This window comes from Bradyrhizobium sp. 76 (genome assembly GCF_023073025.1).
In the GTDB taxonomy this organism is placed as follows: Bacteria; Pseudomonadota; Alphaproteobacteria; order Rhizobiales; family Xanthobacteraceae; genus Bradyrhizobium.
Genome location: NZ_JADPIS010000149.1, coordinates 514,567 through 625,803, shown reverse-complemented (window position 1 = coordinate 625,803; position 111,237 = coordinate 514,567). Strand labels below are relative to the sequence as shown.

Sequence of the window (111,237 nt, the reverse complement as noted above, 5' to 3'; positions counted from 1 at the left end):
AAATCCGTCAAGGCCGAGATAGTTTGGCAATTTCCTGATCCCTGACGGACATCCGCCCGCTCCTCTATCCCGGTCCCTCGCCCCGGTGCTGCTCGAACAGGCGCTGCGCCAGCAACGCATGGCCGAGCGTGCCGCCGGCGCGAACCGCCGCCGCAATCAGCGCGGCTTCCGCGATTTCTTCGCGCGTTACACCGGCCTTCGCCGCCTGCGCCGTGTGCACATCGAGGCAATAGGCGCATTGCGTGGTGAGCGCGACCGCGAGCGAGATCAGCTCGCGATATTTTGGCGGAATCAATCCGTCCTTGCGCTCGACCGCGTGGTTGAACGCAAGGAACGCGTTGGCCTCGACCGGCGCGAGCGCCACCAAGGCCGGGACGGATTTCAGATCGTCAGGGCTTTGATAACAGGTCATGGCTCACCTCGTCAGATATTCGCGCAGCAGGGCGCGGGCGCGATGCAGACGTGCTTTCACGGCCTGCCGGGTTGCGCCGAGTGCGTCGGCGATTTCGTCGATGGTCATTTCCTTGACGTCGCGCATCAGCGCGACATCGCGGTAGTGCGGCGGCAGCGCCTCGAAGGCCGCCGCGACGTCGAGCCGCAAATCGGCTTCAGGACGCGACAGCAGCAGCGCCTCCGCCTCTCCGTCGTCGATCGCCGACGCGAGGCCTGCCTTACGGGCGAGCCGCAGGCATTCGCGGCGGACCACACTGAACAGCCAGGCCGAAAACGCCAGCCACGAGCGGATCGTGCCGACATGGCGAAACAGGATCCATAGCGCCTCCTGCGTCGCATCCTCGGCATCCGCCGAGCTGCGACAGGTGGCGCGGGCATAGCGGCGGATGTTCGGCTGCGCCGTCTCGAGCAGAGACGCGATCGCCTGGGGATCGCCGAGGCGCGCGGCCTCGAACAGGTCCGGCGAGATCCCAGCGGCGCTCACGACACGCCTCCTCTTCCGATGCCGGCCATCGCGCACATCGGACAATAGCCGACGAGGCCGGTCAGTGCGAAGCCGGCGCCGCCGAGCGCAACCAGCCAGGCCGCGGCGCCGGTCAGGTACACGAATGCCGCGACGGCCACCGCGACGCCAAAGGCGATCCGCACGGCCTGATGCAGGCCGCCGATGTTCTTCCTGTAAAATGCCATCACATCCTCCGAGACGAGCCGAAGCAAAATGCCTCGACCCTCAAGAGAGGGTGCGACGAGCGGAAAGGATTCGCGGCAAGTGCAATTTTTTTCGCGATCAGCCTCCGACTGCCTGATAGGCCAGACGCTTGAATTCGAAGAAGAACGGATTCCAGAAGCCCATGTAGCGCTGCGCCATCAGCACACCGGCGGTATTGGCCTGCGGGCAGATCCACCAATGGGTGCCGGCAAGGCCGCCCCACTGGAATTCGCCGGTCGAATTCGGAGGATCGAACGGCATCGGCGCGAAGGTGACGGCGCCGCCGAGGCCAAAGCCCTTGCCGGGGATCGGGCCGAGATTGGCGAAGCGGATGTTCTCGCCGGCGGGCAACTGGTTCGTCATTATCTGCCGCAACGTCTCGGGCTTCAGCAGAGCATCCGAGCCGGGAAGCAGCGCCCGTATCAAAGCGAGCATGTCGGGCAAGGTCGAGACCAGTCCGCCGCCGCCCGACAGCCGCGGGAATTGCCGCCGATAGGCCTGCGGATAAGGCAGGTCGTCGGCCCGGGTGAGGCCGGGCTTCATGGGATCGAGCACATCCGTGCCGTTGTAGAGCGCGACCAGCCTGCCCTGCTGCGCGTCCGGCACGTGGAAGCCGGTATCGGTCATGCCGAGCGGCTCGAAGATGCGCGCCTTGAGCACGGCGTCGAGCGGCTTGCCGGAGACGACCTCCACGACACGCCCGAGCACGTCGGTCGCAACCGAATATTCCCAGGACGCGCCGGGATGAAAGGACAGCGGCAGATCGGCGAGTTGGTCGATCATGTCGGTCAGCGGCGTCAATGGATTGAGAACGCGCGCCTCGTTATAGCCTTTGAACAGCACCGTACCGGGATCGAAGATGCCGTAGCTGAGGCCGGAGGTATGGGTCAGAAGCTGCCGGATCGTGATCGGGCTTTTCGCAGGCTCGACGTCGGCAAGGGTCAAAGCGCCCGGCTTCAGAACCTTGCGATTGCCGAGTTGCGGCAGGAATTTCTCGACAACGTCATCGAGCCCGATGCGGCCCTCCTCGACCAGCAGCATGACCGCGCAGGTGACGAAGATCTTGGTGTTGGAAAACGCACGAAAAATGTGATCGGGCCGCAGCGCGGTGCTCGCCTCGCGGTCGGCAAAACCGACGCACTGCTGATCGACGACCTCGCGGCCCCGCAGCACCGCCCAGGATGCACCCGGAATGATCTCCTGATCGACGTAACGCTGCATTGCCGTCCGCGCGGCGGAAAAATCAGGTGTTCTGGCGTCCATGTGTTTCCCCAATGATGGCTGGGATCGGTATAGCGTGAATTCGCCGGATATGAAGCCTGACCGGACGGCGCAGCTCATTCCTGCTTCATGAACGCGGTGACGTGCAGGCGGCGCCGAGTCCGCATCCCCTGCCGATGGTACAGCGCGATGGCCGACGAATTGCTCGAAAACACGTGCAGGAACGGAATTTCACCGCGCGCCTCGATCTGGCGTGCGACAGCCGCCAGCAGCGCCTGCGCGTAGCCCCGCCCGCGATGGTCGGGGTGGACGCAGACGGCCGTCATCTCGACGAAATTTCCCGGCTTCATGCGCTCGCCGGCCATCGCGACCAATTCGCCGCCGGCACGGATGCCGAGGAACGTCCCGAGTTCGTGGGTGCGCCGCGCGAATGGACCGGGCTTGGTCAACTCCGTCAGCGCCATCATGGCGGGAACGTCGGCCGCACCCAGTCGAACGATCTCGGCATCGCGAAGCGGACTGTCGGCCGGAGAGCCGATCATCTGCTCGCAGAGTCCGGCCAGCACGACCTTGAAACCTGCGGGAACGTCGACGGCGTCCGGTGTGAACAGCGCGGCGACCTGCGAGCCCGACAGGAGATCACGGAGCGCGGCGAAGCTCGCCTCGGACATGTCGACCATGTCGGCAAAGGGCGTCACGTCCACCGGATAGCGCAGCGCGCGAGGGCCACCTTCGGCCAGATGTTTGTGGCTGGTCGTCAGCGCGCTCCAGATCGGGCGATCCAGCAGCCGCTCATCATGATCGGACACCGGCCTAGTCCTTGTCGAAGCTGACGATGACGGCGGCATTGGCGATCAGGATCGGGTCGTTGCCCTGTTCCGGGGCCGACGGAATCTCCAGCCCGCCCTTCACCGCGTTGACGGTGACAGTGCCGTAAGGCAGTTCCTTCGCGACCGCGTCCTTGTCGACGCTTTCCGGATTCGGCACCGCGATCGTGACGTCCACGAACATGTCGTTCGCAGTCTTGTCGATCATCCGGAAGAAGCCGAGGCTCGAATGCCTGATGGCATCAGAGACGGCACGTTTCGCCGCCTTGGTGGCGTCCCTGCCATGGACGTCGACGCCCATCCCCATCTCGGTGATACAGCGAATGCGAGCCATGTTCTTATTCCTGTGACTGATTGAGTGGTGGGGAGTGTGGGGGATCGAACGGCACGATACAAGTAGGGTCGTTCCTCTCGTGTCCCGGATGCGGTGCGGCACGCCGTGGCGCTCCGAGGTTGCGGCATTGCAAGCCGCGGGCGCTGTGCTATCGCTCGGGCGATGACTCCCAAAACTTTCGAAACCCGCTGCCTGCGCCTGCCCGCCGTCACCAAGGTGGTGCAGTGGGAGGGCACCTCGGTGTTCAAGGTCGGCGGCAAGATGTTCGCACTCGGCGGCGGCTTTGCCGCGCGCTCCGGCGGCTACATGTTCAAGGTCTCGAACATGGCCTATGCCATGTTGATCGAGCACGGCCTTGCGCGGCCGGCACCGTATCTGGCGCGCGCTAAATGGGTGCAGCTCGTCGGCAACAACGCGCTGCCGGACGCCGAGCTCACGGCCTATCTGGCGCAGGCGCACGCGATGGTCGCGACGAAACTCACGCGGAAATCCCGCAAGGCACTGGGCCTGGATTGAAGCGCAGTTCGCTGGTGGAGCGAAAGCCTGCGCTGATTGACATCGATGATATGCCTGACTAAAGTCAGACATCATGCTCGAGCCTGTTTCACGCGTCCGCCGCTTCAATCGCGCCGTCACGTCCGCTGTCGGCGCGCTCGACACGTCATTCCTGGGACGCGGGCGGCCGCTGGGTGCGGCGCGCGTGCTCAACGCGATCGGGCACGGACGTTCGGACGTGGCCGAGATTCGCGACTATCTCGGCCTCGATTCCGGACTGATGAGCCGCCTGCTCCGCAGCCTCGAGGACGAAGGGCTGGTCGAGACCAATGCGCATGAAGACGACGCGCGCCGCCGCGTGGCGACGTTGACGCGTGCGGGCCGGCGCGAGTTCGCGGCCTATGAGGCGCTGTCGAACACGCAGGCCGAGGGCTTCCTCGCCCAGCATTCGCAACGCGAGGCGCTGCTGGCGGCGATGGATTTGATTGCCTCCGCATTGACGCGCGAGCGCGTCAAGCTGGACGAGATGGATCCGCGGAGCGAACAGGCCCGTTATTGCCTCGGCGAATATTATGGCGAGCTCGGCCGCCGCTTCAAGCAGGGCTTTGACGTCTCGCTGTCGCGCGATCCCGACGCCAAGGATATGCGCCGCCCGCGCGGCACATTCCTCGTCGCAATGTCGGACACGCTGCCGATCGGCTGCGTCGGGCTCAAGGGCACGGATCACGGCTATGCCGAGATCAAGCGTCTCTGGGTCGCACCGGCGGCGCGCGGATTGCGGCTCGGCAGGCGCCTGATGGACATGACCGAGGACGCCGCGCGCATGCTCGGCATCAAGCTGCTGCGGCTCGACACCAACAGCGCGCTGGCGGAGGCCGGCCAGCTCTACCGACGAAGCGGCTGGAGCGAGATCCCCCGCTTCAATGACGACCCCTACCCGGACCTGTTCTTCGAAAAACGTCTGTGAGCGCCGGCGCCTTTCCTTCCGTTGCCGCGTTATGGCCGAAGCCGCAGGAGCAACGCTATGACCAGGTCCGACCTCGCCGACATCTACCGCGACTACATCGCCTGCCTGAACCGGCAGGATTGGCCCGCACTCGGACAGTTCGTCCACGATGACGTCGCCCACAATGCGCGACCGTTCGGACTGTCCGGCTATCGCGCCATGCTGGAGCAGGATTTTCGCGCAATTCCGGATCTGCATTTCAACATCGAGCTGCAGGTCTGCGATCCGCCCCACATCGCGTCGCGGCTGAAGTTCGATTGCACGCCGGCTGGAAAGTTTCTGGGGCTGGATGTGAACGGCAGGCGCGTGTCCTTCTGCGAAAACGTGTTCTATCAATTTCGCGACGGAAAAATACGACACGTGTGGTCCATCATCGACAAGCCCGCGATCGAGGCGCAACTCTAGCGTTGCGCCTCGACGAACCTGCTTACGCTGCTGCCGGCGCCAACTCCGCTTGCGGCTTCGGGAACGGCTTGAAATTCATCGCCATCAGGAAGGCGCCGAGGCCCATCGCCCAGGAGGCGATATAGAGCCAGGCGTAGCTCGAGAACGCATCGTAGATCAGGCCGCCGGCGAGCGGGCCCGTGGCCATGCCGAGACTGCCGGCCATGGCGGTGCCGCCGATCACGGTGCCCATCATCTTGAGCGGGAAATTTTCGCGGATCAGCACCGCGTAGAGCGGCATGGTGCCGGCATAGATGAAGCCGAAGACGGCCCCGACCGCGTAGAACGTCGCGAGCTGATGCGCGAAGACATAGGCGAGTGCGCCGAAGGCCTGCAACAGCAGGCCCGAGACGAGCACGCGCTTGGCGCCGAAGCGGTCACCCATCAGGCCGAAGGCGATGCGGCCGCCGAGGCCGGCAAAACCCTCGATGCTGTAGATCGTCACCGCCGCGACCAGCGGGATGCCGCAGCTCACCGCATAGGAGACGGTGTGAATGATCGGGCCGGAATGGGTGGCGCAGCAGAAGAAATTGGTCGCGAGCAGGATCAGGAATTGCGGCGAGCGCAGCGCCTCTCCCATCGACATCTCACCTTGCGTAGCCGTCTCGCCCACAGGCGAGGCCACGGCGTGCGCGAGCGCCGGCGGGCGGCGCACCAGGAACGAGACCGGGATCATGATGGCGCCGACCACCAGCGCCACGATCTGCATCGAGGTGCGCCAGTCATGGCCGGAGACGAGCCAGGCCGCGAGTGGCGCCATCGTCATCGGCGCCATGCCCATGCCCGCCGACACCAGCGAGACCGCGAGGCTGCGATGGGTGTCGAACCAGCCGGTCACGGTCGCCATCATCGGCGCGAAGATCGCGGCACAGGACGCCCCGACCAGAAGGCCGAAGACGAACTGAAACGCAAGCAGCGAGGTGGCGTGGCTCGCCGCGAACAGGCTCACGGTCAGCACCGTCGATCCCGTCAGCACCACCGGCCGCGGTCCGAACCGGTCCGTCAGCGTACCCCAGGCCATGCTGGTGCAGGCCATCGCCAGAAAGCCGATCGTCATCGCGCTGGAGATGCCGGTCACGGACCAGCCGGTGTCCTTCGCGATTGGCTGCAGGAACACCGGCAGCGAAAACATGCCGCCGATGGCGACGCAGCCGAGCAAGCCGCCGGCGGCGACGATCACCCAGCGATAGGAGGAAGCGTTCATTTTGGTCTCCCGTCAGATCTGTCTGGGTGGAAGACGAATGGGAACATGGTGGGCCGACAGGCCGACGCAAGTTTTTGCGGCACGCTTTTGTGACCTGCCAAACAAAAAAACGCGAAAACAACCCGATGCACAGTAGCCGGGCGCTTTGGGATCAAGGACTTACAGCGCAGCTCTTTGCAGTGCGAAGGAAGACCCGCCGTTTGACTTGTCGGGCAAAACACCTGCATCATGGCATCATCCCGCCGCTATTAATTCGTCCCCCGCGAACAGGCCTTCAAACAGCCACGCCGCGCCGCCACTCGCCGACCGTGAGCCAGACCGCCGAGACCAGGAAGTAGAGCGCACCGACTGCAGCATAGCCCGCGACATTCGCGATCGAGGGAATCGCGGGCATCGTGGCCTGAAAGATGAAGAAGCCGCCTGCGAGAGCCGACTGGCCACCGCTGAGCACCATGGCCCATTGCGCGCCAAGACTCCGCCAGCGGCGAATGGCCGTCCCCAACTGCAGCAGTCCGGACACAATCGCCCATGCCCCGAAGATTCCGAGAACCCGGTTCATGCTCATCTGCAAGGTCACAAGCACCGCGACGGTGCTCGCCAGGCTGACCACAACGTTCAGAGCCTGCGTGCGGTTTTGAGCGAGTCCGCCGCTGCGAACAGCGTCCGCGAAGTTGGCTGCGGCGTCCCATGCGGGATAGAGGACGAGCAAGGCGCCGGCGATCACTGGAGAAGAAGCCGCGGCGGCAAACGCAGCAGCGACCCAGGCCACCGAGAACGCCGCTCGCACGAAGTAGTATTGCTTCAGCCATCGCTCGCGGTCGGTATGAACCGGATCCAATTGATATCGCGCCATCGCAGTCTCTCCATACCGACTAGTTGGTAGGTTTCTTACACACAACGAAACCGTCTTCGACCAGCCCACTTGCAGGCTGTCGTCATCGTTTCGCTGATGTCTCTCAGTGCTTGTTGGACAGCCGGTCCAGCAGCGGGGTGGTAATCACACCGAACATCTTTGGATCGCCATAGGCACGCGCCGACAGCATGGCGCCGTGAATGGTCGCCATGAATCCTTCGGCCTCGACGCGGGCTGTGCCGGAGAGTTTGAGTTGCCCTTTTCGTTTGCCGCGCTCCATGACGGCCGTCAACCAGGAAGCCAAGGAGCGGAAGTGCGCACGGACTTCGAGCGCAACCTCCTCCGGCAGGATCGGAAGCTCGCTGGCCAGCAGCGCGCACACGCAGAACGGCGCCGTCGCATCATTGATGCACGCCTTCCAGTACGCGACATAGTTTTCGAGTTGCTCGCGCGGATCAGGGACATTGCGCTCGAGCGCGGACAGTCCCGCCTCGGCTTCGGCGCGGTAGCGCGACACGAGGGTGCGGACCAGATCGACCTTGCTGGCGAAATGGTGGTGGATGCTCGGCTTGCGGATGCCGACCACCTCGGCCACGTCGGCGTAGCTGAAGCCGTTATAGCCGCCCGCGATGATCAAGCTGCGCGCGCACGCCAGGATGTCGTCGGCTGTCGAGGAAACGTTGGTCATGGTCCTAGCTACCTTCCAGTTGGTAGGGCGTCAAGAACGGGATGCTTCAACCATCCGTGAGTGCTAGGAGCCTGCATGACCATTCGCCCGATCGTCCGCTATCCCGACCGCCGCCTCACGTTGCCGGCCCGCCCCGTCACGGCATTCGACGCAACGCTCCGCGAGCTTGCAAATGATCTGCTCGAGACCATGCGCGCCGCGCCCGGCATCGGCATCACGGCGCCGCATATCGGCGTGCCCTTGCGCGTCGTCGTGCTCGAGCTCGACGCCAGGGAGGGTGCGCAGACCTATGTCAATCCGGAGATCGAGTGGGCCTCACCCGAGATGATCCTGCATCGCGAAGGCAGCGTCTCGATGCCCGGTGTCAACGACGAGGTGCAGCGCCACGCCCGCGTGAGGATCAGCTATCAGGATCTCGACGGCAACATGCACAGCGAGGAGTCGGACTCCTTGCGCGCCGTCTGCCACCAGCACGAGATCGACCAGCTCGACGGGATGTTCTGGATCCAGCGGCTGTCGCGGCTGAAGCGAGAGCGGCTGGTGAAGAAGTTCGAGAAGATGTCGCGCGGGTGAGCGGGCCGGCAAAGATCGGACTTGTGTGAAGTCGCGCCGCCTGTTCGATATGGAGAAGTCAAACCAGCCTGATATGATTGGAACGGTCGGCCCCGTCGGGAGGGAGACGAATGACTCATTCAGGTCGCTGCGCCTGCGGCGCGGTTCGTTACACCATTGCGTCCGCGCCGATCCGCGGCTTCCAATGTCAGTGCAGCGACTGTCAGCGCGACACCGGCAGCGGCCACAGCTCCATCTTCGTGTTCGCGCGCAGCGCAGTCTCGGTGACAGGCGAGGTGCGCGAAATCGAGCGCACTGCCGACAGCGGCGCAGTCAAGCGCAAGGGGTTTTGTCCGAACTGCGGCTCGCCGATCTATAACAAGCCGGACGAGAAGCCGGAGTTTATCGGCATCTATGTCGGCACGCTTGACGATGCCAGCACGTTCAAACCGTCCGTCGTGCTGTTCTGCTCGCGCGGCTATGCCTGGGATCACCTCGATCCCGAGATTCCCAAACTCCCGGAATGGCACCCGGGATCGCACTGATTTTTTGCAGATTGGGAGACAGCCCATGGCGATGAGCTTCGAGCTATCGATGCTGGCCGCCGCAATCGTCTGGGGCTTCGTACAGCTTGTCGCCGCCGCGCAAGCCGCGAACCTGCAATACGGCCTCAGATGGGCTGCGAGCCCGCGCGACACCGAGATGCCGCCGCTCAAGCCCATCCCCGGCCGGCTCAACCGAAATTTCCGCAACTACATGGAGACGTTTCCATTCTTTGCCGCCGCGATCCTCATCTCTCACGCCGCAGGCGCTCACAACGAGCTGACCTATTGGGGATCGATCGCCTATCTTGGCGGACGCATCGCCTACACCGCGCTTTACCTATCCGGCGTACCGCTCGTCCGCTCACTGTTCTGGGATATCGCCAGCTTTGGCATGCTTGCAGTCTTGGCAGCGCCTTTCGTGCCTCACTGAAGCGACGCCTTGGCGACTTTGCCGCGATGCCTTCACGCCCGCTTCCCGCTCCGCTTGTTCATTGGAGCATTGCGACGCTCGCGTTTGCCGCGCGCGATCTCCGTCGCCAGGGCGTCCAGCTTCGGCTCCCAGAAATTCCTGAACTGGCCGACCCATGCGTCGACCGCGCGAAGCCCCGCAGCATCGACCGAATAGAGCCGTCGTTGCGCCTCCGCCCGAACGGTCGCGAAGCCGCTCTCGCGCAGCACCTTGAGGTGCTGCGACACGGCGGCCTGCGTGATCCCGAACTCCGCTCCGATCGCCTCGACGACCTCACCGGACGCCATCTCGCCGGGCGCAAGCAGCTCGAGGATGCGACGGCGGACGGGATCGGCAAGGACGTCGAAGATTTGCATCAGCTTCCTGTGCCCGGATGCGCAACGTCGGGCGGCGTCTCGCCGCGATAGAAAGCGATGGTGCGGTCCGACCGCTGCTTGGCGGAGGCAGGATCCACGCCGCTTGCGACGTGCGCCACGCGCCAATACTCGCCGCTGCTCGTCATGAATCCCTTGCCCGCGGGAGAGCCCATCCATGCCTCGGCCGTCTCATGGTCGACCGATGCCCCGGTCGCAACATATCGCTCCAGCCCCGCAATGGCGAGATCCCAGCCGATGCCGACTGCCCCTGGACCGAACTGCTCCCAATGATCCTCGATCATCGCGGTGTGCTCAAGCGTCAGCCGCGCCTGGCTTCGTTCTGCCGTCAGCTTGACATCGATCCAGCTCATCGCGCCGCCGAATTCCCACGTCGCTGCAAAATGGGTCGGCGGCGTACACGCCGTGATGGTCCCGCCGGCATTTCCCTTGAGCTGGTACTTTCCACCGAGCCGGAGATCTCCCTCGACCGGCAAGAACCAGCGCGGAATGCGTTGCGGGCTGGTCACTGCGTCCCAGAGATCGTCGACGCTGGTCTCGTATAGTCGCGTCAACGTCACCGCACTGGCCGCTTTCCCGTCCTTCTCGAAATTCCTCACCGAGCGCGTAACCAGCCCCAATACCCTGACGACGTCGATCTCCATAGCGCTTGCTCCCTGTCGTTTCGTGCAAGGATGAATATCGATCTAAACTAATATAAGTCAATTCTTATATTCCGAGGAGATGCCGCTCAGATATTTGCCCGGCGGTTTCCCGAGCGCCTTCTTGAACATGGTGATGAAGGCCGCGACGGAGTCGTAGCCGAGAGCGGCGGATACCTGCTGGACGCTCGCGCCGGACGTCAGCTCCCGCAAGGCGACGATCAGGTGCAATTGCTGGCGCCAACGCCCGAAGCTTAAGCCCGTCTCCCGGACAATGAGGCGCGCGAGGCTGCTCTCGCTCAGCGCGACGCGATCGGCCCATTCGCCCAATGTCTTGCGATCGGAAGGGTTTTTCGCCAGCGCTGCGGCAATCTTCTTCAAGCGCGGCTCGGGCGAGAGCGGCAGATGGAGCCGCTGAACCGGCATGCGGGGAAGCTCACGCAGAAGGACGCTCGCCAGAAGGTCCACCCTCGCCTCGTCATCCGCGATCTGATCGGACAACTCGACGATCAGTTCACGCAGCAGTGGGGAGATCGAAAGCGTGCAGCACCGATCCGGCAGGTCCACGCGGTCAGGCTCGATGTAGACGAAGAACAGCCGGGCATTTTCTGTCGCGAGGTTGCTGTGCTGCAGGCCACCGGGAATCCACACCGCGCAATGCGGCGGCACCATCCACAGACCCGTGGGAACGCGGCACGTCACGGCGCCGCCCACCGCAAAGACAAGTTGCCCCTTGCGGTGCCTGTGATCGGGTACCTCGCCCTTGGTCCCGATCACGTCGACGCGCACGGCGATGACGGGCGCGGAAACATCATCCACGTCGAGATCAAGCCATGGAAAACGGAGCGGCTGCCGCATGCTTGCCGGTTTTAAGCAATTGATTGGCGGAACATCTAAATCGAGCGGAGAGGAATGTCGATAGGGTGCCGCCTGAACCTGCCCGGGGCGTCCGGGCGCCGCCCACGTGATCGAAAGAAACGGCCATGCATGGTTTCACAAGTACGACAGCAGCCGGGCTGGAACGCGTGGTCCGCACGCAAGCGGGGGCCGTGCGTGGCGGCCCGCGCGACGCAAGCGGCGTGATCGCGTTCAAAGGCATTCCCTACGCAGCACCGCCGGTCGGGCCTCTGCGTTGGTGCGCACCGCAGCCGCCTGCGCCCTGGGATGGCGTGCGCGATGCGCTTGTGTTCGGCGCGGGGTGTCTATCGGCGCTCGAAAACGACCAGCGGCCGGGACCGCGTGACGAGGATTGCCTCTATCTCAACGTCTGGACCGCGGCGAAGCACGCGGATGAGAAGCGGCCCGTGATGGTGTGGATTCACGGCGGCGGCTTTCAGTTCGGCTCCTCGGCGAATCCGGCAACCGATGGCGGCCGGCTAGCAGCGAAGGGTGTCGTCGTCGTCAGCTTCAACTACCGCCTCGGCATCCTCGGCTTTCTCGCCCATCCCGATCTCGATACGGAGGCGCCCTCGGGCAATTACGGCCTGCAGGATCAACTGGCGGCGCTGCGCTGGGTCAAGGCCAACATTGCCGGCTTTGGCGGCGACCCCGACAACGTCACCCTGTTCGGCGAATCCGCCGGCGCCATGGCCGTCGGCATCCTGATGGCCTCGCCGCTCGCGCACGGACTGTTTCACAAGGCCATTGGGCAGAGCGGTGCGTTCTGGGACGGCAAGCACGGCCCACTCCCGGGCTTTGAAGAAGCCCGCGCGCGTGGTCTGGCTTATGCCCGGCAACAGCACAACGCGTCGATCGCAGCTTTGCGCAGCATGCCGGCCGATCGGTTGAATGCATCCGCGCCGTGGAGTTTCAGGACCAGCCCGGTCGTGACGGCCTTCTCGCCGAGCATCGATGGTCATGTTGTGCCTGATGTGCCCGCGCGGCGCTTCCTGCGCGGCGAACAGATGCACATCCCGCTACTGGCGGGCTGGAATGCGGCCGAGGAATTTCCTTTCCGTTCGCAGTCACTGCCCGATCAATCAGCGCAAGCCTTTGTCTCCGCGGCCGAGGCGATGTTCGGCAAGGAGCGCTTGGCCGATTTCCTGAAGGTCTACCCCGCGGCGACCGACGCGGAGGCCAGGACTTCCGCGGCGGCGCTTAACGGCGACTATGTAGTTGGCGAGCAATGCTGGCAGTGGCTGCGATTGCATTGGCGCGGGGGACGCGCGCCGGTCTACGGCTATCACTTCAGCTATACCTCGCGCTACACGCCGATCGCCTCGCACGTCACCGAAATTCCGTTCGTGTTCGGCACACTCACACCGCAACAGGTGATCGGCAGCTCGGCACCGGCGGCCGAAGAGGACCGCGCCCTGGCGCGGACCATGATGGCCTATTGGGTGAATTTCGCGGCGCATGGCGATCCCAACGGATCGGGCCTGCCACCCTGGCCGGCCTATGACGAGACGGACGTCGTGCAGATCCTGGGCACAACGATCGAAGCCCGTCCCAATCCGCAAGCCGCCCGCTTCCGCTTCCTCGCCAGTTTCAGGCAGGACGGCATTTTGCCGATGCGCTGGCGGGAGCTGCCGTAGGCGTACCTCACCCGCCCGCCATGAGCTCCTTCGCCAGCGCCATGTAGGCCGGCAGCGTCACGGGATCGTTGGCGGCGTTGCCCGCTGCGGGGTGCGAGGCGTAGCGCGCGATCACCATCTCGGCCTTGGGATCGATATAGATGCCCTGCCCGTGAACGCCGCGCGCCATATAGGCGCCGTGGGCATTGTGCGTGACCCACCATTGATTGCGATAGGAGGCACCGGGTAGCGTGGTGTAACCGGCGGGCTTGAATTTCTCGGGATCGCCGCCGCGCGCGATGTCTTCGACAACAGATGAAGGCACGATCTGCCGGCCGTTGAAGCGGCCGTGATTGCACATGGTCTCGCCGAAGCGGGCGAGATCGCGCAAGGTGGTGGAGAGGCCCCCCCCCGCCGCTTTCGGTGCCGATGCGATCGACGTGGTAATGCGCGTCCTCCTCGGCGCCGATCGGCTGCCAGATGCGCTCGGAGAGCAGATCGGACAAGTTCATGCCGCTGACGCGCCGGATGATCCAGGCGAGCACGTCGGTGTTGACGGTCTTGTAGGCGAAGGCCTTGCCGTGCTCGCCCTGCTTCTTCTGCGCCATCAGAAATTCGAAGATGGTGGTCGGGCCGTCGTAATCCGGCGGAATCGGTGCCATGCCGTTCGCCCGCCGGAGGCCCCAGACGTGAGAGTTCTTGTCGGTATAGACCTCCGTGTATTCGAGCCCGGTGGTCATATCCATGACCTCGTGCACGCGCGCATCGCCGAAGGCGCTGGCCTTCAGCTCCGGCACATACTCCGTGACAGGCGCCTGCGGATCGATCTTGCCCTCGGCGACCAGAATGCCGGCGAGCACGCCCGTGAACGATTTCGTCACCGACATCGCGATATGCGGCTTGTGCGGCTTCAACGCGCCGAAATAGCGCTCATAGATCAGCCTGCCCCGATGCAGCACGGCGATGCCGTCGGTGTAGGTCTCCTCGAGCATCTTCGCGAAGGTCATGGGTCGGCCGTCCATCGTAGTCGACGCGGAGGCGCCGATGTCATGGTCTTGGCGCGGCAGCACCGATGCAGGCCCCGCCCCGCGCCAGACGTTCACGGTCGGCACCAGCTGGCGGACGTTGCTCCATGCCCAGCGCAGCTCGGGGAAGCTGCGGAACGAGCCGTCCTGGAAACTGATGGTGCGGTTTTCCGGTGGCGGGAAGCCCTTCATCCAGCCGAGTGTTTCGGGATCGGTTTCGGCAGCGGTTGCGGGCGGCTGACTCGGGGCGGTGGCGGCGGACATGAACATTGGACTCCGGAAGCGAACGACGGGGTCTCGTATCATGGAGATACGTGGCGAACATCCAATGTTTGCGCCGAGGTGACCGTCGCCGCGCGCTTGGCGGGTTCGTCGTCAGGTCAGGCGCACCGACATGCCGCCATCCACCGTCATGGGACTGCCGGTCATGAACGATGCCCGGTCGCTCAGGAGAAAAACCGCCGCCTGCGCGATCTCCTTGGAACTGGCCATCCGCTTCATCGGGTGAAGCCCGGCGATGAAATTCAAGGCGTCGGGATTTCCCTCGCCTGCCGCCGGGGTGATGGTCCCTCCTGGCAGAAGCGCGTTGACGCGAATGCCTTCGGCCGCATGCTCGGCGCCCAGTGATTGGGCCAGGCCGATCAGTCCTGCCTTTGAGGCTGCGTACGCCGCCATTCCCGGCAGGCCCCCGTTGCTGAAGCCAACGAAGGACGAGGTAAAAACGATCGAACCGCCGCCCTGCTTGCGCAGCGCCGGGATCTGCGCCTTTGCGCTGAGGAACGCCGAGGTGAGATTCACCGCAAGCACATCGGTCCAGTTTTCGACGCTCATCTCGGGGACTGGCGTCATGTCGCCGACAATGCCGGCATTGTTGAAGGCGCCGTCGAGCTTTCCGAAAGTCTTGACGGCGTGCTCGACAAGGCGGGCTGCATAGCCGGTGTCCCGAACATCGCCGGCGAGAAACGTCGCGCGCCCTCCGGCGCTCTTGATGCTTGCAACAACGGCCTGCAGCTCGGGGCCGCGACGCGCCCCGAGCACCACATCGGCGCCTTCGGACGCGAACAATGATGCTGCGGCAGCACCGATGCCGCTGCTGGCGCCGGTTATGATGATCGTCTTGTTTGCCAGTTCCACCGCGAGACTCTCCTGATGTCAAAAAGGAGCCGAACAAGACATCAGGCACCAGCGAGCTGCCACCCGTTTCCCGAGTTGAACGCGGGATCACCTCGTGGCGGCATTGATCCGCGAATGGCGGCCTGCCGGTTTCCGTGATCGGAGTGACAGGCCGCCGTCAGCAGACGCTACTTCAGCGGCAAGAAAACGTCCGCGACCGTCTCGTGCTCCGGCACCTCCGGGAACAGGCTCAGCCGCTGGCAATAGATCGGGAAGTCGCGCGCTTCTTCGCCGCTGGCGGGAAGCCAGTCGCGATAAAGGAAGAGCGCGGCCGGCTCGAGATTGCCGGTGTAGCCGACGACGCGCAGCACCGCGCAACGTCCGCCGGGGATCTCGCCGACCTTGATCTCTTCGCCGTTCGCCGCGATCGGCTGGTCGGTCCCGACGCAGAGGTCCGTGCTGTACTCGGCCGGCGAGGCAGGACGCCGCTCGGAGCGCCAGACCGTGAAGGTCGGACTTGTCCTGGGGTGCAGGTTCGCCGCCTTGCGCCACGCGATGAAGCGCTGGATCGTGGCGGGAAGCGTCGCCGGGTCGCCGCGATGCTCCATGATCGCCACCTTGGTGGGTTGGACATCGCGGATCGTCACGTCGTCAAAGGTAAAGGTCTTCTGCATGAGCTTGCTCCTCGCATTGTCGAGAGGCCCGAAGGCCGCAAGCCACGGCTCCCAGTCGGGAGACTTCCGGAACGACGACGGCGATTGCCCGAACCGTTGCCGAAAGGCGCGGGCGAAGGCATCCGGTGCATCGTAACCGGCATCCATCGCAATCTCCGTGACATCAAGGGCGTCCATGTAGGCCAGCTGATGCGAAGCGCGCTTCATGCGGGCCAGCTGGACATAGCGATGCACTGATAATCCGAAGGTTGCCGAGAACTGCCGGTGGAAATGAAATTTTGAGAAAGCCGCAACAGCACTCACCGTGTCCAGATCCAGATCATCGTCGAGATGCCGGTCGATATGATCAAGCACCCGTCGCATCCGGTCTTGATAGTTTTGCAGCGCCGCCTTCATCGTCCCTCCTCCGTGGCGGCTCCATCTAGTCGCTGACGGCCATGACACGCTCGACCGATCTTGCGGTTTGGCAGGCATCCCGTCGATCCTATTTTGAGCGTGATGGGCGCCCTCTCTCGTATATTCCAACATCTGCCGGCCTTTACTGGCCAGCAGGCTCCAGCGCCTTCTGCACCATCGCGGTATCGACATATTGCGTCATGCTGGCGATCTTGCCGTCCTTCACGAGATAGAGATGCGCGAACGTCGCGCGCATGGTCTTGCCCGTCGCCTTGTAGGTCCCGGAGTAGACACCGAAGGCAGCGACGCGGTCGCCGTCTTCGAGATAGGTGTGAACTTCAGCGCGGTAGCCGGTCCATTCGGTGGCGAGACGCCGGAACACGCCGGCGATGATCGCCTCTGGCCCGACGTAGGTGCCCGCGTACGGAAACCCTTCCGCTTCGGTCCATGCGGCATCGGGAGCGAGAGCGGCCAAGAGATTGCGGCCGTTCGCTTCCGACGACGATCCCTCATAGGTGGCGCGGATCAGGTCGAGGTTCGCCCCCATCTCAACCCCATTTCATCTCGCCGGTGGCGACCTTGGCGCCGATGTCGAGTGCAACGCCCATGCCGAGGCCGGGGAAGCGCGCCTCCATCGCCGCCTTGAGCGCCGCGGACTCCTTGACCTTGGCCAGCTCTTCGTCGAACGCCTTGAGGTAGGCGATGGTGTGCTCGACACCGGATAGGTCGGTCTTCCCATCCACCGACAGATGGCCGGGGACGACGACCGCCGGCTTGCGCGCCGCGATCTTTTCGAGATTGGCGATCCAGGCGGCGCGCTGCTCTCGGGTCGGCGTGTCGGCGGTCCAGACATGGACGCCGGAGAAGATCAGCACGCCGCCGAACACCGCGTTGAGCGAGGGCACGAACAGGTAGCGCCGGTTGGCCAGGCCATCCGCGCTGACGATCTCGATGGTCTCGCCGTCCACGCTGAGCGTCTTGCCGTCGAACGCTTCGGGGATGACCACATCGGCGAGCACCTGCGGGCCGTTCGCCTTGAGCTGCGGCCCCCAGACGGCAAGCTTCTTTTCGACGCTGGCGTTAATGGCCGCCAATGTTGCGGGCGTCGCGAGCACGCGGGCCTCCGGGAACGCCGCCTTGATGGCGCCGAGGCTGAAATAATAATCCGGGTCCGACTGGCTGATATAGATGGTGGTGAGCTTCTTGCCGGTGGCCTTGATGGCGTCAGCGACAGCCTTGCCATCGGACAACGTGAAGCCGCCATCGATCAGCACGGCTTCGCTCGGCCCGGACACCAGAACGGGAGCCCGGAAGAAGCCGTTCTGTCCGGCTGGAAAATGCTTCCAGGTGAGTCCGCCCGCGGCATGGCCGAAGCCTGCGGGTGCGAAGACTGCTGCGGCGCCCGCGGTGAGAGTGGTTTTCATGATGGTTCTCCTTGTCAGCATGTTGGTCTCCTGGTGCTGGTCTGCGATTTCGAAATTCAAATGGGATGGTCTCGACTGTGTTGATCGCTGCGCTCACGCCGCCTTCAGTCCATCGATCAGGACGTCCAGGCTGCCGAACAGCGCGCTTGCCTGCACAAGGCGGCGATCATTGCCGGTGCCTACGATCAGGGCCGGGACGCCGTTGGCGCCGAGCCGGCGCATCTCGGCACGCCCAGCCTCGAGACGCGCGCGATACGCGGCGATCAATACGGTGTCGGGGCTCGCCAGTCGGGCGGCAACCTCCGGCAAATTCATCGCGCAGAGCACATCCGACAGAACGGACATGTCCGTGCTGTCGCGGCCCTCGACATAGCGGACGAGCTGGAAGGCCTTCAGCGCCGCGAACTCCCGATCAGGCGCCGTGAGCGCGACAGCCGTGAGCGCCAATGTGGCCGGGCCGGAGTCGAACAGGCGCGTGCGGTCGCCCAGCACATCGCGGCGATAGGCTTCGCTGAAGGGCTGGCCGCTCAAGCGCGAAATCCGCTGGTCGTTGGTCCAGGCATAGGCGGCAAAGCCGTCGTCCATCGGACGCGCGCCCTCGCCGGCGAACAGGCCTGTCGGCGCAAGTTCGACCGCAAAATCCGGTCGGGCGACGAGCTGTTCGAGCAACGTGGAGGCGCCGTAGCACCAGCCGCAGAGCGGGTCGAACAGGTAGGTGATGGGAATGCGCGCGGACATGGCGATCTCCTTGAACCGCAATGTGGCACGCGCACATTGGTAGATAAATATCAACAAAGCAGACATAATGTATGGCGTTGGCTGACAATAAATCTGACCGGACGAGCCTATGAACCTGAACCGCCTCGCCTATTTCGCAGCCGTCGTGGACACCGGATCCTTCACGCGGGCCGCCGAGCGGCTCGGCATCACCAAGGCCGTGGTCAGCCAGCAGGTGGCGCAGCTGGAGCGCGATCTCGGCACCAGCCTGTTCGTGCGCACGACGCGCCGCGTTCATCCGACCGAGGCGGGCCGGATGTTTCATGCGCGCTGCGCCATGATCTTGCGCGAGGCCGAGGATGCCTTCGACGAACTCGCCCAGGCAGCCGCCGCGCCGACCGGCACATTGCGGATCACGGCGCCGAACGACTACGGCACCGCCGTCGTCGTCGCCGTCGTCACCGCCTACGCGGCACGCTATCCCAACTGCCGGGTGGAGTTGACGCTCGAAGATCAGACGGTCGACCTCGCCTCAGGCCAGATCGACATGGCGATCCGGGTCGGCTGGCTGGTCGATTCCAGCCTGCAAGCGCGCAAGATCGGATCGTTCCGGCAATGTCTGGTCGGCGCTCCCGCGTTCACGGATCGGATCGCCGCCGCGCGCGATCCCGACGACCTCGTGACGCTCCCGTTCGTCGCCAACATGGCGCTGCGCGAGCCGCTGCTGTGGCAGTTCTCGCGCGGCGATCTCGATCGACGCGCCGTGCGCCTGCAGGCGAGCATCGCCATCGACACGACACCGGGCGTGCTCGCGGCCGTGCTCGCCGGCGGCGGTCTGTCGGTGCTGCCGGATTTCCTGGTGGCCGACGATCTCGCGGCCGGGCGCCTCATCCACATCCTGCCGCAATGGCAACTGCCATCCGGCGGCATCCACACGGTCTACCCCGCAGCCCGCTTCCGCCCGCCGAAAGTGACCGCGTTCGTGGAGATGCTGATCGCGGCTCAGCGACAGGGGAGTTCGGTCGGGGCGGATTAGGGCATGTACTCGCTAAGCGGCTAGCGGCGATAACCAGACCTCAGGTTATGAAAGCGCATCTGATGCGGCCTCCCTGCGGGTGAAGCAAGGTCCCACACCAGTTCGGTCTAAGCGGGAACTGCCTCGATGACCTGGAAGTGCGAGCCCGCGCGAGTTGTGCCGCGCATCTCAAATCCGGCCGTTCGGCATAGCTCGGAATATTCTTCGTAGCTCCGTTCCAGTGCACCGAGCATGACAAGCATATTCAGGTCACTGAATTTCGAGATTGGCCCCTCGTTCGGCGGCTCCACCACACGTTCGACAAGGAGCAATCTGGCATCAGCGGTCATCGCGCGGCGGCAGGTCTTCAGGATAGAAATCGCCTCCTTATCGTCCCAATCGTGGATGATCGCCCGCATCACGTAGGCGTCGGCCCCCTCCGGGATTGTTTCAAAGAAACTGCCTCCAACGATTTCGCATCTGTCGGCGACATCATGTTGGGTCAGAACTTCAGCCGCCTTGCCAACCACGTGCGGCTGATCGAACAGCGTTCCGCGCAGGCCCTTGTTTGCGCCGAGAATTCCCGCCAACAGTTGACCTTGGCCACCCCCGATATCCGCGACGTGACGAAAACGGCTGAAATCGTAGGCGGCGATGATGGCCTCGATGGCGCCACGAGAATTGGCCGTCATGGCTCGGTTGAAGATCGCGTTCTCATCTGGACGGGTGCTGCGATACTCCCATACGCTCTGACCGTTGAGATGCCGAAAGGCATTCTCCCCAGTGCGGACGCTGTGTTCAAGATTGCCCCAGGCCTGCCAGGCATAAGGTCGGCCGACATATGCGGCCCAGCCGTCGAGTGGCGTCGGCGAGTCAGAACGAAGACACTCGCCGATCGGAGTGAGCGAGAACGTCTTGTTCTCGGCCTCATGGAAAACACCGGCTGAAGCCAGCGCCCGCAAAACCCGATAAAGTGTCCTGGGATGCGATCCGCTGAGCCGAGCAAGTTCGTTGCTGCTTAGTGGCCCGTGACTGAGGTGGTCGGCTATGCCAAGCCGGGCCGCTACGTGAATGGCCTGCGAAATCTGATAGCCGTTAATCAGCCGCGTAAGGTCCGAGAAAGCATTCGCGGTCATGATTTCATCTCCTCGCGCGGCCACGCGCACAGTGAAGATCCATCGAGTGCGGGCATTCGTGCAAACCGATGATATCGCAGAAATTGCGGTACGCACGCTGTATCGCAACGAAGGCCTTCAGATTCGACGCGGCTTAGGGGCCGCAAGCCGCAGATCACGCTCAAGGTGGGTGAATCCCGCTTTGCTTTGGCGAGCCGAGCCAAGCCGGTGACCTGCCGCGCGTCAGTCGCGCGATACCACCAACCCCGCCAGCAGCGGCGCATACGCGGCGAGCCGGCGGGATACGAATTCCGTGAAGAGCCGCACGCGCTTGGTCTTGCGTGTCTCTCCCTGTGTGAGGAGCCAAACCGTTCCGTACATGTGAAGGTCGGTGCCCGGCACCCTCACGAGTAGCGGATCGGCATCGCCGACGAAGCACGGCAGCGTCGTGATGCCCAGCCCTTGCCGGACCGCAGCGATCTGCGCCCCGGCGTCACTGGTCCTGAATGGAACGCCCGTGGTGCGAACCTCACCGGCGCTGGCCCAGTCCGGGATGCCGTGCATGCTGATGACGATCCAGCGGACGGGATCAGGCGCGCCCGCACGCCACGCGGCCAGTCGATCCCTGGACATGTAGACGCCGCCGAACAGCTCCGGTCCCTTCATGCCGTGAAGATTTTGCGGCAACGTTTTGCGATCGTAGACGACGCGGATCGCGACGTCGGCCTCCCGGTTGGTCAGATTTGCCAGCTCGCCGAACGACAGGATATCCATCTCGATATCGGGATGCAGACGCGCGAAATCGGCGAAATCAGGCATGAGCAAATGTGTCGCCATCGGCGGCGCCAGCGTCACCCGCAGACGCCCGCGCACGCTCTGGTCGCGCCCGAACACGCGCGTCTCCAGCTGGTGCGACGACGCTTCCATCTGGTCCGCGAATTCGAGGACCTCCTCGCCCGCAGCCGTCAGCCGGTAGCCCGAAGGCAGCTTTTCGAACATCTGGACCCCGAGGCGTTCCTCGAGCTGGGCGATGCGTCGCAGCACGGTCGCGTGGTTCACGCCGAGGTGCTCGGCGGCCGCCCGCACCGAGCCTCCCCGCGCGACGGCTAGAAAATAGCGAACATCGTCCCAGTCGATCATGGTGCAATCCCGCACCGCGGGGTGCGCCTTCCAAGTCCAATCGAACGCCTCGTACCGCAGTACGGGCGGTCATCATAGCCCGTTCCGGCAGGCCCAGCCCCTTCCCAACGGCCGACGTCGATCGTCGCCGCTGGCGTCAGTCGTCCGGCCGGATCGATTTCGCACCACCGATGTGCGCGCTTCCGCACTGAACGCCTGACGCTGGCGGACTTATCTCGGGGACCTCGGGGCAGATGCTGTCCCGACACCACGACAGGAGAAATCATGGGAAAGCTTGACGGCAAGGTTGCGGTCATCACGGGCGGATCGAGCGGCATGGCGCTGGCGAGCGCCAGGCGGTTCGTTGAAGAAGGCGCTTATGTTTTCGTCACGGGCCGGAGGCAGGAGGCGCTCGACGACGCCGTCAAGTTGATTGGCCGGAACGTGACGGGCGTGCGCGGCGACGCGGCCAATCTCGACGACCTCGACCGCCTGTTCGAAACGGTCAAGCGGGACAAGGGCAGGATCGACGTCCTGTACGCGAGCGCCGGCATGGGCGAAGCCGTCCCACTGGGCGAGATCACCGAGCAGCATTTCGATGCAATCTTCGGCCTGAATACGCGCGGCACGCTGTTTACTGTGCAGAAGGCGTTGCCGCTGTTTCGCGATGGCGGATCGATCTTCATGACGGGGTCCGTTGCGTCGGTGAAAGGTTTCCCTGGTTACGGCGTATATGCGGCGAGCAAGGCGGCGCTGCGCTCATTTGCACGCACGTGGCTCAACGAACTGAAGGGCAGGAATATCCGGGTGAACGTGCTGAGCCCGGGGCCGATCGCCACACCGATGCAGGATCAGGTTCTCACCGAGGAAGCGAAGCGGATGTTCGAATCCCTGATCCCCAGGGGAACGATGGGTCGTTCTGAGGAAATCGCGGCGGTCGCGCTGTTTCTTGCTTCAGACGATTCGAGCTTCGTGAATGGGGTGGAGTTGTCGGTCGACGGCGGCTTCTCGGCCATCTGAACGGCCCGGAAATCAATATCAACACGGATTGGAGAAATATTATGAGCTACGCAATCATAGGATTCGGCAAGATCGGCCAGGCCCTCGCCCATGCCTTCGCCCGTAAAAGCATCGCCGTAACGGTCGCGAGCCGCCGGCCGCCCGAGGCGTTGGCGCCGCAGGCCCGGGCGATTGGACCCACGGTCGTCGCCAAGTCGCTGCGGGAAGCACTGGAGGCCGACACGATCATCCTGGCGGTCCCGTTCGGGGAGCATCGCGAGGTTGCGAAGGCCCTGCCGAGCTGGAAAGGCAAGACGATCATCGACGCGACGAACGGGTTTGGAGAAGAGCTGGATGGTCTTCTGTCCTCCGCTGTCGTCGCGAAGGCGTTCACCGGCGCCAAGCTCGTGAAAGGTTTCAATCACCTGGGTGCGGCCACTCTGGCCACCGATCCGGTCGTCGAGGGCGGCCACCGCGTCGTCTTTCTCTCGAGCGACGACGACGACGCGATTGCTCCCGTGGCGGCGCTGGCCAAACAACTCGGGTTCGCACCCGTCAAGCTGGGAAAGCTCAACGAGGGTGGCGCGCTGGTGCACGCACGCGGCCGGGTTTGGGGCCCGCTCATCTTCCAGGATTTGTTCAGGAAGGAGCAGTAATCGGCGTATCGGCGCCGTTTCAGGAGCGGAGCGACTCCCGGCGAAGCGGGCGGATTACGCCTTGCGGCTAATCCGCCCTGCGCACTGGCCGTGACGACCGCAGGCGTGCCCTCTACCGCCGCATCGACAACCGCGGAGAACCTGGCCTTGGCATCGCGAATTCAATTTCGCGTATGGGCAAGCCTGGATTTTTATAGCTTCACACCGACGCTCGTCAGAAAGCTTCCCATGCGGTTGTCAACCTCGGCCTTCGTCTCCGCCCACGCCGGGAACGACCGAAGAAGATTGTCGTGCCAGGCGATCAAGTTCGGATAGTCCTTGAACGGAAACTTTGCACGATCGACCTGGGAGAAAGGCGCCGCAATATCGATATCAGCAAAGGTCAACGCATCGCCAACCATGAACTTGCGGCCTTCAAGATGCTGGTCGAGGACCTTCGCTGCGGCGCGGATCTTACGCTCCGTGAACGCGATGAGGGACTCGTCCTTCGGCAAGCCCATGATCGTCTTGGCGACGCGCTCGTCGAAGAGAGTGGTCGTGAAGGTGCGCCACTGTTCGCCGGACCAGAACATCCACTGAAGCACCTGGAATTGCTCCTCCGGCGTGGTTCCGACCAGCGGCGAACTCACCTTGCTGGCGAGATACAGATTGATCGCTGACGCTTCCCAGACAATGGTGTCCCCATCCTCCAGAACCGGAGTGAGACCGTTGGGATTGAGACGTGATTTGAACGCGTCGGTTTGGCTCTCGCCTTTGAAAAGGTCGACGCTCACGCGATCGAGTTCAATGCCCATGATCTTCGCAGCCGTGGTCACGCGACGCAAGCTGCCCGAGCCCGCATCACCATAGATCTTGATTGCCATAACTCTTCCTTTCAGCACGGCCCCTCAGCGGGCGGCCGACTGCCGAGTCGCATATTCATTTTGCAAATGAAATTGACGCCTATAGAATGCCATCTATTCCGGAGAGGAATGGACTGAGGATTGCATGCGCGGCGGGGCGTGTCCGGAAAAAATTGATGGATAAGCTGGACGCGATACGGATGTTCGTGCGCGTCGTCGAAAGCGGAAGCTTTTCGCAGGCGGCGCGTGACCTCAACGTCAGCCAGCCAACCGTCAGCAAGCAGATGGTTGCGCTTGAAGCGCGGCTCGGGACGCAACTCCTCGCGAGAAATTCCCGTGCCCTTGCCGTGACGCCGGCAGGACAGGACTATTACGAGGCCACCGTCCGTATCCTTCAGGATCTCGACTTCGTCGAAGAGAGAGTCCTTGAAGGGCAGTCGGCCCCTTCAGGGCTGGTCCGCGTGACCCTCTCGCCGGCCTTCGGGAGGATGTTCGTTATTCCCCGGCTATCGGATTTCAGGAACCGTTTCCCCGACGTCGCGATTGAGATGGAAGTCTCCGGGCGACACGTTGACCTCATCGAGGAAGGGATAGACGTCGCGATCCGTATCGGTCGGCTTTCGGATTCAGCACTCGTCGCCCGGCGCATCGGCGACATGCGGATGATAACCGTGGCCTCTGCCAGCTATCTTGCCCAACACGGCGCGCCGCAAACGCTAGGCGAACTGCGCAACCACCAGCGCATCAGCTATGTCTACCAGGGCGATATCATTGGGTGGGGTTTCCACGTAGACGGCGGGCAGGTCACGGTCGATGGTGGGGGAGCGTTCCGCACGAATGACGCCGAGCATGTCCGCGGCGCGGTTCTCGCGGGCCTCGGCATTGCCCATCACGCGAGTTGGTTGTTCACGGATGTGCTGGCGTCGGGCGAGGTCGTACGCATTCTGGACCAGCATGCGCCGCCGCCCTTCCCGATCAACGCAGTGACCGCTGCCGGCCGGCGCATGCCCTCCCGGGTGCGGCATTTCATCGATTTCCTCGCCGCGATTTGCGCCGAGGAGCCGGAATTAAGGGTGGTCGAGGGCTCAAGCGTCAGGGAGCGGACGGTGTGACCGTGACGGTGCACTAAACTTGAGAGTGGTTTGGTGCGCCGTCACCGTCACTCCGGATCACTTTTTGGTCGTGCCCACAGATGGCTGCTCTGCCGACCCGCCGATTTTGTTCGAGACCACGTAGACATCGACGCCGCTCATCGAGCATTCCACGCTTGATGCCTGGTTTTTCGTGATGACCTCGATCGTCTTGCCATCCTTGGTGTGAAACGTGATGTCGTAAACCTGCTGGTAGAGGTCTTTGCCGATCTTTTCGGATGCGAGACGAACGGCCTTGGTCTGCGCCTCGATTACCGATGGGATGTCAATCAGGCCGGCGTTCTTGAGGTGCACGAGGGCCATGTTGGTGGGCCAACTCGCACAGTCCGGAGACTTCGCCAGAGCCACCGCAGCAGGCATCACAAGTATTGCGGCCATCACCACTTTCAACGCGGCGCGCATCACTGCACCACCTTGATGGTGCGGTCGCCACTTTCCCAGATCTGCTTGCGCCTCTTGATGGGCAGGACGGCAACGCACATGCCGTCGCGCTTGTAAAGCGTCTCGCCAGATTTGAGCTCCTGAAGTCCCGTATCGGTCAACAAGGCATTCTCCGTTCGGTTTGCCGCCAGATACCATCATGGAGCATGATGGTACAGAACCGACCGAAACGGAGCCCCTAAAAGCGCGCCTTCGACACTCAGTCTCTAAAAACTATTCCCACTCAATCGTCCCAGGCGGCTTGCTCGTCACGTCGTACACCACCCGGTTCACGCCCTTCACCTCGTTGATGATGCGGGTGGCGGTCTCGCCGAGAAACTTCATGTCGAACTGGTAAAAGTCCGCGGTCATGCCGTCGGTGGAGGTGACGGCGCGCAGGCCCACGACGAAGTCGTAGGTGCGGCCGTCGCCCATGACGCCGACGGTCTTCACGGGGAGCAGCACGGCAAAGGCCTGCCAGATGTCGTCGTAGAGGCCGTGCTTGCGGATCTGGTCGATGTAGACGGCGTCGGCCTTGCGCAGGATGTCGAGCTTTTCGCGGGTGATGTCGCCGGGGCAGCGGATGGCGAGGCCGGGGCCCGGGAACGGGTGGCGGCCGACGAAGATTTCGGGCAGGCCGAGCTCGCGGCCGAGCTTGCGGACCTCGTCCTTGAACAGTTCGCGCAGCGGCTCGACCAGCTTCATGTTCATGCGCTCGGGAAGACCGCCGACATTGTGGTGCGACTTGATCGTTACCGAGGGACCGCCGGTGAACGAGACGCTCTCGATCACGTCAGGGTAGAGCGTGCCCTGCGCCAGGAAGTCGGCGCCGCCGATCTTCTTGGCCTCCGCCTCGAACACCTCGATGAAGAGGCGGCCGATGGTCTTGCGCTTGGTCTCGGGATCGGTGACGCCTTCGAGCTCACCGAGAAATTGCTTCGAGGCATCCACGTGCACGAGCGGGATGTTGTAGTGGTGGCGGAACAGGTCGACCACGGTCTTGGCTTCATCGAGACGCAGCATGCCGTGATCGACGAACACGCAGGTGAGCTGCTCGCCGATCGCTTCGTGGATCAGCACGGCTGCGACCGCGGAATCGACTCCGCCGGAGAGGCCGCAGAGCACCCTGCCCTTGCCGACCTGGGCGCGAATTTTGGCGATCTCCTCCTCGCGGAAGGCGCGCATGGTCCAGTCGCCGGACAGGCCTGCGATCTTGCGAACGAAGTTGCGGATCAGTTTGGCGCCGTCGGGCGTGTGCACCACTTCGGGGTGGAACATCAGGCCGTAATATTTGCGCGTCTCGTCCTGGATGATCGCGAACGGCGCGTTCGGCGACGTGCCGGCCACCGAGAAGCCCGGCGGCATTTTTGTAATGCGGTCGCCATGGCTCATCCAGACCTGGTTCTTGCCGCCTGGCGACCAGACGTCCTCGAACAGCTTGCTCGGCGCCTTCACCTCGACATCGGCGCGGCCGAATTCGCGGTGATGGCCGCCCTCGACGGTGCCGCCGAGCTGCTCCGCCATGGCCATCTGGCCGTAGCAGATGCCCATCACCGGCACGCCGGAATCGAAGATCGCTTGCGGCGCGCGGGGCGAGCCCGCTTCATGCACCGACTCAGGCCCGCCGGAGAGAATCACCGCCTTCGGCTTCATCTCGTTGAAGGCTTGTTCGGCCTTGTTGAACGGGACGATCTCGCAATAGACGCCGTCCTCGCGCACGCGACGCGCAATGAGCTGCGTCACCTGGCTACCGAAGTCGACGATGAGAATCTTGTCATGCGCCGAGGCCACGGAGGGCGTCGACGCGGAGCGGTCGGTCTGTGCTGCTGTCATGGCAAGCAAATACGCGACGGGGACTTTTCCCGCAACCGCGCGGGCCGCGGGCCCACATTCTTCTTTGGGCATGGACAAATCAATATAGGTAAGTACTATTGACCTAATATGGCCCGTCACTCACCAAGGGCCGAACAGGGAGAACGTCATGCCATACCATCATCAGCCGTCGAATCTCGCCGCACTCGGCCGCACCTGGGTCGAGGCCTGGAACGCGCGCGACCTCGAACGGGTGCTCACGCTCTATGACGAGGACGTCGTGATGACGTCGGACCGCATCCCAGCGATGGGGTTCGATGAAAGCGGGACCGTGCGCGGCAAGGATGCGTTGCGCGCCTATTGGGGCAAGGCGCTCGCGCTGTTGCCGAACCTGCATTTCTCGCTGATCGAATTGTTCGTCAGCCCTGATAGCGTGGTGGTGTTCTACGAGAACGAGCGGGGAAAGCGGATCTGCGAATATCTGCGGGTGAATGCGGCCGGAAAGATCGTGCAGGGATCGGCGAATCATCCGGTGCACTAGCCTGTCCCCCGTCATTGCGAGCGTAGCGAAGCAATCCAGAATCTGTCCGCGGAGATAGTCTGGATTGCTTCGTCGCAAGGGCTCCTCGCAATGACGGAGACTGTGGCGAGCACATACGCTAACAACACCGGCGCCGGCTCTGACACAGGATTCCAGATGAAGCTCCCCACCTCCCCCTTCACCGTCACCGACTGGAGCAAGGTCGAGCCGACCATCCATCCCGGCGAGACCGGGCAGGCGCAGTGGCGCACGCTCGACATCGGCGATCTCCGGGTGCGGATGGTCGAATATACGCCGGGCTATCTCGCCGACCATTGGTGCGACCGCGGCCACGTGCTGTACGTGCTGCAGGGCGAGCTCGACAGCGAGCTGCGCGACGGCCGCAAGTTCAAGCTCACGGCGGGGATGAGCTACCAGGTCTCGGATTTCGGCGACGCAGCGCACCGGTCCTCGACCGCGACGGGGGCGACGCTGTTTATCGTCGATTGAGCGCCCCGGAAGGGTTAATTTGCACCGCAAAATAGCAAAATTCGGGGACATCCCGAGCGGCGGGTGGTGCCTTGAAGTGGCCCCAAAATCTCGCTATATTGTGATCATCGATACTTGGCCGAACGACTGGGCCGCTTCGCTTCGTTGCTGACGGGCGCGCACGCTTCAGATGATTTCTCCAACATCGACTGATCAGGATTATGGGCGCAATAGTGCGTACCGGTCCGCGTGTTAACTTCTTAAGCAAAGGAAATTCCCATGGCTATGGGCACCGTGAAGTGGTTCAACAATCAAAAGGGTTTTGGTTTCATTCAGCCGGATGACGGCGACAAGGACGTGTTCGTGCACATCAGCGCCGTCGAGCGCGCTGGCCTCTCGACCCTCAACGAAGGTCAGAAGGTCTCGTTCGACATCGTCGCCGATCGTCGCAGCGGCAAGTCCTCGGCTGACAATCTCCGCGTCGGCTAACGCCAGCGCACCGTTCTGACCACGGACGTACCGGCAGAACGTAGAGCTAGAAAACCCCGCGACCGGGTTCCGGTTCGCGGGGTTTTTGTTTTGGGGGCCGCCGCACCGGCGGTGACGGGGGTGAGTTATGCCTTCTTCAGCACCGAGACGAAGAACCCGTCCGTGCCCGTCCGCCGCGGCGTCATCAGCCAGCCTTCCGGCGATTGCAGCGCGGCTTGCGCAAACTCCTCCGCCTTGTCCCAGAGCACGCTCGCGGTCTGCTCGGGCGGCACCACCGCGAACTCGGGATGGCGGGCGGTGAACGCCCTCACCTGCTCGCCGTTCTCCTCGGAAAGCACCGAGCAGGTGATGTAGGCGATGCGGCCACCGGCCTTGAGCAGCGGCACCGCGCGCTCGAGCACCTCGGTCTGGTCCCGCAGGCGAATCTCCAGCGCGCCCGGGCGCATGCGCCATTTGGCATCGGGGTTGCGGCGCCAGGTTCCGGTTCCGGTGCAGGGCGCGTCGATCACGACGAGGTCGGCGGTGGCGCTGATCTCGGCCAGCGGATCGGCCTCGCCCTTGGGAGTGCGCACATCGGCATTGTGGACGCCGGCGCGCGACAGGCGTTCGTGGATAGGCGCAAGCTGCCGCTTGTCGCTGTCGGTCGCGATCAGCCGGCCCTTGCCCTGCATCATCGCGGCGAGCGCCAGCGTCTTGCCGCCGGCCCCCGCACAGAGATCGATCACCTGCTCGCCGGGTTTTGCCGCGGTCAAGGCAGCCGCAAGCTGCGACCCCTCATCCTGCACTTCAATGGCGCCCTTGATGAAATCCTCTTCGGCCTGGATGCCGGGGTTGCGCGCATCGGCCGAAAGCTCGATGCGCAGGCCGGTTGCGGACCACTGCGTCGGTTTCGCATGAAGATGAGCAAGCGCCCCCAGCGCCTTGTCGCGATTGGATTTTAGCGTGTTGACGCGCAGGTCGAGCGGCGCCCGGCTCGCCATCGCGGCCGCCTCCGCGACGCGCTCGTCGCCGAACGCTTTTGCCAAATACGGATCCAGCCATTCCGGATAGTCGCCGGCGATCGCGGCCGGGGCACCTTCAAGGGACCGCGAGGCGAGCGCGGCCTGCTCGGCCTCGGTCAACGGCGCGGGGGCAAAGCGGCTGCCGTCGAACAGCGCGGCCATGGTGGCCGTATCCATGTTGCGCTCGAGGCGAAGCATGCCGATCAGCCGCGCACGCGCGGTATCCGAATCCATCAGGTAGGCGCTCGAGGCATAGCGGCGCAGCACGTCCCAGACGAGACCGGCAATGGCGGCGCGGTCGCCGGAGCCGGCGAAGCGGTGCGCGGTGCCCCACTCCTTCAGCGCCTTGGCCGCGGGCACGCGGTCTTTCTCGATGGTGTCGATCAGTTCGATGGCTGCGGACAGCCGGGCAGCGGGAGTCATTTGAATCTTTCAGATCAAATCCGACGGCTAACCGTCAGATCAACAAGAGCATCTTCAGTGCGAAGTAGATCCACATCGCGAGCAGCACGAGCACGCCGGCGAGCCAGATCGTGGAGCGGCGTCCGAGATTGTTGGAGGAGACGAAGATTCCGGCATGGACGAAGCGCGTCACCACGAACACCCAGGACATCAGCACGATGAAGAGATCGGCATGGCGCAACGGGAGCGCCAGCGCGATCAGGACATAGAACAGCACCGGCAATTCGAACTGGTTGCGGTAGCAATTGGCGAATTGTGTGGCGCCTTTGGGCCAGTTGGGCTCGCCCAGCGCAATGTCACGGCTCTTGGTCTCGCCGGAGACGAGCGCGCGCCGGCGTCCCATCGCCATGGCGATCAGGAGCGCGAAGGTGAGACCGACCTGCACGAAGACCGGCAGCAAAACCATTTGAACGGACATCGGAATTCCCGGGGTTGTCCCATCCGGCGGAAGCCACAGCTAGCGTCCATTAGCGGTCACCGCTGGTCCTGACAATCAACGAGTTGAACCGGCGTTCCCGATGAGGCGACCAACCGTCGACAGTTAAAGCGATTTCGCCCCTTGGGGCGCGCAAGGCGAGAGACCGCCATGAACACCCTCTTCAGCCAGATCGGCAGCCTGACCGGCGCTTTGACCGAGTCCGCCGATGGCCAGTTCGGCATCCTGATGTCGGCGCTGGCAGGCATCGCGACGGCGCTTGCGGTGGCGCTGGCGATGACGGTCTACTTCCGAATGAGCTATCGGACCTGGCGCGATGTCCTCAGGCACGGCCTCGCTGCGCTCGCCGCCCTCGCTCTGTTCGCCTTTGCCGCCTACGACATGCGCCATGCCGCGCTGGCCTATCTCGGCCTCAATCCGTCAAAACCCGCGGTCGAGTTCGAGATCCGCATGCCCAGGGAGACCTTGGCGGCGGCGTCCGACACCCAGATCGAGCTGCATACCGACCGTAACCAGACGCTGGCACTGGTCGAGGGCGTGCGGGAGCTCGGTGATGGCCGCTCCGTCCTGCGTGGCGCGGTGGCGCTCAACCACCGCACCGCGGACCGCGTGCTGGTCGTGAACCTGCCCGGCAAGGGCACCTTCGAATTCCGCCTCCGCCTGCCGGCCGAGCCGCATCGCTCCGAACAGTCCGGTGCCCAGGTCGGCCCTCAGTTCGGTCCCTGGCACCTCGCCGACCGCATCGCCTCGCCGTTGGCAAGCCCCGTCGCGCCGCAGGACGCCTACACGATCCGCTATCGCGTGCTTTAACTTTGTTCGATCGGGCCAAGATGGGCGGCGAGGATTAGCGCTGCCCATCGCTGCTCAAGCGACGCTCTTGAGATCCTGCTGGATCGCGGCAAGCAAGGACTGCAGCGCGTCGCTGTTCACTGGCTTAGCCCCGGTGTTGGCAGGCGCAGCATTGGCAGGCCGCGTGGCTTTGACCGGACGCTTGGGGAACGGCGGCATAGGCGTGGGTATTGCGGATTGCGCCAACGCGCCGGCGTCCTCGGTGTGAACGAACTTGCCATGGATGACGTCGTCGCGACGGCCCATGACAAACATCGTCGCCCAATAACCGGCGGCCACAAGAATTACGCAGAAAACAACAAGCTCTAACATCATCGCACCTGAAATATGCGCAATGATTCAATGCCTTCGCGGGTCCGTCAATGAACCAACGGTCACACCTGCGGCTTTTGCGGGCGGGTGTGGCCGATCGGTCACTCTTTGTTAACCATACCCGACCCCCGAAGGGGCCGAGAGCGGCGGATCAAGCCTTGTCCGGCCCAACCCGCACCAGCTGCTTGCCGAAATTGGCGCCCTTCAGAAGCCCCATGAAGGCTTCGGGCGCGCTCTCCAGGCTCTCGGTGACGAACTCCTTGTACTTGACCTTACCCTCGCGGACCCAGCCCGACATGTCGCGCAGGAAGTCGCCATGGCGGGAGGCGAAGTCGGAGACGATGAAGCCGCGGAAGGTCAGCCGCTTGGTCAGGGTCGCGCGCATCATGCTGGCGGCCCATTTCGGCGGCTTCGCTTCAGTGTCGTTGTAATGGGCGATGAGACCGCAGACGGGTACGCGCGCAAACGCATTGAGCAGCGGGAACACCGCCTCGAACACGGCGCCGCCGACATTCTCGAAATAGACGTCGATGCCCTTCGGGCAGGCGTCCTTCAGCTTCGCAGCCAGATCGGGATCGCGGTGATCGATGCAGGCATCGAAGCCGAGCTCCTTCACGACGTAATCGCATTTGTCCTTGCCGCCGGCGATTCCAACCGCGCGTGCGCCCTTGATCTTCGCGATCTGTCCCACGGCCGAACCGACCGCACCGGAGGCACCGGCGACGACGACGGTCTCGCCTGCTTGCGGCTTGCCGATATCGAGCAGGCCCGTATAGGCCGTCATGCCGGGCATGCCGAGCACGCCGACGGCCGTCGAGATCGGCGCGAGCTTCGGGTCGATCTTGTTCAGCCCCTTGCCGTCGGAGATCGCGTGCGTCTGCCAGCCCGCGCGCGAGAGCACGATGTCGCCCTTGGCGAAGTTCGGATTGTTGGAGGCTGCGACCTCACAGACCGTACCGGCTTCCATCACACCACCGACGGGCACCGGCGTCGCGTAGGACGGACCGTCGCTCATGCGCCCGCGCATGTAGGGATCGAGCGAGAGCCAGATGGTGCGCAGCAGGACTTCGCCTGCGGCAGGCGCAGGAACCGCGAATTCCTCGATGCGGAAATCGGACGGCTTTGGCTCGCCGACGGGACGCGCGGCGAGAACGATGCGTTTGCCTTGGGACATGATGGCTTCCTCCAATTTTCTGTCATTGCGAGCGAAGCGAAGCAATCCAGTCTCGTCAACACAAAAGGGCTGGATTGCTTCGTCGCACCAGCGCAAAATTGCTTCGCAATTTTGTCGCGGGCTCCTCGCAATGACGAGCTTTTGGCACGCGCACGCGACACACTCGCCGTCATCGTCCGCGAAGGCGGACGATCCAGTACTTCGAGACGGTTATGATTGAGCCGAAAGGCCGCGACGTACTGGATGCCCCGCCTTCGCGGGGCATGACACCGTCATTTGGGCAAGCGCGCGAATTCCAACGCGCAGCCGGAGACTAACCCCCGCCCGGATAGTTCGGCGCCTCGCGCGTGATGGTGACGTCGCAGCCTCCACTTCGCCAAACGGAAACCAGCGAAAAGGAACCGCGTTGCTCGATCGCGCAATCGGGAAGTTGTCTTCCTTCCGGAAAATTTTAGGTGCCGAATTAAGGCCGCGATCAACTATCCGCACTAGCCTAGGCTGCATCAGCGTGATTGCCTCGACTCTGCCGTGCGCGGCGTCCGTACCAGTTAGATCAACAGGCTCCTCGCCATGGCGAACGGGGCGGTTTCGCAGGAAGCGGCTGCAAAAATGCGGCCAGCAATATGTCAAATAGACAGGGAACGACATCGTTGAGGCGGCAAGTCGGGCAAATGGGTCTAGCAGCCCCGAAGAGCACAGCATGGAAAATCACCGTCACCATGGCTGTCTTGCCTATCCTCTTCTTTGTGATCGGCCCCACGCTCGTTGCGTTGTTCACGGGCGCGTCCCCTGACCTCCGTGAAACGACCGGCGGTTTTGCAGGTTTAGTGCTGATCTTCCTGCCGACATGGATCGCACTCTTTCTCAATCATCGCCATGTCCAGTTTATCTTCTTGTCAAATTTCCTTTCCGTCTCGATAGGCGTCCTCTGCTCGGTCGGCATATCTATCCTCAGTTGGATCGGCCTTGGCGGCGAAGCGTGGTGGTCACTCCTCGGGTGGCAAGTTGCGCTCATCTGGTCGTTCATCAATAGCAAGAGACCGGACGCCCCGGAGAAGGATCACTCCGCTCGGCCGATCCCATCACTGACAACGATCAGCACGTGACCTTGCGTCAGGTGTAACTAACCCCCGCCCGGATAGTTCGGCGCCTCGCGCGTGATGGTGACGTCGTGGACGTGGCTTTCGCGCAGGCCCGCGCCGGTGATGCGGACGAACTGGGCCTTGTCGTGCAGGTCCTTCATGTCCTTCGCACCAACATACCCCATCGCGGCGCGCAGGCCGCCGGCGAGCTGGTGCATGACGTTGCCGACCGGGCCCTTGTAAGGCACCTGGCCCTCGATGCCTTCGGGCACGAGCTTGAGCGTGTCCTTGATGTCCTGCTGAAAGTAGCGATCGGCCGAGCCGCGCGCCATCGCGCCGACCGAGCCCATGCCGCGATAGGCCTTGTAGGAGCGGCCCTGCCACAAGAACACTTCACCGGGTGTCTCGTCGGTGCCGGCGAGCAGCGAGCCGACCATCGCGATGTCGGCACCGGCAGCGAGCGCTTTGGCGAGGTCGCCGGAGAACTTGATACCGCCGTCGGCGATGACGGGGATGTCGGACTTCTTCGCCGCCTCGACCGCATCCATGATCGCGGTGAGCTGGGGAACGCCGACGCCTGCAACGATCCGCGTGGTGCAGATCGAGCCCGGGCCGATACCGACCTTGATGCAGTCCGCGCCTGCATCGATCAGCGCCTGCGCACCCTCTGAGGTCGCGACGTTGCCGGCAACGACCTGCACCGAGTTGGAGAGACGCTTGATGCGGTTGACCGCATGGAGCACGTGACGGGAATGGCCGTGCGCGGTGTCGACCACGACGAGATCGACGCCGGCGTCGATCAGCCGCTCGGTGCGCTCGAAGCCGCTGTCACCGACCGTGGTGGCGGCAGCGACCCGGAGGCGGCCCTGCGCGTCCTTGCAGGCCAGCGGATGGGCGACCGCCTTCTCCATGTCCTTTACGGTGACCAGACCGACGCAGCGATATTGCTCGTCGACCACGAGCAGCTTCTCGATGCGGTGCTGGTGCAGCATCCGCCGCGCCTCGTCCTGGCTGACATTCTCGCGCACCGTGACGAGACCTTCATGCGTCATCAGTTCGGAGATTTTTTGCTGGCGGTCGGTGGCGAAGCGGACGTCGCGGTTAGTGAGGATGCCGACCAGCTTGCCCGGCGTGGACTTGCCCGCACCGGTGACGACGGGAATGCCGGAGATGCCGTGATCGCTCATCAGCTTGAGCGCGTCGTCCAGCGTGGCGTCGGGGCTGATGGTGAGCGGGTTCACCACCATGCCCGACTCGTAGCGCTTGACCTGCCGAACCTGGGCGGCCTGCCCTTCGGGATCGAAATTGCGGTGGATGACGCCGATGCCGCCGGCCTGCGCCATGGCGATCGCCATGCGGGCTTCGGTGACCGTGTCCATGGCGGAGGCCATGATCGGGATGTTGAGCGGAATGGCGCGGGTGACGCGGGAGCGGATGTCGACCTCACCCGGCATGACGTCCGACAGGCCCGGCTTCAGCAGCACGTCGTCGAATGTGAGGGCTTCGCGAATGCCTTGTTGCACCGTGGCCATGTGCCAACTCCTTCCGCGGCCCTGCCGCAAATAGCTATGGATGAGCGCCGCCCTCGGCGTACCTTGCGGCAACGCCGGAGAATCGGAGCCCATCGGTGGGGTTGACGCGGGTCGATAGCACGGGCGGGCGACGAATCAAAGCAATTCGGAACGCCGGCCAGCCATGCACAGGCTTTTTTGGGCAGATTGAGCCGGGATAACCGGCGGCAGCTCGTGCCGGCGGACGGCGTCCACGTCCCTCCTGTGCCGGCAGATCATCACGTTCTCCGACGCAGGACGCAACCCACCCTGGGGTCACGCAGGATTTAGGTGCCATGCGTCGATCCGCAATGGTCGCGGCCCAGTGGCGGTGATAAGCCGCAATTCTCGCCCTTCCTTCTGATTTCCATTACCAATCCGTCATGGTCGACAAGCAACGCATCATTCCGCTGATCGTGGCCACCGCTCTCTTCATGGAGAACATGGACTCGACGGTGATCGCCACGTCGCTGCCCGCGATCGCGGCCGACATCGGCACGAGCCCATTGACGCTCAAGCTCGCGATCACCTCCTATCTGCTGTCGCTTGCGGTGTTCATCCCGGCGAGCGGCTGGACCGCCGACCGGTTCGGCGCGCGCATGGTGTTTGCGATTGCCGTCGGCGTGTTCATGGTCGGCTCGGTCGGCTGCGCGCTCTCGACATCGGTCACCGACTTCGTGTTCGCCCGCATCCTGCAAGGCATGGGCGGGGCAATGATGACGCCGGTCGGGCGCCTCGTGCTGCTGCGGTCGGTCGACAAGAGCGCGCTGGTCAACGCCATGGCATGGGTGACGGTCCCTGCCCTGATCGGACCCGTGATCGGGCCGCCGCTCGGCGGCTTCATCACCACCTATGCGTCCTGGCACTGGATCTTCCTGATCAACATCCCGATCGGGCTGCTCGGCATCTTCATGGCCTTGCGCTTCATCGATCCTATCAAAAGCGAGGAACGAGAGCCGTTCGACCTCTACGGCATGGTGCTCGCGGGCCTCGGGCTCGCCGGCATCGCCTTCGGGCTGTCGGTCGCCGGACTCAATCTGCTGCCATGGAGCACAGTTGCCGCCCTGGTCGTCGGCGGATCGATCTCGATGACGCTGTATGTCATTCACGCGCGGCGAACCGGATCGCCGGTGCTGGACTTCACGCTGCTGAGGCTGCCGACACTGCGCGCCGCCGTTCTCGGCGGCTTCATGTTCCGGCTCGGCATCGGCGCGCTGCCGTTCCTGTTGCCGCTGCTGATGCAGATCGGCTTCGGCCTCTCGCCGTTCAAGTCCGGCCTCGTCACGTTTGGCTCCTCGCTCGGCGCCATGGGCATGAAAGCGCTGGCCGCACGCATCATCCGCGCCTTCGGCTTCCGCAACCTGATGGCGGTGAACGCGATCATCAGCGCAGTTTTCCTCGCCGCCTGTGCCCTCTTCACGGTGACGACGCCGCTGCTGATCATCATGATCATCCTCGTGGTTGGCGGCTTCTTCCGTTCGCTCGAGTTCACCGCGATCAACACGGTTGCCTATGCCGAGGTCGAGCACGCGCAGATGAGCCGCGCCACCACGCTCGTCAGTGTCAACCAGCAGCTCGCGGTCTCGGCCGGCGTCGCCGTCGGCGCCGCGTCGGTGGAGACGACGATGTGGCTCAGCCATGTCAGCGAGCTCAATGCCACCGTGTTCGCGCCCGCCTTCGTCGTCATCGCGCTGACCTCGGCGGCGTCGAGCTGGTTCTTCTGGCAGATGCCCGCCGATGCCGGCCACGAAGTCTCCGGCCGCAAGGCCGTGGAGATCGCGAGCCGTAAGGGTGCCGGCAAGGGCGCGGCCAAGGCGGCCGTCAAGGCGGCGACCGAGGATACGCAGGACGTGCGGGATCAGCGGCTGGGGTAGCCTCTCTTCTCGTCATTGCGAGCGCAGCGAAGCAATCCAGAATCCCTCCGCGGAGACAGTCTGGATCGCTTCGTCGCAAGAGCTCCTCGCAATGAGGAATTCGCGGCTACTGCGGCCCCCCGCCCCGAAATCCCGTCGCGAGAACGTAGCGCTCGGAGGAATCCGCACGGCTCGCGGCGGGCTTCACATGCCGCACCGTGGCGAAATCGCGCTTGAGCTGGGCGAGCAGCTCGGCGTCGGCGCCGCTCTGGAACGCCTTCGCCAGGAAGGTCCCGCCCGGCTTCAGCACATCGCAGGCGAACGCGGCGGCGGTCTCGATCAGGCCGACGATGCGGAGCTGGTCGGTCTTGCGGTGACCGGTAGTGTTGGCAGCCATGTCGGACATCACGATGTCGGCGCCGCCATCGAGCATCGCCTTGAGCTTGTCCGGCGCGTCATTGTCCATGAAGTCGAGCTGCGCGAACTCCACCCCGGCAATCTCGGGGATTTCCAGCAGGTCGATCGCGATGACCTTGCCCTTGCCGTCGACCGAGCCGACACGCTTGGCGGCGATCTGGCTCCAGCCGCCCGGCGCGGCACCGAGATCGACCACTGCCATGCCGTGCTTCAGTAGCCGGTATTTGTCGTCGATCTCGAGCAGCTTGAACGCGGCGCGCGAGCGATAGCCCAGCGCCTTCGCCTTCACCACATAGGGGTCGTTGAGCTGCCGCTCCAGCCAGAGCTTCGACGACAATTTGCGCTTGCCGTGAGTCTTGACCTGGACGTGCAAGCGGCCGGTGGTGTCCTTGGCCATCTCACCAGCTCCTGAGCGCGCCGTCTTCGCGCATCATTTCGACCAGCATGCCTTCGCGCAGGCCCCGGTCGGCGACGCGCAGACGTGGCAGCGGAAAGGCGCGGCGGATCGCGTCGAGGATGGCGCAGCCGGCCAGCACGAGATCGGCGCGCTCGACGCTGATGCAGCTGTTCGCCGCGCGCTCCTCGTAGCTCATGCCGAGCAGCTTGTTGATGGTCGCGGTGACGTCGGTGTCGTTCATCCAGACGCTATCGATGCGGCGGCGGTCGTAGCGCGCGAGATTGAGATGGATGCCGGCGAGCGTCGTCACAGTGCCTGAGGTGCCGAGCAGATGCATGTCGGCGAGATCGCCGCCATGCTGTTCGGCGAACGGCGCGATGTGATGGGCGACCTCGCGCTCCATCGCGGCATAGATCTCCGGCGTCACGTCGCGCCCGCCGAACTGCTCGGCAAGCGTGACCACGCCGAACGGGATCGACATCCAGGCTTTGATGCGCGGCTCCGGATTTGCGGCGTCGCGCTCGATCCGCACCAGCTCGGTCGAGCCGCCGCCGATGTCGAACAGGATCGCGCCGCGGCCCCTGGGGTCGACCAGCGGCGAGCAGCCGAGCACCGCGAGCGCCGCCTCGGTCTGGCGGTCGATCACCTCGAGCTCGATCCCGGTCTCGGCAGCGACGCGGCTGCGAAAGCCTTCGGCGTTCGAGGCGGCGCGGCAGGCTTCGGTGGCGATCAGCCGCAGCCGCCGCGCCTTGCGCAGGTTGATCTTGTCTCGGCAGATGCCGAGCGCCACGATGGCGCGCTCGATCGCGGCCTCGCTGATGCACCCGGTTGCGGAGACGCCCTCGCCCAGCCGGATGATGCGCGAGAAGGAATCGACCACCCGAAAGCCGTCGTGGGTCGGACAGGCGATCAGGAGCCTGCAATTGTTGGTGCCGAGGTCGAGCGCCGCGTAGACGCCGGTTCCCGGCGCTTGCGCGCCGACGGCCGGTTCAGTGGCGAACGCCGCCGCCATCGACCCCAGCTCACCGTGCGGCGCAAGGCCGTCGCGGAGCCGCGTGTGGTCATTCATACAAACTGTCTTTCCGCGGCCGGTTGGGCCGATCTGGAATTGCTTTTTCGCCTGAAACCTTAGCAGCGCGCCAATCCTGCGCAACAACGCATCACATGGGACCATGCCCATTCGTGCGTTGTCGTGAACGGGCCGGTGGGTTATTTTTGAAGGGTCCGGTCCCCCAGGCGCCCCCCAAACCGCGCATTTGCCGGCTTTTCAGGTCAATTCCATGCAAGAACACACCAAATCCTCCACGCTCGAAAACGCTATTGCACTGCAAAAATATGGCGTCGGCCAGCCGGTCCGCCGCAAGGAGGACGACACGCTGGTGCGCGGAAAGGGGCGCTACACCGACGATTTCAACCTGCCCGGCCAAGCCCACGCCGCGATCGTCCGCTCGACCCATGCCCACGGCGTCATTCGCGGCATCAACATCGACGCCGCCAGGGCGATGCCGGGCGTGCTGGGGGTGTGGACCGGCAAAGACCTCGATGCGGCCGGCTACGGCCCCTTCACCTGCGGCCTGCCGCTGAAGAGCCGCGACGGCTCGCCCCTGCTCCAGACCAACCGCCAGCCGCTCGCAACCGACAAGGTCCGCTTCGTCGGCGATCCCGTCGCCTTCGTGGTGGCGGAGACGCTGGCCCAGGCGCGCGACGCGGCCGAGGCGATCGAGCTCGATATCGAGCCGCTGCCGGCGGTGACCGACCCTGAAGACGCCGCAAAAGCTGGCGCGCCGCAACTCTACGACCACATCCCGAACAATGTCGCGCTCGACTACCACTATGGCGACATCGAGAAGGTCAACGCCGCCTTCGCCAGCGCCGCTCACGTGACCAAGGTCGACATCGAAAACACCCGTGTCGCCGTGGTCTCGATGGAGCCGCGCGTTGGCCTTGCCTCCTACGACAAGACGACCGGGCGCTACACCATCCAGATGCCGACGCAGGGCGTCGCCGGCAACCGCGCCAACCTCGCCAAGAACCTGAAGGTGCCGAACGAGAAGGTCCGCATCCTCACCGCCAATGTCGGCGGTTCCTTCGGCATGAAGAACGTCAACTATCCCGAGTACATGTGCATCCTGTACGCGGCCAAGGAATTGGGACGGCCGGTGAAATGGCTGGACGAACGCTCGACCAGCTTCTTGTCCGACAGCCACGGCCGTGCGCAGAAGATTCACGCCGAGCTCGCGCTGGACGCCGAGGGGCATTTCCTCGCCGCCAAGCTCTCGGGCTACGGCAATCTCGGTGCCTACATCACCGGCGTTGCACCCAGTCCGCTCTCGCTCAACACCAGCAAGAACTTTTCCAGCGTCTATCGCACACCGTTGATGGCCGTCGACATCAAGACGGTGCTGACCAACACCACGCTGATGGGCGCTTATCGCGGCGCCGGCCGGCCCGAGGCGAACTACTACATGGAGCGGCTGATCGACCGCGCCGCCGACGAAATGGGCATCAACCGGCTGACCTTGCGCAAACGCAACTTCATCAAGCAGAACCAGATGCCGTTCGCCGCGTCCTCCGGCGTCACCTATGACAGCGGCGACTTCCAAGCTGTCTTCAACAAGGCGCTCGAAATCTCCGACCACGAGAATTTTGCCAAGCGCAAGAAGGAGAGCAAGAAGTCCGGCAAGCTGCGCGGCATCGCCGTCGGCTCCTATCTGGAGGTGACCGCACCTCCCGGCGTCGAACTCGGCAAGATCGTGTTCGATCCCGATGGCTCGGTGCAGCTCATCACCGGTACGCTCGATTACGGTCAGGGCCACGCGTCCGCATTCGCGCAGGTACTCTGCCAGCAACTCGGCGTGCCCTTCGACAGCGTCAAGCTGGTGCAGGGCGACAGCGATATCGTCCACACCGGCAATGGCACCGGCGGCTCGCGCTCGATTACCGCGACCGGCATGGCGATCGTGGGCGCCGCCAAGCTTGTGATCGAGAAGGGCAAGCGCGCCGCCGCGCATATGCTGGAGGCGTCCGAAGCCGACATCGAATTCGAAGGCGGCAGTTTCACCATCGCCGGCACCGACCGCAGCATCGACATCATGGAGCTCGCCAAGCGCCTGCATGACAGCAAGATGCCAGAGGGCGTGCCCGACAGCCTCGACGTCGATCACACCAGCGAACCGGTGCCGTCGGCCTTCCCGAACGGCTGCCATGTCGCCGAGGTCGAGATCGACCCTGAGACCGGCGTCGTGCAGATCGTGCGCTACAGCGCGGTCAACGATTTCGGCACGGTGATCAATCCGCTGCTGGTCGCGGGCCAGCTCCATGGCGGCGTCGTCCAGGGCATCGGCCAGGCGCTGATGGAGCACGTCCGCTACGACGAGAGCGGCCAGCCGATCACGGGCTCGCTGATGGACTACGCACTGCCCCGCGCCGAGGACGTCCCGAACATGACGGTCGGCGACCACCCGGTGCCGGCCACGACCAATCCGCTCGGCAGCAAGGGCTGCGGCGAAGCCGGCTGCGCCGGCAGCTTGTCGACGGTCGTGAACGCGGTGATCGACGCGCTCTCCGACTACGGCATCAAGCACATCGACATGCCGCTGACGCCGGAGCGCGTGTGGCGTGCGATCCAGGACGCCAAGGGGAAAGCGGCGTAAAGCATTTTCTCTCCGCCGTCATGGCCGGGCCTGACCCGGCCATCCACGCCGTGAGGCATCAAGAACGTGGATGCCCGGGACAAGCCCGGGCATGACGGCGTTGTAGCGATGTGCCTTTTTCGCGCCTACGCCGCCGCCTGCTCGCGCGGCTGGTAGATCGCGGTGTGCTGGCAGTGCGCCAGCGGCGTCGTGCCGTTGCCGACTACCAGCGCGTCGAGCTCGACGAAGCGGTGGCCCTTCTTCTCGTAGTTCGCGGTGACTTTGGCCCGCGCAGCGATCTCGTCACCGGCGCGTGCGGCCGACAGCAATTGCATGCGGCTGCCGACATGGATCCACGGGCCGAGGATCGTGTTGTCCACCAGCACGCGGTTCATGACGCGCTGGATCAGGCCGGGATGGCCGAGCCCCTCGCGCGCGAAGATCGGATCGGCCTCGCGGATGTCGGCGAGATAGTCGGCCGCATCCTGCCCGGCCCAGCGACGCGGCGTCGTGCCCAGCCATTTGCCGGTCTCGAATGTTGCCGGGCTGACCGGTTTGCGCTCGGCAATAGCGGGGACCTCGACATAGTCGCTCAACGACACCGCCGTCGCCGTTGCCGGCAGCGACGCCGTGCCGGTGGCACAGAGCTCGGTGCGGCTGAACACCTCGATCGTGAGCAGGCCGTTGTGCTCGGTCGCATCGACATCGGCGGTCTCGCCGTCATAGACCGGCTTGATGAAACGCGCCTCGATCAGCCCGCGCGACAGGAAATCGCGGCCCCAGCGCGCCACCGGCACATGCATCATGTAGGCGAAGACGTCGACGCCGGGGACCAGCCCACCGGAAAAGCCGAAGCGGCGCGCCACTGCATCGTCATGCATCTTGTTTTCGGATTGCTTGGCCGTGTTGTAGGCCTCGACGCGATAGGTTTCGAGTCGGTTCGGCATGGCTTGGCTTTCCCCAAATTCTTGTTGTTTCGGGCCGATCGTAGGCCCTGAGGAACCGGGGTCAATCCCCTCGCCTTTGCGGCCCGAATGGGGTACCACGCGGCTGCTGCGGAACCGCTTCGCAAGCCCCATCTACGGACAATGACGAACCCTCAAAACACCACCCGCATCTATGTCGACGCCGACGCCTGTCCGGTGAAGGACGAGATCTATCGCGTCGCCGGCAGACACGGCCTGCCCGTGAGCGTGGTCGCGGGCAATTTCATCCGCGTGCCCCAGGATCCATTGATCGAGCGGGTCGCCGCGGGTGCCGGCATGGACGCGGCCGATGACTGGATCGCGGAACGTGCCGGGCCCGGCGATATCGTCATTACCTCGGATATTCCGCTCGCGAGCCGCTGCGTGAAGGCCGGCGCCGATGTGATTGCATCCAACGGCAAGGCGTTCACCGAAGAATCGATCGGGATGACGCTCGCGGTCCGCAACCTGATGACCGATTTGCGCTCGGCCGGCGAAGTCACCGGCGGTCCGAAATCGTATTCGCCGCGCGACCGCTCGACGTTTCTGTCGACGCTCGACCAGACCATCCGCCGCATTCAGCGCCGCCGCGCCGACCAGGCCGCAACAAGACAGGACTGAGACACCGCATGGCGCCACCGCTGATTCAACTGCGCGATATCAAGCTGACCTTCGGCGGCACGCCGCTCCTGGCGGGCGTCGAACTGTCGGTTTCGACAGGCGAGCGCGTCTGCCTGATCGGCCGCAACGGTTCCGGCAAATCGACGCTGCTCAAGATCGCCGCCGGCCTGGTCGAACCGGATGGCGGCAGCCGTTTCGTTCAACCCGGCGCCACCATCCGCTACCTGCCGCAGGAGCCGGATTTTTCCGGCTTCTCCACCACGCTGGCCTATGTCGAGGCCGGCCTCAATGCCGGCGACGATCACTATCAGGCGCGCTATCTGGTCGAGCAGCTCGGTCTCAGCGGTGAAGAAGATCCGGCGCATGTCTCCGGCGGCGAAGCGCGCCGCGCCGCGCTGGCACGCGTGCTGGCGCCCTCGCCCGATATCCTGCTGCTGGACGAGCCGACCAACCATCTGGATCTTCCGACCATCGAATGGCTGGAGAGCGAACTGGAGAGCCGCCGCTGCGCGCTGGTGATCATCAGCCACGATCGGCGCTTCCTGGGCAATCTCTCGCGCAGCACCGCCTGGCTCGACCGCGGCCAGATCCGGCAGATCGACCGGGGCTTCAGCGCCTTCGAGGCCTGGCGCGACGAGGTGCTCGCAGAGGAAGAGCGCGACCAGCACAAGCTCGACCGCAAGATCGTCAACGAGGAGCACTGGCTGCGTTACGGCGTCTCGGGCCGCCGCAAACGCAACGTCAAGCGACTCGGCAATCTCCACGCGCTGCGCGACCAGCGCCGCACCCATCGCGGCGCGACGGGCAACGCCAACCTCGCGGCTGCCGAAGCCGACAAATCCGGCAAGCTCGTCATCGAGGCCAAGAACATCAGCCGGTCCTATGGCGAGCGAAAGATCGTCGACGGCTTCTCGATCCGCGTCCAGCGCGGCGACCGCATCGGCATCGTCGGTCCGAACGGCGCCGGCAAGACCACGCTGATCGAGATGCTGACCGGCGGCAGCGCACCGGACAGCGGCAGCATACGGCTCGGCGCCAACATCGAGATGGCGACGCTCGACCAGCATCGTGAAAGTCTCGATCCGAAGACGACGCTGGCCGAGGCGCTGACCGGCGGCCGCGGCGACCATGTCATGGTCGGCGGCAAGCCGAAGCACGTCGTCAGCTACATGAAGGACTTCCTGTTCGCCCAGGAACAGATGCGCACGCCGCTGGAGGTGCTGTCGGGCGGCGAGCGCGGCCGGCTGATGCTGGCACGCGCGCTGGCGAAGCCTTCAAACCTCCTGGTGCTGGACGAGCCGACCAACGACCTCGACCTGGAGACCCTCGACGTCCTCGAGGAAATGCTCAGCGACTACGAGGGCACCGTGATCCTGATCAGCCACGATCGCGATTTTCTCGACCGCGTGGTGACATCCGTGATCGTGCCCGAGGGCAACGGACGCTGGCTCGAATATGCCGGCGGTTATACCGACATGCTGGCCCAGCGCGGCGCCGACGTGAAGCGGGCGACAGCGAAGGCCGTCGAAGAGACGAGAGAGCAGCGATCAGTTGCGCCGTCCGGCGTCGCGAGACGACGGTTGACCTTCAACGAGCAACACGCGCTGGAGACGCTGCCCAAGACCATTGCCAAGCTGCAGGCCGAAATTGCCAAGCAGCAGCGCTTCCTTGACGACCCCGATCTCTTCCGCAAGGATCGCAAGCGCTTCGACCAGGCCTCCGACGCTCTGACGAAGGCGCAAAAGGAATTGGCCGAGGCCGAGGACAAATGGCTGGAGCTCGAAGTGCGGCGCGAAGAGATTGAACAGGCCTAGCGTGCATTCCGCAAAAGTGGGCACCGCTTTTGCAAACGGAATGCGCGCCAACTCAGAGACTTCCATGACAACGACCCTTGCCGCCAAGATCGCCCGCGAATACGGCACGCCCTGCGCCGTCATCGACATGGACAAGGTCGAGCGCAACATCACCAGGATTCAGAAGGCCTGCGATGACGCCGGGATCGCCAACCGTCCCCACATCAAGACGCACAAGAACCCGACGATCGCCAAGATGCAGATCGCTGCCGGTGCCAAGGGCATCACCTGCCAGAAGCTCGGTGAGGCCGAGATCATGGCCAATGCCGGCATCGATGACATCCTGATCAGCTACAATCTGCTCGGCGAGGAGAAGATGGCGCGGTTAGGGGCGCTGCAGGCGAAGGCCAACATGACAGTCGCCGCCGACAATTCGACCGTCGTTGCCGGCCTGCCTAAGGCCGCTGCGGCCTCAGGCCGACCGCTGTCGGTCGTGGTCGAATGCGACACGGGACGCAAGCGCGCCGGCGTCGAGACGCCCGCCGAGGCAATCGCGTTAGCGCGCGAGATCGCCGCGTCCAAAGGGCTTGAGTTCGCCGGCTTCATGCTCTACCCGACCGAGACCGGCTGGGCGGATGCGCAAAAATTCTACGACGAAGCTCTGGCCGGCGTGCGCGCGCACGGCCTGGATGCAAAGATCGTCTCGACCGGCGGGACGCCGAACCTGAAGAATCTCGGCAAGCTCAAGGGCGGCACCGAGCACCGCTTCGGCACCTACATCTACAACGACCGCATGCAGGTCGCCGCCGGCTCCGCCACCTGGGACGACTGCGCGCTTCACATCTATTCGACGGTGGTGAGCCGTGCCGCGCCCGAGCGCGGCATTCTCGATGCCGGCTCCAAGACGCTGACCACGGATACCGGCGGCCTCGACGGCCACGGCCTGATCCTTGAGCACCCCGAAGCCAAGATCGCGCGCTTCGCCGAGGAGCACGGCTTCCTCGACCTCTCCCGCAGCAACACCCGGCCCAATGTCGGCGACATCGTGCGGGTCGTGCCCAATCATGTCTGCGTCGTCGTCAACATGATGGACGAAGTCGTGATGGTGCGCGGCGATGAGATCATCGGCACGCTGCCGATCGCAGCGCGGGGGAAGCTGCGGTAGCTATCCCCCGATCAGCGCCTGGAGTTCCCGGACCAGGCCATCGCGGAAGAGCTTGATCGGCCGCTCCAGCCGACCGGCGGGGGCGCGATGCACCACCCATGCGCGCACGGCGGGTTTGAAGTCGCGCGCAGCGACCGGCTTGAGCCTGTCGCGAAATGCGCTGCGTTTCAGGGCGATCGGGGTGACGAGCCCGACGCCGAGGCCGCGCGACACCAGCGACAGGCGAAGCTCACTGTCCAGCGCCTCGACGGCGATGTTGAACGGCAGATGCGAGGCATCGAATTTTCGCTTCAGCGTATCGCGAAATCCACAGCCGTCCTGGTTGATCACCCACGACAGTTCGGACAGCCGTTCCAGGTCGACGGTGCGCGGGATCTTCATCTCGCGTGCGACGACGAAGACGACGGGCTGCGCGCCGAGATCGTCGGCCGCCAGATCGGCGGGCGGCACTGCACCGTCGGGGAGACAAATCGCGGCTGCATCGAGCTCGTTGCGGCAGACACGCTCGAGCTGGTTCGGCGACCAACCGGAGACCACCCGCACGGCCAGCGCGGGAAATTCGGCGCGCACCGCATCGAGTGGTGCGGTCAGGCCTGCCTCCGAGAGAAACGGCGTCAGACCGAGCCTGAACTCGCCGCGGACCATTCCGTCGTTGGCGACGCCCGACTTGAGGTCGTCCAGCATCCTGAGCAGACGCCTGCCCTGCTCGTAGGCCTCATGGCCCGCTGCCGTCGGCTTCAGGGGCTTCGAGAGCCGGTCCAGAAGCTGCGCCCCCAACATCTCCTCGAGATTCTGGATACGTCGGGTCACGCCAGGCTGGGTGAGATTGAGACGCGCCGACGCTGCGACAATCGATCCGGTCTCGACCACGGCGACGAAAGCAACAAGGTCATGGGTGTTCATAACAAACTCGCATATTTTTTATAGTCTTATTTGAATTGTAGCATATTGATGCCCCCGCTTAAAGGGTCCCGCGCCACAGCTGCGAGGTCCCATGACTGTCTCCGAAACCACCAGGCCTGCGTCCCGAAACCAGCTCGCCGAGCGGCCGCTGATCTGGCTCGGCGCGATCACCGCCGGTGTCGTCGTCACCAATTTGTTCGCACCGCAGATCCTGCTCGGCTTGATCGGCCGGTCAATGTCGATGCCCGCGTGGCAGGCGGGGCTGATCAGCACGCTGACCTTGCTGGGCTACGCACTCGGCCTGCTGCTGCTCGTACCTCTGGTCGATCTGGTCGAGAACCGGCTTGTCATCCTCCGCACCCTCGGCTGCGCGATCCTCACCGCTCTCGCGACGGCGCTCGCGCCGACGCCCTCGCTGCTGCTGCTCGCCACCTTCATCCTCGGCGCCTGCTGCGCGGCGATCCAGATGATGGTTCCGCTGGTCGCATCCATGGTGGCACCGGATCGCCGCGGCCAGGCCATCGGCGAGGTGATGGGCGGATTGATGATCGGCATCCTGTTGTCACGACCTGCGGCGAGCCTGATTGCAGATCTCTGGAGCTGGCGTGCCTACTATGTCGTCTCGGCCGCTTTGATGGCTCTGCTTGCCGGCGCACTTGCCCGTTACCTTCCGACCCTTCGACCGACGGGACGCGCGAGCTACGCCGAATTGCTGCTGTCCTTTCCAAGACTGCTGCGCGAAGAGCCGGTGCTGCGCGTGCGGGCCTGGACCGCGTCGCTTGTCATGGCCTCCTTCACGGCGTTCTGGTCGGCGGTCGCGCTGCGGCTGCCGGAGGCCCCGTTCGATCTCGATGCCAAGGGAGTTGCCGCTTTTGCACTGATCGGCGTCGCGGGCGCCGCGGCGACACCGATGGCCGGCCGCTGGGGCGATAAGGGCCGCGCGCGGCCGATGTTCTTTGCCGCCCATCTGCTCATCATCGGCTCGCTCGCGCTCTGCGCCTGGGCGGGGATGCTGGACTCCCAGATCACCAGTCTGCTGGTACTGAGCCTCGGCACGATCCTGCTCGACGTCGGCATCACCACCGACCAGACGCTGGGCCGCCGCGCGATCAACCTGTTGCGCCCCGAAGCACGCGGTCGCATGAACGGCCTGTTCGTCGCGCTGTTCTTTATCGGCGGTGGCGTCGGCGCGGCGGCGGCATCGCTGGCCTGGAGTTTTGGCGGCTGGACCATGGTCTGCACGGTGGCGGCAAGCTTCGGCGTGCTCGGCCTCCTGACGGATCTCGCAACCCCGACCGGAACGTCATGATAGGATGGTCAGGGCGACAATTGGGCGAGCCGTCGCAACACGCCACTACCCGCCGCAGCTCCCGTCGCGAACGAGGCCTGGAGCAGATAGCCACCCGTCGGCGCCTCCCAGTCCAGCATCTCACCGGCCACGAAGACGCCCGGCAGCTTGCGGATCATGAAGTCGGCGTCGAGCTCGTCGAAGGAAATCCCGCCGGCGCTGGAGATCGCGCGCGCGGTCGGCGCGACGCCTATGAGCTTGATCGGCACGGCGTTGATGAGCTCCGCCAATTGTTCAGCCGACATTGCCGACAACGACTGGCCAGCACCGATGGCGGCTTCCTGCAGCAGCCCGACCGCGACCGGCGACAGCTGCGCAGCCTTGCGCAGGAAGTTGGAGAAGGATTGCTTGCCGCGCGAGGCGGACAGGCGCTTGACGAGTTCGCCATGATCGACATCCGGCCGCAAACCGACCTGCAGGACCGCTTCGCCGTTCGCCGCGATCGCCTCGCGCAGTTCGGCCGATAGTGCATAGATCGCCCCGCCCTCGATCCCGCCGCTTGTGATCATAGCCTCGCCGCGCACGCGCTGCGGGCCGAAGGACAGCGTGATGCCCTTGAGCGGCTGGCCTTCGAAGCGTGTGCGGAAGATTTCCGACCAGTCGACGGTGAAGCCGGAGTTCGCCGGCCGCAGCGGCGAGATCGCAACGCCTTTGTCGGCCAGGATCGTCGTCCAGCCGCCATCGGAGCCCAGTCGCGGCCAGCTGGCGCCGCCGAGTGCCAGCACTGTCGCGTCCGCTGCGATCGTGGCGCCACTGCCGGATGTGTCAAAGACCAGCCGTCCGTTCCGGTCCCAGCCCATCCAGCGCTGGCGAAAGGCAAAGCGGACGCCGGCGGCATCGAGGCGTCGTAGCCAAGCCCGCAGCAACGGCGAGGCCTTGAACGCTTTCGGAAACACACGCCCGCTGGAGCCGACAAAGGTCGGCTCGCCCAGCGCCTCGCTCCAGGCGCGCAGCGCGTCAGGCGGAAACGCTTCGATCGCGGCCTGCAATCTCGGCGCCGCGTCGCGGTAGCGCGCCATGAACTGCGGCAGCGGTTCGCTGTGGGTGAGATTGAGGCCGCCGCGGCCGGCCATCAGGAATTTGCGGCCCGCGGACGGCATCCCGTCATGGACCGTGACACGAGCACCGCCCTGCGCGAGCACTTCGGCCGCCATCAGACCGGCAGGGCCGGCCCCGATGACGGCGACGGCTGTCAGAGTTTTACCCCAGCGCGCGCAGCGGCCTGGGCGACGTATTTCTGCGTCTGTTCGAAAGCTCCCTGCAACGCCTTCGCCTTCGACATGTCGCTGATCTCTGCGAAATGCGCCGCGACCGCGTCCGGCGTCCACTCGGACTCCGGCAGGTTGATGCCTTCGCTCTCGACGATCTTGATCACCGCGAACGAGCCGGCGCCAGCGCCCATGATGGTGCGCGTCGGCGCGTCCTCGCTTAGCATGTACTCGACCGCGGGCGTGATCGCGTTCGGCTTCATCAATTGCAACGCCTGCGGCGGCAGCAGCTCTTCCGTCATGCGGGTTGCCGCCGTCGGCGAGATGATGTTGACGCGGATGTCGGCCTTGCGGCCCTCTTCGGCCAGCACGTTCATCAGGCCGACCATGCCGGACTTGGCCGCACCATAATTGGCCTGGCCGAAATTGCCGTAGAGGCCGGAGGACGACGTCGTCAGCACGATGCGGCCGTAGTTGCGATCGCGCATGCCGGCCCAGGCCGCCTTGCAGCAATAGAAGGTGCCGACGAGATGCACGTCGAGCACCTTCTGGAAATCGGCCGCTTCCATCTTGCCGAACGATTTGTCGCGCAAAATGCCGGCATTGGCACACAAGAGGTCGACGCTGCCCCACTCCTTGGTGGCGCGCTCAACCATCGCCGTGACCTGCTCGAAATTGGAGACGTCGGCGCCGTCGGCCATGGCGATGCCGCCCGCTTTACGTATCTCCTCGACCACGGCTTCCGCCGGCGACAGCGAACCGCCGCTGCCATCGCGCGCGCCGCCGAAATCGTTGACCACGACTTTGGCGCCGCGGCTCGCCAATCCCAGCGCATGCGCGCGCCCCAGACCATTGCCCGCGCCGGTGACGATGGCGACGCGTCCGTCGAACCTGATTGCCATGAGTGCAGTTCCTGCTTCTTCTTCCTTCTCCCCTTGTGGGAGAAGGTGGTATAGGCGGCCAACGGCCGCCGTTCCCAGTTAAAACACCAACGCGTAGCGTTGGCTGCGGCGCCGGATAAGGGGTCTCCATCGACAGCGGAGCTCGTGGAGGGATACCCCTCACCCGGCTTCGCGTTCCGCGAAGCCACCCTCTCCCGCAGGGGGAGAGGGTGAGAAAGTTTCGCGAGCGATTTGAACAGCTTTTGAGCAGCGTTGGGTTGCCGGGTCAAGCCCGGCAACAACTGTTAGCGTCAGGCGAAATAGATCAACCCAAGCCAGTCCGCGACCAGCGCGGGCTTGTCCTCGCCTTCGATCTCCACGGTGACGTTGGTGCGCGACTGCAATTCATTCGGCTTGCGCAGCTTGGCTTCCGCCAGCACGAAACGGCCGCGAACGCGCTTGCCCGAGCGCACCGGCGAGATGAAACGCAGCTTGTCGAAACCGTAATTGACCCCCATCGTGGTGCCCGCGATGACGGGCATCACCTCGTAGGACATGATCGACAGCAGCGACATCGTCAGGAAACCGTGCGCGATGGTGGTGCCGAACGCCGTCTCCTTCTTCGCACGCTCCGGATCGACGTGAATGAACTGGTGATCCTCGATCACGTCGGCATAGGTGTCGATGCGGGGCTGATCGACCATGTGCCACGACGACACGCCGATCTCCTTGCCGACCATGGCCTGATAGGCCTGAAGCGTGATCGGCGGCTTCTTCCAGACTTCGTTCACTTAGGTCTCACTCCGTGTTTTCGGCAGCTCCGGAAAATCCTCTTCGCGGAATTCCCGGCCGCGCAGGGGATCGTTGCGGTCGTCGTCACGCTCGAGACGTCTGAGCTGAACGCGGCGGATCTTTCCCGAGATCGTCTTCGGCAGCTCCGTGACGATCTCGAGGCGGCGGATGCGCTTGAACGGCGCAAGGCGCGTATGCAGATGCCTGAAGATGGAGAGCGCGGTTTCCGGCGAGCGCTCCGCGCCGGCTGTCAGCAGCACAAAGGCCTTGGGGATCGCGAGCCGGATCGGATCCGGGCTTGGTACCACGGCGGCTTCCGCGACGAGCTCGTGCTCGAGCAACACGCTCTCCAACTCGAACGGGCTGATGCGGTAGTCGGACGATTTGAACACGTCGTCGGAGCGGCCGACGAAAGTGAGATAGCCATCGTCGTCCTCGAACACGACGTCACCGCTGCGATAGAGCTCGCCTTCGGCGCCGGACAGCTCACCGTTGTCGCCCTGATAGCCCTGCATCAGGCCGGCGGGGCGGTTTTCGCCGAGCACCAGAGCCACCTCGCCCTCCTTGGCCGGATGACCGTCGGCGTCGCTGACCTGCACGCGATAGCCCGGCAGCGGTCGGCCCATCGAGCCGACCTTGATCTTTTGCCCCGGCGAGTTGCCGGCGAGCGCCGTCGTTTCAGTCTGGCCGTACCCGTCGCGGATGGTGAGGCCCCAGGCGGCCTGCACCTGATCGATCACTTCCGGATTGAGCGGCTCGCCGGCACCGCAGACCTCGCGCAAGGCCACCTTGAACGACGCCAAGTTCTCCTGGATGAACAGCCGCCACACCGTCGGCGGCGCGCACAGCGTTGTGACACCGCAGCGGCCGATGGTGGCAAGCAGCCCCTTGGCGTCGAAGCGCGGCTGGTTGACCACAAAGACGGTTGCGCCCGCATTCCACGGCGCGAAGAAGCAGCTCCAGGCGTGCTTGGCCCAGCCGGGCGAAGAGATATTGAGATGGACGTCGCCGGGCTTCAGTCCGATCCAGTACATGGTCGAGAGATGGCCGACGGGGTAACTGCGCTGGCTGTGCCGCACCAATTTTGGCTTTGCGGTGGTGCCCGAGGTGAAATAGAGCAGCATCGGGTCGTCGGCGTTGGTCGGGCCGTCGGCTGCAAAGCTCTCCGACGCTTCTGCCGCGTCATCATAGGAGAGCCAGCCATCGGAGGCCTCGCCCATGACAATGCGGACGATATTGTCGGCACCAAGACTTGCGAACTTCGCAACCTGGTCCTGCGCTGCCACCACCGCCTTCGCCTGGCCGCGATCGAGCCGGTCGCGAAGTTCATCGGCCGTGAGCAGCGTCGTCGCGGGAATTACGACGACGCCGAGCTTGATCGCGGCCAGCATCGTCTCCCACAGCGGAACCACATTGCCGAGCAGCAGCAGGAGATGATCGCCGCGCTTGAGGCCCTGCGCGCGGAGGAAGTTCGCGACCTGGTTGGAGCGGCGCGACAACGCCCCGAACGAGAGCTTGGTCTGCCGGTCCTGCGCGGCATCGACGATCCAGAGCGCAGGACGATCCTTGCTGTCCGCATTCGCCGCCAGCTCGGCATCGAACCAGTCGAGTGCCCAATTGAAGGGAACAGGATCGGGCCAGCGGAAGCCCTTGACCGCTGTCTCGTAGTCCGTGCGGTTGTGAAGCAGAAACGCGCGCGCTTCCTGAAATGTCGTCATCAAGCTTTCCCGGCCAGCCCCCTAACGTGCTTGATAATTCCGGAAAAATCCACCCCGCCCTGGCCGGCTGCGTCGAATGACTGATAGATCTCCTGCGCATGTTTGCCGAGCGGCGTTGCCGCGCCCGCGGCCTTGGCGGCGTCCTGCGCCAGCGTCAAATCCTTCACCATCAGCGCCGAGGCAAAGCCCGGCTTGTAATCGTTGTTGGCGGGCGAGGTCGGCACCGGCCCGGGCACCGGGCAATAGGTCGTCAGCGACCAGCACTGGCCCGACGAGGTCGAGGCGACGTCGAACAGCGCCTGATGCGAGAGCCCGAGCTTCTCAGCCAGCGCGAACGCCTCGCTCACCGCGATCATGGAAATGCCGAGGATCATGTTGTTGCAGATTTTTGCGGCTTGGCCCGCGCCGGCACCACCGCAATGCACGATCTTCTTGCCCATGTTCTCCAGCACGGGCTTTGCCGCTGCAAACGCCTTGTCCTCGCCGCCACACATGAAGGTGAGCGTCGCACCCTTGGCACCCCCGGTGCCGCCGGAGACCGGCGCATCGACCGAAAGCACGCCGTGCTTGGCCGCGAGCGCATGCGCATGCCGCGCGCTCTCGACGTCGATGGTGGAGGAGTCGATGATCAGCGCGCCCTTGGTCATGACAGGAACGACCTCGCCCCACACGCCGAGCACATGCTTGCCGGCCGGCAGCATGGTGACAACGACATCGGCGTCTTTCACCGCGCCCGCGGCGCTCTCGGCGATGCCGGCACCGTCGGCCTTGGCCTGGTTGCGGGAGGCCTCGGCGAGGTCGAAAGCGACGACCTTGTGGCCGGCCTTGACCAGATTGGCGGCCATGGGGCCGCCCATGTTGCCGAGACCGATGAATGCGATCGTGGCCATCTTGGTTTCCTCCGCTGAACGTTTCGTTGATTAGTTGAACTTCAATTCGTCGGCGCCGATCTCGGCGAGATAGTGCGCAAGCATGTCCGGCGTGACGTCCTCGATCCGCGACGGCGACCAGGTCGGATTGCGGTCCTTGTCGATCACGGCGGCGCGCACGCCTTCGCGAAAGTCGTCGCTGCGGAAGACTTCCAACGCAGCCCGATATTCGCGCACCAGGCATTCTTCCAGGCTCGACGCGGTGCGCGCGAGCCGCAGCAGCTTGAGCGTCACCACCATGCCGCGCGGCGATTTTTCGTTGAGCGTCTTCAATGTCGCCAGCGCGAACTCGGAACCGTCGCGCTTGAGCGCGGCGAAAATGTCTTCCATGCGGTCGAAGCCGAACAGTGCGTCGATCGCCGGCTCCTTCGCGGCGACCGGCCCAGCGGTCTCCCCGGTCGCGAAGCCGTTGATGAGCTTACTGACATCGGCCGCTGTGACGCCTTGGCGAACCTTGGTCAGCGCTTCCCGCAATTCCGGCCATTTGGCTGCCGGCACCACTGCATCGGCAAACCTGGCGTGGATCGCATCGGGGCCGTTCATGGTCTGGCCGGTCAGGCCGAAATAAGTGCCGATCTCGTCCGGCGAGCGTGACAACAGCCAGGTGCCGCCGACGTCAGGGAAGAAGCCAAGCCCGACCTCGGGCATCGCGAGCCTGGTGCGATCGGTCACGATTCGATGGCTCGCATGTGCCGAAAGCCCGACGCCGCCGCCCATCACGATGCCGTCCATGAAGGCGACATAGGGTTTTGGGAATTTCTTGATCCGCGCGTTGAGGATGTACTCTTCCCGCCACAGGATCTTGCCGAGATCGCCGTCGATCTTCGAACTCTCCCAGAGCGCACGGATGTCGCCGCCGGCACACAGGCCGCGCTCGCCGGCACCTTCCAGCACGATCACGGCAACGGCTGGATCGGTCTGAAAACGGTCGAGCGCCCTGTCGATGTCGCGAAACATCTCCAGCGTGACGGCGTTGATCGCCTTCGGGCGGTTGAGCCTGATAATGCCGGCCGAGCCCTCGACCCGTGCGACCAGATCGCCCTCCTCCACTCCACTCATCGCGCGCCCTCGATCAATTTGCGCGCCACGATCAGCCGCATGATTTCATTGGTGCCTTCGAGAATCTGGTGCACGCGCAAATCTCGCACGATCTTCTCGATGCCGTATTCGCTGAGATAGCCGTAGCCGCCATGAAGCTGGAGCGCCTGGTTGGCGACCTCGAAGCCGGCATCGGTGCCAAAGCGTTTGGCCATCGCGCAGAGCATCGTGGCGTCGGGATCCTTCCGATCGAGCGCCGCGGCGGCGCGCCACAGGAAGGTGCGCGCGGCCTCGAGCTCGATCGCCATGTCGGCGAGCTTGAATTGCAGCGCCTGGAATTCGTCGAGGCGCTTTCCGAAGGCCTTGCGCTCCTTCATGTAGGCGCGCGCCTTGTCGAGCGCGGTCTGCGCGCCGCCGAGTGAGCACGCCGTGATGTTGAGACGCCCGCCGTCGAGGCCCGCCATCGCGATCTTGAAGCCGACGCCCTCCTCGCTCAAGCGATTGGCAACCGGAACGCGCGCGTTCTCGAAGATGACGGCGCGGGTCGGCTGCGCGTTCCAGCCCATCTTGCGCTCGTTGGCGCCGAAAGAGACGCCCGGAGTCCTGCCGTCGATCACGAGCGTCGAGATGCCGCCCGGACCGTCGCCACCGGTGCGGACCATCGCGACCAGCAGATCGGTCCCGCCGGCGCCGGAGATGAACTGCTTCTGGCCGTTGAGCACGTAATGGTCGCCGTCGTGCACGGCGCGGGTGCGGAGCGCTGCCGCGTCCGAGCCGGCGCCGGGCTCGGTGAGGCAGTAGCTCGCGATCAGCTCCATGGTGCAGAGCTTGGGCAGCCAGGTGTGGCGCTGGGTGTCGCTGCCGTAGGCATCGATCATCCAGGACGCCATGTTGTGGATGGAGATGAAGGCCGAGGTGGTCGGACAGCCCGTTGCCAGCGCCTCGAAGATCAGCGCGGCATCGAACCGCGACATCGCGGAACCGCCGACATCGTCGCGGATATAGATGCCGCCCATGCCGAGCGCTGCTGCCTCGCGCATCACCTCGACGGGAAAATGCTTCTCCTCGTCCCAACGAAGCGCGTGCGGCGCGATCTTTTCCGCCGCAAACGCCAACGCCATGTCGCGAACCGCGATCTGATCCTCGTTCAGAGCGAACTGCATGTTGCGCTGCTCACTGTTCTCGTCATTGCGAGGAGCGAAGCGACGAAGCAATCCAGTGGGTCCGAGGAGAAAGTCTGGATTGCTTCGCTACGCTCGCAATGACGGGCTGGGCTACAGCCTTACTTCATCAGCGGGATCGAGAACTCCGCGCCTTCCTTGACGCCGGACGGCCAGCGCGAGGTCACCGTCTTGGTCTTGGTGTAGAAGCGCACCGAATCCGGGCCGTGCTGGTTGAGATCGCCGAAGCCCGACTTCTTCCAGCCGCCGAAGGTGTAATAGGCGATCGGCACCGGGATCGGCACGTTGATGCCGACCATGCCGACATTGACCTTGGCCGCGAAGTCGCGCGCGGCATCGCCGTCGCGGGTGAAGATCGCAACGCCGTTGCCGTAATCATGCTCCGACGGCAGCGCCAGCGCTTCCTTGTAATCGTGCGCGCGCACGACCGAGAGCACGGGACCAAAAATCTCTTCCTTGTAGATCCGCATGTCCTTCGTGACGTTGTCGAACAGCGAACCGCCGAGATAGAAGCCGTTCTCGTAGCCCTGCATCTTGAAGCCGCGGCCGTCGACCGCGAGCGTCGCACCTTCCTTGATGCCGATGTCGATATAGCCCTTGACCTTCTCGACCGCCTCGCGCGTCACCAGCGGACCGTAATCGGCGGACGGATCGATCGAGGTGCCGATCTTGAGCGACTCGACGCGCGGGACCAGCTTTTCCATCAAGCGGTCGGCAGTGGACTTGCCGACGGGGACCGCGACGGACACCGCCATGCAGCGTTCGCCGGCCGAACCGTAGCCGGCGCCGATCAGTGCGTCGACCGCCTGGTCCATGTCGGCGTCGGGCATGATGATGGCGTGGTTCTTGGCGCCGCCAAAACACTGGCAGCGCTTGCCGGTTTGGGCTGCGCGCTCGTAGATGTATTGCGCGATCGGAGTGGAGCCGACGAAGCCGACGGCCTTGATATCGGGATCGTCGAGGATGGCGTCGACCGCTTCCTTGTCGCCGTTGACGACGTTGAGGATGCCGGCCGGCAGGCCCGCCTCGATCATCAGCTCCGCGAGCATCATCGGCACGCCGGGATCGCGCTCCGACGGCTTCAGGATGAAGGCGTTGCCGCAGGCAATCGCAGGCGCGAACTTCCACATCGGGATCATCGCCGGGAAATTGAACGGCGTGATGCCGGCGACGACGCCGAGCGCCTGGCGCATGGAGTAGATGTCGATGCCGGGACCGGCGCCTTCGGTGTATTCGCCCTTCATCAGATGCGGGATGCCGCAGGCAAATTCCGCGACTTCGAGGCCGCGCTGGATGTCGCCCTTGGCGTCAGGAACGGTCTTGCCATGCTCGCGGGCGAGCAACTCGGCGAGCTTGTCGTAGTCGCGCTGCACCAGCTCGACGAACTTCATCATGACGCGGGCGCGGCGCTGCGGGTTGGTCGCGGCCCATTCCGGCTGCGCGGAGCGGGCGTTCTCGACGGCGGCGCGGACCTCGGCCTTGGACGCCAGCGCCACCTTGGCCTGGACGTCACCCGTCATCGGCTCGAAAACGTCGGCGGTGCGGCCCGAGGTGCCCTTGACCTCCTTGCCACCAATGAAATGTCCGACTGAACGCATGGAATGGTCTCCTTAAGGCGAGCTTGAACGCTTTGACAAATCCTATCGACCTGCATTTTATAGGATTCAAGTCTGAGATAATGCACCATAGATGTGCGAAAATGCTGGATCAAGGCGCTATCGACTGGGACGACTTCCGCTTCGTGCTGGCCATCGTGCGGGGCGGCTCGGTTTCGGCTGCGGGAAAACAGCTCGGCGTCGACCATGCTACCGTCATCCGCCGCGTCGACCGGCTGGAGAAGCACCTCTCGGCCAAGCTGTTTGACCGGCGCAAGACCGGCTACCTGCTGACAGAGGCCGGCCAGCGCGTCGCCGACAGCGCGGAAGCCATGGAATCGACCATCGTCGCCAACCAGGAGCAGGTCGGTGGCTCCGTGGCGCGGCTGACCGGCACGGTGCGGATCGGTGCGCCAGACGGATTTGGCACCGCCTTCCTGGCGCCCCGGCTCGCTCAGTTCGCCGACCGGTATCCCGATCTCGATTTGCAACTGGTGGCCACCGCGCGGCTGTTCAGCCTCTCCAAGCGCGAGGCCGATATCGCGATCAGCCTGACCATGCCGAAGGAAGGCCGCATCGTCGGCCGCAAACTGCTCGACTACCGCCTCGGACTCTATGCCGCGCCCGCCTATCTCGACCGCTTCCCGAAAATCACCTCGCGCGAGGTGCTGCCGCAGCATCGCTTCGTCGGCTATATCGAGGAGCTCTTGTTCACGCCCGAGCTCGACTATCTGCCGCAGGTGTCGCCGAAGGTCTCCGCACGCTTGCGCAGCGCCAATCTGATCGCACAACTCAATGCCACGCTCGCCGGCTTCGGTATCGCCGTCCTGCCGCACTTCATGGCGGCCGACTATCCGCAGCTGCTTGCGGTGCTGGCGGAAGAGGTCTCGATCACCCGCACCTTCTGGATGCTGATGCACGCCGACAGCAAGGACCTCGCACGCATCCGCGCGGTGGCGGATTATATTTCCGAGATTGTGGAGCGCGAGCGGGCGCTGTTTGCGGGAAAGTAAGGACGGTCTCGTAGGTTGGGCAAGGCCGCCCTAGCGCCGTGCCCACATGTCTCCACACTCGCGGTTGGATGGTGGGCACGCTTCGCTTTTGCCCACCCTACGGCACCTCGGCCTAACTCTGCTTCGGCTTCTTCGCCGCCGTTACCTTCGGCTCACGCCGCGCGCCATCGAGCGCACTGTCCTTGCCCGTCTTCAACACCTCGTCCGACAGCTCGCTCGAGCCGGCAATGCGCGCGAGCAGCATGGTGCCGGCCATGGTCGCCAGCGTCGCGATCGCCTGCTTGCGCGCGGCCTTGCGCGGCAGATTCGGGATGAAGTCCGTGATCATCTCGATCATCTCGTCGAGCTTGCCCGCAAAGGCCTTTCGCGTCTTCGGGCTCTCCCGGGCGATCTCGGCGCCGAGCGCGGGAATCGAGCAACCGTGACCGGGGTTGTCGCGATGCACCGTCGAGAGATAGGTCTCCACGATCTGGGGGAGCTGCTTCTCCGGCGCGACCTGATCAGATTGCTTGCGCCAGTGCTCCATCGAGCGATCCATGGCGTAGTCGAACGCCTCGATCACGAGCGCCTCGCGGGAATCGAAATGGGCGTAGAAGCCGCCATGGGTCAGGCCCGCCTCCTTCATGAGGTCGGCGACGCCGATGCCGTGGGCGCCCTTTTCGCGCAGCCGCACGGAGGCCTTCTTCACGATGCGGTCGTGGGTTTCCTGCTTGTGTTCCCGAGAATAGCGCATGCGGATCTCATTGGATGTCGGAGGTCATCTAATAACACGGATATCGGCAGGACGGCGCATTAATTCCCGGTAAAATTGTTGCCGATCATGGAAAAGGTCGCCGTTGCGTGCACCGCAAGCGCCCGCTTACCGTCGCGGACGAAGCCCTCGGTGTAGCTGATCTGGCGTCCCAGCTTGATCACCTTACCCTCGGCGGCGATCAGCCCGGACCGGACCGAGAGCGGACGCAGGAAGGTCATTTTCAGATCGAGGGTGACGGAGCCCTGCCCGGGCTCCAGCCTGGTCGAGATCGCACACCCCCGTGTCGAGCAGCGCGGCGGCTGTGGCCCCGTGCAGGAGGCCTATGGTGTTTTCGAGATCCTCGCGCGGCTCGAGTTCCATGACGATCCGGCCCGGCTCGACCACGGCCATGACGAAGCCGATCAGCTTGGCAAAGGGGGGCGGCGGTAACCGTCCGTCGCGGATACCCAGCATCGCATCCATGCCTGACAGGCCCATCGCCACTTTCGCGACCGGCGCAGGCACCTGCCACTCCACCACCCGCTCGCGCCGGCCCGCAGGCGAAAACAGGTCGAGTTGATCGTTGCTGGTCATCGCGGCCCCTTGGTATGATTTCCATCATACTATTCTGCGGACTTCGCGCTGGCAACTCCTTCCCGCCCGCTTGACAAGCAAGGCGTTTCGGCCCGGAAGTGATCCCGACAGGCGTATTCGCGCGTCCACGAACTCAGAGATCCCCTCATGGAAATGCTCAACCACCACTGCGGCGTGACGCGCGATGCGCGCGGCGTCGTTCATGTCGCGATCTGCAATGCCGGCTCGCTGAACATTTTGGGCTCGCCCGTCACCGATGCGGTTCGCGAAGGCTTGCAGCAGCTCTCGTCCGATTGCAGCATCCGGGTTGTGGTGCTGCGCGGCCAGAGCGAGAAGAGCATGATCGGTGGCGCCGACATCAAGGAGATGGCCAGGCTCGACCAGAAGTCCGCCGAAGCCTTCATCAGCCGCCTGCGCGACCTCTGCGAGGCCGTGCGCGCCTTCCCGGCTCCCATGATCGCGCGCATGCCCGGCTGGTGCCTCGGCGGCGGGCTCGAAGTCGCTGCCGCCTGCGACTTCCGGATCGCAGCCCATGATGCGCATTTCGGCATGCCGGAGGTGCGCGTCGGCATTCCCTCAGTGATCCATGCCGCGCTGCTGCCGCGTCTGATCGGCTGGGCCCGCGCGCGCTGGCTGGTGATGACCGCTGAGAACATCGACGCGTCGACGGCGCTGGCCTGGGGGCTGGTCGACAAGGTCGCGCCGGAAGGCGGGCTCGATGCCGAGGTCGAGCACCTTGTGCAGGCGCTGCTCGAATGCGGCCCCGAGGCGCTGCGCTCGCAGAAAGCACTGCTGCGGCAATGGGAGGAACTGCCGCTGACGGAGTCGGTGAATTTGAGCGTGAAGGTGTTCGGCGAGTCGTTCCTGACGGACGAGCCGACGCGGCTGATGGGCGCGTTTGTGAATCGGAAGCGGTAGGCGCTCTCAACCTTTTCCGTTCGCACGACCAAATCTCATGCGAACCACAAGATTTTCTCATGCCGGACGCAGTTGCATTTTTTGCGCCGCATCATATGATGGTCATAATCTTACATGTCCGACATCGTAGGGAGTCTCCCCCATGGCCGAAGCCGCCGATCCCGTCGTCATCGTCTCCGCCGTCCGTAGCCCGCTCGGGCGCTTCATGGGCGAGCTGTCGCCGCTTCCCGCACACAAGCTCGGTTCGCACGTGATCGGCGCGGCACTCGAGCGTGCCAAGCTTGCGCCGGAGAAGGTCGACGAGGTCTTCATGGGCTGCGTCCTTCCCGCGGGCCAGGGCCAGGCACCGGCGCGCCAGGCTGCGCGTGCGGCCGGCCTGGCCGACGCCACAGGGGCGACCACTGTGAACAAGGTCTGCGGCTCCGGCATGAAAGCGACCATGCTGGCGCACGACATCATTCGCGCCGGCTCGGCCGAGATCGTCGTCTCCGGCGGCATGGAGAGCATGAGCAACGCGCCGTATCTGCTCGCCAAGGCGCGTGGCGGCTATCGCGCCGGCCACGACCGCATCATCGACCACATGATGATGGACGGCCTTGAAGACGCCTACGAGACCGGCCGCTCCATGGGCGATTTCGGCGAGGCCACCGCCGAAGCCTACCAGTTCACCCGCAAGGACCAGGACGCCTTCGCGATGGAAACGTTGAGCCGCGCGCGCAAGGCGGTCGAGGGCGGCGCGTTCAAGGCCGAGATCGCGCCGATCACGCTGAGCGAGAAGGCAGGCCCCCGCATCGTCGCTAATGACGAGCATCCGCTCAAGGTCGATCCCGCGAAGATCCCCGGGCTGAAGCCGGCGTTCCGCGCCAACGGCACCATCACGCCGGCGGCCTCCTCCGCCAACGCCGACGGCGCCGCTGCGCTGGTGCTGACGAAGCGCTCACTCGCCGATCGCAACGGCCTGCCGGCTCTCGCCGTGATCAAGGGCCACGCCACCCACAGCCAGGAGCCGCAATGGTTCACCACGGCCCCGATCCCGGCGATCCGCAAGCTCTTGGACAAAGTCGGCTGGAGCGCCGACGACGTCGACCTGTTCGAGATCAACGAAGCCTTCGCCGTGGTGGCGATGGCGGCGCAGCGCGATCTCGGCATTCCCCGCGAGAAGCTCAACATCAACGGCGGCGCGTGCGCGCTCGGCCATCCCATCGGTGCCACCGGCGCACGGCTGATCGTGACGCTGCTGCATGCGCTCGAGGCGCGAAACCTCAAGCGCGGTGTCGCGGCGCTCTGCATCGGCGGCGGCGAAGCCACAGCGATAGCGGTGGAACGCTTGACGCACTGAGGTGAAAGTCCGGAAATGAGGGAACTCCGTCATTTCAGACAGACGCGTCTCGTGCCACTCTGCAAACTTGCGCAGGTGTTTCAAATCCTGCCTACCAAGATTGAGGCCCAATGATCTCGAACTGGCTCGCGGCAACACTCGGCCGCCGCAATATCCACTACGGCTGGGTGATGGTCGGCGTGACCTTCCTCACCGCGCTGATCAGCGCCGGCACGGTCGGCGCGCCCGGCGTGTTCATCGTTCCGCTTCAGAAGGAATTCGGCTGGAGCACGGCGGAGATCTCCTCCGCGCTGTCAATCCGCTTCATCCTGTTCGGGCTGATGGCGCCGTTTGCGGCAGCCCTGCTCAACCGTTACGGCCTCCGCAACGTCACGCTGACCGCGCAGCTCATCGTCGTCTCGGCGCTGGTGCTCTCGCTCGGCATGACGGAGGTCTGGCAGCTCGTGGCGCTGTGGGGCGTCGTGATCGGGATCGGCACCGGCATGACCGCACTGGTGCTGGGCGCCACCATCGCGACGCGCTGGTTCGCAGCGCGGCGCGGCCTCGTCGTCGGCATCATGACCGCGAGCGTCGCCACCGGCCAGCTCGTGTTCCTGCCGCTGCTGGCAAGCCTCACCGAACGTTTCGGCTGGCGACTTGCGCTCGGCTTCGTCTGCATCGCGCTTGGTGTTTCCGCCCTCGCGGTCCTGCTCGCGATGCGCGACCGTCCGAGCGATTTGGGCCTGCGCCCGTTCGGCGACGAAGGCACCACACCCCTGCCCGCCCCGCCCGTCAGCCATGGCTCGATCACCGGCGTGGCACTCGGCACGCTGCGCGACGCCTCGAAGAGCAGCGCGTTCTGGGTCCTGTTTGCGACGTTCTTCGTCTGCGGCGCATCCACCAATGGCCTCGTGCAGGTGCATCTGATTCCGATGTGCCTCGATTTCGGCATCCCGCAGGTGCAGGCCGCGGGCTTGCTGGCTGCCATGGGCATCTTCGACTTCTTCGGCACCATCATGTCGGGCTGGCTGTCGGACCGCTACGACAACCGCTACCTGCTGTTCTGGTATTACGGCCTGCGCGGGCTCTCGCTGATCTTCCTCCCCTTCAGCGATTTCTCGTTCTATGGGCTCTCGATCTTCGCGATGTTCTACGGACTCGACTGGATCGCAACCGTGCCGCCCACGGTGCGCCTGACCGCGCAGAAATTCGGACCTGAGCGCGCCAATCTTGTGTTCGGCTGGATCTTTGCCGGCCACCAGCTCGGCGCGGGCACCGCCGCCTTCGGCGCCGGTTTCTCGCGGACGGTCTATCAGAGCTACCTGCCCGCCTTCTTCATCGCCGGCGCGCTCTGCGTGTTCGCCGCGCTGATCGTGCTGACGTTGTCGCGACAACCGAAGCCAAAGCCGCAAGCCGCGATGGCTTAGTATCTGATGGTGCCGGTGACGCCGTAGAGTTCGGCGTCACCGATCCGCCCGACACGAGGCGGGTCGTTCGGGTTCGGGATGCCGCTCGATTGCGGAAGACGTACCTGAAATAAAACGCGACCAGCCGTCGCAGATCGAAAAATCAGCAAGGCGAACCTGCCGTAGCCGTCGACAGACGCCTTGCGGATGTTCATGCGTCGCAATTATGTCGGCTGGCCTCTCAGGCGACGGAACCACCGCGCGGGTTGACGATCGTATAGCCACGCAATGAACGCGCATGCATTCGCGTCGCGTGTCCGCCCGAGTTGGCGTCGTACGCCATCCAGGTGTCCCCTTCCAGGTGCTGCTCGAGGACGAACACATGTCCACGTCGCGCTGCGACCATTCCCGGTGCGGGTGATGTCCGCGGGAAGCGCAGCCAATTGGCCGCAAGATTCAATTCCGGCACGATACGGCCGAACACGCGCAGAGCCGCGCCGCAGCCGCAGAAGGATGAAGGACACCCTGCCGGACGACTACCGACAATGCGAGCGCCGGAGATGTCCGCCGTCGGGGCGCTGCCCGCGCTGGTCACCGTCAGTTGCGTTGCGCGATAGGCTTGTAGCGAGGACCTGGGAGTTAGTGGGGACCGGGAAGTCCGCTCACGGCGCGTTTGCGCATACGAGAAGTCGCAGGGCATCGTGACGTTGCATTCAGGTACTTGATGAATGCGATAAGTCCGTGCTTCGGAAGCGACGGAGCTGAGGGCAACCAAGAGACACGCAGAAAGAACCGCCTTGAACATTGCAGGGCTCCAAATTGAAGATCCCTGCCCCGGCAATGAGAAACCAATAACAGTTTGGCTGAAATGGGCTAAAAAAGCGGCCGAAAGTGGCTTCATTTGCGGGCCGATTTCTGCAGTCCTCATAGCCCAGACGTAGCGGCAGAGATGGACTACTCGCAGAGAACGAATGCGTGTCGTCGCAACTGAGACGCTACCGCATGTGCACGCCGCCCAGCGACGGACGTCGACCGGCCGAGCGCGCAAACGCCCAGGGCGCCCTCGAGCCATAAACCCGGGCAGTAATTGTTGCGCGCGTGGTCAGCCCCGAGTCGTCGCCAAACCCGCTCCTGTGGCTATCGCAAAGTCCGATTTTGCAGCACTGAGCGCTGCGGCGAGCTCGTCGATGTGGTAGGGCTTCGACAGGATCCGGATCCCGGCCATTTCGGCGTCGTGAACCGCGGCTTCGGCGTATCCGCTCGTCAGCAGGACCGGGATGTCGCTTCGCCTCCTCTTTATCTCGGACGCGAGTTCGACACCGTTCATGCCGCCGGGCATCATGATATCGGAAAACACCAGATCGACGGAGCGGCCGTCCGCTAGGGCACCGAGGGCCGCCGCAGCACTAGCCGCGCGCGTGACCTGGTAACCGAGTTGCGCAAGCATTTCGCTGACCAGCGCGGCGACCTCGTCGTCGTCTTCGACGAGGAGAACCCGGCCATGATTAGCCTTCTTGGGACGCGCCCTGTTCAGGTCGATGAGATGCCGTTCACCCGAAGGAATATTCCTGGATCGCGGCAAATAGAGCTCGATGCTGGTGCCCTCGTCGACGATCGATTTTATTCGAACCATCCCGCGTGATTGCGTCGCAAATCCGTGCACCTGCGCAAGCCCCAGGCCCGAGCCTTTCCCGACATCCTTGGTCGTGAAGAACGGTTCGAAGACCCGCGCCAGGATCTCGGGGCTCATCCCGACGCCCCTGTCGACCACGGACAGGCGGACGTAATCGCCCGAAATTTCATCCTCGTCGAAGCCGGCCAGGTTCTCGCCACGAACAACGATCGTGCCGCCGTTCGGCATCGCATCGCGGGCGTTGACCGCCAGGTTGAGAATGACCAGTTCGAGCTCTCCCGGATCGACCTCCACCGGCCAAAGACCATCCGGAAAATCGAACTCGACGTGAACGTCGCCTCTCAGGCTCCGATCGAGCAGTTCGCGCATGCCGCCGATCTGCGATGCGATGTCGACAGCCTCTGGCCGGAGCTTCTGCCGCCGTGAAAATGCTAGAAGCTGCCGGGTCAGGCCGGCACCGCGCTGCGCCGCCTGAACCATTCCCTGCAACAGCCGACGCCGCCGATCAGGATCTGTCTGCCGATCGAGCATGTCCAATCCGCCGGAGATCACCATCAGCAGGTTATTGAAGTCGTGAGCTACTCCGCCGGTCAATTGTCCGATGGCTTCGATCTTCTGGGCCTGACGAAGAGTTTCCTCGACGCGGGCGCGCTCTTCCATTTCGGCCCGCAGATGCTTGTTGGCCTCTTCGAGCGCACGGGTGCGCTCGACCACGAGCTTCTCGAGCTCCTGGGCGGTCCGCTCGCGCGCCTGCAGGAGTGTGCGAATTTCATATTGCCGTCGGCGGGCCCGCAGTGCGGATTGAACCGCGCTTGTCAGCGTGATCGGCTGAACCGGGCGTTCAAGCAGCGAAACATTGCGGAGTGTCTCGACGATGCCGCGGCGCCAGGCAACCACAGCCGGCTGCTCCCGGTGGCTGGTGAGAATGACAAAGGGCAGGTCAGACCAGGGCGGCTGTCGCTCGATCCAACGTGCCAACGGCTGGGTATCCTTCCCGAACAATCCTTCCTCGGCAAGAAGGACCGCGCCCACGCCCGCCGACATCTCGCTGACCAGTTCAGGGAGACCTCGACAATTGATTGCGACGAGATTCGAACTGCGGAAAAGCTCGACCGATGCCGCCCCATCACGGCCGATCGGAGCAAACACGAGAACGCAATGATCGCGGTCCGCGCTCATTCCGCCGGCCCCTCCGGCATCTCCGTGCCCGTATAACGCGGATTTCCGGAGAAAATGCCGCTGAACTCGCTCAGCGGAGGGCCTAGCGTGATGCCAGCGCGGCCAAGACGAAACTCGCGGATTGAGTTTTCATGATTGCCGCTGCGCTTCTTCACGACGGAGAGGGCACGCCGCACCGTTCCGCCGACCTCAAAATAGCGCAGCATGAGCACCGCATCACTCAAATAGCTGATATCGAGAGCCGTTTCCATCGGACCGACCAGCCCATGTTGAGCGAGGATCAGGACGGTCAGCACGCCTTTCTGCCCGAGATAGCTCAGGAGCTCATGCATCTGAAGGATGAGGAATCGCTCATCCGGCATCGCGTTGAGGTAACCGTTCAGACTGTCGATGATGACAATCCGGGCGTTATCCTTTTCGACGCTCTTTCGTACATTCGCGGCGAATTCCCCGGGGGACATCTCGGCGGGATCGATCTGTTGAAAGCGGATGAGTCCCGATTGCAGGTGCGTTTCAAGGGGCAGGCCAAGCGTCCGAGCCCGGGCTTCCACCGTGCCGCGACCTTCATCGAAGGCAAAGAACACCGCATGCTCACCACGGGCTGCCGCCGCGATCGCATAGGTCAGCGCGAGAGACGACTTGCCGACACCGGCGGCGCCCAAAAGAAGCGCACTGGTGCCGCGCTCGAGCCCTCCTCCCAGGAGCTGGTCGAGTTGCGCATTGCCGCTCGGCGTCAACTCACCGATGAACGATGCGTGATGTTCCCCCGCGACCAGCCGGGGGAATATCCGCACACCTCCTGCTTCAATGGTGAAATCGTGGAAGCCGCCGCGAAATCGAATGCCGCGCATCTTGATGACGCGCATCCGCCGGCGCTCTGCTCCATAATCGATGGCGAGCTGTTCGAGCATCACCACGCCATGCGCGATCGAATGGAGTTGTAAATCGTCCTGGGAGGACGAGAGGTCGTCGAGGAGGATGACCGTGCAATTGCGGTTGGTGAAGAAGTGCTTCAAGGCCAGGACCTGGCGCCGGTACCGCAGCGGGTTCTGCGCGAGGAGGCGCAGCTCGGACAGGCTGTCCAGCACCACGCGCGCGGGATTGATCCGTTCGACTTCCTTGAATATTAGGCCCGTCGTTTCGCTCAGCTCCATTTCAGCGGGATGGAAGACGGTGAGCTCCCGCTCGGGATCCAGCGTCGTCTCCGGCGGAACCAGTTCGAAGATGTCGACACCTTGCAGCGACCAGCCGTGCCGCTGCGCAACCAGCGTCAGCTCACGTTTGGTTTCCGACAAGGAGATATAGAGCACGCGTTCACCGCAGCGGACGCCCTCGAGAAGGAATTGAAGCGCCATCGTGGTCTTGCCCGAGCCGGGCCGACCCTCGTAGAGGTACATGCGATTGGGATCGAGCCCGCCGCAGAGGATGTCGTCCAGACCGTCGCTGCCGGTCGAAATCCTGGGCAAGTCTTCGGGGTCGCTGGTTTGCGCCCCGCTCGAAGAATCGATCATTGAACCCCCTTAAGGTCTGTCGCCAAAAAGACGCGCTCAGGCCCGACACGGACCGCGCAGCCTAGCGCCCCGGTTCCAAGCCGAAAGGCGAGATTTGGCAAAGAAACGCCCGAGGCCGGTTCCCGGTTCCGCAAGCGGGCGCATGGGCCTCAGCCTGTCCCAGCGGAACAGTTTTGGCTGCATCATTTCAGCGTGCAAGGGCTCGATCGACATGCTTCCCGGCGGACGGTGCAAACCGCCCCGGCTCACTGCATGATCGCGGCCGCGATCTTCTCCGCCGACATCAGGACCGGAAAATTGGTGTTGGCACACGGCACCACCGGGAAGATCGAGGCGTCGACGACGCGCAGGCCCTGCACGCCTTTGACGCGGCCCTCTGGATCGACGACCGCCATCGGATCGTCGGCCCGGCCCATGCGGCACGAGCAGGAGGCGTGCCACACGCCGATGGTCGCCTTGCGCACGAAGGCTTCCAGCGCCTCGTCGTCGTTGATGACGTCGTCGAAGGTGAAGCCCTCGACCACGAAATTGTCGATCATGTAGTGGCGCAGCGCCGCCGGCCCATCCATCAGGGCCGCGGCGATTTTTGTCAGTATCCGGTTCCTGGTGTTGACCACGCCGATCTTGCGTACGCGGTCGGTATAGGAGGCCGGGAATGGCTTGTCCGTCACGGCCCTGACGACGTCGCTCATCTGCACGGCCGCCATCTTGCGGAAACCGCTCATCAGGCGATCGAGGTCGCGCCGGTCGGACAACAGGTTGAACTCGACGATCGGCTCGACTGCCGGATCGCGCGAGGCAAGCTTGACCTGCCCGGTCTCGGAATAGGTCTTGTTGACGAATGTTAGCAGCGATCCGATCTGCTCACCGACAGCGTGCCAAGCTGATTTGCTGAGCAGGACGACGAACATGTCGCCTTTCGGTACGCCTTCGAGCCCGGACGAGTAACGCAGGCCAAGCTGCATGTGGCGCCTGGTGTGCTCGTTCATCCGCGCTCCGCGGCGGACAAAGGACGACAGCGAGATCGAGGGATGATCCATCAGGCGCTGGCCGACGCCCTGTAGCCCCATCAGCACGGGAATGCCCATGTCCTTGAGGTGTCCGACTGGGCCGATGCCGGCGCGCAACAGATGCGCCGGCGAATGGATGGCGCCGCTGGAGAGAATGATCTCGCGGCCGCGGAATTCCTGCTCCCGTCCGTCGACCACGGCCTTCACGCCGACGCATCGCGTGCCTTCGAACAGCAGCTCTCTGACCTGCGTGTTGGTGGAGATCGTCAGATTGGCGCGCTTGCGCGTATCACGATCGAGATAGCCCATGGCGGCCGAGACGCGTTGCTCGGCCTGGTTGGAGTGCGTCACCGGGAAAAACCCGTCGACGAACTCGCCGTTCTGGTCCGGCAGGAACTGATGTCCGGCCTGCTGGAAGGCTTGCGCGAACGCCTGCGAATGCCGCGTCCAGTGCTCCCTGGGAATTCGGCGGACCGGAATGCGGCCGTCCTTGCCGTGGTAGGGACCGTCGAAATCGAGGTCGCGCTCGACCTTCTTGAAGAAGGGCAGCACATCGTTCCAGCTCCACCCCGCAGCGCCGCGCGCGTCCCATTCGTCGTAGTCGGTCGGCGCGCCGCGGTTGGCCATCTGGCCGTTGATCGAGGAGCCGCCGCCAAGCACGCGAGCCTGCTCGTATTTGCGTAAGGGCGGACGTCCTTCGTTCGGATTGTTATGGCTGACGATCTGGGTCGTGACCTTGAGCTCGGTCCAGTGGAAGCGCGGATCGAAATAGGCCGTACCCGGATAGCTGTCCCTGATCTCGGCCGGCTCGTCGCCGGGCGGTGTGTCCTGTCCAGCCTCGCAGAGCAGGACCTTGTTGGCGCTCCTCGCGGAGAGCCGGTGGGCCAGCACGGACCCCGCCGAGCCGCCGCCCACGATAATGAAGTCGTACACGATTGGCGCTTCCTTTTGTTCTTGCCCGGGAAGCGTAGCGCGTAATTGTTTTGAGGTCACGTCATCACTGCCGCGGCAAAGCGGAGCACAGACAGCGGCAACATCGAAGGCGCCCTATCGGCAGGCACCCATCGTCGGGTCAGCAGTTGACGAGCTACCGAACCTGGGAAGCTTTACGGCTTCCTCACGAAGCCCGCGCGCAACCGCTCGGCAAACCAGACTACAAAAATTGAAGCAAACGACAGACAGAAAAATATGGCCGTCCAAAGCAGCGCGTTACCCGCATTTGTCATGACGTCTCTCCCTCGTTTCAAACGAGACGCTTGCAGACAATCGGACGCGTGGCGTTGCGATAGATCAATTTTGCTCAACTGGCATTGGGCAGAGGTCGGCATCAGCGGCTCGCAGTGACGGCTGAAACTACGGCCTGATCGAAAAATTCCCCGGCGGCCCCGGCTTTCGCAATGGCTCCGCCAGCCGCGCGAACTCGCACAGCAGCGACCGCGTCTTCCTGGGATCGATGATCTCCTCCACCCAGAACTTTTCGGCGGAGCGGAACGGCGAGCGCAGCTTGTTGAGGCGGTCCTCGATCTCTTTCAGTTTCTCCGCCTTGTCCTCAGCCGCGTCGATGTCCGCACGGTAGGCGGCTTCGATGCCGCCTTCGAGCGGGAGCGAGCCCCAATAGGCCGACGGCCAGGCGTAGCGGATCGAGAAGCGGTCGGCGGGCTGATGCACCACGCCGGCGACGCCGAAGGCATTGCGCAGGATCACCGTGCACCAGGGCACCGTGGTCTGGTTGACCGCGGCCATGGCGCGAACGCCATGGCGGATGGTGCCCGCCTTCTCCGCATCGAGCCCGATCATGAAGCCGGGGCAGTCCATGAGATAGACGATCGGCAAATGGAAGGTCTCTGCGAAGTCGACCCAGCGCACCACCTTCTGGCAGGCATTCGCCGTCCAGGAGCCGCCATAGTGAAAGCTGTCGCTGGCAAGCACCATCACCGCCCTGCCCTCGAGCCGCGCGAGGCCGACGATGATCGGCTTGCCGAAATTCTTGCCGACCTCGAAAAACGAACCCTTGTCCACGACCTGTTCGACGATCGGCCGTATCTTGTAGACCTGCTTGCGGTTGCGCGGGACCGCGCTCATCAGCGCCTCTTCGGTGCGCTCCGGATTGTCGGTGCAGGGCAAGGTCGGCGGCAGCCCGTCAACCGACGACGGCAGATAGGACAGGAATCGCCGCGCGCAGGCAAAGGCCTCCTCCTCGGTGTCGACGGCATGATCGACCGCGCCGGCGCGGGTCTGGATGTCGGCGCCGCCGAGCTCTTCCTTCGAGAGATCCTGCCCCAGCGCCTTCACCACCGGCGGGCCTGCGACGAACATCGCGGACTTCCGGGTCATGATGGAATAGTGGCTGGCGGCAAGACGCGCGGCACCGAGCCCTGCGACCGAGCCGAGGCCGAGCGCGACCACGGGCACGCGCGACAAATTCTCCGTTGTGAAGCGATACCAGCGTGTGCCGCCGATGCCACCCGGCAAGTTCGCCGCGCCCTTGGTCTCGATGGTCTTGACCGAGCCGCCGCCGCCGGAGCCTTCGATGATGCGGACGATGGGCAGGCGGAGATCATGCGCCATCTCCTCCGCCATCAGCGGCTTTGCGGAGATGGAAGCGTCCGCCGAGCCGCCGCGCACGGTGAAGTCGTCGCCGACCACGACGACGGTGCGGCCTTCGACGCGGGCACGGCCGAACACGCAGTTCGCCGGCGTCAATTTCTGCAACTCGCCGCTGGAATCGTACTCGCCGACGCCGGAGACGGCACCGATTTCGTGAAAGCTGCCTTTGTCGGTCAGTCTGTCGATACGTTCCCGAACAGTCAGTCGGCCCTGGTCATGCTGACGCTTGACCTTGTCAACGCCGCCCATCTCCCGCGCGAAGGCTTCGCGCCGGGCGAGCTCGTCGAGTTCCGACTTCCAGTTCATTCACTCCCTCCGAATTGATCGGCTTGTTATTGTTGTGCACGGCCATGGCGACCGGTTTGCGCGGGATGCGAGCGTTGAATACGTCGCCCTCCGCGCCGTCCATCAGGCTGCCGAGCGAGCGGCCGAGCGCGACCATCAACGGGGCGACTTCGGCATGCAGACGCTGCTCGTCATACATCGACGACAGAAGACCGATCGTGATCACCACAAACGTCTGATACTGCGGCGACCAGATCGGCACCGCGAGCCCGTTGATGTGCGGGCTCCACAAGCCGCAGGCCACGACATAGCCGCGCTCATGCAGCGACTGCCGATTGGCCTCGATGCGGGGCCGCAGGATTTTCGCAGCCTCGGGAGCTTCCCGCTCCATGTCTGCGATGAAGGCATCGCCGACCTCGGGCGCCAATGCCGCGGTGTAGGCTGCGCCCGCAGCAGTGGAGGCCATCGAGATGCGGCTGCCGGTGCCCTCGTGCAGGCCGAGTGCCGAGGCCGAGCGCGCAAACTGGAGATAGACCAGATGGAAGCGATCGGGGACCACGAAACCAACCGTGCCGGGCAGTTGCTCGGCGACTTCCTGGAGCCGCTGGCGAATCATGCTGCGCAGCTGCGCGCCCTTCATCATCGAGGCGCTCATCGCCACCGCGCTCGGCCCGATGCGATATTTCTGATCGCGCGGCAGATAGACCAGCTGACCCATTCGCGTCAGCGTGTGCGTGAGCCGCGACACGGTCGAGCGCGGCAGGCCGCAGCGGTTTGAAATTTCGAGATTGCCGAGCCTGCTATCGTGGCCCTCGAAGCATCGCAACACGTCGAACGCGCGCGACACCACTTGGATGACATCACCCTCACCGGCATCGCCGGCGAGCGCACCTTGTCTACTCAACCGCTCTGAACGTCGTCCCATGATCCCTACCGCTTGTTCCGCTGTGCGGAATTAAATTCCGCTTGCAGAAGAAACTACCTCAGGCATTTTGCGACCACAAGAAGAAGGCGATGGCATGCCAGAGATTAAGATCGTCACGGAGATCGCGGGTCGCATCTGCTCAACTCCCGTGCAAGTTGGAGGAACCGTGGCGGATGGTGATGAGATTGTGGTGGTCGAAGCGATGAAGATGGAGATACCTGTGCTTTCTCCTGCAAGCGGCGAGATCACGTCGCTTCTGGTCAAGCTCGACGACGTCGTTGCCGAGGGACAGGCGATCGCGATCGTTGCGAACTGACTGCATTCTCCGTCGTTTCCGCGACAATCTGTCAGCCTCATTGCTGCGTTCGCGGTACGGCGTTGCCATTGCTTGATCGCGATGACATGATCCGTTTCAAACAAACTTGTTTCAAACAAAGAAAGAAAATCGTCGCGGCAAACGCGAGGATCATTGGAGGGAAACATGCTTCGTGGGCTGATCGTGCTCGCGCCTGCCTTGGTGGCGGGCCTTTCTTTTGCGTCTACACGCTATGCATTCGCCGAAGACATCAAGCTACCGGCGACATTGACGTTCACCGCCTATGACACCGGCACCGCCGGCTTCAACATCGCGGTCGGCGTCGGCAAGATGATGAAGGACAAATATTCGACCGACGTGCGCGTGCTCCCCGCAGGCAACGACGTCGCGCGTCTGGCGCCGCTGCGCGCCAAGCGTGCGGTCTCCGCGGCGATGGGATCGGGGACCTATTTCGCGCAGGAAGGCGTGTTCGAGTTCGGCTCCAGGGAGTGGGGCCCGCAACCGCTCCAGATCCTGCTCTCATCCGTCGACTGCAATTGCGGCACGCTCGGCGTGGCTGCGGATACAGGCGTGAAGGAGCTGAAGGATCTCAAGGGCAAGCGCGTCGGATTCGTCGTCGGCTCGCCGGCGCTGAACCAGAATTCGCTCGCGGTGCTCGCCTTCGCCGGCCTGACGCAGAAGGACGTCAGGGTCGTCGAGTTCGCAAGCTACGGCGCGATGTGGAAGGGCCTGATCAACAACGACACCGACGCGGCCTTCGGCACCACCATCACCGGCCCCGCCAAGGAAGCCGAGACCTCGCCGCGCGGCCTGATCTGGCCGCCGCTGCCCGCCAAGGACAAGGAAGGCTGGGCGCGGATGCAGAAGGTCGGTTCATTCTTTTTCCCGCAGACCGCGACCTGCGGCGCCGGCATCTCGCCGGACAAACCGATCGAGCTCGGTAACTACCCCTACCCGATTTTCGTCGCCTACGCCTCGCAAGCCCCCGACCAGGTCTATGCGATCACCAAAGCCATGATCGTGAACTACGATTCCTACAAGGACGCCGCGCCCGGCGCCGGCGGGCTTGCGGCCGATCGCCAGACCAAGAACTGGGTGGTGCCGGTGCATCCCGGCGCGGTAAAGGCGCTGAAGGAAGCCGGGCAATGGAGCGACGCGCAGGACGCTCACAACAACAGACTGATCAAGCGCCAGGAGGTGCTTGGCGCAGCGTGGACCGACTACGGAAAGTCCAACCCGCCTGCGGATGACAAGGCGTTCCTCGACGGCTGGATGAAGGCGCGTGCCACAGCCCTTGCGAAGACCGACATGCCGAACGGGTTCGAGGATTAGTTCTCAGCGTTTATTGCCCACGCGCGGGGTCGATCATGTCGTCTGCTTCAGTCTCCACCGCCGCGCAGGACGAGGCCAAGCGGATCGTGTTCGACGATCCGCATGGCGCCGCCGGCAACATGCAGGAAGCGGAGGTCACGCGCGTCCGAAGCTTGCCCGGCGCGTGGCGCTGGATGCTCGTCGTCGCGACCGCCGCGACCGTCCTGCTCTGCATCAACCAGCAATTCTCGCTGCGCTTCTTCGTCGGCTACACCCAGCTCAACACGGAGTACTTCTATCTCCTGATCGCCCTGATGCTGCCGTTCACGTTCCTGATCTTCCCGGGGACCGCACGCGCGCCGCTCGACCGCATTCCCTGGTATGATCTTCTCTGCTTCGTCGTGACTTTTGCCGCAGCGCTTGTGTTGATGTCGAACGTGCGCAAGGCCGCGGAGGCCGGCTGGGAATTCGGCGGCGCGCCGAACAGCGTGACAGCCGCGGGTCTCGTGATGTGGGTGATGCTGATGGAGGCGCTGCGCCGGACCGGCGGCTGGAGCCTGCTACTGAGCGTGCTCCCCTTCACCGTCTATCCGCTGTTCGCAGAATCCAGCTGGCTCGGGCCGTTCCGCGGCACGCAGTCGACGCTGGAGCAAGCGACCGCCTATCACGTGCTGTCGGGCGAAAGCCTGCTCGGCATTCCCATCCAGGCGTTTGCCGACACCGTGATCGGCTTCCTGGTGTTTGGCACCGCGCTGATGATGACCGGCGCCGGAAAGTTCTTCATCAATCTCGCCTTCGCGCTGTGCGGCACCTTCCGCGGCGGCGCGGCAAAGGTCTGCATCTTCGCTAGCGGCCTGCTCGGCATGATGTCGGGCTCGATCATCTCCAACGTGCTCACCGCCGGCACCATGACCATTCCGGTGATGAAGAAGAGCGGCTTTCGCGCATCTTATGCCGGCGCGATCGAGGCCTGTGCCTCGACCGGCGCGGTGCTGGCGCCGCCGGTGATGGGCGCGACCGCCTTCGTGATCGCGCAATTCCTCAATGTCAGCTACGCCGATGTCGCGATCGCCGCCATCATTCCGGCCGCGCTCTATTACATCGGTCTGTTCATGCAGGTCGATTCTTACGCCGCACGACACGGGCTGAAGGGTATTCCGCGCGCGGAGCTGCCGCGGGTCATGGATACGATCCGGGACGGCTGGTACTACGTCTTCGTGATCGCGCTGCTGATCGTCATGCTGCTCTACTTCAAGCGCGAGAGCCATGCGCCATTCTACGCCACAGCACTGCTTCTGGTCCTCAACCAGTTGTTCGCAAAGAACACGCGCTGGACCGTCGCGACCATCGGCAAATTCCTCGAGGTCAACGGGCGCACCTTCGTCGAGCTCGTCGGCATCCTCGCGGGCTGCGGCCTGCTGATCGGCGCCTTCTCGATGACAGGCGTGGTGTCGAGCCTCGCCAACGACCTGCTGCGCATTGCCGGTGACAATCCGTTCCTGCTGCTCGGCATGTGCGCCCTCACCAGCCTGATCCTCGGCCTCGGGTTGACCACGACGGCCTGCTACATCTTCCTCGCCATCCTGGTCGCACCGGCGCTGGAGAAGCTCGGGCTGAACAAGATGGCCGTGCACATGTTCATCTTCTACTGGGGCATGCTGTCGTCGATCACCCCGCCGGTGGCGATCGCCTCGTTCGCAGCGGCAGGTATTGCCGGCTCGCCCGCGATGAAGACGGGCTGGGAATCGATGTGGGTCGGCAGCATCATCTATTTCATCCCGTTCTTCTTCGTGCTCAATCCCGCGCTGGTGCTGCAGGGGCCGAGCCCCTATTTGGCCGGCCTCGGTTTGATGGCGCTTGCGGCGTTCGGGACGCTGTTCATCTGCGGCGGCATCCAGGGCTACCAGCCCTTCGTCGGCGATCTCCGCGGCGCCGGTGCGCTGGAATGGCCGATCCGCGTGCTGCTGGTGATCGGCGGGTTTGTGGTGGCCACCCCCGGCGGCGGCATCATGCCGCTGTCGCAGATGCAGGTGACGCTGCTCGGCCTCGCCATCCTCGTTCCCACGGTTTTGCTCGCCCTGCTGCTGGTCCGGCGGCAGACCATGGTGCCGAACGGGTTGCGCGTGCCCTGATTGCGTTGCACAAAGAGAGGCGATGAAACCGCTTTCGCCTCTCGCCACCGCATGGACCCGTTCGAAGCCGCCTTTGCTGCGGTTTCTGGACAATTGCCTCAACGAATTCTCGGCGGAGACCTCGGGCGCGGTCGCCGACTACATTCCCGAGCTCGGCAAGGCCGATCCTGCCTGTTTCGGCATCAGCCTCGCGACCCTGGACGGTCATGTCTACGAGGTCGGCGACTCCAGGGTGCCCTTCACCATTCAGTCGATGTCAAAGCCGTTCGCGTTCGCACTGGCGCTGGACCTGCTCGGCGCAAACAGGGTCGAGAGCGCGATCGGCGTCGAGCCCTCCGGCGATCCTTTCAACTCGATCCGGCTCAACTCGGACAACCATCCATTCAACCCGATGGTCAATGCCGGCGCGATCGCCTGCACCGGGCTGATCCACGACAGCAAGGGTCCGGACGCTTTCGAGCACATTCGCCTCGCGCTCGGTCGTTTTGCCGGCCGCGACCTCGCCGTCGACGAGGCCGTCTACGCTTCCGAAAGCCAGACCGGCGACCGCAATCGCGCCATCGGCTATCTCCTCAAGACCAATGCGGTGATCTCGGACGATGTCGCCGCCGTGCTCGACGTCTATTTCCGGCAATGCGCGGTACTGGTCACCGCGCGCGACATCGCGGTGATGGCGGCAACGCTCGCCAACCGCGGCGTCAACCCGGTTACCGGCGAGCAGGTGCTGACGCCTTACGCGATCTCGCGCACGCTCTCGGTGATGACGTCGTCGGGCATGTACGACTATGCCGGCGAATGGATCTACCGGATCGGCATCCCCGCCAAGAGTGGCGTCGGCGGCGGAATTCTCGCCGCCCTCCCCGCTCGCCTCGGGCTCGGCAGCTATTCGCCAAGGCTCGACAAGCACGGCAACAGCGTGCGCGGCATCAAGGTGTGCGAGGCGCTGTCCTCGCATTACGATTTGCACATGCTCAACCGCAGCGACGACGCGCGCAACGCCGTCATCGCCGATTACGACATCGGCAAGAGTCCGTCGCGGCGCGTGCGCCGCCCGCAGGAGCGCGATATTCTCGCAGCCCACGAGGAGGAGGTGCGGATCATCGAGCTGGTCGGCACGCTGTCGCTGTCGGCGGTCGACTATGTCTCGCGCCGGCTTGCGGGGCGGCCGCGGCCGCAATTCGTGATCTTCGATCTCCACCGCGTCACCTCCACCACACGCGCCGGAGCGCGGCTGGTGGCCGAAGCGTTCGAGGAACTCGCGGCGCTGAATGTGACCGTCGTGCTGTCAGGCGTCAGGCGTGCCTCCAAGGAATGGGACAGCCTGCGGGAATGGACCGCCGAGCTCAAGAACGTCCGCGACTTCTATTTGCTCGACACCGCGATCGAATGGGCCGAAGACCAGATCATCTATCGGTACGGAGGCTCGATCGATTTCCACGAGACCACCGAGCTTGCCGAGCAGCCGCTGCTGGCCGGCATGAGCGAGGAAGAGCTGACCGACCTCGCCTCGATCTGCACGATCCGGACCTATCAGTCTGGCGCGAAAATCCTCACCACGGGCGCCGCAGCCGATTCCCTTTTCTTCCTGCGCAGCGGCGCGGTGCATGTCACCCTGCCCGACGGAGTACGGCTCGCAACACTCACCGCCGGCATGGCGTTCGGCGAGATGGCGCTGATCGACACCACTCGCTCCGCTGACGTGTTCGCGGATATGGCGGCGACCGCGTTCGAGGCGCCCCTGAAAGCGTTCGAACGCTTCCGCAAGCAGCACCCGCACGCCAGCGAACGCATCATGCGCAACCTTGCGCAGCTTCTCGCCGACCGCCTGATCGTCGCCAACGCCAGGGTGGATATCCTGACGTCGACCTGAGCGGCCTAGCGGCTCGCCGCCTCGCTGATCCGCCGCTTGATCTTGGCGGCACTGGTCTTGAGCAGCTCGGATGGCCGCTGGCCGGTCGCCACGCACAGGCATGCCCAGTAATAGATGACATCACCCAGCTCTTCGACGAGGCCCGCCTGGTCGAGCCAGTCATCGCGGAGCAGCTTCTTGATGTGGTCGGCGACTTCGCCGGATTCGCCGGCGAGGCCGAGCCCTAGATAGGACAGCCGTTCGTTGGACGGACGCTCATCGACTTTCGCAATCGTTGCAGCCCAGGCGGCATATTCATCGATCGTCATGAGCGTCCCTCACAGCAATTGCTCGATCAGCCTACCACTTCGGTGACCGGCTGAAGGTCGATCTCAAAGGTCTCCAGAAACTTTGACGTCATGATGTAGAATCCGACCGAGAGCTGCAGCTCGACGAGCGCGGCTGGCGTCAACTTCGCCGCGATCGCCTTGAAGATCGCATCCGTCGGCTTGTTCAGCTTCACGATCTCGTCGGTGAACGCGAGCGCGGCGCGTTGCGTCTCATCGAAACAGCTCGCGGTCTGCCAGTTCTCGAGCGCCTCATTCTGCTCGTCGGTGACGCCGACATTCTTGCCGATACGCTTGTGCGCGACGATCTCATACGGCGCCTCGCACAGGATGCCAGTGCGAGTGATCGCGAGCTCGCGCACGATCGGATCGAGTTCGCCCTTGTGGCGGATGGCACCGCCGAGGCGGCAGTATTGCTCAAAGTAGCTCGGCGAATGCGACATCATGCGGAAGATGTTGGCATTGCGATTCTTGTCGAGGATTTCGCGGGTGCGGTCGGATGCTTGGGATGGGTCGCTGTAGTTGATACGGGCCATGATTTTCCTGAAGTTTTTTCCTAAGCCTTTGATGCTTTTTGTCGTTAGCGGCGAAAGTTCCACGAAACTGTATTCTTGCGCGTCCGCAGGAGCAACAACATCGAGTCAAAATGCCGCCGCATTGCTGAACGACCTTGGTACAGTCGATATTCGCCGCGTGGGGACTTGATCGCGGCGGATACTCGCAAGGGGTGTTCCGAGTAAAAACAATTGGCCGTTGGGCGCTAACCGCGCATCGATGAGTCACGCCCAAGTCTAGGGAGAATACGGCATGAAGGAAGCCACCAAGGGGGCGGCCTCGGAAGCGTTCGCGCATATGCTGGCGGTGATGGCGATGCTCGTCATCGCCAGCATCCTGTTCTACGGGCGCTAGTTAAGAGTCGGGTGAGTGCTTTCGTCATTCCGGGGTGGCCCTCGCACAGGCCAGGCCCAGAATTCCCGTTCCAGGCTCGGTCTCTCAGGACCGCCCCCGAATGACGGATCCCACCGCTTGCGTTGCTGCAGTAGCCCAGATGGAGCGCAGCGCAATCAGGGCTACATCCAATTTCACTATCCGTCTTTGGCGAAGAACGGCACCAGCTTGCCGGCGAACCGTTTGAAGCTCGCGCTGACCTCATCGCCGATGGCGAGATCATTCTCACCATGCGCCATCATGCGAAAACCCTCGGCGCAATCGACCAGCAGGATGTTGTAAGGCACGTGCGCGCGCGTCTCGGGCGTGGCGGCGCGGCAGACCAGCGACGTCGCGTAGACCCTGCCCTTGCCGCTGGCGCGCTGCTCGCGCGAATCGGACGCGCCGCAGGCCGCGCAGAAGGCGCGACGAAAATACTGCACATGGCCGCATGCGGTGCAGGTCTGATAAATGACGGCTTGTTCGCCCTTGGTCCAGTCGGCTAGACGCTCGCTCATCGCACCCGCTCCAGGAACATGCTGACGTGAGACGACAGCACGCCGCCGTCGCCGTGCAGCAGCGCGATCGAGGCGTCGCGCACCTGACGATTCGCCGCCCGCCCCGTCATCTGCAGATGCGTTTCCACGAGATGCGCCATGGCGCCGCCGACGCCGCAATGACCGTAGCTGAGCAGGCCGCCATGGGTGTTCAGCGGCATCGCGCCGTCTCGGCTGAAATGGCCTGCGCGCACGCGCGCGGCTGCTTCGCCGCGGCCAGCGAGACCAAGATCTTCCAGCAGCATCGCGAGCGTGATCGTAAAGCTGTCATAGATCGCGGCGTAGCGCACGTCGGAGATCGCAAGGCCGGTCGCGTCCCTGGCGCGGGCGACGGAGATCTCGGCGCCTAGTTGGCTCAGGGCGGGCGCTGCAGTGACGTGCTGATGGGTATGGGCCTGGGCACAGCCGCGAATGCGCACGCCGGCCTCTCCCGTCCGCTCGCGGCTGATGACGAAGGCTGCGCCGCCGTCGGACACCGGGCAGCAATCGAGCAGCTTCAGCGGCATCGCCACCGGCTTCGAGGCCATGACGTCGGAAACAGTGATGGAATCGCGGAATTGCGCGCCGGGATGGGTGCAGGCATGGGCGCGCATCAGCACCGCGAATTCGGCGAGGTCTTCTTCCGTCACGCCGTATTCGTGCATGTATCTGTTGGCGACCAGACCGTAATAGGCGGGAATGGTCGGGCCGAGCGGCACCTCGTAGTCGGGATGGCCGACCTGCGCCAGCGCCTGGATCGAGGCATCGCGGCTCTGTCCGGTGAGACGGTTCTCACCGGCGACCACGAGCACGTTGCGGGCGACTGCAGCCTCGACGAGTTGATGCGCCAGCATGGTCATCGCGAGGCCGGTCGCGCCCCCGACCTGGACGGCGTGGGCGTAACTGGGACGGATGCCGAAATGCTCGGCAAAGACGGTCGCCAGCATGATGTGCGGCGACACGGTGGAGTAGCCGCAGAGGATGCCGTCGATGTCGGCGCGCTTGAGCCCGGCATCGTCGAGCGCGGTTTGCGCGGCCCTGCTCATCAGGTCGAGCGAGGACGAACCTTCGTGCTTGCCGAAAGGCGTGAGGCCGACACCGGTGATGAAGCTCACGGACGCACCTGTGCATCGTCATTACGGGGCGGCGAACGGGTGACGCCATCGCGGACCATGGCGTCGATCTCGTCCGCGGAGTAGCCGACCTCACGGAGGATTTCCGCGCCGTGCTCGTTCAGCTGCGGCGCGAGCCGCACCGGTTCGGCTTCGGTCTCCGACCAAGTCGCCGTCACCCTCATACTCCGGATCGGCCCTTCAGTTGGATGGTTCACCACTGGGAAAAAGCCGGTCGCCTCCAGATGCTCATCGTGCAGCATCGACGCGAGATCGTGCATCGGCATCACAGGCACATCGGCCTTGGTGAGCAGGTCGATCCATTCCGTTGTGGAACGCGTCTCGAAGATGCGCGCGAGCTCGGCATAGACCACGTCGATATTGGCGGCGCGGCCGGCGAATGTCGCGAACATCGCGTCGGCCCGCAGATCGTCGCGTCCCGTCGCCTTGAAGAAGTTTTCCCACTGCTTGTCGTTGTAGACGATGACGCTGAGATAGCCGTCCGACGTCTTGTAGGGCCGGCGGTCGCGCGAGAGATGGCGGGCGTAACCGCCCTCGTCCAGCGGAGGCTCGTAGGTGAGCCCGCCCATGTGGTCGCCCATGACGAAGCCGGCCATGGTCTCGAACATCGGGATGTCGACGCGCTGACCGCGTCCGGTGCGGTCGCGGTGCACGAGGCTGGCGCAGATCGCGCCGACGGCGGTAAGGCCGACAATGCGATCGACCAGTGCGTTCGGCACATAGCGCGGCACGCCGTCACCGGTCTGCGCCATCAGAGCCGGCAGCGCGGTGGCGCCCTGGATCAGATCGTCATAGGCGGGTTTTGCAGCATACGGCCCGTCCTGGCCGAAGCCGAACACGCCGGCATAGACCAAACGCGGATTGATCTTGGCAACAACGTCATAGCCCAGTTGAAGCCGCGCCATTGCCTGCGGGCGGACGTTGTAGACGAGAACGTCGGCATCTTTCAGCAAGCGCAGCACGGCCCCGCGGCCGGCGGGCTTCTTCAGGTCGAGGCAGATCGAGCGCTTGCTGCGGTTGGTGTTGAGGAACACCGGGCCCATGCCGGCGTGCCGCATCGGACCGATCAGGCGGGTGACGTCGCCGTCCAGAGATTCCACCTTGATGACGTCTGCGCCGTAGTCTCCGAGCATCTGGGTCGCATAGGGACCCATCAGCACGGTGGTCATGTCGACGACCTTGATGCCCTTCAGCGGTCCCATCGTTCGCTCCCGATTGCGCGGGCTCAGATGAGCCCTGCGATTTCGGTCCAGCTAACGGCAGCGGCGTCGCGTGCGCAAGGGCGGCCGGCGTATGGCCGCATGCGCCGGCGGCGAAGGGCCGCTATTTCTTCTGACGGGATTCGCGAATCTTGAGGAGACGGTCGAGCTCCTCATTCTGCTGGTTGATGCGGTCCGCGATCCGCGACTCGTTCTGCTCACCCGAGGCGGCCGCGGCCTGCTCGATGAGCTGGCGGATATTGTCCTCGAGAATCGCGATGCGATCGTTGAGTGCGTCCATCGACAGCGAATCTTCGTAGTCATTGCTCATGATGCATGTCCCGCGAATCAATCAGTGCCGTAGGGTGGGCAAAGCGAAGCGTGCCCACCATGATCTAGCGCAAACAAGATGGTGGGCACGGCGCTTGCGCGCCTTTGCGCACCCTACGAGATCGGGGCTTACTTCAACGGCTCCAGCACGGAGACGTAGTTGGCGACCGCCGCACCGCCCATGTTGAAGATGCCGCCGAGCTTTGCATTCTTGAGCTGCATGCCCTCCGGCGCTTGCCCGGCGAGCTGCATCGCGGTCATCACGTGCATGGAGACGCCGGTGGCGCCGATCGGATGGCCCTTGGCCTTCAGGCCGCCGGACGGATTGACCGGCAGCTTGCCGTCCTTGAGCGTCCAGCCTTCCTTGATGGCACGGGCGCCCTGCCCCCTCGGCGTCAGGCCCATCGCTTCGTACTCGATCAGCTCGGCGACGGTGAAGCAGTCATGGGTCTCGACGAAGGAGAGATCGGACAGTGTAACGCCCGCCTTCTCCAGCGCGCGCTGCCAGGCGACCGTGCAGCCCTCGAACTGGAGGATGTCGCGCTTGGACATTGGCAGGAAATCCTGGGCGTGCGCGGTGGCGCGGAAGCCGATCGACTTGCTCATGCCCTTGGCGGTTTCCGCGTCGGCCAGCACCAGGGCAGCGGCACCGTCTGAGACCAGCGAGCAGTCGGTGCGCTTCAGGGGGCCGGCAACGTAGGGGTTCTTCTCGCTCTCGGCGCGGCAGAACTCGAAGCCAAAGTCCTTGCGCATCTGGGCGAAGGGATTGGCGACGCCGTTCTTGTGGTTCTTGGCCGCGATCAGCGCCAGTGCATCGGACTGGTCACCGTATTTCTGGAAATAGGAGCTGGCGATCTTGCCGAACACGCCGGCGAAGCCGCCGACGGTGTCGCCGTCCTCGGGCAGATAGGACGCCTTGAGCAGGTTCTTGCCGATCTCCGGCCCCGGCGTGCGCGTCATCTGTTCGACGCCGACAACGAGGACAATCCTGGCCGCGCCGGCCGCGATCGCGCGCACGCCCTGATGGACGGCGGCGGAGCCGGTGGCGCAGGCGTTCTCGACCCGGGTCGCCGGCTTGAAGCGCAGCTTCGGGTCGGCCTGGAGCACCAGCGAGGCGGTAAAATCCTGGGGCGAGAAGCCGGCGTTGAAATGGCCGAGCACGATCTCGTCGACATCGCCAGCCGAAATGCCGGCATCCGCCAGCGCCTCATTGGCGACCTTCACCACAAGGCTTTCCACGGTCTCGGTGTCGAACTTGCCGAACGGCGTATGCGCCCATCCGACGATGCTGGCGGTCATGGTCTATCTCCCTGGCGGTCTCTTGCTGACCTAAGTCTTAGCCCAGGGATGGAAAGACTTCACGCGGGTTTAAGGGCTTGGAGGGTGCGCTGGCAGATGGCAGTTATGCCGGCCCAGTTCCCGGCCCTGATCTCCGCCGTCGGGCACAGCCAGGAACCGCCGACCGCGACCACATTGGGCTCCGCGAGCCAGGTCGCCGCATTGGCCTCGCCGACCCCCCCGGTCGGGCAGAACCGCACGTTCGGGAACGGCCCACCCAGCGAACGCAGCCCCTTGATGCCGCCGGCCTGCTCGGCCGGGAAAAATTTTGCAATGTCGAAGCCGTAGGATAGCGCCATCATCAGTTCGGACGCCGTGGCGATACCCGGCGCAAACGGCAAGGAGCTATGGGTGGCGGCCTTCAACAGGTCCGGGGTCAAGCCCGGGCTGATGCCGAAGGCGACGCCGAGCTTCTCGACACGCGTAAAGTCAGCCGGATTGAGAATCGTGCCGATGCCGACCACCGCCTCGGGCACCTCGGCCATCATCGCCCTCGCAGCCTCGATCGCAACAGGGGTACGCATGGTCACCTCCAGCGTACGGACGCCGCCGGCCACCAGCGCACGCGCCAGCGGCACAGCATCCTGGATACGCTCGATGGTGAGGACGGGAATGACGGTCGCGGCCTTGAACAGCGCGGCGAGGTGGTTCTGCTGGGCAGTCGTGGTCATCTTGGCTTTCGTTTCACTTGGTCGCTTGACGCGTCGTCGCCGGCCGGTGCCGTTTCTTCGGCGGCATGGCATAACCCGGAATGATGGCGCCGGAATAGCAGATCACGAGGCTGGCGAGGCGGTGCCCGGCCTGGGCGGCCTCGACCGGGTCGGAACCGGCGAGCCGCGCCGCGATATAGGCCGCCGCAAAGCTGTCGCCGGCCGCGGTGGTGTCGACCACGGGTTTGGTCATGGGCTCGGCGCGGACCTCGTAGGGGCCCCCGGGAAAGCGCAGCAGGCTGACCGGCTCCGCGAGCCGGAACACCAGCTCGGGGGTCGGGATGCGGGCCATCAACTGCTCGTGGCTTTCGCCGGGATAGAGGGCGAGCAGATCCTCGGTCGAGGTCAGCACGATGTCGGCAGCCGCGAAGGCGGCTGAAAACACCTCGCGCGCGACGTCGCGATCGGGCCATCCCCGCGCGCGGAAATTGGTGTCGAACACGAAGCGGGTGCCGAGCAGGCGCGCGCGCTTGATCGCCGCGAACAGACGCTCGCGCCCGGCCGCGTCGTAGATCGAGAGCGTGATGGCAGAGAGATAGATGATGTCGTAGCTCATCAGGGAGTTGAGGAGATCGTCCGTCTCCGGCAGATTCATCAGCTGGCGCGCCGCCGCACTGTCGCGCCAGTGGAAGAACTGGCGCTCGCCCTTCGCGTCCACCTGGATCATGTAGAGGCCGGGCAGCTTGCCGGGCAGCCGCGCGACGCGCCTCGTGCCGACGCCCTCCGCAGTCCAGGCTGCGATCATCTCATCGCTCAGGGCATCGTCGCCAAGCGCCGTGAGATAGTCGACCTTGATCTCGAGCCGCGCGAGGTACACGGCCGTGTTGAGAGTGTCGCCGCCGAATCCACGCGAGTAGAGGCCCCCGCCCTGCCCGCTGGAATGTCCAGCGGATTGTCCACCCTGGGCCTGCCGGAGCTCGACCATGCATTCGCCGATGCAAGCAACGCTCGCCATCACTTTACCCGCTCAGTCAGAGATCACGCGACGAAATTGCCGCCGAGCTCGTCTTCGATGTGAATGCGGATGATGTCATCGAAAGTCTTCTCAGCGGTGGTGAAGCCGAGCTCGAGCGACCGCTTTGCATTGAAGTTGCGCGGCCAGCCGCCGACGATGCCGACGATGAAGGGATCGGGCTCCCGCTTGATGCGGGCGGCGACCTTGTCGCCGGCGACGCGTTTCAGCGCAGCGATCTGCTCGCCAACCGTCGCCGACAGGCCCGGCATGGTCAAATTGCGGCGCGGCCCCACCGCGGCGAGGTCCATGGTGCCCGCATGCAGCAGGAAGCCGACGGCGGAGCGCGGCGTGGCATGCCAATGGCGGACGTCCTCGGACACCGGAAGGACCGCTTCCTTGCCGGCCAGCGGCTCCCGCAGGATGTTGGAGAAGAAGCCCGATGCCGCCTTGTTGGGCAGGCCGGGCCGAATGCAGATGGTCGGCAGGCGGATGCCGATGCCATCGAGGAAGCCGCGGCGGGAATAGTCGGCCAGCAGCAATTCGCCGATCGCCTTCTGCGTACCGTAGCTCAGAAGCGGCGTGTGGAAGAACTCGTCGCCGATCGCATCGGGGAACGGCGCGCCGAACACCGCAATCGAGGACGTGAAGACCACGCGCGGCTTGTAGCCGCCGCCTGCGACCCTGACGGCATCGAGCAGCATCCGCGTGCCGTCGAGATTGATGCGGTAGCCCTTGTCGAAATCGAGCTCGGCTTCGCCCGAGACGATCGCGGCGAGATGAAAGATCACGTCCGGACGGCCGGCGATCAGCTTTTCGGCCGCACCCGGGACGGCAAAATCGCTCGACACGGTCTCGACGGCAAAACCGGCCTTTTCCGGCGTCTTCGGCTCGACCACGTCATGCATGGTCAGCTTGGCGATGTCGCTCTTGCCGAGCCGGCCGTCGCGCAACAGCCGTTCACACAATTTGCGGCCAACCATGCCGGCGGCGCCCAGAACCAGAATGTGCAAGAGCCTACTCCTTCTTATTGGCCGGAACGCGCCGCCCTTGGCGATTCGTCCCGGTGCGCTCTCAAGGCAGGCCCCGCGATCATTCCTTCACGGCGCCGGTCATCGCCGACACATAATACTCCACGAAGAAGGAATAAAGGATAACTACGGGAACCGAGCCGGTCAGAGCCGCCGCCATCAGCGCACCCCAATGATAGACGTCGCCATTGACGAGCTCGGTGATCGCGCCGACGGGGATCGTCTTGTTCTCGGACGAGGAGATGAAGGTCAGCGCGTAGATGAACTCGTTCCAGGACAACGTGAAGGCGAAGATGCCCGCCGAGATCACGCCCGGCAGCGAAAGCGGCAGCGTGATCTTCATCAGAATCTGCAGCCTCGTCGCCCCGTCGATCAGCGCACACTCCTCCAGCTCATAGGGGATGGTGCGGAAATAGCCCATCAGGAGCCAGGTGCAGAACGGGATCAGGAAGGTCGGATAGGTCAGGATCAGCGCCAGATTGCCGTCGAACAGGCCGAGCTGAAACACGATTGCCGCCAGCGGAATGAACAGGATCGAGGGCGGCACGAGATAGCCGAGGAAGATCGCAAGGCCGACATAGCGCGAGCCCTTGTAGCGCAAGCGCTCGATCGCATAGGCGGCGCAGACGCTGGCGAACAGCGAGATGAAGGTCGAGGATACCGAAACGATCACGGTGTTCCACATCCAGAGCGGATAGTCGGTGTCGAAGAAGAGCTTCTTGATGTGCTCCAGCGTCGGATGCACGATCCAGAACGGATTGTACTTCTCGTAGTCGTACATTTCCGCGTCCGGCTTGAACGTCGCGACCGCCATCCAGTAGAACGGGAACAGCAGGAAGAAGATGATCAGGCCGAGCGGAAGGTAGACCCGAAAAAACTTCCGCGGGAAGCTCTCGAGGTAGTCCATTCCGACGCTTTGGTCGTCTGCCGTGGTCATGGTCAGTCCCTCCCGCCCTGCTGCCAGCGGGAACGCTGAAGCCCAAAGAAGCTGAGCAGGATCGCCGCAACCAGGAATGGAATCATCGCGTTCGAGATCGCCGCGCCCTCGCCCAGATTGCCCCCGGTGATGGCACGCTGGAACGACAGCGTCGCCATCAGATGGGTGGAGTTGATCGGCCCACCCCGCGTGATGGTGTAGATGAGCTGGAAGTCGGTGAAGGTCATCAGCACCGAGAACGTCATCACGACCGCGATAATCGGCGACAGCATCGGCAGCGTGATGTGGCGGAAGCGCTGTAGATTGGTGGCGCCGTCGAGATTGGCGGCCTCATAGAGCGAGGGCGAGATGGTCTGTAATCCCGCCAGCAGCGTGATCGCCACGAAGGGCACGCCGCGCCAGATATTGGCGGCGACGACCGACCAGCGCGCATTCCAGGGATCGCCGAGGAAGTCGATATAGCGTGTTATCAGGCCGGCCTTCATCAACACCCAGGAGATGATCGAGAACTGGCTGTCATAGATCCACCAGAACGCGATCGCAGAGAGCACCGTCGGCACGACGAAGGGCAACAGGACGATGGCGCGGACCATCGACTTCATCGGCAGCCGTTCGTTGAGCAGCAGCGCCAAATAGAGGCCGATGGCGAATTTCACCGCGCTGGCGGCGACCGTGTAGAAGATGGTGTTGAATACCGAAAGCCAGAACACCGAGTCCTTCGCCAGCGAGACGAAATTCTGGAAGCCGATGTAGCGCCCGGCGCCACCGATCTTGGTGTCGGTCATGCCGAGCCAGAAGCCCAGCGCCAGCGGGTAAGCCAGAAACAGGATGAGGATGGCGATCGCCGGCACCATGAACGTCGCGCCGAGGAAATTCCGGCTCTCGAATGCTCTGGTCCACAAGCTGCTGCGCTTGACCTGCGCGGCAACGGGCTCGGCCATAACTGCCATGTCGGATTCCCCTCGACGAAAAGTCGCGGCGTCCGGCGAACCGGACGCCGCGTAGATTGGATCTGATCAGACCTGGTAGTAGCGCTTGGCGCGCTCGGCTGCGCGTGCGGCTGCCGCCTTCGGCGTCACGGAGCCTGACGCGGCCTCCGCGAACATGTCGACGACGACGAAGTCGCCCATCACGGCGGCCGAGGCATAGCCGAGATCGCCGGCATAGCCGTTGTCGCGGCAGCGCTTCAGGCAGTCGCGATACGGCGTGATCTTCGGATCCGACGTCCACACCGGGTTGTCGTTGTAGGCCGGAAGCGGCGGCGACACGTAGCCGTTGGAGGAGACCTCCCAGGCGTCGTAGTTCGCCTTGTCCATCATGAACTTGATGTATTCCTTGACGGCCTTCGGATACTTCGAGTGCTTGTAACCGTAATAGACGAGCACGTTCTGCTGCTCGGTCGACACGCCCACGGGACCGATCGGCATCGGCGCGTGGTTCATGTCCTTGGCGATTTCCTGCTGCTTCGGATCGGTCGAGTTCTTTCCGACGGTCCAGATCGAGATGCCGTTCAGCGTCAGGCTGAGCTCGCCGTTGAGGAACGCCTTGTTGTTGTTCGAGTCATTCCACGACAGCACGCCGGGGATGAAGGTCTCGTAGAGCTGCTTGACGTATTCGAGCGCGGCGATCGTCTCCGGCGAGTCGATCACGACCTCGTTCTTGTCGTTGACGACCTTGCCGCCGAAGGCCCACAGCGCCCACTGGCACCAGCCGTTGGCGTCGCCCGTGGCGTGGCCGAGCGCGAAGCCGGCCGGCGTGTTGTTCTTCTTCAGCGCCTGGCAGAGCTTGAGGAAGCCGGCAGTGTCCTTGGGGAATTCATCGAAGCCGGCGGCCTTCACGTGGCTGACGCGGTAGTTCAGGCAGCCGCCAGTCGCGCCCTGCGGAATGGCGATCCAGCTGTTGCCCTTCTTGCCGTAGCGCTCGGCAACCGGGTACCAGCCACCATACTGCGCGCCGAGATAGTCGGCGACGTCAGTCATGTCGATCAGCTTTTCCGGGAATTTGTGGGGATCATCGAGCGTTCCGATGATCAGGTCAGGACCGGCGCCGACATTGGCGGCGACCGCGGCTTTGGGACGGATGTCCTCCCAGCTCTCGGCCTCGAGCTTGATCTTGACTCCGGTCTTCTCGGAGAACGCCTTGGTCTGCTCGGCGAATTTGTCGAACTCGGCCTGAATGAACTGCTTCCAGCGCAAGACGCGGATGGAGGCGTTTGGCTCGGGCGTGTTGGTCCACTCCGCCGCGCGCACCGGGACGATACCCGGGCCGGCCAGCAGCGCCGCGCCGCCCAGACCGACTTTAAGCACACTTCGCCTGTCGAAATCGCTCATCGTTCTCTCCCTAAATTTTATATTTGTATTGGGTCGTCTTGTATTGGGCAGTTCTGCTTGGGCAGTTCTTTGGCGTCGCTACACGCGTTTGCCCGTCGCCTCGTCGAACAGATGAATCACGGAGGGATCGGGCTTCAGCTTGACCTTGTCACCCGGATTGAACTGGTGACGTTCGCGGAAGACCGCGACGACCTGCTCACCGCCGAGCTTCGCAAACACCTGCGTTTCCGAGCCGGTCGGTTCGACCACCACGATCTCGGCATCGGCACCGTCGTCAGCGATGGTGAAATGCTCGGGACGCACGCCGTAAACAACGGGACGCCCGTCGGACGCCGCCGGCGCGTTCCTGAGCGGCAGCTTGACGCCATTCGGCCCCTCGAAGGTCGCAACGCCGTTGACGCGCACATGACCCTTCAGGAAGTTCATGGACGGCGAGCCGATAAAGCCGGCGACGAACTGGTTCTCGGGCTTATCGTAGAGCTCGAGCGGCGTACCCATCTGCTCGACGATGCCGTCATGCATAACGACGATCTTGTCGGCCATGGTCATGGCCTCGATCTGATCGTGGGTGACGTAGACCGTCGTGGTTTTCAGCCGCTGGTGCAGCTCCTTGATCTCGGTGCGCATCGCGACGCGCAGCTTGGCGTCGAGGTTCGACAAGGGCTCGTCGAACAGGAACACCTGCGGATCGCGCACGATGGCGCGGCCCATGGCGACGCGCTGGCGCTGCCCGCCGGAGAGCTGGCGGGGATAGCGTTCGAGCAGCGGCGACAGCGCAAGGATCTCGGCGGCGCGCTTGACGCGTTTGTTGATCTCTTCGGTGCTCTCGCCCCGCAGCTTCATCGAGAAGCCCATGTTCTCGCCGACCGTCATATGCGGATAGAGCGCGTAGTTCTGGAACACCATCGCAATGTCCCGCTCCTTGGGCTGGACATTGTTGACGACGCGGTCGCCGATCGAAATCGTGCCTGAGGTGATGTTCTCGAGACCGGCGAGCATGCGCAGAAGCGTCGACTTGCCGCAGCCGGAGGGGCCAACCAGGACCACGAACTGGCCGTCCTCGATCGGAATCGAAACGCCGTGCAGGACTTCAAAATTGCCGAACGATTTCCGCACGTCGCGGATTTGCACAGACGACATCTAGCTCCCTCCTCGAAAGTCCACGACGCATCTCGCGCCGCGACCGTCTTGTTTTTTCAGACTTCACCGAACGAAGCCCAACCTTAGCGGGCGCCATTGTCGGCAGTTTGTGCGGTTTTGGCAATTTGTCTTTGGTTAGTCTGTGCTGGTAGCGCTGTCAACGTTCCTTTGTTTGCGACAGTGAGTGTGTTAAGAGCAGCAAATGGGTCGAAACCGCACCAAGTCAGGCAAAATCCGGCTGGCGGAAGTCGCCGAGCTTGCCGGCGTAAGCCCGATCACGGCGTCCCGCTTCTTCCGCAATCCCGAGGCGCTGTCGGTCGCCAAGCGGACCCGGGTCGAGAGCGCGGCCAGAGAGCTCGGCTATGTGCCGAACCTGGCGGCACGCGCGTTGGCCTCGCAGCGCACCGAGGTGATCGGTGTCTTGATTCCGTCACTGACCAATAATGTGTTCTCCGACGTGTTGCGCGGCATCTACGACGCCTCCGAAAACAGCCGTTACTCGATCCAGCTGTCCAACACACGCTACAGTATTCTCCAGGAGGAGAAGCTGCTGCGCCTGTTTCTTGCGCAGAAGCCGGCCGGGCTGATCGTCACCGGCATCGACCAGACCACGGAATCGCGCGCGATGCTCGATGCCGCCGACTGCCCGATCGTGCAAATCATGGAGATCGGACCCAATCCGGTCGACATGATGATCGGCTTTTCGCACTATCACGCAGCCCGTGCGGCGGTTGCGCATCTGTTCGCGCAAGGTCACCGCAAGATCGGCTTCGTCGGCGCGCGGATGGATCCGCGGGTGCAGCGGCGGCTCGACGGATATGTCTCGGCCATGAAGGACGCCGGACTGTTCGAGCAACGCCTCGTCGTCACGACGGCGACTCCGACCTCGGTAACGCTCGGAGGCGCCCTGTTCACCGATCTCCTGGCGCGGGAGCCCGGCATGGACGCGGTGTTCTGCGCCAATGACGACCTCGCGCTGGGTGTGCTGTTCGAATGCAGGCGCCGCGAGATCGCGATCCCAGAACAGATCGCGATCGTCGGCTTCAACGATCTCGAATTCATGGCCTCCGCCGTCCCGACTCTCACGAGCGTGCGCACCAACCGCTACGAGATGGGCAACACGGCCGCCAGTATGCTGATCGACGCGATTGACGGACGTCGCCCCGAGCATCCGGTGCTCGATCTCGGCTTCAAGGTGATCGAGCGGCAAAGCTCGTCGGCGCGGCGTTCGGACAACCGGCCAGCCGTCTCGGGCGCGGGCGCTGCGAACAAAATGGTAGCGTTACCAAGCGGCCATGATTAGTATCGGATTTGTGAGGAAACGACCCGCCAGCGGGCAGGCAAATCGTCGCTCGCGCCGTTGGGCATCGCACAAGCCGATATCATAAAACGGACGCCGGTGCGTTTGCATTGCAGGAGAAACCAATGACAAAAAAACCAACCAATGGGCATGCCCCCGCCGGCAACGGCGCTCGCCGCCACCTTCGCTCTCAGGAATGGTTCAACAATCCGCATAATCCGGGCATGACCGCTCTCTATCTGGAGCGCTATTTGAACTACGGTCTCACCCGCGCCGAGCTTCAGTCCGGCAAGCCGATCATCGGCATCGCACAGACCGGCAACGACCTCTCCCCCTGCAACCGCCACCATATCGAGCTTGCCCATCGCGTCCGCGAAGGCATCCGCGAGGCCGGCGGCATTGCGATGGAATTCCCGACCCATCCGATCCAGGAGACCGGCAAGCGCCCGACCGCGGCGCTCGACCGCAACCTGGCTTATCTCGGCCTGGTCGAGATCCTCTATGGCTATCCCCTCGACGGCGTGGTGCTGACCACCGGCTGCGACAAGACCACGCCGGCCTGCATGATGGCGGCGGCGACCGTCAACCTGCCCGCGATCGTGCTGTCGGGCGGGCCGATGCTCAACGGCTGGCATAATGGCGAGCGCACCGGCTCCGGCACCATCGTCTGGAAGTCGCGCGAGCGGCTTGCCGCCGGCGAGATCGACTATGAAGAATTCATGGAGATCGTGGCGTCATCGGCCCCCTCGGTCGGCCATTGCAACACCATGGGCACCGCCTCGACCATGAACGGGCTTGCGGAAGCGCTCGGTTTCTCGCTGCCGGGCTGTGCGGCGATCCCCGCTCCCTATCGCGAGCGCGGCCAGATCGCCTATGAGACGGGCAAGCGCGCCGTCGAGATGGTCTGGGAAGACCTCAAGCCTTCGGACATCCTGACCCGCAAGGCGTTCGAGAACTGCATCGTGATAAATTCGGCGATCGGCGGCTCGACCAACGCGCCGATCCACATCAATGCGCTGGCGCGCCACATCGGCGTCGAGCTCTCGATCGACGATTGGCAGAAGGTCGGCCATGACGTGCCGCTGCTGGTCAACATGCAGCCGGCCGGCTTCTATCTCGGCGAGGAATTCCACCGCGCCGGCGGCGTGCCGGCCGTGGTGCGCGAGCTGATGAAGCACAAGCGCATCCACGAGGACGCGGTCACGGTGAACGGCCGTGGCATCGGCGAGAACTGCGCCAATGCGCCAAAGCCCGACAACGACGTGATCTGGTCTTACGACAAGCCGCTGGTGAAGGACGCCGGCTTCCTGGTGTTGCGCGGCAATCTGTTCGATTCCGCGATCATGAAGACCAGCGTGATCTCCAAGGAGTTTCGCGACCGCTATCTCAGCAACCCCAAGGACCTCAACGCTTTCGAAGGCCGCGCCGTCGTGTTTGAGGGACCCGAGGACTATCACGAGCGGATTGACGATCCCTCGCTCGAGATCGACGAGCGCTGCGTGCTGTTCATCCGCGGCACCGGCCCGATCGGCTATCCCGGCGGCGCCGAGGTCGTGAACATGCAGCCGCCTGCGGCGCTGATCAAACGCGGCATCATGTCCCTGCCCTGCATTGGCGACGGCCGCCAGTCGGGCACCTCGGGCTCGCCTTCGATCCTCAATGCTTCGCCGGAAGCCGCCGCCAATGGCGGGCTCGCGATCCTCAGAAACGGCGACAAGGTGCGCGTCGATCTGAACAAGGGCAGCGCCAACATTCTCATCTCCGACGACGAGGTGAAGAAGCGCCACGCCGAGCTGACGGCCAATGGCGGCTTCAAGCATCCGCCGAACCAGACGCCGTGGCAGGAGCTTTATCGCAACACCGTCGGCCAGCAGTCGACCGGTGCCTGCATGGAGCTCGCCACGCGCTACCAGAACGTCGCCGGCACATTTGGCGTGGCGCGGGATAATCACTGATAGCCACACCGTCATTGCGAGCGCAGCGAAGCAATCCAGAGCTATCTCCGCGGAGACAGTCTGGATTGCCTCGTCGCAAGTGCTTCTCGCAATGACGATCCGATAGAACTTTCAGGCAAGGGAGAAGAAAAAATGGCAGACCGCCTCAAGGGAAAGCGCGCCGTCATCACGGCTGCAGCGGCAGGCATCGGACGCGCATGCGCCGTCGCATTCGCGCGTGAAGGCGCGACCGTCATCGCCACCGACATCAACGAGAGCGGCATCGCGAGCCTGGCCAAGGAAGGTATCGCCGAGACCGCGAAGCTCGACGTTCGCAACACCGCCGACGTCAACGCCTTCGCCAAGCGCGTCGGCAAGGTCGACATCCTGCTCAACGCAGCGGGCTTCGTGCATCACGGCACCATTCTCGAGTGTTCGGAAGAGGATTTTGATTTCTCGTTCGACCTCAACGTCAAGTCGATGCACCGGACCATCAGGGCCTTCCTGCCGGACATGCTCGCGGGCGGCGGCGGCAGTATCGTCAACATCTCCTCCTGCGCGGCGCTGCGGCCGCCGGCCAACCGCTACGTCTACAGCTCCTCGAAGGCCGCGGTGTCGCTGCTGACGCGCGCGGTCGCGCTCGACTTCATCACCAAGGGCATCCGCTGCAACAGCATCTGCCCTGGCACCGTCGAGACGCCTTCGATGCTCGACCGCGCCGCGGCGCAAGGGCCGCAGGGCAAGGAGATGTTCGTCTCCCGCCAGAAGATGGGCCGGCTCGGCACCGCCGACGAGATCGCGTCCATGGCGGTCTATCTCGGCAGTGACGAGAGCGCCTTCACCACCGGCGTCGACCTCGTCGTCGACGGCGGCTACATGCTCTGACGCCAAGGCATCCAGAAGGCATCCAGCATGAACAAGATCGATCTCAACGACCGTGTCGCGATCGTCACCGGCGGCGCGCAGGGCTTCGGCCGCGCCATCGTTCAGCGCTTCGTCGCCTCCGGCGCCAAAGTCGCGATCTGGGATTTTGATGCAGCCCTCGCCGAGAGGACGGCAAAGGAAATCGGCGACAATGCCCGCGTCTTCAAGGTCGACGTCACCGATGCCGCGGCCGTCGAGCAGGCCCGCGACGCCACGCTTGCCGCCTTCGGCAAGATCGACATCCTCGTCAACAACGCCGGCATTGCCGGGGTCAACAAGCCGGTCTGGGAGACCGATCTCGAGGAATGGCGGAAAGTTCTGCGCATCAACCTCGACGGCCCCTTCATCGTCTGCAAGGCGATCGTGCCCGCGATGCTCAAGCAGAAATACGGGCGCATCATCAACATCGCCTCGATCGCCGGCAAGGAAGGTAATCCGAACGCCTCGCACTATTCGGCGTCCAAGGCCGGCCTGATCGCGCTGACGAAGTCGCTCGGCAAGGAACTGGCGGCACATGACATCCTCGTCAATGCGGTGACGCCCGCGGCTGCGAAGACCGCGATCTTCGACCAAATGACGCAGCAGCATATCGACTTCATGCTGTCGAAGATTCCGAAAGCGCGCTTCGTACAGGTGGAAGAGTTGGCCGCGATGGTGAGCTGGCTCGCATCCGAGGACTGCGGGTTTTCGACCGGCGCCGTGTTCGACATCTCCGGCGGGCGCGCAACTTACTGAGGGCGTCATGGTCAGAGAAGGCGGATGCCTGTGCGGCGCGGTGCGATTCAAGGCGGAAGGCGAGCCGCTCAACGTTCGCATCTGCCATTGCCGCATATGCCAAAAGGCAATGGGCTCGCCCTACTTCGCCCGCGCGCAGTTCGACCAGCGCGCACTGACCGTCGAGGGCGACACCGCCCGCTACGCGTCGTCCGAGAACATCGACCGCGTGTTCTGCAAACGCTGCGGCACGCGGCTGTTCTCCTGGCGGCGCAACGGCACGCTGGCGGGCGTCGCACTGACGACGTTCGACGATCGCAACGCCTTCGCGCCGACCGAGCACATCTGGGTCTCCGAGAAGCTCGCCTGGCTGAAGCTCGACGACGGGCTGACGCAATATCCGGGGACCATTCCTGCATGAATTGCACGACTGCACGGCAGGTTCGGGGCGCCGATCATTTGCGGCGTGGCATTTCGGAACCGGCCACCCTATGTTGAGGTGAAGCGTTGCTGCACCGCCGGTTGGCTGGGTCGGCTGCATGACCGCAGGCAACCGGGACGGACGAGCCGTGAACATTTCTTTGTATGACCTGTCGGTGTGGGTGCTGCCGCTGCTGCTCGCCATCACCTTCCACGAGGCTGCGCACGCCTTCGTCGCATATCGTCTCGGTGACGACACCGCATGGCAGCTCGGCCGTGTCAGCTTCAACCCGCTCCGCCACATCGACCCGTTCGGCACGCTGATATTGCCGGCGATGCTGCTGTTCGCGCATTCGCCGTTCCTGTTCGGCTACGCCAAGCCTGTGCCGGTGAATTTTCGCAAACTCAACAACCCCAGGCTCGGCATGGTGTGGGTGGCACTGGCCGGGCCCGCCACCAACATCCTGCTGGCGTTGGCCGCAGCTCTTGCCCTGCACGCCCTGCCCTGGGCTCCGGCCAACTCGGCGCAATGGATCTTCGACAATCTCAAGAACGCACTGCTGATCAACGCGGTGCTGGCAGTGTTCAACATGATGCCGATCCCGCCGCTCGACGGCGGGCGCGTCGCGGTGGGGCTGCTGCCCCAGCCGCTTGCCCTGCCGCTGGCGCGGCTCGAGCCTTTCGGGATGCTGATCCTGATCGGCTTGCTGATCCTGCTACCGCTGGCAGGCTCCCAGTTCGGTCTAAATCTTGATGTTATTTCAGCAATACTGCGAACGTTGACCGGTTATGTGATTCAGGCTGTTCTCATTCTGACCGGCAATGCTTAGTTGAACAGCAACACACCCGAACACAAGCCGAAGGGCTCGAGGCCGACTTGGTCAAAGCTGCCGACATGCTGATCGCGCGACGCGCCGATACCCGCGCCCGCGCCGATTTCGCCACCTGGAAGATGATGGCCAAGCTCAACGGGTCGTCGGCGCTGCCTCCGGGGGCGCAGGAATTCCTCGTGAGCTACAAGAACCTGCAGGCACAGATGAACGAGGGTGAGGCTACCGAGGCCACCATCGGCGCCATCTACAAGGCCTACTATGCCGAGATGGGCGGCGCGGGAACCCCGCCTGACGTCCGCCCACGGGCGGCCGAGCCGGCGGCGGACAATGTTACCGCGTTCCGCCGCCCAGACCCGAAGCCGAAAAAGGCCAGTTTCTTCGGAGCAGCGACCGCGGGCGCAAGCCAGAAACGGCCGCTCCCAGTGGCGCTGATCTTCGCCTGCCTGGTCGTGGTCTATGTCGGGATCAGGCTCTACTGGCGCTGAGCCGTCTTCTTCTTTTTCTTTGCGTCCGGCGGCGTGAAGATGATGTCGACGGTGCGCTCGAACCGGTCGTCGGTCAGGTTGGCGGGCGGCTGCGGGATGGGATCGGACTTGCGGACAATCGAGATCGCCGCCGCATCGTAAGCTGCATCCCCGGACGACTCGACAACGTCGACTGAAAGCACGTTGCCCCGTCGGTTGATCGCGAAGCTGACCTTGACCTTCTGATTGTTGGGCTCCTTGCCCTCCGGGTTGACCTTGTGGGCCGTGAGATGCGCGCTGATCTTGCGATTCCAGTCCGCCGTGAGCTTCAGAATGTCCTTGCCGATGCCGAGCACAGGCGCTAGCGCCTTCTCGGCCTCGCGCGCGTCCTCGTCGAGCGTCTGCCGCGCCGTCGCAACGGACTTCGGCGAGGCTTCCGCAGCGGGCGTTTCGACCGCCGCAATCTTCGGATCCTCGTCCTGCGGCTTCTTCGAGATGTTCTCGGTGACGACCCGATCGGGATCGTCGACCTGTTGCGACTGATCCTTTGGAAGCTCGGTTTCCTTGGTCTCGGCCTTTTGCTCGGGAAGCGCCTGCTGTTCCTGCATCGCTTCACTATCCGGTCCCGGCGGAAGGTCGGTATCGGGCGCCTTCGGCGAGGCCATCTCGACAGCGAACTCCGCGCCGGTCGCGCCGAGGCCGTCGTCGCCGTCATCGGCCCGCAGGTGCGCCAGCGCGAGCGCGGCACCACCCAGATGGAGCGCGAGCGCCGCCAGCGCTGCCAAAATCCAAAGCGTCCGGGCTGGTCTGGACTCGTCCGACATCGCGGGCCTCTAAGGCTGAGCTGCGCCTGCCGCAGGCGCCCCCGGAGCGCCTTCCAGCGCAACCAGCTTCACCCGCGAATAGCCGCCTGAGCGCAACAGCTCCATGACGCCCATCAACTCGCCATACGGCACCGAGCGATCGGCGCGCAGGAAGACGTACTTGTCCTTGCTCATGTCGGACAGACCGTCCAGCGTGCCGATCAACTCGGCGCGGTGCACCGGGTTCTCTCCGATGGCGAGGGTCAAATCGGGCTTGATGCTGAGATAGGTCGGCTTCTCCGGCTTCTTCTGCGGCGTCGCGCTCGACGTCGGCAGATCGATCGGCAGGTCGACGGTCGAGAGCGGCGCTGCGACCATGAAGATGATCAGCAGCACCAGGATGACGTCGATGAACGGCGTGACGTTGATTTCATGCGTTTCGCCGAAATCGTCGTCGTCATCATTGTCTGCGAGCGAAACGCCCATGATTCACTCCGCCGCGCGCGAATGCACGCTGCCGTGGCTGCGGTCGAGATCGCGCGAGAGCAACCGTCCCGCAGCGCCCGAAGCACGGCTGACGAGCTCGAGATAGCTCTTCGTCACGCGCGAGAAGTAATTGTAGATGATGACGGCGGGAATGGCGGCGACCAGTCCGATCGCGGTGGCGAGCAGCGCCTCGGCGATACCGGGCGCGACGACGGCGAGGTTCGTGGTCTGCGACTTCGAGATGCCGATGAAGCTGTTCATGATGCCCCACACCGTGCCGAACAGGCCGACGAAGGGCGAGGTCGAGCCGATGGTCGCGAGCACACCCATGCCGACGCGGATGCGCCGCGCCTCCGCGCGCATGATCTCGGAGAAGCTCGAAGCCGCCCGCTCCTTGATGCCGGTGTCACTGGACAGGCCGGCCGACATCCGCGCCTCGCGCAGCGCCGCCGCCAGGAAGGACGGCAGGATGCCCGCCTTGGATCCGAGCGCCATCTGCGCTTCCGCGAGCGAGCGGGCCTCTGCGATCTTCTTCAGCGCCGAGCGAAGCTTGGTCGAGGCGATCGACAATTCGATCGACTTGGCGATCAGCACAGTCCAGGTCACGAGCGACGCAAAGGCGAGCCCGATCATCACTGCCTTCACGATGATATCCGCCGACTGGAACATCACCCAGGGCGACAATTCCTTCATGGCGGGCGCAATGCCGGCTGCCGTATCGGACTTTGCAGCCGCAGGCGCGGCAGCTTGGGGCGCCGCAGGCGGAGCAACAACCGGGACCGGGCTGACCGCGGACGACTGAGCCGCCGACTGGACCGGTGCCGCGGGTGCGGCTTGTGTCTGGGCAGAAACAGGGGATGCAAGCCAGGCGGCCGCCAGCACCAGCGCTGCGGCAAGGCTTGCTTGGAAGGACATGATCTTCATACTTCGGCCCAGTAGCGAATGAGATTGTGATAGATACCCGTCAATTTGACCGTTTCGGGATCGTCACGCCCGAGCCGTTCCACCAGCGCCTGTATCGCGGTGTCGAGGTCAAAGATCATGCTCCGGGCTTGATCGTCCCGTATCATGCTCTGAAGCCAGAAGAAAGACGCAACCCGCGTTCCCCTCGTCACCGGGGTGACCAGATGGAGGCTGGTCGAGGGATAGAGCACGCAGTCCCCGGCCTGCAACTTGACTTCGTGCGAACCGTAACTGTCCTCGATCACAAGTTCGCCACCGTCGTACTCCTCCGGCTCGGCCAGGAACAGCGTCACCGACAGATCCGTGCGGATCCGAAGGCCGGTCAGCCGGTCGCCGCGGATGGCATTGTCGACGTGCAGGCCGAAATGGTGGCCGCTGCTGGCCGCATAGCGGTTGAACAGCGGCGGGAAGATCTGGAGCGGGATCGCCGCGGCGATGAAGCGCGGGTTCGAAGTCAGCGCCGAAACGATGCGGTTGCCGAGCTTGCGCGCGACCTCGCTGTCCGGCGGCAATTGCTCGTTGCGCTTGACCATCGCCGACTGCGAGCCCGCGGTGGAGCGCCCGTCTTCCCATTCGCTGGCCTCCATGATGCGGCGGAAATCCACCACATCATCCTTGCTCAGAACGTCAGGAAGGCAGGTCAACATGATCAGAACTTCGCCGTCGTGATGAGGTAGAACGCCCGCCCCGGCGCGACCGCGACGAAGGGAACCGCGCTGCGATAGAGCGTATCGTAGTAGAGTTTGTTGGTGAGATTCTGGGCGTAGAACTTCATTGTCCAGTTCTTGTCGATCTTCTTCTCGACGAACGCGTCGAAGCGCCAGTAGCTCGGCAGCTCGTTGCCGGTATTGGCCGCGAACGTGCCGCCATACACCTTCGAACGGTACACCGCCTGACCGCCCAGCTCCCAGCCGTCGTCGAACTTGTACTTGGTCAGCATGCTGAACGATTGATGAGCCACATTGGCAAGCTGCAGGCCGAGATTTGAGGCGAGACCGCTCTGCGTGACCTTCGATTGCATCAACACCAGGCCGCCGAAGATGCTCCAGCGATCGGTGATCTTGCCTTCGGCCTCGATATCGATGCCCTGGATCCTGTAGGCAGCGCCCGAAGTCAGCAGGCCGCTGACGGTTTCGCGCGCATTGTCCTTCGTGGTCTGGAACAACGCGGCGCTGACCAGCAAATGGCGATCAGCCAGTTCCCATTTGGTGCCGAGTTCGGCTGCCTTGTTGCGCTCCGGCCCGAGCAAGATAGCCGTGTTGGCAGGAATGCCGCCGTAGTCGGTGGCGGTCGCGTCAAGCTCCGATCCGAACGGATTGGCCGAGGTCGCATAGGCCGCATAGAGGCTGCCGATCGACATCGGCTTGTAGACCAGGCCGACGTTGTAATTGACGAGATCGGCATTCTGTTTGAGATGATCCGCGTTGGTCGACGAACTCTGGCTGTAACCGTCGTAGCGCACGCCACCATTGACGATGATCGTGTCCTGCCAATTCGCGGTGTCCATGACGTAGACGCTGCTGGTGTTGACGCCATAGCGCGTCGGATTTCCAACCAGCGACGGCGTGTTGCTGAAGGGAATGTAGGTGTACTGCGGCGAGTAGAGGTTGACCCCCGGGACCGCCCCGCTGCTGGTCGAGCCGCCGCCGAACAGTTCCGACGAGAGGCCGGTGTAACGGTCGATCGAGATGTTCTCGTTGGCATATTCCACGCCGAACACCGCGGTGTGCTTGACCCCGCCGGTGTTGAGCTTGAACGTGGCCTCGTTCTGGTTGGCCCACACGTCGACGTTCTGGTAGCGGCTCTGCGCACTGGCCGTCGTGGTCCAGAGCAGCGGATTGGGGCTCGTCGTAACCGGGTTCTGCGGCAGCGTGCCGATATAATTCAGCAGCGAGTGCTCGCCGCGCACCTTGCTGCTCAGCGTGATGGCCTCGTTGACCTTGTACTCGATCGTGCCGGTGCCGAAATCCTGCCGCGCGGTCTGGAAGTCGCGGTTGAGGAAGCCGTACCAGTTACCACGCGGAATGCCCGCCGACGTCACCGGGACGTTGCCCTGCTTGTAGTAGGGCACGCCGAAATCAGGATAGCCGCTGAGGTCGGTGTGGACGTAGTTCGTCGTGATCTTGATGTCGTTGGTCGGGGTATACTTGGTCGCGATGAACGAACCCCAGCGATTGTCGGTGACGTAATCACGGCCGGCGACGTTGGCGTCCTGGAACAGGCCGCCGGCGCGCACCGAGAACGTCGGATCGATGACCTGGTTGACGTCGAGCGTGACCCGCTTGGTCCGGTCGGTGCCGAACTCGGTGTCCATTCGCTTGAAATTGACGTCGCCAGCCTGCTTGGTGACGATGTTGATGGCACCGCCGGCGGTGCCGCGGCCTGCGTAGGACGAGGCCGGCCCGCGCAGAATCTCGATCTGCTCGGTGAAGAAGTTCTCGCGGATCGAGACCGCGGGATCGCGGATACCGTCGATGAAGACGTCGTTGCGCGCATCGAAGCCGCGGATGAAGAAGCGATCCCCGAACGCGTTGCCGCCTTCCCCAGATCCCAGCGTCACGCCGGCGGTCGAGCGCCCGATCTCCTTCAGCGTCGTGGCGTTCTTGTCCTCGAGCACTTCCTTGCTGAGCACGGTGATGGTCTTCGGCGTGTTCAGCATTGGCTCGGGAAACTTGCCGGAGGCCTGGACGTGGTCGACCTTGTAGGGTGCCGCCGGATCGGAATAGGGATTGCGATCGGCTTCGCCGGCTGGAACGGTGGGAGCGGTCTGCTGCGCCGCCTGCTGCCGCTGCGCGGCGCGGCGAAGCGCATTGCGCGCGCGGACCTGGTCCGCCGTCGGCTTCGAAGCCACCGGGCGCGGACGCGCGACCGGCGCATCGACCGTTACCGGCGGCAGGTTCGACTGCTGCGCCTCCGCGCCGCTCGACACCGATGCTGCCGCGATCAGGCCCGCGACAGCCGAGACCTTCTTGCCGGAAACGCCCGTGAACTTTTCATCGAATGCTGCGACCGAACGCAACGACTTCGGTGCGACCACCTGCCCCATTACCAACACGCCCCATATTCCTGTTCGCCCATTCACTTCGATGAGCGATTGGAGTGTTGGTATCGGCCGCAAAATAGCGGGTCAATGCGAGCAAGCCGCGAGAACCCTTGAATAAGTCCAGATCAAAACGATTCTAAACTGCAGTTTGAAATCGTTCTAAATCAAGATTGGATTTGTTCTAAAGCGAGCGCGAGATCGGCGGTCGCGCGCGCATCGTCAATCACTGCTCGGCGGCTTCATCAGCGAGAACAATTCATCGACGGTCTTCTGCGCCACCGCGCGCACGCGATCGCTGTTGTCCATGCCGGCAATGTTGACGCCCCCGACGACGGCTCTGATCTCGTCGCGGAAGTCGGTGAGAAAGTGCAAGGGATCACGCTGCTCGTTGGCGACGCGTGCGATCAGTCCCGTGATCAGGATTTGACACGCGATCAGCTTGCCGTTCAGTTCGTCCATCCTGCGCTCCCATTGCAACGCGCCGATATGGCCGATGCCGAATTTCCTGACAACCGAAACGGCCTCTGCGCGACTTAGAACCGTTCTTGGGAGCCGCCCCGCGTAGCGCATCCCTATCCCGCGCACACCGCTTCCGAGCATTGCACAAGATTTGCTCGCAGATCGTTCGTGGCGGGAGAATGCAGCACTGCACACCGTAGTGACACGGAGCTGCCTAGACAGTGCAAAGCTTTCCAATTGTTTAGGATTCTCTGCCGATAGTGCTGTTTACACTGGAACTTGGCGTGTATTATACAAGCGCGCTGGAACCCTATGATTGCCTCACAATTCGTAGCTTAAGGCACAAGAGCCGACACGAGACGATATGAAAAAGTCCCGGCCGATCCTCTGGATTCTGATCATCGCGGCCGTGGCCTCCGCGGGTTACTATGGTTGGCAGAAATTCGGCTCGCCCGACGCTGGAAAAACCCAGACCGCACAGAAGGGGCCGCAGCGCCCGCCCGCCGTCCCCGTGAGCGTTTCGCCGGTCCAGAAGGTGGACTTTCCGGTTTACCTGACCGGTCTCGGCACGGTTGCGGGCTTCAACACCGTCCAAGTCCGGACCCGGGTGGATGGGCAGATCGACAAGATTGCCTTCACCGAAGGCCAGATCGTCAAGGAGGGCGAGCTCCTCGCCTCGATCGATCCCCGCCCCTATCAGGCCACGCTCGACCAGGCCAAGGCCAAGAAGGCGCAGGACGAGGCAAATCTGGCCAACGCCAATCTCGAGCTCCAGCGCGCCATGAAACTCGGCGAATTCGCCACCGCACAGCGGGTCGACACCCAGCGCTCCACGGTCGCCCAGCTCACCGCGCAGATCGCCGCCGACGAAGCTTCGATCTCCAACGCGCAGACCCAGCTCGACTACACCCAGGTCAAGGCGCCGATCACCGGCGTCGCGGGCCTGCGCCAGGTCGACGTCGGCAACATCGTCAATTCCTCGACGCAGACCGGCATCGTCACGATCTCGCAGGTCGAGCCGATCTCGGTGATCTTCACCGCACCAGAAGACCAGCTGCCCTATATCAGCGAGGGCCAGAAGGCCGGCGCGCTCAGGGTGATCGCCTTCACCACCGACGGCAAGAAGACTCTGGCCGAGGGCAAGCTCGCCGTCATCAACAACCAGGTCGACACCAGCAGCGGCACGATCCGGCTCAAGGCGGTGTTCGACAACAAGGACCACGCGCTGTGGCCCGGGCAGTCGGTGTCGACGCGCCTGCTGGTGCGCACTCTGAAGGATGCGACCGTTGTCCCGGATGACGCGGTCCAGCACTCCACCAACGGCCTCTACGCCTATACCGTCAACCAGGACAACAAGGCCGAGGTGCACAAGATCAAGGTCAGCTACGCGATTGACGGACGTTCGGTCGTCGACGAAGGGCTGACGCCCGGGCAGCAGGTGATCACCGGGGGCCAATTCAAGGTCCAGCCCGGAAGCCTCGTCTCCACGGCCGTGGCGAGTACGGATCCGGCGCAGAACAAGGTTCGACAGGAATGAACGCGGGCGGGATTTCGGCACCTTTCATCCGTTATCCCATCGGCACCTCGCTGCTGATGGCCGGCATTCTCTTCGTCGGTCTCGTCGCCTATCCCCTGCTGCCTGTCGCGCCCCTGCCGCAGGTGGACTTCCCGACCATCCAGATCACCGCCAATCTGCCGGGCGGCAGCCCCGAGACCATGGCCTCGTCGGTGGCCCAGCCGCTCGAACGGCAATTCGCCCAGATCCCGGGCATCGCCCAGATGACCTCGACGAGCTATCTGGGCACCGCGTCGATCACCATCCAGTTCGACCTCAACCGCAGCATCGACGGCGCCGCCAACGACGTGCAGGGCGCCATCAACGCCGCGAGCGGTCAGCTGCCGAAGAACCTGCCCTCCCCACCAACCTACCGCAAGGTCAACCCGGCCGACGCCCCGATCCTGCTGTTGTCGGCAACCTCCGAGACAATGCCGCTGACCAGCGTCAGCGACGCGGTCGATGCCCAGCTCGCCCAGCAGATCAGCCAGCTCTCGGGCGTCGCGCAGGTCTTCATCGGCGGCCAGCAGAAGCCCTCGATCCGCATTCAGATCGACCCGGCGAAGCTCGTCGCCAAGGGCCTGTCGATGGAGGACGTGCGCAGCCAGATCGCGATCACCACGGTCGACAGCCCCAAGGGCAACATCGACGGCCCGAAGCGCGCCTACACGATCTACGCCAACGACCAGCTCACCCAGGCCAAGGACTGGAACGACGTCATCATCGCCTATCGCAACGGCGGTCCCTTGCGAATCCGCGACATCGGCCAGGCGGTCAGCGGCCCCGAGGACGCCAAGCAGGCGGCCTGGGCCAACGGCAAGCGCGGCGTGTTCCTGGTGGTGTTCAAGCAACCCGGCGCCAACGTCATCGAGACCGTCGACCGGATCAAGGCGACGTTGCCTCGCCTCGTCGCAGCGATCCCGCCCGCGATCAAGATCGAGGTCATCAGCGACCGCACCACGACAATTCGCGCCGCGGTCGAAGACGTCCAGTTCACGCTGCTGCTGACCATTGCGCTGGTCGTCATGGTCATCTTCATCTTCCTGCGCAGCTTCTGGGCAACGGTCATTCCCACCATCACGGTGCCACTGGCGCTGCTGGGCGCGTGCGCGCTGATGTGGGTGTTCGGCTACTCGCTCGACAATCTGTCGCTGATGGCACTCACCATCGCGGTCGGATTTGTCGTCGACGACGCCATTGTGATGCTGGAGAACATCACGCGCTACATCGAGGAAGGCGAATCGCCGATGGCGGCGGCCTTCAAGGGCTCGAAGGAAATCGGCTTCACCATCGTCTCGATCAGCATCTCGCTGGTCGCGGTGCTGATTCCGCTGCTGCTGATGGGCGGCATCATCGGGCGCCTGTTCCGCGAATTCGCCGTCGTGCTGGCGATGACGATCTTCGTCTCGATGTTCGTGTCGCTGACCCTGACGCCGATGATGGCCTCGCGCTTCCTGCGCGCCCATGGCGAGGTCACCCACGGCAAGTTCTACCAATGGAGCGAGCGCGGCTTCGACCGGATGTTGCGCGGTTACGAATGGATGCTCGACCATGCCCTGGCCTGGCGCCGCACCACGCTCACGATCTTCTTCGCGACCCTTGCCCTGTCCGTCTATCTGTTCGTGCTGATCCCGAAAGGGTTCTTCCCGCAACAGGACGTCGGCCTGATCACTGCGACCTCGGAAGCCTCCCAGGACATCTCGTTCGCGGAGATGCAGCGCCGCCAGGTCGAGCTCGGCAAGATCGTGATGGACGATCCCGACATCGCATCCATCGCGATGAACATCGGCGGCAGCGGCCGCGCCGGCAACAACGGCAACATGTTCATCACGCTGAAGCCGCGCAACGAGCGCGAAGCCTCCGCGCAGCAGATCATCGCGCGGCTGCGTCCCAAGCTCGAGAAGGTGTCCGGCGCCCGCCTCTACATGCAGGCAGCCCAGGACGTCCGGCTCGGCGGCCGGCCGACGCGCACCCAGTTCGAGTTTACCCTGCAGGACGCCGATCTCGCCGAGCTCAACGACTGGGCACCGAAGATCCTCGCCAAGATGCAGACCTTGCCGCAACTGCGCGACGTTGCGACCGACCAGCAGACCCAGGGCACCACGGTTCAGCTCAAGATCAACCGCGATACTGCAGCGCGTTACGGAATCCAGCCGCAGCTGATCGACGACACGCTCTACGACGCCTTCGGACAGCGCCAGGTCACGCAGTATTTCACCCAGCTCAACACCTACAAGGTGATCCTCGAGATCCTGCCGGAGATGCAGGGCAGCCTCGAGAGCCTGAACAAGCTCTACCTGAAATCTCCGCTGACCGGCGACCAGGTGCCGCTGTCGACCTTCGCGACCTGGAGCACCGATCCTGTGCGCCCGCTTTCGATCAGCCACCAAGGGCAGTTCCCAGCAATCACGATCAGCTTCAACCTCGCCCAGGGCGTCGCGCTCGGCCAGGCCACCGAGGCTGTGCAGAAGGCGATGGCCGATCTCGGCGCGCCGCCGACGCTCAATTCGAGCTTCCAGGGCACGGCACAGGCGTTCCAGCAATCGCTCGGCACCGTGCCGCTCCTCATCCTCGCAGCGCTGGTCGTGGTCTATCTGATCCTCGGCATCCTCTACGAGAGCTACATCCATCCGATCACGATTCTGTCGACCCTGCCCTCGGCCGGCGTCGGCGCGCTCGCGATCCTGATGGCGGCCGGCTTCGAGTTCAGCCTCATTGCTTTGATCGGAGTCATTCTGCTGATCGGCATCGTGAAGAAGAACGGCATCATGATGGTGGACTTCGCCATCGCCGCGGAGCGCGACGAGCACAAGACGCCGGCGGAATCGATCCGGCAGGCGGCGCTGTTACGCTTCCGTCCGATCATGATGACGACGATGGCTGCCCTGCTCGGCGGCGTGCCGCTGATGCTCGGCCACGGCACCGGCGCCGAGATTCGCCAGCCGCTCGGCTACGCCATGGTCGGCGGTCTGATCGTCAGCCAGGCGCTGACGCTGTTCACCACGCCGGTCGTCTATCTCTATCTCGACGAGCTCAACAACTGGTTCTCGGGCTGGGGCCGTAAGGGTTATGGTGAAGGCGACGAGACGGTCGAGCACGGCACCGTTAAGGAAGCTGCCGAGTAGCAGCTTGCACCGCACGCCTCACGACGTTACAGCGAGCCCCTCGGTTCACGTCAACGCGGTCTTGCCATGCCCATGCAATCCAGACTTGTCGCCCTTGCCGCCGCTGTCCTGGTGTCGGCGGGTGCCGCGCATGCCCAGCAAGGCGCCAAGAAGAGCGCGGCTCCCTCTGCTCCGGCGGCACAGCCCGCGCCGGCTCCGACGCAGCCGCAGGCTGACGGCGCTGCGGCGCAGCAGCCCGGCTGGGTCGTGCGCTGCACCAGCGTCAGCCGCGACGCACCGCTCGAATGCGCGATGGAGCAGAACGCGGTGCTCACCAAGACCGGCCAGACCATCGTCCTGATTAACATCCGCATCGCACCCGACACCCGCACACCCGTGGCGCTGCTGCAATTGCCGCTTGGCCTCAACCTTCCCATCGGCGCCAAGCTCCAGGTCGACGACGGCAAGACGGTCGATCTCCAGATCCAGACCTGCGAGAACCGCGGCTGCTACGCATCGACGCCGATCGCGCCAGACCTGTTGGCCACTTTAAGGTCAGGCAAGCAGCTGAAGGTCTCCTTCCAGAATATGGCCAAGGAAACGATCGCGATCCCGATGCCGCTGGGCGATTTCGCGGCGGCCTACGATAAAATCAAATAGCCGTATCGTCGTCACTGCCGCGCCATCTGCGCGTTGCCGACGGCATCGCCGTCGAGCTTCTGGTCGTTGTGCATGTCTCGCTGACGTGCGAGCGCCGTCCGGTGAATTGGAACGGCGCATCGTAGTGCGACACGGGGCTGCCGCGATCGCGGCCGATGTCGAGGCCGGACCACGAGATCAGCATGTGGAATCCGAGCTGGGTCTGCAGCGCTCCCGCCGGCTCGCCGTCGATCAGCCGCGTGTAGCCGGTGACGCCGGTACGCGAGCCCTTGGCCGGCGGCTCCTTGCGCACGAGACGTTCGACATGCACGCCGAGCCGCCGCGCGCCCGACGGCACCTAGCGCTCCGAGCGGACGATCTGGTGACTGCCGCCGATGCTGAGGTCATGCACGAGATCGCCGTCCTTGACGTAAAGGCTGTAGGTGGCAAGTGAAACGGCTAGCCACGATGCTGCTGCATGGGCAAGCACCGATGTGTGGGGCTGGTCAGCGCCCTCACTTCACGGGTCGCTCGCCCTCAGCAGCGTCGTGAAGCCGCCATAGATCATGCGCTTGCCGTCGAACGGCATGCCCTCCAACTTCAGCCGCGGGTCCGCCATCACCTTCTTGTTGACGGCGTCGCGAGTCTCCCGGTCGCGATAGATGATCCATGAGAACACCACGATCTCGTCCTCCTTCGCCATCACCGCGCGCGGAAACGAGGTCAGCTCGCCATAGGGCACGTCGTCGCCGATGCATTCGACATAATCGAGCGCACCGTGCTCCATCCAGATGGCGCAGGCTGTTGTCGCCAGCGCCTTGTACGCCTCGATGTTGTCCTTTGGCACGGCCAGCACGAAACCATCGACATAGGGCATCACGGATCTCCTTGGGTTGTGTGTCCGGAGGACGATCCAGCGCGCGGCGGCCCGACTCGTCGTGGCACCCACAAGGTGAGGCAAACTGTCGCGAGCAATTCGTGCGCTACTTCACATTCGCCCGTCGCGGCTCCGTGACATCATCCCTGACGTTTGCATCCGCACAGCCGCTATTTCAGATTGTATTCGAGGAGGCCGCTTTCATGAGCACCCGCCTGTCGTTGCTTTGCGTCCACGGCGTCGGTCACGCGGAGATCGATGCCGGATTTCAGCAGTCCTGGTCCGAAGTCATCACGCGTGCCGTCGAGCAGGTCGACCAGGGAGTCCAGCTCGAGATTGATTTCGTTCGCTACGACGATCTGTTCGAGAAGGCCCCACTCAATTCCCTCACCTACGCCGCGGCTGCGGCCAGGCTGCTGGCGAGCGCGGTCGTTCACGGCATCGGCGACCTCCTGACTGGCGC

At 64.1% G+C, this 111,237-nt stretch carries 112 protein-coding genes and 3 pseudogenes (2 of these 115 cut by a window edge); 42 read left to right on the top strand and 73 right to left on the bottom strand.

What is annotated here, in order from left to right; all coding sequences use genetic code 11:
- The 7 genes from IVB48_RS38490 to IVB48_RS38460 all read right to left on the bottom strand — a co-directional run.
- A protein-coding gene (locus tag IVB48_RS38490) for a DUF429 domain-containing protein (protein WP_247408358.1) crosses the window boundary here: on the bottom strand, positions 1 to 30 show its beginning. It extends 636 nt beyond the left edge of the window; the window shows 30 of its 666 coding nt (coding positions 1–30); its start codon is at positions 28 to 30; the stop codon falls past the left edge of the window.
- 34 nt (positions 31 to 64) lie between these two features.
- Positions 65 to 412 carry a carboxymuconolactone decarboxylase family protein gene (locus IVB48_RS38485; RefSeq protein WP_027569621.1) on the bottom strand — a complete coding sequence of 116 codons (348 nt, stop codon included), beginning with the start codon at positions 410 to 412 and terminating at the stop codon, positions 65 to 67.
- Positions 413 to 415: 3 nt separating this feature from the next.
- Complete coding sequence (locus tag IVB48_RS38480; protein WP_247408356.1) at positions 416 to 937, bottom strand: sigma-70 family RNA polymerase sigma factor; 522 nt, start codon at positions 935 to 937, stop codon at positions 416 to 418.
- On the bottom strand, positions 934 to 1,143 hold the full coding sequence (locus IVB48_RS38475) for a DUF2892 domain-containing protein (RefSeq protein WP_027569619.1): 210 nt from the start codon (positions 1,141 to 1,143) through the stop codon (positions 934 to 936). Before IVB48_RS38475 ends, IVB48_RS38480 begins: the two co-directional genes overlap by 4 nt.
- A 97-nt stretch (positions 1,144 to 1,240) precedes the next feature.
- Positions 1,241 to 2,425: a serine hydrolase domain-containing protein gene (locus IVB48_RS38470; protein ID WP_247408354.1), complete on the bottom strand. Its 1,185-nt coding sequence runs from the start codon at positions 2,423 to 2,425 to the stop codon at positions 1,241 to 1,243.
- A 74-nt stretch (positions 2,426 to 2,499) separates the two neighbouring features.
- A complete protein-coding gene (locus IVB48_RS38465) occupies positions 2,500 to 3,192 on the bottom strand; it encodes a GNAT family N-acetyltransferase (protein ID WP_247408351.1) in 693 nt (230 codons plus the stop codon).
- Positions 3,193 to 3,196: 4 nt separating this feature from the next.
- On the bottom strand, positions 3,197 to 3,544 hold the full coding sequence (locus tag IVB48_RS38460; protein WP_247408350.1) for a Lin0512 family protein: 348 nt from the start codon (positions 3,542 to 3,544) through the stop codon (positions 3,197 to 3,199).
- A gap of 162 nt (positions 3,545 to 3,706) precedes the next feature.
- Here IVB48_RS38460 and IVB48_RS38455 point away from each other — a divergent pair, with 162 nt between their 5' ends.
- The 3 genes from IVB48_RS38455 to IVB48_RS38445 all read left to right on the top strand — a co-directional run bounded on the left by IVB48_RS38455 (position 3,707) and on the right by IVB48_RS38445 (position 5,450).
- Positions 3,707 to 4,060, top strand: coding sequence for an MmcQ/YjbR family DNA-binding protein (locus IVB48_RS38455; protein ID WP_247286471.1), 354 nt, complete (start codon positions 3,707 to 3,709; stop codon positions 4,058 to 4,060).
- Between the two features lie 73 nt (positions 4,061 to 4,133).
- On the top strand, positions 4,134 to 5,006 hold the full coding sequence (locus tag IVB48_RS38450; RefSeq protein ID WP_247408348.1) for a bifunctional helix-turn-helix transcriptional regulator/GNAT family N-acetyltransferase: 873 nt from the start codon (positions 4,134 to 4,136) through the stop codon (positions 5,004 to 5,006).
- Positions 5,007 to 5,063: 57 nt separating this feature from the next.
- Positions 5,064 to 5,450: an ester cyclase gene (locus IVB48_RS38445; protein WP_247408346.1), complete on the top strand. Its 387-nt coding sequence runs from the start codon at positions 5,064 to 5,066 to the stop codon at positions 5,448 to 5,450.
- 22 nt (positions 5,451 to 5,472) lie between these two features.
- On the opposite strand, the gene IVB48_RS38440 is transcribed toward IVB48_RS38445, so the two are convergent.
- The 3 genes from IVB48_RS38440 to IVB48_RS38430 all read right to left on the bottom strand — a co-directional run bounded on the left by IVB48_RS38440 (position 5,473) and on the right by IVB48_RS38430 (position 8,234).
- A complete protein-coding gene (locus IVB48_RS38440) occupies positions 5,473 to 6,693 on the bottom strand; it encodes an MFS transporter (protein WP_247408344.1) in 1,221 nt (406 codons plus the stop codon).
- Between the two features lie 274 nt (positions 6,694 to 6,967).
- On the bottom strand, positions 6,968 to 7,546 hold the full coding sequence (locus tag IVB48_RS38435; protein WP_247408342.1) for a DUF308 domain-containing protein: 579 nt from the start codon (positions 7,544 to 7,546) through the stop codon (positions 6,968 to 6,970).
- A gap of 103 nt (positions 7,547 to 7,649) precedes the next feature.
- Positions 7,650 to 8,234: a TetR/AcrR family transcriptional regulator gene (locus IVB48_RS38430; RefSeq protein WP_247360541.1), complete on the bottom strand. Its 585-nt coding sequence runs from the start codon at positions 8,232 to 8,234 to the stop codon at positions 7,650 to 7,652.
- A gap of 75 nt (positions 8,235 to 8,309) precedes the next feature.
- On the opposite strand from IVB48_RS38430, the gene IVB48_RS38425 reads away from it, so the two are divergent.
- The 3 genes from IVB48_RS38425 to IVB48_RS38415 all read left to right on the top strand — a co-directional run bounded on the left by IVB48_RS38425 (position 8,310) and on the right by IVB48_RS38415 (position 9,761).
- Positions 8,310 to 8,807, top strand: a complete 498-nt coding sequence (locus IVB48_RS38425; protein WP_247408340.1) for a peptide deformylase — start codon at positions 8,310 to 8,312, stop codon at positions 8,805 to 8,807.
- Between the two features lie 110 nt (positions 8,808 to 8,917).
- Positions 8,918 to 9,331, top strand: coding sequence for a GFA family protein (locus IVB48_RS38420; protein WP_247408338.1), 414 nt, complete (start codon positions 8,918 to 8,920; stop codon positions 9,329 to 9,331).
- Between the two features lie 25 nt (positions 9,332 to 9,356).
- Positions 9,357 to 9,761, top strand: coding sequence for an MAPEG family protein (locus tag IVB48_RS38415; protein WP_247408336.1), 405 nt, complete (start codon positions 9,357 to 9,359; stop codon positions 9,759 to 9,761).
- Positions 9,762 to 9,793: 32 nt separating this feature from the next.
- On the opposite strand, the gene IVB48_RS38410 is transcribed toward IVB48_RS38415, so the two are convergent.
- The 3 genes from IVB48_RS38410 to IVB48_RS38400 are packed head-to-tail and all read right to left on the bottom strand — an operon-like array spanning position 9,794 to position 11,673.
- Entirely contained in the window at positions 9,794 to 10,156 is a 363-nt protein-coding gene (locus IVB48_RS38410) for a metalloregulator ArsR/SmtB family transcription factor (protein WP_027569605.1), read from the bottom strand.
- Positions 10,156 to 10,818, bottom strand: a complete 663-nt coding sequence (locus IVB48_RS38405) for an SRPBCC family protein (protein ID WP_247408334.1) — start codon at positions 10,816 to 10,818, stop codon at positions 10,156 to 10,158. Before IVB48_RS38405 ends, IVB48_RS38410 begins: the two co-directional genes overlap by 1 nt.
- 57 nt (positions 10,819 to 10,875) lie before the next feature.
- The gene (locus tag IVB48_RS38400) at positions 10,876 to 11,673 is read right to left on the bottom strand and encodes a helix-turn-helix transcriptional regulator (RefSeq protein ID WP_247408332.1); all 798 of its coding nucleotides are present in this window, start codon (positions 11,671 to 11,673) and stop codon (positions 10,876 to 10,878) included.
- A 125-nt stretch (positions 11,674 to 11,798) separates the two neighbouring features.
- Here IVB48_RS38400 and IVB48_RS38395 point away from each other — a divergent pair, with 125 nt between their 5' ends.
- The gene (locus IVB48_RS38395) at positions 11,799 to 13,349 is read left to right on the top strand and encodes a carboxylesterase family protein (RefSeq protein ID WP_247408330.1); all 1,551 of its coding nucleotides are present in this window, start codon (positions 11,799 to 11,801) and stop codon (positions 13,347 to 13,349) included.
- A gap of 7 nt (positions 13,350 to 13,356) precedes the next feature.
- Here IVB48_RS38395 and IVB48_RS38390 read toward each other — a convergent pair.
- The 6 genes and pseudogenes from IVB48_RS38390 to IVB48_RS38365 all read right to left on the bottom strand — a co-directional run bounded on the left by IVB48_RS38390 (position 13,357) and on the right by IVB48_RS38365 (position 18,698).
- Positions 13,357 to 14,617, bottom strand: a pseudogene (locus tag IVB48_RS38390) (serine hydrolase).
- A gap of 111 nt (positions 14,618 to 14,728) precedes the next feature.
- Positions 14,729 to 15,487 (bottom strand): SDR family oxidoreductase, encoded by a 759-nt coding sequence (locus IVB48_RS38385; RefSeq protein WP_247360531.1) that lies wholly within the window; start codon positions 15,485 to 15,487, stop codon positions 14,729 to 14,731.
- Between the two features lie 167 nt (positions 15,488 to 15,654).
- Positions 15,655 to 16,536 carry an AraC family transcriptional regulator gene (locus IVB48_RS38380; RefSeq protein ID WP_247408328.1) on the bottom strand — a complete coding sequence of 294 codons (882 nt, stop codon included), beginning with the start codon at positions 16,534 to 16,536 and terminating at the stop codon, positions 15,655 to 15,657.
- A 142-nt stretch (positions 16,537 to 16,678) separates the two neighbouring features.
- Complete coding sequence (locus IVB48_RS38375) at positions 16,679 to 17,083, bottom strand: nuclear transport factor 2 family protein (RefSeq protein ID WP_247408326.1); 405 nt, start codon at positions 17,081 to 17,083, stop codon at positions 16,679 to 16,681.
- A gap of 1 nt (position 17,084) precedes the next feature.
- Positions 17,085 to 17,981, bottom strand: a complete 897-nt coding sequence (locus tag IVB48_RS38370; protein ID WP_247408324.1) for an MBL fold metallo-hydrolase — start codon at positions 17,979 to 17,981, stop codon at positions 17,085 to 17,087.
- 72 nt (positions 17,982 to 18,053) lie between these two features.
- Positions 18,054 to 18,698, bottom strand: a complete 645-nt coding sequence (locus IVB48_RS38365; RefSeq protein ID WP_247408322.1) for a DsbA family protein — start codon at positions 18,696 to 18,698, stop codon at positions 18,054 to 18,056.
- 109 nt (positions 18,699 to 18,807) lie between these two features.
- Here IVB48_RS38365 and IVB48_RS38360 point away from each other — a divergent pair, with 109 nt between their 5' ends.
- Positions 18,808 to 19,713: a LysR family transcriptional regulator gene (locus IVB48_RS38360; RefSeq protein WP_247408319.1), complete on the top strand. Its 906-nt coding sequence runs from the start codon at positions 18,808 to 18,810 to the stop codon at positions 19,711 to 19,713.
- Positions 19,714 to 19,820: 107 nt separating this feature from the next.
- On the opposite strand, the gene IVB48_RS38355 is transcribed toward IVB48_RS38360, so the two are convergent.
- Complete coding sequence (locus tag IVB48_RS38355) at positions 19,821 to 20,828, bottom strand: acetylserotonin O-methyltransferase (RefSeq protein WP_247408317.1); 1,008 nt, start codon at positions 20,826 to 20,828, stop codon at positions 19,821 to 19,823.
- 222 nt (positions 20,829 to 21,050) lie between these two features.
- Complete coding sequence (locus tag IVB48_RS38350) at positions 21,051 to 21,947, bottom strand: LysR family transcriptional regulator (protein ID WP_247408316.1); 897 nt, start codon at positions 21,945 to 21,947, stop codon at positions 21,051 to 21,053.
- Positions 21,948 to 22,211: 264 nt separating this feature from the next.
- On the opposite strand from IVB48_RS38350, the gene IVB48_RS38345 reads away from it, so the two are divergent.
- Positions 22,212 to 22,946, top strand: a complete 735-nt coding sequence (locus IVB48_RS38345) for an SDR family oxidoreductase (protein WP_247408314.1) — start codon at positions 22,212 to 22,214, stop codon at positions 22,944 to 22,946.
- A 41-nt stretch (positions 22,947 to 22,987) separates the two neighbouring features.
- On the top strand, positions 22,988 to 23,581 hold the full coding sequence (locus IVB48_RS38340) for an NAD(P)-binding domain-containing protein (protein WP_247286502.1): 594 nt from the start codon (positions 22,988 to 22,990) through the stop codon (positions 23,579 to 23,581).
- 191 nt (positions 23,582 to 23,772) lie between these two features.
- On the opposite strand, the gene IVB48_RS38335 is transcribed toward IVB48_RS38340, so the two are convergent.
- Positions 23,773 to 24,444, bottom strand: coding sequence for a glutathione S-transferase family protein (locus tag IVB48_RS38335; protein ID WP_247408312.1), 672 nt, complete (start codon positions 24,442 to 24,444; stop codon positions 23,773 to 23,775).
- A 155-nt stretch (positions 24,445 to 24,599) separates the two neighbouring features.
- Between IVB48_RS38335 and IVB48_RS38330 the strand changes: the two genes are divergently transcribed.
- Entirely contained in the window at positions 24,600 to 25,535 is a 936-nt protein-coding gene (locus IVB48_RS38330) for a LysR family transcriptional regulator (RefSeq protein WP_247408310.1), read from the top strand.
- Between the two features lie 57 nt (positions 25,536 to 25,592).
- Here the strand turns inward: IVB48_RS38330 and IVB48_RS38325 are convergent, their stop codons facing one another.
- From IVB48_RS38325 to guaA, 3 genes are all read right to left on the bottom strand, one after another.
- Positions 25,593 to 25,976 (bottom strand): hypothetical protein, encoded by a 384-nt coding sequence (locus IVB48_RS38325; protein WP_247408309.1) that lies wholly within the window; start codon positions 25,974 to 25,976, stop codon positions 25,593 to 25,595.
- Positions 25,976 to 26,119, bottom strand: coding sequence for an integrase (locus tag IVB48_RS38320; RefSeq protein WP_247408307.1), 144 nt, complete (start codon positions 26,117 to 26,119; stop codon positions 25,976 to 25,978). The genes IVB48_RS38325 and IVB48_RS38320 overlap by 1 nt, the downstream gene beginning before the upstream one ends.
- A 109-nt stretch (positions 26,120 to 26,228) precedes the next feature.
- Positions 26,229 to 27,899 (bottom strand): glutamine-hydrolyzing GMP synthase, encoded by a 1,671-nt coding sequence (guaA, locus tag IVB48_RS38315; RefSeq protein ID WP_275992119.1) that lies wholly within the window; start codon positions 27,897 to 27,899, stop codon positions 26,229 to 26,231.
- A 76-nt stretch (positions 27,900 to 27,975) separates the two neighbouring features.
- Between guaA and IVB48_RS38310 the strand changes: the two genes are divergently transcribed.
- The 3 genes from IVB48_RS38310 (at position 27,976) to IVB48_RS38300 (ending at position 29,304) form a co-directional block, all read left to right on the top strand.
- On the top strand, positions 27,976 to 28,347 hold the full coding sequence (locus IVB48_RS38310) for a nuclear transport factor 2 family protein (RefSeq protein ID WP_247360520.1): 372 nt from the start codon (positions 27,976 to 27,978) through the stop codon (positions 28,345 to 28,347).
- A 156-nt stretch (positions 28,348 to 28,503) separates the two neighbouring features.
- Entirely contained in the window at positions 28,504 to 28,836 is a 333-nt protein-coding gene (locus IVB48_RS38305) for a DHCW motif cupin fold protein (RefSeq protein WP_027569587.1), read from the top strand.
- A 258-nt stretch (positions 28,837 to 29,094) separates the two neighbouring features.
- On the top strand, positions 29,095 to 29,304 hold the full coding sequence (locus IVB48_RS38300; protein ID WP_007592195.1) for a cold-shock protein: 210 nt from the start codon (positions 29,095 to 29,097) through the stop codon (positions 29,302 to 29,304).
- Positions 29,305 to 29,429: 125 nt separating this feature from the next.
- On the opposite strand, the gene IVB48_RS38295 is transcribed toward IVB48_RS38300, so the two are convergent.
- Both IVB48_RS38295 and IVB48_RS38290 read right to left on the bottom strand, forming a co-directional pair.
- Positions 29,430 to 30,728, bottom strand: coding sequence for an RsmB/NOP family class I SAM-dependent RNA methyltransferase (locus IVB48_RS38295; RefSeq protein ID WP_247408305.1), 1,299 nt, complete (start codon positions 30,726 to 30,728; stop codon positions 29,430 to 29,432).
- 34 nt (positions 30,729 to 30,762) lie between these two features.
- A complete protein-coding gene (locus tag IVB48_RS38290; protein ID WP_027569585.1) occupies positions 30,763 to 31,185 on the bottom strand; it encodes an MAPEG family protein in 423 nt (140 codons plus the stop codon).
- A gap of 168 nt (positions 31,186 to 31,353) precedes the next feature.
- Between IVB48_RS38290 and IVB48_RS38285 the strand changes: the two genes are divergently transcribed.
- Positions 31,354 to 32,013, top strand: a complete 660-nt coding sequence (locus tag IVB48_RS38285; protein ID WP_247408304.1) for an acriflavin resistance protein — start codon at positions 31,354 to 31,356, stop codon at positions 32,011 to 32,013.
- Between the two features lie 54 nt (positions 32,014 to 32,067).
- On the opposite strand, the gene IVB48_RS38280 is transcribed toward IVB48_RS38285, so the two are convergent.
- Complete coding sequence (locus IVB48_RS38280; RefSeq protein ID WP_247360691.1) at positions 32,068 to 32,364, bottom strand: hypothetical protein; 297 nt, start codon at positions 32,362 to 32,364, stop codon at positions 32,068 to 32,070.
- 151 nt (positions 32,365 to 32,515) lie between these two features.
- On the bottom strand, positions 32,516 to 33,538 hold the full coding sequence (locus IVB48_RS38275; RefSeq protein ID WP_247408301.1) for an NADP-dependent oxidoreductase: 1,023 nt from the start codon (positions 33,536 to 33,538) through the stop codon (positions 32,516 to 32,518).
- Between the two features lie 671 nt (positions 33,539 to 34,209).
- Between IVB48_RS38275 and IVB48_RS38270 the strand changes: the two genes are divergently transcribed.
- Positions 34,210 to 34,644, top strand: a complete 435-nt coding sequence (locus tag IVB48_RS38270; protein ID WP_247408299.1) for a hypothetical protein — start codon at positions 34,210 to 34,212, stop codon at positions 34,642 to 34,644.
- 17 nt (positions 34,645 to 34,661) lie between these two features.
- On the opposite strand, the gene guaB is transcribed toward IVB48_RS38270, so the two are convergent.
- Positions 34,662 to 36,152 carry an IMP dehydrogenase gene (gene guaB / locus IVB48_RS38265; protein ID WP_007609139.1) on the bottom strand — a complete coding sequence of 497 codons (1,491 nt, stop codon included), beginning with the start codon at positions 36,150 to 36,152 and terminating at the stop codon, positions 34,662 to 34,664.
- 401 nt (positions 36,153 to 36,553) lie between these two features.
- On the opposite strand from guaB, the gene IVB48_RS38260 reads away from it, so the two are divergent.
- A complete protein-coding gene (locus tag IVB48_RS38260; RefSeq protein ID WP_247408298.1) occupies positions 36,554 to 38,044 on the top strand; it encodes an MFS transporter in 1,491 nt (496 codons plus the stop codon).
- A gap of 106 nt (positions 38,045 to 38,150) precedes the next feature.
- On the opposite strand, the gene IVB48_RS38255 is transcribed toward IVB48_RS38260, so the two are convergent.
- Together IVB48_RS38255 and IVB48_RS38250 are read right to left on the bottom strand one after the other, a co-directional pair.
- Positions 38,151 to 38,837, bottom strand: a complete 687-nt coding sequence (locus tag IVB48_RS38255) for an RlmE family RNA methyltransferase (RefSeq protein ID WP_247286522.1) — start codon at positions 38,835 to 38,837, stop codon at positions 38,151 to 38,153.
- 1 nt (position 38,838) lies between these two features.
- Positions 38,839 to 39,906: a Ppx/GppA phosphatase family protein gene (locus IVB48_RS38250; RefSeq protein WP_247286523.1), complete on the bottom strand. Its 1,068-nt coding sequence runs from the start codon at positions 39,904 to 39,906 to the stop codon at positions 38,839 to 38,841.
- Positions 39,907 to 40,117: 211 nt separating this feature from the next.
- Between IVB48_RS38250 and IVB48_RS38245 the strand changes: the two genes are divergently transcribed.
- Entirely contained in the window at positions 40,118 to 42,490 is a 2,373-nt protein-coding gene (locus IVB48_RS38245; protein WP_247408296.1) for a xanthine dehydrogenase family protein molybdopterin-binding subunit, read from the top strand.
- Positions 42,491 to 42,615: 125 nt separating this feature from the next.
- Here the strand turns inward: IVB48_RS38245 and IVB48_RS38240 are convergent, their stop codons facing one another.
- Positions 42,616 to 43,416 carry a hypothetical protein gene (locus IVB48_RS38240; protein ID WP_247408294.1) on the bottom strand — a complete coding sequence of 267 codons (801 nt, stop codon included), beginning with the start codon at positions 43,414 to 43,416 and terminating at the stop codon, positions 42,616 to 42,618.
- 141 nt (positions 43,417 to 43,557) lie between these two features.
- Here IVB48_RS38240 and IVB48_RS38235 point away from each other — a divergent pair, with 141 nt between their 5' ends.
- From IVB48_RS38235 to IVB48_RS38225, 3 genes are all read left to right on the top strand, one after another.
- A complete protein-coding gene (locus IVB48_RS38235) occupies positions 43,558 to 44,055 on the top strand; it encodes a YaiI/YqxD family protein (RefSeq protein WP_007609125.1) in 498 nt (165 codons plus the stop codon).
- 8 nt (positions 44,056 to 44,063) lie between these two features.
- Positions 44,064 to 45,869 (top strand): ATP-binding cassette domain-containing protein, encoded by a 1,806-nt coding sequence (locus IVB48_RS38230; protein WP_027517420.1) that lies wholly within the window; start codon positions 44,064 to 44,066, stop codon positions 45,867 to 45,869.
- A gap of 64 nt (positions 45,870 to 45,933) precedes the next feature.
- Positions 45,934 to 47,013, top strand: coding sequence for an alanine racemase (locus IVB48_RS38225; RefSeq protein ID WP_247408292.1), 1,080 nt, complete (start codon positions 45,934 to 45,936; stop codon positions 47,011 to 47,013).
- Here the strand turns inward: IVB48_RS38225 and IVB48_RS38220 are convergent, their stop codons facing one another.
- Positions 47,014 to 47,916 carry a LysR family transcriptional regulator gene (locus IVB48_RS38220; RefSeq protein WP_247408291.1) on the bottom strand — a complete coding sequence of 301 codons (903 nt, stop codon included), beginning with the start codon at positions 47,914 to 47,916 and terminating at the stop codon, positions 47,014 to 47,016.
- A 91-nt stretch (positions 47,917 to 48,007) separates the two neighbouring features.
- On the opposite strand from IVB48_RS38220, the gene IVB48_RS38215 reads away from it, so the two are divergent.
- Positions 48,008 to 49,225 carry an MFS transporter gene (locus IVB48_RS38215; RefSeq protein ID WP_247408290.1) on the top strand — a complete coding sequence of 406 codons (1,218 nt, stop codon included), beginning with the start codon at positions 48,008 to 48,010 and terminating at the stop codon, positions 49,223 to 49,225.
- Positions 49,226 to 49,233: 8 nt separating this feature from the next.
- Here the strand turns inward: IVB48_RS38215 and IVB48_RS38210 are convergent, their stop codons facing one another.
- The 8 genes and pseudogenes from IVB48_RS38210 to IVB48_RS38175 all read right to left on the bottom strand — a co-directional run bounded on the left by IVB48_RS38210 (position 49,234) and on the right by IVB48_RS38175 (position 58,609).
- Positions 49,234 to 50,460, bottom strand: a complete 1,227-nt coding sequence (locus IVB48_RS38210; protein WP_256468946.1) for a TIGR03862 family flavoprotein — start codon at positions 50,458 to 50,460, stop codon at positions 49,234 to 49,236.
- Positions 50,457 to 51,374: an SDR family NAD(P)-dependent oxidoreductase gene (locus IVB48_RS38205; RefSeq protein ID WP_247408285.1), complete on the bottom strand. Its 918-nt coding sequence runs from the start codon at positions 51,372 to 51,374 to the stop codon at positions 50,457 to 50,459. Before IVB48_RS38205 ends, IVB48_RS38210 begins: the two co-directional genes overlap by 4 nt.
- A gap of 290 nt (positions 51,375 to 51,664) precedes the next feature.
- Positions 51,665 to 52,144 carry a MaoC family dehydratase gene (locus IVB48_RS38200; RefSeq protein ID WP_247286535.1) on the bottom strand — a complete coding sequence of 160 codons (480 nt, stop codon included), beginning with the start codon at positions 52,142 to 52,144 and terminating at the stop codon, positions 51,665 to 51,667.
- Positions 52,145 to 53,863 carry an AMP-binding protein gene (locus IVB48_RS38195; protein WP_247408283.1) on the bottom strand — a complete coding sequence of 573 codons (1,719 nt, stop codon included), beginning with the start codon at positions 53,861 to 53,863 and terminating at the stop codon, positions 52,145 to 52,147. It abuts the gene before it with no gap.
- A pseudogene (gene mmsB / locus IVB48_RS38190) lies at positions 53,863 to 54,762 on the bottom strand (3-hydroxyisobutyrate dehydrogenase); the annotation flags it as partial. The gene IVB48_RS38195 and the pseudogene mmsB, both read right to left, overlap by 1 nt.
- Positions 54,763 to 54,783: 21 nt before the next feature.
- A complete protein-coding gene (locus tag IVB48_RS38185) occupies positions 54,784 to 55,851 on the bottom strand; it encodes an enoyl-CoA hydratase/isomerase family protein (RefSeq protein WP_247408281.1) in 1,068 nt (355 codons plus the stop codon).
- Positions 55,848 to 56,993 carry an isobutyryl-CoA dehydrogenase gene (locus IVB48_RS38180; protein ID WP_247408279.1) on the bottom strand — a complete coding sequence of 382 codons (1,146 nt, stop codon included), beginning with the start codon at positions 56,991 to 56,993 and terminating at the stop codon, positions 55,848 to 55,850. Before IVB48_RS38180 ends, IVB48_RS38185 begins: the two co-directional genes overlap by 4 nt.
- A gap of 119 nt (positions 56,994 to 57,112) precedes the next feature.
- Positions 57,113 to 58,609: a CoA-acylating methylmalonate-semialdehyde dehydrogenase gene (locus IVB48_RS38175; protein WP_247408278.1), complete on the bottom strand. Its 1,497-nt coding sequence runs from the start codon at positions 58,607 to 58,609 to the stop codon at positions 57,113 to 57,115.
- A 101-nt stretch (positions 58,610 to 58,710) separates the two neighbouring features.
- Between IVB48_RS38175 and IVB48_RS38170 the strand changes: the two genes are divergently transcribed.
- Complete coding sequence (locus IVB48_RS38170; RefSeq protein WP_247408276.1) at positions 58,711 to 59,619, top strand: LysR family transcriptional regulator; 909 nt, start codon at positions 58,711 to 58,713, stop codon at positions 59,617 to 59,619.
- A gap of 112 nt (positions 59,620 to 59,731) precedes the next feature.
- On the opposite strand, the gene IVB48_RS38165 is transcribed toward IVB48_RS38170, so the two are convergent.
- Together IVB48_RS38165 and IVB48_RS38160 are read right to left on the bottom strand one after the other, a co-directional pair.
- Positions 59,732 to 60,352, bottom strand: coding sequence for a TetR family transcriptional regulator (locus IVB48_RS38165; RefSeq protein WP_027569563.1), 621 nt, complete (start codon positions 60,350 to 60,352; stop codon positions 59,732 to 59,734).
- A gap of 59 nt (positions 60,353 to 60,411) precedes the next feature.
- A pseudogene (locus IVB48_RS38160) lies at positions 60,412 to 60,946 on the bottom strand (PaaI family thioesterase).
- A 147-nt stretch (positions 60,947 to 61,093) separates the two neighbouring features.
- On the opposite strand from IVB48_RS38160, the gene IVB48_RS38155 reads away from it, so the two are divergent.
- From IVB48_RS38155 to IVB48_RS38145, 3 genes are all read left to right on the top strand, one after another.
- On the top strand, positions 61,094 to 61,864 hold the full coding sequence (locus IVB48_RS38155; RefSeq protein WP_247408274.1) for an enoyl-CoA hydratase: 771 nt from the start codon (positions 61,094 to 61,096) through the stop codon (positions 61,862 to 61,864).
- A 142-nt stretch (positions 61,865 to 62,006) separates the two neighbouring features.
- Complete coding sequence (locus tag IVB48_RS38150) at positions 62,007 to 63,203, top strand: acetyl-CoA C-acyltransferase (RefSeq protein WP_247408271.1); 1,197 nt, start codon at positions 62,007 to 62,009, stop codon at positions 63,201 to 63,203.
- A gap of 110 nt (positions 63,204 to 63,313) precedes the next feature.
- Positions 63,314 to 64,609 (top strand): MFS transporter, encoded by a 1,296-nt coding sequence (locus tag IVB48_RS38145; RefSeq protein ID WP_027569559.1) that lies wholly within the window; start codon positions 63,314 to 63,316, stop codon positions 64,607 to 64,609.
- On the opposite strand, the gene IVB48_RS38140 is transcribed toward IVB48_RS38145, so the two are convergent.
- The 7 genes from IVB48_RS38140 to IVB48_RS38110 form a co-directional block, all read right to left on the bottom strand.
- Positions 64,606 to 64,803, bottom strand: coding sequence for a hypothetical protein (locus tag IVB48_RS38140; protein ID WP_247408268.1), 198 nt, complete (start codon positions 64,801 to 64,803; stop codon positions 64,606 to 64,608). The genes IVB48_RS38145 and IVB48_RS38140 overlap by 4 nt on opposite strands.
- Positions 64,804 to 64,829: 26 nt before the next feature.
- Positions 64,830 to 65,393, bottom strand: a complete 564-nt coding sequence (locus tag IVB48_RS38135; RefSeq protein WP_247286551.1) for a hypothetical protein — start codon at positions 65,391 to 65,393, stop codon at positions 64,830 to 64,832.
- 297 nt (positions 65,394 to 65,690) lie between these two features.
- Positions 65,691 to 67,400 carry a response regulator gene (locus IVB48_RS38130; protein ID WP_247408266.1) on the bottom strand — a complete coding sequence of 570 codons (1,710 nt, stop codon included), beginning with the start codon at positions 67,398 to 67,400 and terminating at the stop codon, positions 65,691 to 65,693.
- Positions 67,397 to 68,911: an ATPase domain-containing protein gene (locus IVB48_RS38125; protein WP_247360494.1), complete on the bottom strand. Its 1,515-nt coding sequence runs from the start codon at positions 68,909 to 68,911 to the stop codon at positions 67,397 to 67,399. The genes IVB48_RS38130 and IVB48_RS38125 overlap by 4 nt, the downstream gene beginning before the upstream one ends.
- A 245-nt stretch (positions 68,912 to 69,156) precedes the next feature.
- The gene (locus IVB48_RS38120) at positions 69,157 to 70,854 is read right to left on the bottom strand and encodes a GMC oxidoreductase (protein ID WP_247408264.1); all 1,698 of its coding nucleotides are present in this window, start codon (positions 70,852 to 70,854) and stop codon (positions 69,157 to 69,159) included.
- Between the two features lie 420 nt (positions 70,855 to 71,274).
- Positions 71,275 to 72,834 carry a carboxyl transferase domain-containing protein gene (locus IVB48_RS38115; RefSeq protein WP_247286555.1) on the bottom strand — a complete coding sequence of 520 codons (1,560 nt, stop codon included), beginning with the start codon at positions 72,832 to 72,834 and terminating at the stop codon, positions 71,275 to 71,277.
- Positions 72,764 to 73,738 (bottom strand): helix-turn-helix domain-containing protein, encoded by a 975-nt coding sequence (locus IVB48_RS38110; protein ID WP_247286556.1) that lies wholly within the window; start codon positions 73,736 to 73,738, stop codon positions 72,764 to 72,766. Before IVB48_RS38110 ends, IVB48_RS38115 begins: the two co-directional genes overlap by 71 nt.
- A gap of 94 nt (positions 73,739 to 73,832) precedes the next feature.
- On the opposite strand from IVB48_RS38110, the gene IVB48_RS38105 reads away from it, so the two are divergent.
- From IVB48_RS38105 to glsA, 4 genes are all read left to right on the top strand, one after another.
- Entirely contained in the window at positions 73,833 to 74,054 is a 222-nt protein-coding gene (locus IVB48_RS38105; RefSeq protein ID WP_247408262.1) for an acetyl-CoA carboxylase biotin carboxyl carrier protein subunit, read from the top strand.
- A 165-nt stretch (positions 74,055 to 74,219) separates the two neighbouring features.
- The gene (locus IVB48_RS38100) at positions 74,220 to 75,386 is read left to right on the top strand and encodes a TAXI family TRAP transporter solute-binding subunit (protein ID WP_027569550.1); all 1,167 of its coding nucleotides are present in this window, start codon (positions 74,220 to 74,222) and stop codon (positions 75,384 to 75,386) included.
- A 35-nt stretch (positions 75,387 to 75,421) separates the two neighbouring features.
- Entirely contained in the window at positions 75,422 to 77,497 is a 2,076-nt protein-coding gene (locus IVB48_RS38095; RefSeq protein WP_247408260.1) for a TRAP transporter permease, read from the top strand.
- A gap of 22 nt (positions 77,498 to 77,519) precedes the next feature.
- On the top strand, positions 77,520 to 79,367 hold the full coding sequence (gene glsA, locus IVB48_RS38090; RefSeq protein WP_247408258.1) for a glutaminase A: 1,848 nt from the start codon (positions 77,520 to 77,522) through the stop codon (positions 79,365 to 79,367).
- 5 nt (positions 79,368 to 79,372) lie between these two features.
- Here the strand turns inward: glsA and IVB48_RS38085 are convergent, their stop codons facing one another.
- Together IVB48_RS38085 and IVB48_RS38080 are read right to left on the bottom strand one after the other, a co-directional pair.
- A complete protein-coding gene (locus IVB48_RS38085) occupies positions 79,373 to 79,675 on the bottom strand; it encodes a nucleoside triphosphate pyrophosphohydrolase family protein (protein ID WP_247286562.1) in 303 nt (100 codons plus the stop codon).
- A 26-nt stretch (positions 79,676 to 79,701) separates the two neighbouring features.
- Complete coding sequence (locus IVB48_RS38080) at positions 79,702 to 80,229, bottom strand: carboxymuconolactone decarboxylase family protein (protein WP_247360488.1); 528 nt, start codon at positions 80,227 to 80,229, stop codon at positions 79,702 to 79,704.
- Here IVB48_RS38080 and IVB48_RS38075 point away from each other — a divergent pair.
- Complete coding sequence (locus IVB48_RS38075) at positions 80,228 to 80,398, top strand: hypothetical protein (protein ID WP_247286566.1); 171 nt, start codon at positions 80,228 to 80,230, stop codon at positions 80,396 to 80,398. The genes IVB48_RS38080 and IVB48_RS38075 overlap by 2 nt on opposite strands.
- Positions 80,399 to 80,778: 380 nt before the next feature.
- Here IVB48_RS38075 and IVB48_RS38070 read toward each other — a convergent pair whose 3' ends face one another.
- The 12 genes from IVB48_RS38070 to ugpC all read right to left on the bottom strand — a co-directional run bounded on the left by IVB48_RS38070 (position 80,779) and on the right by ugpC (position 92,256).
- Complete coding sequence (locus IVB48_RS38070; RefSeq protein WP_247286567.1) at positions 80,779 to 81,138, bottom strand: OB-fold domain-containing protein; 360 nt, start codon at positions 81,136 to 81,138, stop codon at positions 80,779 to 80,781.
- Entirely contained in the window at positions 81,135 to 82,271 is a 1,137-nt protein-coding gene (locus IVB48_RS38065) for a thiolase family protein (RefSeq protein ID WP_247408256.1), read from the bottom strand. Before IVB48_RS38065 ends, IVB48_RS38070 begins: the two co-directional genes overlap by 4 nt.
- Complete coding sequence (locus tag IVB48_RS38060) at positions 82,268 to 83,491, bottom strand: CoA transferase (protein WP_247408254.1); 1,224 nt, start codon at positions 83,489 to 83,491, stop codon at positions 82,268 to 82,270. The genes IVB48_RS38065 and IVB48_RS38060 overlap by 4 nt, the downstream gene beginning before the upstream one ends.
- 121 nt (positions 83,492 to 83,612) lie before the next feature.
- Positions 83,613 to 83,819, bottom strand: a complete 207-nt coding sequence (locus IVB48_RS38055; protein WP_027517389.1) for a hypothetical protein — start codon at positions 83,817 to 83,819, stop codon at positions 83,613 to 83,615.
- Positions 83,820 to 83,947: 128 nt separating this feature from the next.
- Entirely contained in the window at positions 83,948 to 85,117 is a 1,170-nt protein-coding gene (locus IVB48_RS38050; RefSeq protein ID WP_027569542.1) for an acetyl-CoA acetyltransferase, read from the bottom strand.
- A 59-nt stretch (positions 85,118 to 85,176) separates the two neighbouring features.
- On the bottom strand, positions 85,177 to 85,827 hold the full coding sequence (gene eda / locus IVB48_RS38045; RefSeq protein ID WP_204510940.1) for a bifunctional 4-hydroxy-2-oxoglutarate aldolase/2-dehydro-3-deoxy-phosphogluconate aldolase: 651 nt from the start codon (positions 85,825 to 85,827) through the stop codon (positions 85,177 to 85,179).
- Positions 85,828 to 85,840: 13 nt separating this feature from the next.
- On the bottom strand, positions 85,841 to 86,821 hold the full coding sequence (locus IVB48_RS38040; protein ID WP_247408253.1) for a sugar kinase: 981 nt from the start codon (positions 86,819 to 86,821) through the stop codon (positions 85,841 to 85,843).
- 23 nt (positions 86,822 to 86,844) lie between these two features.
- The gene (denD, locus tag IVB48_RS38035; protein WP_247408251.1) at positions 86,845 to 87,831 is read right to left on the bottom strand and encodes a D-erythronate dehydrogenase; all 987 of its coding nucleotides are present in this window, start codon (positions 87,829 to 87,831) and stop codon (positions 86,845 to 86,847) included.
- A gap of 79 nt (positions 87,832 to 87,910) precedes the next feature.
- Positions 87,911 to 88,786, bottom strand: a complete 876-nt coding sequence (locus IVB48_RS38030) for a carbohydrate ABC transporter permease (protein WP_007592322.1) — start codon at positions 88,784 to 88,786, stop codon at positions 87,911 to 87,913.
- Between the two features lie 2 nt (positions 88,787 to 88,788).
- Entirely contained in the window at positions 88,789 to 89,736 is a 948-nt protein-coding gene (locus IVB48_RS38025; RefSeq protein WP_247408249.1) for a sugar ABC transporter permease, read from the bottom strand.
- A 66-nt stretch (positions 89,737 to 89,802) separates the two neighbouring features.
- Positions 89,803 to 91,116, bottom strand: coding sequence for an ABC transporter substrate-binding protein (locus IVB48_RS38020; RefSeq protein WP_027517383.1), 1,314 nt, complete (start codon positions 91,114 to 91,116; stop codon positions 89,803 to 89,805).
- Positions 91,117 to 91,194: 78 nt separating this feature from the next.
- A complete protein-coding gene (gene ugpC / locus IVB48_RS38015) occupies positions 91,195 to 92,256 on the bottom strand; it encodes a sn-glycerol-3-phosphate ABC transporter ATP-binding protein UgpC (protein ID WP_007592328.1) in 1,062 nt (353 codons plus the stop codon).
- Between the two features lie 202 nt (positions 92,257 to 92,458).
- Here ugpC and IVB48_RS38010 point away from each other — a divergent pair, with 202 nt between their 5' ends.
- The 7 genes from IVB48_RS38010 to IVB48_RS37980 all read left to right on the top strand — a co-directional run bounded on the left by IVB48_RS38010 (position 92,459) and on the right by IVB48_RS37980 (position 98,866).
- On the top strand, positions 92,459 to 93,559 hold the full coding sequence (locus IVB48_RS38010) for a LacI family DNA-binding transcriptional regulator (RefSeq protein WP_247408248.1): 1,101 nt from the start codon (positions 92,459 to 92,461) through the stop codon (positions 93,557 to 93,559).
- Positions 93,560 to 93,681: 122 nt separating this feature from the next.
- Positions 93,682 to 95,511 (top strand): IlvD/Edd family dehydratase, encoded by a 1,830-nt coding sequence (locus IVB48_RS38005; protein ID WP_247408246.1) that lies wholly within the window; start codon positions 93,682 to 93,684, stop codon positions 95,509 to 95,511.
- A gap of 132 nt (positions 95,512 to 95,643) precedes the next feature.
- On the top strand, positions 95,644 to 96,375 hold the full coding sequence (locus IVB48_RS38000) for an SDR family oxidoreductase (protein ID WP_027569534.1): 732 nt from the start codon (positions 95,644 to 95,646) through the stop codon (positions 96,373 to 96,375).
- Between the two features lie 27 nt (positions 96,376 to 96,402).
- On the top strand, positions 96,403 to 97,149 hold the full coding sequence (locus IVB48_RS37995; RefSeq protein ID WP_247408244.1) for an SDR family NAD(P)-dependent oxidoreductase: 747 nt from the start codon (positions 96,403 to 96,405) through the stop codon (positions 97,147 to 97,149).
- Positions 97,150 to 97,156: 7 nt separating this feature from the next.
- Positions 97,157 to 97,549: a GFA family protein gene (locus IVB48_RS37990; RefSeq protein WP_247408242.1), complete on the top strand. Its 393-nt coding sequence runs from the start codon at positions 97,157 to 97,159 to the stop codon at positions 97,547 to 97,549.
- A 148-nt stretch (positions 97,550 to 97,697) separates the two neighbouring features.
- Positions 97,698 to 98,378, top strand: a complete 681-nt coding sequence (locus IVB48_RS37985; RefSeq protein WP_027569531.1) for a site-2 protease family protein — start codon at positions 97,698 to 97,700, stop codon at positions 98,376 to 98,378.
- 65 nt (positions 98,379 to 98,443) lie between these two features.
- Positions 98,444 to 98,866, top strand: coding sequence for a hypothetical protein (locus IVB48_RS37980; protein ID WP_027569530.1), 423 nt, complete (start codon positions 98,444 to 98,446; stop codon positions 98,864 to 98,866).
- On the opposite strand, the gene IVB48_RS37975 is transcribed toward IVB48_RS37980, so the two are convergent.
- The 6 genes from IVB48_RS37975 to IVB48_RS37950 form a co-directional block, all read right to left on the bottom strand.
- A complete protein-coding gene (locus tag IVB48_RS37975; protein WP_247408240.1) occupies positions 98,854 to 99,669 on the bottom strand; it encodes a TonB family protein in 816 nt (271 codons plus the stop codon). The two genes, IVB48_RS37980 and IVB48_RS37975, sit on opposite strands and share 13 nt — an antisense overlap.
- Positions 99,670 to 99,678: 9 nt before the next feature.
- Positions 99,679 to 100,134 carry a TonB system transport protein ExbD gene (exbD, locus tag IVB48_RS37970; protein ID WP_247408238.1) on the bottom strand — a complete coding sequence of 152 codons (456 nt, stop codon included), beginning with the start codon at positions 100,132 to 100,134 and terminating at the stop codon, positions 99,679 to 99,681.
- 3 nt (positions 100,135 to 100,137) lie between these two features.
- Positions 100,138 to 101,058 (bottom strand): tonB-system energizer ExbB, encoded by a 921-nt coding sequence (exbB, locus tag IVB48_RS37965; protein WP_247408235.1) that lies wholly within the window; start codon positions 101,056 to 101,058, stop codon positions 100,138 to 100,140.
- A complete protein-coding gene (locus tag IVB48_RS37960; protein ID WP_247408233.1) occupies positions 101,055 to 101,744 on the bottom strand; it encodes a Fe2+-dependent dioxygenase in 690 nt (229 codons plus the stop codon). Before IVB48_RS37960 ends, exbB begins: the two co-directional genes overlap by 4 nt.
- 2 nt (positions 101,745 to 101,746) lie before the next feature.
- Positions 101,747 to 104,143: a TonB-dependent receptor gene (locus IVB48_RS37955; RefSeq protein ID WP_027569526.1), complete on the bottom strand. Its 2,397-nt coding sequence runs from the start codon at positions 104,141 to 104,143 to the stop codon at positions 101,747 to 101,749.
- Between the two features lie 216 nt (positions 104,144 to 104,359).
- Positions 104,360 to 104,599: a hypothetical protein gene (locus IVB48_RS37950; RefSeq protein WP_247286580.1), complete on the bottom strand. Its 240-nt coding sequence runs from the start codon at positions 104,597 to 104,599 to the stop codon at positions 104,360 to 104,362.
- Between the two features lie 364 nt (positions 104,600 to 104,963).
- Between IVB48_RS37950 and IVB48_RS37945 the strand changes: the two genes are divergently transcribed.
- The 3 genes from IVB48_RS37945 (at position 104,964) to IVB48_RS37935 (ending at position 109,918) form a co-directional block, all read left to right on the top strand.
- Positions 104,964 to 106,136 (top strand): efflux RND transporter periplasmic adaptor subunit, encoded by a 1,173-nt coding sequence (locus IVB48_RS37945; protein ID WP_027569524.1) that lies wholly within the window; start codon positions 104,964 to 104,966, stop codon positions 106,134 to 106,136.
- Entirely contained in the window at positions 106,133 to 109,279 is a 3,147-nt protein-coding gene (locus IVB48_RS37940; RefSeq protein WP_247408231.1) for a multidrug efflux RND transporter permease subunit, read from the top strand. The genes IVB48_RS37945 and IVB48_RS37940 overlap by 4 nt, the downstream gene beginning before the upstream one ends.
- Before the next feature lie 66 nt (positions 109,280 to 109,345).
- Positions 109,346 to 109,918 (top strand): invasion associated locus B family protein, encoded by a 573-nt coding sequence (locus IVB48_RS37935; RefSeq protein WP_247408230.1) that lies wholly within the window; start codon positions 109,346 to 109,348, stop codon positions 109,916 to 109,918.
- Here the strand turns inward: IVB48_RS37935 and IVB48_RS37930 are convergent.
- Positions 109,911 to 110,255 carry a hypothetical protein gene (locus tag IVB48_RS37930; protein WP_247408228.1) on the bottom strand — a complete coding sequence of 115 codons (345 nt, stop codon included), beginning with the start codon at positions 110,253 to 110,255 and terminating at the stop codon, positions 109,911 to 109,913. The two genes, IVB48_RS37935 and IVB48_RS37930, sit on opposite strands and share 8 nt — an antisense overlap.
- A gap of 162 nt (positions 110,256 to 110,417) precedes the next feature.
- A complete protein-coding gene (locus tag IVB48_RS37925) occupies positions 110,418 to 110,774 on the bottom strand; it encodes a DUF1428 family protein (protein WP_247408226.1) in 357 nt (118 codons plus the stop codon).
- A gap of 203 nt (positions 110,775 to 110,977) precedes the next feature.
- Between IVB48_RS37925 and IVB48_RS37920 the strand changes: the two genes are divergently transcribed.
- A protein-coding gene (locus IVB48_RS37920; protein ID WP_247408224.1) for a caspase family protein crosses the window boundary here: on the top strand, positions 110,978 to 111,237 show its start. The gene runs 1,603 nt beyond the window's last position; only the first 260 of its 1,863 coding nucleotides appear in the window; the start codon lies at positions 110,978 to 110,980; its stop codon lies beyond the right edge, outside the window.

Coding starts and splice junctions, on each gene's coding strand:
- IVB48_RS38485 (WP_027569621.1), bottom strand. CDS start 412: ATGACCTGTTATCAAAGCCCTGACGATCTGAAATCCGTCCCGGCCTTG.
- IVB48_RS38475 (WP_027569619.1), bottom strand. CDS start 1,143: ATGGCATTTTACAGGAAGAACATCGGCGGCCTGCATCAGGCCGTGCGG.
- IVB48_RS38470 (WP_247408354.1), bottom strand. CDS start 2,425: ATGGACGCCAGAACACCTGATTTTTCCGCCGCGCGGACGGCAATGCAG.
- IVB48_RS38460 (WP_247408350.1), bottom strand. CDS start 3,544: ATGGCTCGCATTCGCTGTATCACCGAGATGGGGATGGGCGTCGACGTC.
- IVB48_RS38455 (WP_247286471.1), top strand. CDS start 3,707: ATGACTCCCAAAACTTTCGAAACCCGCTGCCTGCGCCTGCCCGCCGTC.
- IVB48_RS38450 (WP_247408348.1), top strand. CDS start 4,134: ATGCTCGAGCCTGTTTCACGCGTCCGCCGCTTCAATCGCGCCGTCACG.
- IVB48_RS38445 (WP_247408346.1), top strand. CDS start 5,064: ATGACCAGGTCCGACCTCGCCGACATCTACCGCGACTACATCGCCTGC.
- IVB48_RS38440 (WP_247408344.1), bottom strand. CDS start 6,693: ATGAACGCTTCCTCCTATCGCTGGGTGATCGTCGCCGCCGGCGGCTTG.
- IVB48_RS38435 (WP_247408342.1), bottom strand. CDS start 7,546: ATGGCGCGATATCAATTGGATCCGGTTCATACCGACCGCGAGCGATGG.
- IVB48_RS38430 (WP_247360541.1), bottom strand. CDS start 8,234: ATGACCAACGTTTCCTCGACAGCCGACGACATCCTGGCGTGCGCGCGC.
- IVB48_RS38425 (WP_247408340.1), top strand. CDS start 8,310: ATGACCATTCGCCCGATCGTCCGCTATCCCGACCGCCGCCTCACGTTG.
- IVB48_RS38420 (WP_247408338.1), top strand. CDS start 8,918: ATGACTCATTCAGGTCGCTGCGCCTGCGGCGCGGTTCGTTACACCATT.
- IVB48_RS38415 (WP_247408336.1), top strand. CDS start 9,357: ATGGCGATGAGCTTCGAGCTATCGATGCTGGCCGCCGCAATCGTCTGG.
- IVB48_RS38410 (WP_027569605.1), bottom strand. CDS start 10,156: ATGCAAATCTTCGACGTCCTTGCCGATCCCGTCCGCCGTCGCATCCTC.
- IVB48_RS38405 (WP_247408334.1), bottom strand. CDS start 10,818: ATGGAGATCGACGTCGTCAGGGTATTGGGGCTGGTTACGCGCTCGGTG.
- IVB48_RS38400 (WP_247408332.1), bottom strand. CDS start 11,673: ATGCGGCAGCCGCTCCGTTTTCCATGGCTTGATCTCGACGTGGATGAT.
- IVB48_RS38395 (WP_247408330.1), top strand. CDS start 11,799: ATGCATGGTTTCACAAGTACGACAGCAGCCGGGCTGGAACGCGTGGTC.
- IVB48_RS38380 (WP_247408328.1), bottom strand. CDS start 16,536: ATGAAGGCGGCGCTGCAAAACTATCAAGACCGGATGCGACGGGTGCTT.
- IVB48_RS38375 (WP_247408326.1), bottom strand. CDS start 17,083: ATGGGGGCGAACCTCGACCTGATCCGCGCCACCTATGAGGGATCGTCG.
- IVB48_RS38370 (WP_247408324.1), bottom strand. CDS start 17,981: ATGCTGACAAGGAGAACCATCATGAAAACCACTCTCACCGCGGGCGCC.
- IVB48_RS38365 (WP_247408322.1), bottom strand. CDS start 18,698: ATGTCCGCGCGCATTCCCATCACCTACCTGTTCGACCCGCTCTGCGGC.
- IVB48_RS38360 (WP_247408319.1), top strand. CDS start 18,808: ATGAACCTGAACCGCCTCGCCTATTTCGCAGCCGTCGTGGACACCGGA.
- IVB48_RS38355 (WP_247408317.1), bottom strand. CDS start 20,828: ATGACCGCGAATGCTTTCTCGGACCTTACGCGGCTGATTAACGGCTAT.
- IVB48_RS38350 (WP_247408316.1), bottom strand. CDS start 21,947: ATGATCGACTGGGACGATGTTCGCTATTTTCTAGCCGTCGCGCGGGGA.
- IVB48_RS38345 (WP_247408314.1), top strand. CDS start 22,212: ATGGGAAAGCTTGACGGCAAGGTTGCGGTCATCACGGGCGGATCGAGC.
- IVB48_RS38340 (WP_247286502.1), top strand. CDS start 22,988: ATGAGCTACGCAATCATAGGATTCGGCAAGATCGGCCAGGCCCTCGCC.
- IVB48_RS38335 (WP_247408312.1), bottom strand. CDS start 24,444: ATGGCAATCAAGATCTATGGTGATGCGGGCTCGGGCAGCTTGCGTCGC.
- IVB48_RS38330 (WP_247408310.1), top strand. CDS start 24,600: ATGGATAAGCTGGACGCGATACGGATGTTCGTGCGCGTCGTCGAAAGC.
- IVB48_RS38325 (WP_247408309.1), bottom strand. CDS start 25,976: ATGCGCGCCGCGTTGAAAGTGGTGATGGCCGCAATACTTGTGATGCCT.
- guaA (WP_275992119.1), bottom strand. CDS start 27,899: ATGCCCAAAGAAGAATGTGGGCCCGCGGCCCGCGCGGTTGCGGGAAAA.
- IVB48_RS38310 (WP_247360520.1), top strand. CDS start 27,976: ATGCCATACCATCATCAGCCGTCGAATCTCGCCGCACTCGGCCGCACC.
- IVB48_RS38305 (WP_027569587.1), top strand. CDS start 28,504: ATGAAGCTCCCCACCTCCCCCTTCACCGTCACCGACTGGAGCAAGGTC.
- IVB48_RS38300 (WP_007592195.1), top strand. CDS start 29,095: ATGGCTATGGGCACCGTGAAGTGGTTCAACAATCAAAAGGGTTTTGGT.
- IVB48_RS38295 (WP_247408305.1), bottom strand. CDS start 30,728: ATGACTCCCGCTGCCCGGCTGTCCGCAGCCATCGAACTGATCGACACC.
- IVB48_RS38290 (WP_027569585.1), bottom strand. CDS start 31,185: ATGTCCGTTCAAATGGTTTTGCTGCCGGTCTTCGTGCAGGTCGGTCTC.
- IVB48_RS38285 (WP_247408304.1), top strand. CDS start 31,354: ATGAACACCCTCTTCAGCCAGATCGGCAGCCTGACCGGCGCTTTGACC.
- IVB48_RS38280 (WP_247360691.1), bottom strand. CDS start 32,364: ATGTTAGAGCTTGTTGTTTTCTGCGTAATTCTTGTGGCCGCCGGTTAT.
- IVB48_RS38275 (WP_247408301.1), bottom strand. CDS start 33,538: ATGTCCCAAGGCAAACGCATCGTTCTCGCCGCGCGTCCCGTCGGCGAG.
- IVB48_RS38270 (WP_247408299.1), top strand. CDS start 34,210: ATGGGTCTAGCAGCCCCGAAGAGCACAGCATGGAAAATCACCGTCACC.
- guaB (WP_007609139.1), bottom strand. CDS start 36,152: ATGGCCACGGTGCAACAAGGCATTCGCGAAGCCCTCACATTCGACGAC.
- IVB48_RS38260 (WP_247408298.1), top strand. CDS start 36,554: ATGGTCGACAAGCAACGCATCATTCCGCTGATCGTGGCCACCGCTCTC.
- IVB48_RS38255 (WP_247286522.1), bottom strand. CDS start 38,837: ATGGCCAAGGACACCACCGGCCGCTTGCACGTCCAGGTCAAGACTCAC.
- IVB48_RS38250 (WP_247286523.1), bottom strand. CDS start 39,906: ATGAATGACCACACGCGGCTCCGCGACGGCCTTGCGCCGCACGGTGAG.
- IVB48_RS38245 (WP_247408296.1), top strand. CDS start 40,118: ATGCAAGAACACACCAAATCCTCCACGCTCGAAAACGCTATTGCACTG.
- IVB48_RS38240 (WP_247408294.1), bottom strand. CDS start 43,416: ATGCCGAACCGACTCGAAACCTATCGCGTCGAGGCCTACAACACGGCC.
- IVB48_RS38235 (WP_007609125.1), top strand. CDS start 43,558: ATGACGAACCCTCAAAACACCACCCGCATCTATGTCGACGCCGACGCC.
- IVB48_RS38230 (WP_027517420.1), top strand. CDS start 44,064: ATGGCGCCACCGCTGATTCAACTGCGCGATATCAAGCTGACCTTCGGC.
- IVB48_RS38225 (WP_247408292.1), top strand. CDS start 45,934: ATGACAACGACCCTTGCCGCCAAGATCGCCCGCGAATACGGCACGCCC.
- IVB48_RS38220 (WP_247408291.1), bottom strand. CDS start 47,916: ATGAACACCCATGACCTTGTTGCTTTCGTCGCCGTGGTCGAGACCGGA.
- IVB48_RS38215 (WP_247408290.1), top strand. CDS start 48,008: ATGACTGTCTCCGAAACCACCAGGCCTGCGTCCCGAAACCAGCTCGCC.
- IVB48_RS38205 (WP_247408285.1), bottom strand. CDS start 51,374: ATGGCAATCAGGTTCGACGGACGCGTCGCCATCGTCACCGGCGCGGGC.
- IVB48_RS38195 (WP_247408283.1), bottom strand. CDS start 53,863: ATGACGACATTTCAGGAAGCGCGCGCGTTTCTGCTTCACAACCGCACG.
- IVB48_RS38185 (WP_247408281.1), bottom strand. CDS start 55,851: ATGAGTGGAGTGGAGGAGGGCGATCTGGTCGCACGGGTCGAGGGCTCG.
- IVB48_RS38180 (WP_247408279.1), bottom strand. CDS start 56,993: ATGCAGTTCGCTCTGAACGAGGATCAGATCGCGGTTCGCGACATGGCG.
- IVB48_RS38175 (WP_247408278.1), bottom strand. CDS start 58,609: ATGCGTTCAGTCGGACATTTCATTGGTGGCAAGGAGGTCAAGGGCACC.
- IVB48_RS38170 (WP_247408276.1), top strand. CDS start 58,711: ATGCTGGATCAAGGCGCTATCGACTGGGACGACTTCCGCTTCGTGCTG.
- IVB48_RS38165 (WP_027569563.1), bottom strand. CDS start 60,352: ATGCGCTATTCTCGGGAACACAAGCAGGAAACCCACGACCGCATCGTG.
- IVB48_RS38155 (WP_247408274.1), top strand. CDS start 61,094: ATGGAAATGCTCAACCACCACTGCGGCGTGACGCGCGATGCGCGCGGC.
- IVB48_RS38150 (WP_247408271.1), top strand. CDS start 62,007: ATGGCCGAAGCCGCCGATCCCGTCGTCATCGTCTCCGCCGTCCGTAGC.
- IVB48_RS38145 (WP_027569559.1), top strand. CDS start 63,314: ATGATCTCGAACTGGCTCGCGGCAACACTCGGCCGCCGCAATATCCAC.
- IVB48_RS38140 (WP_247408268.1), bottom strand. CDS start 64,803: ATGAACATCCGCAAGGCGTCTGTCGACGGCTACGGCAGGTTCGCCTTG.
- IVB48_RS38135 (WP_247286551.1), bottom strand. CDS start 65,393: ATGTTCAAGGCGGTTCTTTCTGCGTGTCTCTTGGTTGCCCTCAGCTCC.
- IVB48_RS38130 (WP_247408266.1), bottom strand. CDS start 67,400: ATGAGCGCGGACCGCGATCATTGCGTTCTCGTGTTTGCTCCGATCGGC.
- IVB48_RS38125 (WP_247360494.1), bottom strand. CDS start 68,911: ATGATCGATTCTTCGAGCGGGGCGCAAACCAGCGACCCCGAAGACTTG.
- IVB48_RS38115 (WP_247286555.1), bottom strand. CDS start 72,834: ATGAACTGGAAGTCGGAACTCGACGAGCTCGCCCGGCGCGAAGCCTTC.
- IVB48_RS38110 (WP_247286556.1), bottom strand. CDS start 73,738: ATGGGACGACGTTCAGAGCGGTTGAGTAGACAAGGTGCGCTCGCCGGC.
- IVB48_RS38105 (WP_247408262.1), top strand. CDS start 73,833: ATGCCAGAGATTAAGATCGTCACGGAGATCGCGGGTCGCATCTGCTCA.
- IVB48_RS38100 (WP_027569550.1), top strand. CDS start 74,220: ATGCTTCGTGGGCTGATCGTGCTCGCGCCTGCCTTGGTGGCGGGCCTT.
- IVB48_RS38095 (WP_247408260.1), top strand. CDS start 75,422: ATGTCGTCTGCTTCAGTCTCCACCGCCGCGCAGGACGAGGCCAAGCGG.
- glsA (WP_247408258.1), top strand. CDS start 77,520: ATGAAACCGCTTTCGCCTCTCGCCACCGCATGGACCCGTTCGAAGCCG.
- IVB48_RS38085 (WP_247286562.1), bottom strand. CDS start 79,675: ATGACGATCGATGAATATGCCGCCTGGGCTGCAACGATTGCGAAAGTC.
- IVB48_RS38075 (WP_247286566.1), top strand. CDS start 80,228: ATGATTTTCCTGAAGTTTTTTCCTAAGCCTTTGATGCTTTTTGTCGTT.
- IVB48_RS38080 (WP_247360488.1), bottom strand. CDS start 80,229: ATGGCCCGTATCAACTACAGCGACCCATCCCAAGCATCCGACCGCACC.
- IVB48_RS38070 (WP_247286567.1), bottom strand. CDS start 81,138: ATGAGCGAGCGTCTAGCCGACTGGACCAAGGGCGAACAAGCCGTCATT.
- IVB48_RS38060 (WP_247408254.1), bottom strand. CDS start 83,491: ATGGGACCGCTGAAGGGCATCAAGGTCGTCGACATGACCACCGTGCTG.
- IVB48_RS38055 (WP_027517389.1), bottom strand. CDS start 83,819: ATGAGCAATGACTACGAAGATTCGCTGTCGATGGACGCACTCAACGAT.
- IVB48_RS38050 (WP_027569542.1), bottom strand. CDS start 85,117: ATGACCGCCAGCATCGTCGGATGGGCGCATACGCCGTTCGGCAAGTTC.
- eda (WP_204510940.1), bottom strand. CDS start 85,827: ATGACCACGACTGCCCAGCAGAACCACCTCGCCGCGCTGTTCAAGGCC.
- IVB48_RS38040 (WP_247408253.1), bottom strand. CDS start 86,821: ATGGCGAGCGTTGCTTGCATCGGCGAATGCATGGTCGAGCTCCGGCAG.
- IVB48_RS38030 (WP_007592322.1), bottom strand. CDS start 88,786: ATGACCACGGCAGACGACCAAAGCGTCGGAATGGACTACCTCGAGAGC.
- IVB48_RS38025 (WP_247408249.1), bottom strand. CDS start 89,736: ATGGCAGTTATGGCCGAGCCCGTTGCCGCGCAGGTCAAGCGCAGCAGC.
- IVB48_RS38020 (WP_027517383.1), bottom strand. CDS start 91,116: ATGAGCGATTTCGACAGGCGAAGTGTGCTTAAAGTCGGTCTGGGCGGC.
- ugpC (WP_007592328.1), bottom strand. CDS start 92,256: ATGTCGTCTGTGCAAATCCGCGACGTGCGGAAATCGTTCGGCAATTTT.
- IVB48_RS38010 (WP_247408248.1), top strand. CDS start 92,459: ATGGGTCGAAACCGCACCAAGTCAGGCAAAATCCGGCTGGCGGAAGTC.
- IVB48_RS38005 (WP_247408246.1), top strand. CDS start 93,682: ATGACAAAAAAACCAACCAATGGGCATGCCCCCGCCGGCAACGGCGCT.
- IVB48_RS38000 (WP_027569534.1), top strand. CDS start 95,644: ATGGCAGACCGCCTCAAGGGAAAGCGCGCCGTCATCACGGCTGCAGCG.
- IVB48_RS37995 (WP_247408244.1), top strand. CDS start 96,403: ATGAACAAGATCGATCTCAACGACCGTGTCGCGATCGTCACCGGCGGC.
- IVB48_RS37990 (WP_247408242.1), top strand. CDS start 97,157: ATGGTCAGAGAAGGCGGATGCCTGTGCGGCGCGGTGCGATTCAAGGCG.
- IVB48_RS37980 (WP_027569530.1), top strand. CDS start 98,444: ATGCTGATCGCGCGACGCGCCGATACCCGCGCCCGCGCCGATTTCGCC.
- IVB48_RS37975 (WP_247408240.1), bottom strand. CDS start 99,669: ATGTCGGACGAGTCCAGACCAGCCCGGACGCTTTGGATTTTGGCAGCG.
- exbD (WP_247408238.1), bottom strand. CDS start 100,134: ATGGGCGTTTCGCTCGCAGACAATGATGACGACGACGATTTCGGCGAA.
- exbB (WP_247408235.1), bottom strand. CDS start 101,058: ATGAAGATCATGTCCTTCCAAGCAAGCCTTGCCGCAGCGCTGGTGCTG.
- IVB48_RS37960 (WP_247408233.1), bottom strand. CDS start 101,744: ATGTTGACCTGCCTTCCTGACGTTCTGAGCAAGGATGATGTGGTGGAT.
- IVB48_RS37955 (WP_027569526.1), bottom strand. CDS start 104,143: ATGGGGCAGGTGGTCGCACCGAAGTCGTTGCGTTCGGTCGCAGCATTC.
- IVB48_RS37950 (WP_247286580.1), bottom strand. CDS start 104,599: ATGGACGAACTGAACGGCAAGCTGATCGCGTGTCAAATCCTGATCACG.
- IVB48_RS37945 (WP_027569524.1), top strand. CDS start 104,964: ATGAAAAAGTCCCGGCCGATCCTCTGGATTCTGATCATCGCGGCCGTG.
- IVB48_RS37940 (WP_247408231.1), top strand. CDS start 106,133: ATGAACGCGGGCGGGATTTCGGCACCTTTCATCCGTTATCCCATCGGC.
- IVB48_RS37935 (WP_247408230.1), top strand. CDS start 109,346: ATGCCCATGCAATCCAGACTTGTCGCCCTTGCCGCCGCTGTCCTGGTG.
- IVB48_RS37925 (WP_247408226.1), bottom strand. CDS start 110,774: ATGCCCTATGTCGATGGTTTCGTGCTGGCCGTGCCAAAGGACAACATC.